General features: G+C 63.8%; 133 protein-coding genes and 1 pseudogene (2 of these 134 cut by a window edge). 96 read left to right on the top strand and 38 right to left on the bottom strand.

The features are described 5' to 3' along the window. From ACNAOU_RS23545 to ACNAOU_RS23525, 5 genes are all read left to right on the top strand, one after another. A protein-coding gene (locus ACNAOU_RS23545; RefSeq protein WP_422758924.1) for a helicase associated domain-containing protein crosses the window boundary here: on the top strand, positions 1 to 1031 show its 3' portion. It extends 127 nt beyond the left edge of the window; the window shows 1031 of its 1158 coding nt (coding positions 128-1158); the start codon falls outside the window, past its left edge; it ends in the stop codon at positions 1029 to 1031. 27 nt (positions 1032 to 1058) lie between these two features. Beyond that, the gene (locus tag ACNAOU_RS23540) at positions 1059 to 1796 is read left to right on the top strand and encodes an HNH endonuclease family protein (RefSeq protein ID WP_422758923.1); all 738 of its coding nucleotides are present in this window, start codon (positions 1059 to 1061) and stop codon (positions 1794 to 1796) included. A gap of 79 nt (positions 1797 to 1875) precedes the next feature. Further along, positions 1876 to 2253, top strand: coding sequence for a hypothetical protein (locus ACNAOU_RS23535; protein ID WP_422758922.1), 378 nt, complete (start codon positions 1876 to 1878; stop codon positions 2251 to 2253). Between the two features lie 135 nt (positions 2254 to 2388). After that, positions 2389 to 2871: a hypothetical protein gene (locus ACNAOU_RS23530; RefSeq protein WP_422758921.1), complete on the top strand. Its 483-nt coding sequence runs from the start codon at positions 2389 to 2391 to the stop codon at positions 2869 to 2871. 74 nt (positions 2872 to 2945) lie between these two features. Then, positions 2946 to 4514: a TM0106 family RecB-like putative nuclease gene (locus tag ACNAOU_RS23525; protein ID WP_422758920.1), complete on the top strand. Its 1569-nt coding sequence runs from the start codon at positions 2946 to 2948 to the stop codon at positions 4512 to 4514. A 288-nt stretch (positions 4515 to 4802) separates the two neighbouring features. Here ACNAOU_RS23525 and ACNAOU_RS23520 read toward each other — a convergent pair whose 3' ends face one another. Continuing rightward, positions 4803 to 5624 (bottom strand): hypothetical protein, encoded by an 822-nt coding sequence (locus ACNAOU_RS23520; RefSeq protein ID WP_422758919.1) that lies wholly within the window; start codon positions 5622 to 5624, stop codon positions 4803 to 4805. Between the two features lie 108 nt (positions 5625 to 5732). Here ACNAOU_RS23520 and ACNAOU_RS23515 point away from each other — a divergent pair, with 108 nt between their 5' ends. Beyond that, a complete protein-coding gene (locus tag ACNAOU_RS23515; protein ID WP_422758918.1) occupies positions 5733 to 6197 on the top strand; it encodes a hypothetical protein in 465 nt (154 codons plus the stop codon). Positions 6198 to 6300: 103 nt separating this feature from the next. Here ACNAOU_RS23515 and ACNAOU_RS23510 read toward each other — a convergent pair whose 3' ends face one another. Next, complete coding sequence (locus ACNAOU_RS23510; RefSeq protein ID WP_422758917.1) at positions 6301 to 6789, bottom strand: Panacea domain-containing protein; 489 nt, start codon at positions 6787 to 6789, stop codon at positions 6301 to 6303. 99 nt (positions 6790 to 6888) lie between these two features. Here ACNAOU_RS23510 and ACNAOU_RS23505 point away from each other — a divergent pair, with 99 nt between their 5' ends. Both ACNAOU_RS23505 and ACNAOU_RS23500 read left to right on the top strand, forming a co-directional pair. Further along, positions 6889 to 7023, top strand: coding sequence for a hypothetical protein (locus ACNAOU_RS23505; protein WP_422758916.1), 135 nt, complete (start codon positions 6889 to 6891; stop codon positions 7021 to 7023). Between the two features lie 68 nt (positions 7024 to 7091). Further along, positions 7092 to 7229, top strand: coding sequence for a hypothetical protein (locus tag ACNAOU_RS23500; protein WP_422758915.1), 138 nt, complete (start codon positions 7092 to 7094; stop codon positions 7227 to 7229). Between the two features lie 130 nt (positions 7230 to 7359). Here ACNAOU_RS23500 and ACNAOU_RS23495 read toward each other — a convergent pair whose 3' ends face one another. After that, the gene (locus ACNAOU_RS23495; protein ID WP_422758914.1) at positions 7360 to 7641 is read right to left on the bottom strand and encodes a hypothetical protein; all 282 of its coding nucleotides are present in this window, start codon (positions 7639 to 7641) and stop codon (positions 7360 to 7362) included. A gap of 165 nt (positions 7642 to 7806) precedes the next feature. Here ACNAOU_RS23495 and ACNAOU_RS23490 point away from each other — a divergent pair, with 165 nt between their 5' ends. Genes ACNAOU_RS23490 through ACNAOU_RS23475 form a run of 4 tightly spaced genes read left to right on the top strand, consistent with a single transcriptional unit; the run spans position 7807 to position 10063 of the window. Continuing rightward, the gene (locus ACNAOU_RS23490) at positions 7807 to 8694 is read left to right on the top strand and encodes a TM2 domain-containing protein (RefSeq protein WP_422758913.1); all 888 of its coding nucleotides are present in this window, start codon (positions 7807 to 7809) and stop codon (positions 8692 to 8694) included. 46 nt (positions 8695 to 8740) lie between these two features. Continuing rightward, positions 8741 to 9397 (top strand): hypothetical protein, encoded by a 657-nt coding sequence (locus tag ACNAOU_RS23485; RefSeq protein WP_422758912.1) that lies wholly within the window; start codon positions 8741 to 8743, stop codon positions 9395 to 9397. 19 nt (positions 9398 to 9416) lie between these two features. Continuing rightward, positions 9417 to 9692, top strand: coding sequence for a hypothetical protein (locus tag ACNAOU_RS23480; protein WP_422758911.1), 276 nt, complete (start codon positions 9417 to 9419; stop codon positions 9690 to 9692). Beyond that, a complete protein-coding gene (locus ACNAOU_RS23475; protein WP_422758910.1) occupies positions 9689 to 10063 on the top strand; it encodes a hypothetical protein in 375 nt (124 codons plus the stop codon). Before ACNAOU_RS23480 ends, ACNAOU_RS23475 begins: the two co-directional genes overlap by 4 nt. 244 nt (positions 10064 to 10307) lie before the next feature. Here ACNAOU_RS23475 and ACNAOU_RS23470 read toward each other — a convergent pair whose 3' ends face one another. Then, positions 10308 to 10661 carry a hypothetical protein gene (locus tag ACNAOU_RS23470; protein WP_422758909.1) on the bottom strand — a complete coding sequence of 118 codons (354 nt, stop codon included), beginning with the start codon at positions 10659 to 10661 and terminating at the stop codon, positions 10308 to 10310. A 2-nt stretch (positions 10662 to 10663) separates the two neighbouring features. Further along, entirely contained in the window at positions 10664 to 10858 is a 195-nt protein-coding gene (locus ACNAOU_RS23465) for a hypothetical protein (RefSeq protein ID WP_422758908.1), read from the bottom strand. Between the two features lie 130 nt (positions 10859 to 10988). On the opposite strand from ACNAOU_RS23465, the gene ACNAOU_RS23460 reads away from it, so the two are divergent. From ACNAOU_RS23460 to ACNAOU_RS23400, 13 genes are all read left to right on the top strand, one after another. Continuing rightward, positions 10989 to 11720 (top strand): PspA/IM30 family protein, encoded by a 732-nt coding sequence (locus ACNAOU_RS23460; RefSeq protein WP_422758907.1) that lies wholly within the window; start codon positions 10989 to 10991, stop codon positions 11718 to 11720. An 81-nt stretch (positions 11721 to 11801) separates the two neighbouring features. After that, positions 11802 to 12707: a hypothetical protein gene (locus ACNAOU_RS23455; RefSeq protein WP_422758906.1), complete on the top strand. Its 906-nt coding sequence runs from the start codon at positions 11802 to 11804 to the stop codon at positions 12705 to 12707. Positions 12708 to 12714: 7 nt separating this feature from the next. Further along, positions 12715 to 14133 (top strand): hypothetical protein, encoded by a 1419-nt coding sequence (locus ACNAOU_RS23450; protein WP_422758905.1) that lies wholly within the window; start codon positions 12715 to 12717, stop codon positions 14131 to 14133. Then, positions 14130 to 15107 (top strand): endonuclease/exonuclease/phosphatase family protein, encoded by a 978-nt coding sequence (locus tag ACNAOU_RS23445; RefSeq protein ID WP_422758904.1) that lies wholly within the window; start codon positions 14130 to 14132, stop codon positions 15105 to 15107. The genes ACNAOU_RS23450 and ACNAOU_RS23445 overlap by 4 nt, the downstream gene beginning before the upstream one ends. Positions 15108 to 15245: 138 nt before the next feature. Then, a complete protein-coding gene (locus tag ACNAOU_RS23440) occupies positions 15246 to 15437 on the top strand; it encodes a hypothetical protein (protein WP_422758903.1) in 192 nt (63 codons plus the stop codon). Next, entirely contained in the window at positions 15434 to 16015 is a 582-nt protein-coding gene (locus tag ACNAOU_RS23435; RefSeq protein WP_422758902.1) for a 3'-5' exonuclease, read from the top strand. The genes ACNAOU_RS23440 and ACNAOU_RS23435 overlap by 4 nt, the downstream gene beginning before the upstream one ends. Positions 16016 to 16116: 101 nt before the next feature. After that, on the top strand, positions 16117 to 16605 hold the full coding sequence (locus ACNAOU_RS23430; RefSeq protein ID WP_422758901.1) for a hypothetical protein: 489 nt from the start codon (positions 16117 to 16119) through the stop codon (positions 16603 to 16605). Positions 16606 to 16730: 125 nt separating this feature from the next. After that, positions 16731 to 17372, top strand: a complete 642-nt coding sequence (locus tag ACNAOU_RS23425; protein ID WP_422758900.1) for a hypothetical protein — start codon at positions 16731 to 16733, stop codon at positions 17370 to 17372. A gap of 81 nt (positions 17373 to 17453) precedes the next feature. Further along, the gene (locus tag ACNAOU_RS23420; protein WP_422758899.1) at positions 17454 to 17924 is read left to right on the top strand and encodes a hypothetical protein; all 471 of its coding nucleotides are present in this window, start codon (positions 17454 to 17456) and stop codon (positions 17922 to 17924) included. A 91-nt stretch (positions 17925 to 18015) separates the two neighbouring features. Next, positions 18016 to 18330, top strand: a complete 315-nt coding sequence (locus ACNAOU_RS23415) for a hypothetical protein (RefSeq protein WP_422758898.1) — start codon at positions 18016 to 18018, stop codon at positions 18328 to 18330. 112 nt (positions 18331 to 18442) lie between these two features. Continuing rightward, entirely contained in the window at positions 18443 to 18610 is a 168-nt protein-coding gene (locus ACNAOU_RS23410; protein WP_422758897.1) for a hypothetical protein, read from the top strand. Positions 18611 to 18685: 75 nt separating this feature from the next. Then, positions 18686 to 19051: a DUF3846 domain-containing protein gene (locus ACNAOU_RS23405; protein ID WP_422758896.1), complete on the top strand. Its 366-nt coding sequence runs from the start codon at positions 18686 to 18688 to the stop codon at positions 19049 to 19051. Positions 19052 to 19211: 160 nt separating this feature from the next. Next, positions 19212 to 19544 (top strand): hypothetical protein, encoded by a 333-nt coding sequence (locus tag ACNAOU_RS23400; protein WP_422758895.1) that lies wholly within the window; start codon positions 19212 to 19214, stop codon positions 19542 to 19544. 30 nt (positions 19545 to 19574) lie between these two features. On the opposite strand, the gene ACNAOU_RS23395 is transcribed toward ACNAOU_RS23400, so the two are convergent. Beyond that, positions 19575 to 19979: a DUF898 family protein gene (locus tag ACNAOU_RS23395; protein WP_422758894.1), complete on the bottom strand. Its 405-nt coding sequence runs from the start codon at positions 19977 to 19979 to the stop codon at positions 19575 to 19577. A 154-nt stretch (positions 19980 to 20133) separates the two neighbouring features. On the opposite strand from ACNAOU_RS23395, the gene ACNAOU_RS23390 reads away from it, so the two are divergent. The 14 genes from ACNAOU_RS23390 to ACNAOU_RS23325 all read left to right on the top strand — a co-directional run bounded on the left by ACNAOU_RS23390 (position 20134) and on the right by ACNAOU_RS23325 (position 27124). Continuing rightward, the gene (locus tag ACNAOU_RS23390) at positions 20134 to 20523 is read left to right on the top strand and encodes a hypothetical protein (protein WP_422758893.1); all 390 of its coding nucleotides are present in this window, start codon (positions 20134 to 20136) and stop codon (positions 20521 to 20523) included. Further along, complete coding sequence (locus tag ACNAOU_RS23385; protein WP_422758892.1) at positions 20520 to 20861, top strand: hypothetical protein; 342 nt, start codon at positions 20520 to 20522, stop codon at positions 20859 to 20861. The genes ACNAOU_RS23390 and ACNAOU_RS23385 overlap by 4 nt, the downstream gene beginning before the upstream one ends. Next, positions 20861 to 21205, top strand: a complete 345-nt coding sequence (locus ACNAOU_RS23380; protein ID WP_422758891.1) for a hypothetical protein — start codon at positions 20861 to 20863, stop codon at positions 21203 to 21205. Before ACNAOU_RS23385 ends, ACNAOU_RS23380 begins: the two co-directional genes overlap by 1 nt. Before the next feature lie 63 nt (positions 21206 to 21268). After that, positions 21269 to 21631, top strand: a complete 363-nt coding sequence (locus tag ACNAOU_RS23375) for a hypothetical protein (RefSeq protein WP_422758890.1) — start codon at positions 21269 to 21271, stop codon at positions 21629 to 21631. Between the two features lie 61 nt (positions 21632 to 21692). Further along, a complete protein-coding gene (locus ACNAOU_RS23370; RefSeq protein WP_422758889.1) occupies positions 21693 to 22157 on the top strand; it encodes a hypothetical protein in 465 nt (154 codons plus the stop codon). A 13-nt stretch (positions 22158 to 22170) separates the two neighbouring features. After that, positions 22171 to 22683 (top strand): hypothetical protein, encoded by a 513-nt coding sequence (locus ACNAOU_RS23365; protein ID WP_422758888.1) that lies wholly within the window; start codon positions 22171 to 22173, stop codon positions 22681 to 22683. A 38-nt stretch (positions 22684 to 22721) separates the two neighbouring features. Further along, positions 22722 to 22973: a hypothetical protein gene (locus tag ACNAOU_RS23360; RefSeq protein ID WP_422758887.1), complete on the top strand. Its 252-nt coding sequence runs from the start codon at positions 22722 to 22724 to the stop codon at positions 22971 to 22973. Positions 22974 to 23066: 93 nt separating this feature from the next. Next, positions 23067 to 23342: a hypothetical protein gene (locus ACNAOU_RS23355; protein ID WP_422758886.1), complete on the top strand. Its 276-nt coding sequence runs from the start codon at positions 23067 to 23069 to the stop codon at positions 23340 to 23342. 32 nt (positions 23343 to 23374) lie between these two features. Next, positions 23375 to 23710, top strand: a complete 336-nt coding sequence (locus ACNAOU_RS23350; RefSeq protein ID WP_422758885.1) for a hypothetical protein — start codon at positions 23375 to 23377, stop codon at positions 23708 to 23710. An 80-nt stretch (positions 23711 to 23790) separates the two neighbouring features. Then, complete coding sequence (locus ACNAOU_RS23345; protein WP_422758884.1) at positions 23791 to 24654, top strand: hypothetical protein; 864 nt, start codon at positions 23791 to 23793, stop codon at positions 24652 to 24654. After that, entirely contained in the window at positions 24654 to 25250 is a 597-nt protein-coding gene (locus ACNAOU_RS23340) for a hypothetical protein (RefSeq protein WP_422758883.1), read from the top strand. Before ACNAOU_RS23345 ends, ACNAOU_RS23340 begins: the two co-directional genes overlap by 1 nt. Before the next feature lie 31 nt (positions 25251 to 25281). Next, positions 25282 to 25524, top strand: coding sequence for a hypothetical protein (locus tag ACNAOU_RS23335; RefSeq protein ID WP_422758882.1), 243 nt, complete (start codon positions 25282 to 25284; stop codon positions 25522 to 25524). Then, entirely contained in the window at positions 25521 to 26408 is an 888-nt protein-coding gene (locus tag ACNAOU_RS23330) for a hypothetical protein (protein ID WP_422758881.1), read from the top strand. Before ACNAOU_RS23335 ends, ACNAOU_RS23330 begins: the two co-directional genes overlap by 4 nt. 299 nt (positions 26409 to 26707) lie before the next feature. Further along, the gene (locus ACNAOU_RS23325; protein WP_422758880.1) at positions 26708 to 27124 is read left to right on the top strand and encodes a hypothetical protein; all 417 of its coding nucleotides are present in this window, start codon (positions 26708 to 26710) and stop codon (positions 27122 to 27124) included. Positions 27125 to 27129: 5 nt separating this feature from the next. Here ACNAOU_RS23325 and ACNAOU_RS23320 read toward each other — a convergent pair whose 3' ends face one another. Next, entirely contained in the window at positions 27130 to 27375 is a 246-nt protein-coding gene (locus tag ACNAOU_RS23320) for a hypothetical protein (protein ID WP_422758879.1), read from the bottom strand. 20 nt (positions 27376 to 27395) lie between these two features. Between ACNAOU_RS23320 and ACNAOU_RS23315 the strand changes: the two genes are divergently transcribed. Continuing rightward, positions 27396 to 27536, top strand: coding sequence for a hypothetical protein (locus ACNAOU_RS23315; protein WP_422758878.1), 141 nt, complete (start codon positions 27396 to 27398; stop codon positions 27534 to 27536). 5 nt (positions 27537 to 27541) lie between these two features. Here ACNAOU_RS23315 and ACNAOU_RS23310 read toward each other — a convergent pair whose 3' ends face one another. From ACNAOU_RS23310 to ACNAOU_RS23300, 3 genes are read right to left on the bottom strand one after another with little or no spacing between them, the layout of a single operon-like run. Beyond that, complete coding sequence (locus ACNAOU_RS23310; RefSeq protein WP_422758877.1) at positions 27542 to 29782, bottom strand: type ISP restriction/modification enzyme; 2241 nt, start codon at positions 29780 to 29782, stop codon at positions 27542 to 27544. Continuing rightward, positions 29715 to 30209: a hypothetical protein gene (locus ACNAOU_RS23305; RefSeq protein ID WP_422758876.1), complete on the bottom strand. Its 495-nt coding sequence runs from the start codon at positions 30207 to 30209 to the stop codon at positions 29715 to 29717. The genes ACNAOU_RS23310 and ACNAOU_RS23305 overlap by 68 nt, the downstream gene beginning before the upstream one ends. After that, on the bottom strand, positions 30119 to 32371 hold the full coding sequence (locus tag ACNAOU_RS23300; RefSeq protein ID WP_422758875.1) for a DEAD/DEAH box helicase family protein: 2253 nt from the start codon (positions 32369 to 32371) through the stop codon (positions 30119 to 30121). Before ACNAOU_RS23300 ends, ACNAOU_RS23305 begins: the two co-directional genes overlap by 91 nt. 184 nt (positions 32372 to 32555) lie before the next feature. Here ACNAOU_RS23300 and ACNAOU_RS23295 point away from each other — a divergent pair, with 184 nt between their 5' ends. Further along, the gene (locus tag ACNAOU_RS23295) at positions 32556 to 32741 is read left to right on the top strand and encodes a hypothetical protein (RefSeq protein ID WP_422758874.1); all 186 of its coding nucleotides are present in this window, start codon (positions 32556 to 32558) and stop codon (positions 32739 to 32741) included. A gap of 117 nt (positions 32742 to 32858) precedes the next feature. Here the strand turns inward: ACNAOU_RS23295 and ACNAOU_RS23290 are convergent, their stop codons facing one another. From ACNAOU_RS23290 to ACNAOU_RS23280, 3 genes are all read right to left on the bottom strand, one after another. Next, positions 32859 to 34556 carry an esterase/lipase family protein gene (locus tag ACNAOU_RS23290; RefSeq protein ID WP_422758873.1) on the bottom strand — a complete coding sequence of 566 codons (1698 nt, stop codon included), beginning with the start codon at positions 34554 to 34556 and terminating at the stop codon, positions 32859 to 32861. Then, positions 34553 to 34954 (bottom strand): hypothetical protein, encoded by a 402-nt coding sequence (locus tag ACNAOU_RS23285; protein WP_422758872.1) that lies wholly within the window; start codon positions 34952 to 34954, stop codon positions 34553 to 34555. The genes ACNAOU_RS23290 and ACNAOU_RS23285 overlap by 4 nt, the downstream gene beginning before the upstream one ends. Before the next feature lie 180 nt (positions 34955 to 35134). Beyond that, complete coding sequence (locus ACNAOU_RS23280; RefSeq protein ID WP_422758871.1) at positions 35135 to 35506, bottom strand: hypothetical protein; 372 nt, start codon at positions 35504 to 35506, stop codon at positions 35135 to 35137. 220 nt (positions 35507 to 35726) lie between these two features. Between ACNAOU_RS23280 and ACNAOU_RS23275 the strand changes: the two genes are divergently transcribed. From ACNAOU_RS23275 to ACNAOU_RS23180, 20 genes are all read left to right on the top strand, one after another. Then, on the top strand, positions 35727 to 36416 hold the full coding sequence (locus tag ACNAOU_RS23275) for a helix-turn-helix transcriptional regulator (protein ID WP_422758870.1): 690 nt from the start codon (positions 35727 to 35729) through the stop codon (positions 36414 to 36416). A gap of 5 nt (positions 36417 to 36421) precedes the next feature. Next, entirely contained in the window at positions 36422 to 37612 is a 1191-nt protein-coding gene (locus ACNAOU_RS23270) for a sensor histidine kinase (RefSeq protein ID WP_422759254.1), read from the top strand. After that, positions 37609 to 38601, top strand: coding sequence for a hypothetical protein (locus ACNAOU_RS23265; protein WP_422758869.1), 993 nt, complete (start codon positions 37609 to 37611; stop codon positions 38599 to 38601). Before ACNAOU_RS23270 ends, ACNAOU_RS23265 begins: the two co-directional genes overlap by 4 nt. 188 nt (positions 38602 to 38789) lie before the next feature. After that, the gene (locus ACNAOU_RS23260) at positions 38790 to 39548 is read left to right on the top strand and encodes a hypothetical protein (protein ID WP_422758868.1); all 759 of its coding nucleotides are present in this window, start codon (positions 38790 to 38792) and stop codon (positions 39546 to 39548) included. A gap of 18 nt (positions 39549 to 39566) precedes the next feature. Further along, the gene (locus ACNAOU_RS23255; protein WP_422758867.1) at positions 39567 to 39740 is read left to right on the top strand and encodes a hypothetical protein; all 174 of its coding nucleotides are present in this window, start codon (positions 39567 to 39569) and stop codon (positions 39738 to 39740) included. 32 nt (positions 39741 to 39772) lie between these two features. Further along, positions 39773 to 40102, top strand: coding sequence for a hypothetical protein (locus tag ACNAOU_RS23250; protein ID WP_422758866.1), 330 nt, complete (start codon positions 39773 to 39775; stop codon positions 40100 to 40102). 45 nt (positions 40103 to 40147) lie between these two features. Then, on the top strand, positions 40148 to 40378 hold the full coding sequence (locus ACNAOU_RS23245) for a hypothetical protein (protein WP_422758865.1): 231 nt from the start codon (positions 40148 to 40150) through the stop codon (positions 40376 to 40378). 116 nt (positions 40379 to 40494) lie between these two features. Beyond that, positions 40495 to 40869 carry a hypothetical protein gene (locus tag ACNAOU_RS23240; RefSeq protein ID WP_422758864.1) on the top strand — a complete coding sequence of 125 codons (375 nt, stop codon included), beginning with the start codon at positions 40495 to 40497 and terminating at the stop codon, positions 40867 to 40869. Positions 40870 to 41074: 205 nt separating this feature from the next. Then, positions 41075 to 41641: a YncE family protein gene (locus tag ACNAOU_RS23235; RefSeq protein ID WP_422758863.1), complete on the top strand. Its 567-nt coding sequence runs from the start codon at positions 41075 to 41077 to the stop codon at positions 41639 to 41641. Then, on the top strand, positions 41578 to 42456 hold the full coding sequence (locus ACNAOU_RS23230; protein WP_422758862.1) for an FG-GAP-like repeat-containing protein: 879 nt from the start codon (positions 41578 to 41580) through the stop codon (positions 42454 to 42456). Before ACNAOU_RS23235 ends, ACNAOU_RS23230 begins: the two co-directional genes overlap by 64 nt. Beyond that, entirely contained in the window at positions 42357 to 42767 is a 411-nt protein-coding gene (locus tag ACNAOU_RS23225) for an FG-GAP repeat domain-containing protein (protein ID WP_422758861.1), read from the top strand. Before ACNAOU_RS23230 ends, ACNAOU_RS23225 begins: the two co-directional genes overlap by 100 nt. A gap of 593 nt (positions 42768 to 43360) precedes the next feature. Beyond that, the gene (locus ACNAOU_RS23220; protein WP_422758860.1) at positions 43361 to 44308 is read left to right on the top strand and encodes a tetratricopeptide repeat protein; all 948 of its coding nucleotides are present in this window, start codon (positions 43361 to 43363) and stop codon (positions 44306 to 44308) included. A gap of 410 nt (positions 44309 to 44718) precedes the next feature. Next, complete coding sequence (locus ACNAOU_RS23215) at positions 44719 to 44994, top strand: hypothetical protein (RefSeq protein ID WP_422758859.1); 276 nt, start codon at positions 44719 to 44721, stop codon at positions 44992 to 44994. Continuing rightward, positions 44987 to 45301 (top strand): hypothetical protein, encoded by a 315-nt coding sequence (locus ACNAOU_RS23210; RefSeq protein WP_422758858.1) that lies wholly within the window; start codon positions 44987 to 44989, stop codon positions 45299 to 45301. The genes ACNAOU_RS23215 and ACNAOU_RS23210 overlap by 8 nt, the downstream gene beginning before the upstream one ends. Before the next feature lie 201 nt (positions 45302 to 45502). Further along, positions 45503 to 46495 carry an NYN domain-containing protein gene (locus ACNAOU_RS23205; RefSeq protein WP_422758857.1) on the top strand — a complete coding sequence of 331 codons (993 nt, stop codon included), beginning with the start codon at positions 45503 to 45505 and terminating at the stop codon, positions 46493 to 46495. A 142-nt stretch (positions 46496 to 46637) separates the two neighbouring features. Then, positions 46638 to 48089, top strand: coding sequence for a hypothetical protein (locus tag ACNAOU_RS23200; RefSeq protein ID WP_422758856.1), 1452 nt, complete (start codon positions 46638 to 46640; stop codon positions 48087 to 48089). A 506-nt stretch (positions 48090 to 48595) separates the two neighbouring features. Next, positions 48596 to 48976, top strand: a complete 381-nt coding sequence (locus ACNAOU_RS23195; RefSeq protein ID WP_422759253.1) for an SHOCT domain-containing protein — start codon at positions 48596 to 48598, stop codon at positions 48974 to 48976. A 128-nt stretch (positions 48977 to 49104) separates the two neighbouring features. Continuing rightward, positions 49105 to 49437, top strand: a complete 333-nt coding sequence (locus ACNAOU_RS23190; RefSeq protein WP_422758855.1) for a hypothetical protein — start codon at positions 49105 to 49107, stop codon at positions 49435 to 49437. Positions 49438 to 49830: 393 nt separating this feature from the next. Next, positions 49831 to 50061 carry a hypothetical protein gene (locus ACNAOU_RS23185; RefSeq protein ID WP_422758854.1) on the top strand — a complete coding sequence of 77 codons (231 nt, stop codon included), beginning with the start codon at positions 49831 to 49833 and terminating at the stop codon, positions 50059 to 50061. A gap of 82 nt (positions 50062 to 50143) precedes the next feature. Continuing rightward, the gene (locus ACNAOU_RS23180; RefSeq protein WP_422758853.1) at positions 50144 to 50323 is read left to right on the top strand and encodes a hypothetical protein; all 180 of its coding nucleotides are present in this window, start codon (positions 50144 to 50146) and stop codon (positions 50321 to 50323) included. A gap of 106 nt (positions 50324 to 50429) precedes the next feature. Here the strand turns inward: ACNAOU_RS23180 and ACNAOU_RS23175 are convergent, their stop codons facing one another. Both ACNAOU_RS23175 and ACNAOU_RS23170 read right to left on the bottom strand, forming a co-directional pair. After that, complete coding sequence (locus ACNAOU_RS23175; protein WP_422758852.1) at positions 50430 to 50837, bottom strand: hypothetical protein; 408 nt, start codon at positions 50835 to 50837, stop codon at positions 50430 to 50432. A 73-nt stretch (positions 50838 to 50910) separates the two neighbouring features. Next, positions 50911 to 52203 (bottom strand): AAA family ATPase, encoded by a 1293-nt coding sequence (locus tag ACNAOU_RS23170; RefSeq protein WP_422758851.1) that lies wholly within the window; start codon positions 52201 to 52203, stop codon positions 50911 to 50913. A 583-nt stretch (positions 52204 to 52786) separates the two neighbouring features. Here ACNAOU_RS23170 and ACNAOU_RS23165 point away from each other — a divergent pair. The 8 genes from ACNAOU_RS23165 to ACNAOU_RS23130 all read left to right on the top strand — a co-directional run bounded on the left by ACNAOU_RS23165 (position 52787) and on the right by ACNAOU_RS23130 (position 61949). After that, positions 52787 to 53893 carry a hypothetical protein gene (locus tag ACNAOU_RS23165; RefSeq protein ID WP_422758850.1) on the top strand — a complete coding sequence of 369 codons (1107 nt, stop codon included), beginning with the start codon at positions 52787 to 52789 and terminating at the stop codon, positions 53891 to 53893. A 250-nt stretch (positions 53894 to 54143) separates the two neighbouring features. Continuing rightward, on the top strand, positions 54144 to 55490 hold the full coding sequence (locus tag ACNAOU_RS23160; RefSeq protein WP_422758849.1) for a DUF2201 family putative metallopeptidase: 1347 nt from the start codon (positions 54144 to 54146) through the stop codon (positions 55488 to 55490). Then, positions 55483 to 56244 carry a hypothetical protein gene (locus ACNAOU_RS23155; protein ID WP_422758848.1) on the top strand — a complete coding sequence of 254 codons (762 nt, stop codon included), beginning with the start codon at positions 55483 to 55485 and terminating at the stop codon, positions 56242 to 56244. Before ACNAOU_RS23160 ends, ACNAOU_RS23155 begins: the two co-directional genes overlap by 8 nt. Next, positions 56241 to 57212, top strand: a complete 972-nt coding sequence (locus tag ACNAOU_RS23150; RefSeq protein WP_422758847.1) for an RNase H family protein — start codon at positions 56241 to 56243, stop codon at positions 57210 to 57212. The genes ACNAOU_RS23155 and ACNAOU_RS23150 overlap by 4 nt, the downstream gene beginning before the upstream one ends. 340 nt (positions 57213 to 57552) lie before the next feature. Next, entirely contained in the window at positions 57553 to 57696 is a 144-nt protein-coding gene (locus tag ACNAOU_RS23145) for a hypothetical protein (protein ID WP_422758846.1), read from the top strand. Between the two features lie 32 nt (positions 57697 to 57728). Continuing rightward, the gene (locus tag ACNAOU_RS23140; RefSeq protein ID WP_422758845.1) at positions 57729 to 58220 is read left to right on the top strand and encodes an HAD domain-containing protein; all 492 of its coding nucleotides are present in this window, start codon (positions 57729 to 57731) and stop codon (positions 58218 to 58220) included. A gap of 81 nt (positions 58221 to 58301) precedes the next feature. After that, positions 58302 to 61529: a hypothetical protein gene (locus ACNAOU_RS23135; protein ID WP_422758844.1), complete on the top strand. Its 3228-nt coding sequence runs from the start codon at positions 58302 to 58304 to the stop codon at positions 61527 to 61529. A 90-nt stretch (positions 61530 to 61619) separates the two neighbouring features. Continuing rightward, complete coding sequence (locus ACNAOU_RS23130) at positions 61620 to 61949, top strand: hypothetical protein (protein ID WP_422758843.1); 330 nt, start codon at positions 61620 to 61622, stop codon at positions 61947 to 61949. A 22-nt stretch (positions 61950 to 61971) separates the two neighbouring features. On the opposite strand, the gene ACNAOU_RS23125 is transcribed toward ACNAOU_RS23130, so the two are convergent. Beyond that, on the bottom strand, positions 61972 to 63348 hold the full coding sequence (locus tag ACNAOU_RS23125) for a competence protein CoiA family protein (protein ID WP_422758842.1): 1377 nt from the start codon (positions 63346 to 63348) through the stop codon (positions 61972 to 61974). Between the two features lie 248 nt (positions 63349 to 63596). Here ACNAOU_RS23125 and ACNAOU_RS23120 point away from each other — a divergent pair, with 248 nt between their 5' ends. After that, positions 63597 to 63881, top strand: coding sequence for a hypothetical protein (locus ACNAOU_RS23120; RefSeq protein WP_422758841.1), 285 nt, complete (start codon positions 63597 to 63599; stop codon positions 63879 to 63881). A 90-nt stretch (positions 63882 to 63971) separates the two neighbouring features. On the opposite strand, the gene ACNAOU_RS23115 is transcribed toward ACNAOU_RS23120, so the two are convergent. Continuing rightward, positions 63972 to 64145, bottom strand: coding sequence for a CsbD family protein (locus tag ACNAOU_RS23115; protein ID WP_422758840.1), 174 nt, complete (start codon positions 64143 to 64145; stop codon positions 63972 to 63974). Between the two features lie 191 nt (positions 64146 to 64336). Here ACNAOU_RS23115 and ACNAOU_RS23110 point away from each other — a divergent pair, with 191 nt between their 5' ends. Continuing rightward, positions 64337 to 65122 (top strand): hypothetical protein, encoded by a 786-nt coding sequence (locus ACNAOU_RS23110; protein WP_422758839.1) that lies wholly within the window; start codon positions 64337 to 64339, stop codon positions 65120 to 65122. A 15-nt stretch (positions 65123 to 65137) separates the two neighbouring features. Here ACNAOU_RS23110 and ACNAOU_RS23105 read toward each other — a convergent pair whose 3' ends face one another. Continuing rightward, positions 65138 to 65347, bottom strand: coding sequence for a hypothetical protein (locus ACNAOU_RS23105; RefSeq protein ID WP_422758838.1), 210 nt, complete (start codon positions 65345 to 65347; stop codon positions 65138 to 65140). 320 nt (positions 65348 to 65667) lie between these two features. On the opposite strand from ACNAOU_RS23105, the gene ACNAOU_RS23100 reads away from it, so the two are divergent. The 3 genes from ACNAOU_RS23100 to ACNAOU_RS23090 all read left to right on the top strand — a co-directional run bounded on the left by ACNAOU_RS23100 (position 65668) and on the right by ACNAOU_RS23090 (position 67278). Then, on the top strand, positions 65668 to 66342 hold the full coding sequence (locus ACNAOU_RS23100; RefSeq protein WP_193594337.1) for a recombinase family protein: 675 nt from the start codon (positions 65668 to 65670) through the stop codon (positions 66340 to 66342). 167 nt (positions 66343 to 66509) lie between these two features. Continuing rightward, positions 66510 to 66908, top strand: coding sequence for a DUF4259 domain-containing protein (locus tag ACNAOU_RS23095; protein WP_422758837.1), 399 nt, complete (start codon positions 66510 to 66512; stop codon positions 66906 to 66908). Positions 66909 to 67020: 112 nt separating this feature from the next. After that, entirely contained in the window at positions 67021 to 67278 is a 258-nt protein-coding gene (locus tag ACNAOU_RS23090) for a hypothetical protein (RefSeq protein WP_422758836.1), read from the top strand. A 67-nt stretch (positions 67279 to 67345) separates the two neighbouring features. On the opposite strand, the gene ACNAOU_RS23085 is transcribed toward ACNAOU_RS23090, so the two are convergent. The 3 genes from ACNAOU_RS23085 to ACNAOU_RS23075 form a co-directional block, all read right to left on the bottom strand. Then, the gene (locus ACNAOU_RS23085) at positions 67346 to 67660 is read right to left on the bottom strand and encodes a hypothetical protein (protein WP_422758835.1); all 315 of its coding nucleotides are present in this window, start codon (positions 67658 to 67660) and stop codon (positions 67346 to 67348) included. A gap of 201 nt (positions 67661 to 67861) precedes the next feature. After that, on the bottom strand, positions 67862 to 68038 hold the full coding sequence (locus ACNAOU_RS23080; protein WP_422758834.1) for a hypothetical protein: 177 nt from the start codon (positions 68036 to 68038) through the stop codon (positions 67862 to 67864). A gap of 70 nt (positions 68039 to 68108) precedes the next feature. Beyond that, positions 68109 to 68786: a hypothetical protein gene (locus ACNAOU_RS23075; protein ID WP_422758833.1), complete on the bottom strand. Its 678-nt coding sequence runs from the start codon at positions 68784 to 68786 to the stop codon at positions 68109 to 68111. 129 nt (positions 68787 to 68915) lie between these two features. Between ACNAOU_RS23075 and ACNAOU_RS23070 the strand changes: the two genes are divergently transcribed. The 6 genes and pseudogenes from ACNAOU_RS23070 (at position 68916) to ACNAOU_RS23045 (ending at position 73792) form a co-directional block, all read left to right on the top strand. After that, positions 68916 to 70055 (top strand): AAA family ATPase, encoded by a 1140-nt coding sequence (locus ACNAOU_RS23070; RefSeq protein WP_422758832.1) that lies wholly within the window; start codon positions 68916 to 68918, stop codon positions 70053 to 70055. 122 nt (positions 70056 to 70177) lie between these two features. Continuing rightward, positions 70178 to 70315, top strand: a complete 138-nt coding sequence (locus ACNAOU_RS23065; RefSeq protein ID WP_422758831.1) for a hypothetical protein — start codon at positions 70178 to 70180, stop codon at positions 70313 to 70315. A gap of 89 nt (positions 70316 to 70404) precedes the next feature. Further along, on the top strand, positions 70405 to 71604 hold the full coding sequence (locus ACNAOU_RS23060) for a hypothetical protein (RefSeq protein WP_422758830.1): 1200 nt from the start codon (positions 70405 to 70407) through the stop codon (positions 71602 to 71604). Between the two features lie 133 nt (positions 71605 to 71737). Next, positions 71738 to 72412 (top strand): annotated as a pseudogene (gene tmk / locus ACNAOU_RS23055) (dTMP kinase); the annotation flags it as partial. 132 nt (positions 72413 to 72544) lie between these two features. Further along, a complete protein-coding gene (locus ACNAOU_RS23050) occupies positions 72545 to 73216 on the top strand; it encodes a hypothetical protein (protein ID WP_422759252.1) in 672 nt (223 codons plus the stop codon). A 51-nt stretch (positions 73217 to 73267) separates the two neighbouring features. Beyond that, positions 73268 to 73792, top strand: coding sequence for a hypothetical protein (locus ACNAOU_RS23045; protein ID WP_193593857.1), 525 nt, complete (start codon positions 73268 to 73270; stop codon positions 73790 to 73792). Between the two features lie 89 nt (positions 73793 to 73881). Here the strand turns inward: ACNAOU_RS23045 and ACNAOU_RS23040 are convergent, their stop codons facing one another. The 14 genes from ACNAOU_RS23040 to ACNAOU_RS22975 form a co-directional block, all read right to left on the bottom strand. After that, positions 73882 to 74613 carry a hypothetical protein gene (locus ACNAOU_RS23040; protein WP_227471659.1) on the bottom strand — a complete coding sequence of 244 codons (732 nt, stop codon included), beginning with the start codon at positions 74611 to 74613 and terminating at the stop codon, positions 73882 to 73884. Continuing rightward, entirely contained in the window at positions 74610 to 76340 is a 1731-nt protein-coding gene (locus tag ACNAOU_RS23035; RefSeq protein ID WP_193593858.1) for an RCC1 domain-containing protein, read from the bottom strand. The genes ACNAOU_RS23040 and ACNAOU_RS23035 overlap by 4 nt, the downstream gene beginning before the upstream one ends. Then, positions 76337 to 77074 (bottom strand): hypothetical protein, encoded by a 738-nt coding sequence (locus ACNAOU_RS23030; RefSeq protein WP_193593859.1) that lies wholly within the window; start codon positions 77072 to 77074, stop codon positions 76337 to 76339. The genes ACNAOU_RS23035 and ACNAOU_RS23030 overlap by 4 nt, the downstream gene beginning before the upstream one ends. Before the next feature lie 126 nt (positions 77075 to 77200). Beyond that, positions 77201 to 77731 carry a hypothetical protein gene (locus tag ACNAOU_RS23025; protein WP_193593860.1) on the bottom strand — a complete coding sequence of 177 codons (531 nt, stop codon included), beginning with the start codon at positions 77729 to 77731 and terminating at the stop codon, positions 77201 to 77203. A 189-nt stretch (positions 77732 to 77920) separates the two neighbouring features. Continuing rightward, complete coding sequence (locus tag ACNAOU_RS23020) at positions 77921 to 78448, bottom strand: hypothetical protein (RefSeq protein WP_193593861.1); 528 nt, start codon at positions 78446 to 78448, stop codon at positions 77921 to 77923. A gap of 210 nt (positions 78449 to 78658) precedes the next feature. After that, a complete protein-coding gene (locus ACNAOU_RS23015) occupies positions 78659 to 83518 on the bottom strand; it encodes a beta strand repeat-containing protein (RefSeq protein ID WP_422758829.1) in 4860 nt (1619 codons plus the stop codon). A gap of 103 nt (positions 83519 to 83621) precedes the next feature. Then, positions 83622 to 84344 (bottom strand): prepilin peptidase, encoded by a 723-nt coding sequence (locus tag ACNAOU_RS23010; RefSeq protein WP_193593863.1) that lies wholly within the window; start codon positions 84342 to 84344, stop codon positions 83622 to 83624. A gap of 75 nt (positions 84345 to 84419) precedes the next feature. After that, positions 84420 to 85784, bottom strand: coding sequence for a type II secretion system F family protein (locus ACNAOU_RS23005; protein WP_193593864.1), 1365 nt, complete (start codon positions 85782 to 85784; stop codon positions 84420 to 84422). Continuing rightward, a complete protein-coding gene (locus ACNAOU_RS23000) occupies positions 85781 to 87007 on the bottom strand; it encodes a type IV pilus twitching motility protein PilT (protein ID WP_193593865.1) in 1227 nt (408 codons plus the stop codon). Before ACNAOU_RS23000 ends, ACNAOU_RS23005 begins: the two co-directional genes overlap by 4 nt. Then, entirely contained in the window at positions 87000 to 88292 is a 1293-nt protein-coding gene (locus tag ACNAOU_RS22995; RefSeq protein ID WP_193593866.1) for a GspE/PulE family protein, read from the bottom strand. Before ACNAOU_RS22995 ends, ACNAOU_RS23000 begins: the two co-directional genes overlap by 8 nt. Before the next feature lie 86 nt (positions 88293 to 88378). Then, positions 88379 to 89107, bottom strand: coding sequence for a hypothetical protein (locus ACNAOU_RS22990; protein WP_422758828.1), 729 nt, complete (start codon positions 89105 to 89107; stop codon positions 88379 to 88381). Positions 89108 to 89363: 256 nt separating this feature from the next. After that, positions 89364 to 90215 carry a hypothetical protein gene (locus ACNAOU_RS22985; protein ID WP_193593867.1) on the bottom strand — a complete coding sequence of 284 codons (852 nt, stop codon included), beginning with the start codon at positions 90213 to 90215 and terminating at the stop codon, positions 89364 to 89366. A 39-nt stretch (positions 90216 to 90254) separates the two neighbouring features. Continuing rightward, positions 90255 to 91175, bottom strand: coding sequence for a hypothetical protein (locus tag ACNAOU_RS22980; protein WP_227471661.1), 921 nt, complete (start codon positions 91173 to 91175; stop codon positions 90255 to 90257). A gap of 89 nt (positions 91176 to 91264) precedes the next feature. Further along, positions 91265 to 91486: a hypothetical protein gene (locus ACNAOU_RS22975; protein ID WP_193593868.1), complete on the bottom strand. Its 222-nt coding sequence runs from the start codon at positions 91484 to 91486 to the stop codon at positions 91265 to 91267. A gap of 103 nt (positions 91487 to 91589) precedes the next feature. On the opposite strand from ACNAOU_RS22975, the gene ACNAOU_RS22970 reads away from it, so the two are divergent. Together ACNAOU_RS22970 and ACNAOU_RS22965 are read left to right on the top strand one after the other, a co-directional pair. Then, positions 91590 to 92000 carry a hypothetical protein gene (locus ACNAOU_RS22970; protein ID WP_193593869.1) on the top strand — a complete coding sequence of 137 codons (411 nt, stop codon included), beginning with the start codon at positions 91590 to 91592 and terminating at the stop codon, positions 91998 to 92000. Positions 92001 to 92131: 131 nt separating this feature from the next. Next, complete coding sequence (locus ACNAOU_RS22965) at positions 92132 to 92293, top strand: hypothetical protein (RefSeq protein WP_193593870.1); 162 nt, start codon at positions 92132 to 92134, stop codon at positions 92291 to 92293. 72 nt (positions 92294 to 92365) lie between these two features. On the opposite strand, the gene ACNAOU_RS22960 is transcribed toward ACNAOU_RS22965, so the two are convergent. After that, positions 92366 to 93052 (bottom strand): prepilin peptidase, encoded by a 687-nt coding sequence (locus tag ACNAOU_RS22960; protein ID WP_193593871.1) that lies wholly within the window; start codon positions 93050 to 93052, stop codon positions 92366 to 92368. Positions 93053 to 93216: 164 nt separating this feature from the next. Between ACNAOU_RS22960 and ACNAOU_RS22955 the strand changes: the two genes are divergently transcribed. Continuing rightward, positions 93217 to 93912, top strand: a complete 696-nt coding sequence (locus ACNAOU_RS22955) for a hypothetical protein (RefSeq protein ID WP_193593872.1) — start codon at positions 93217 to 93219, stop codon at positions 93910 to 93912. A 46-nt stretch (positions 93913 to 93958) separates the two neighbouring features. Here the strand turns inward: ACNAOU_RS22955 and ACNAOU_RS22950 are convergent, their stop codons facing one another. Both ACNAOU_RS22950 and ACNAOU_RS22945 read right to left on the bottom strand, forming a co-directional pair. Further along, positions 93959 to 95086 carry a type IV pilus twitching motility protein PilT gene (locus ACNAOU_RS22950; RefSeq protein WP_193593873.1) on the bottom strand — a complete coding sequence of 376 codons (1128 nt, stop codon included), beginning with the start codon at positions 95084 to 95086 and terminating at the stop codon, positions 93959 to 93961. Between the two features lie 11 nt (positions 95087 to 95097). Next, on the bottom strand, positions 95098 to 96807 hold the full coding sequence (locus tag ACNAOU_RS22945) for a GspE/PulE family protein (protein WP_193593874.1): 1710 nt from the start codon (positions 96805 to 96807) through the stop codon (positions 95098 to 95100). 142 nt (positions 96808 to 96949) lie between these two features. On the opposite strand from ACNAOU_RS22945, the gene pilM reads away from it, so the two are divergent. The 13 genes from pilM to ACNAOU_RS22880 all read left to right on the top strand — a co-directional run. Next, positions 96950 to 98005: a pilus assembly protein PilM gene (pilM, locus tag ACNAOU_RS22940; protein WP_193593875.1), complete on the top strand. Its 1056-nt coding sequence runs from the start codon at positions 96950 to 96952 to the stop codon at positions 98003 to 98005. Then, positions 98005 to 98850 (top strand): hypothetical protein, encoded by an 846-nt coding sequence (locus tag ACNAOU_RS22935; protein ID WP_193593876.1) that lies wholly within the window; start codon positions 98005 to 98007, stop codon positions 98848 to 98850. The genes pilM and ACNAOU_RS22935 overlap by 1 nt, the downstream gene beginning before the upstream one ends. Continuing rightward, a complete protein-coding gene (locus ACNAOU_RS22930) occupies positions 98847 to 99581 on the top strand; it encodes a hypothetical protein (protein WP_193593877.1) in 735 nt (244 codons plus the stop codon). The genes ACNAOU_RS22935 and ACNAOU_RS22930 overlap by 4 nt, the downstream gene beginning before the upstream one ends. A gap of 131 nt (positions 99582 to 99712) precedes the next feature. Next, a complete protein-coding gene (locus ACNAOU_RS22925) occupies positions 99713 to 100267 on the top strand; it encodes a hypothetical protein (protein WP_193593878.1) in 555 nt (184 codons plus the stop codon). 280 nt (positions 100268 to 100547) lie between these two features. Next, positions 100548 to 100679: a hypothetical protein gene (locus ACNAOU_RS22920; protein ID WP_255527685.1), complete on the top strand. Its 132-nt coding sequence runs from the start codon at positions 100548 to 100550 to the stop codon at positions 100677 to 100679. Positions 100680 to 100793: 114 nt separating this feature from the next. Then, on the top strand, positions 100794 to 102053 hold the full coding sequence (locus tag ACNAOU_RS22915; RefSeq protein WP_193593879.1) for a type II secretion system F family protein: 1260 nt from the start codon (positions 100794 to 100796) through the stop codon (positions 102051 to 102053). A 137-nt stretch (positions 102054 to 102190) separates the two neighbouring features. Continuing rightward, positions 102191 to 102670, top strand: a complete 480-nt coding sequence (locus ACNAOU_RS22910) for a prepilin-type N-terminal cleavage/methylation domain-containing protein (protein ID WP_193593880.1) — start codon at positions 102191 to 102193, stop codon at positions 102668 to 102670. A 126-nt stretch (positions 102671 to 102796) separates the two neighbouring features. Then, positions 102797 to 103270, top strand: coding sequence for a prepilin-type N-terminal cleavage/methylation domain-containing protein (locus ACNAOU_RS22905; protein ID WP_193593881.1), 474 nt, complete (start codon positions 102797 to 102799; stop codon positions 103268 to 103270). 107 nt (positions 103271 to 103377) lie between these two features. After that, positions 103378 to 103581, top strand: coding sequence for a hypothetical protein (locus tag ACNAOU_RS22900; protein ID WP_193593882.1), 204 nt, complete (start codon positions 103378 to 103380; stop codon positions 103579 to 103581). Continuing rightward, complete coding sequence (locus ACNAOU_RS22895) at positions 103578 to 105410, top strand: S-layer homology domain-containing protein (RefSeq protein ID WP_193593883.1); 1833 nt, start codon at positions 103578 to 103580, stop codon at positions 105408 to 105410. The genes ACNAOU_RS22900 and ACNAOU_RS22895 overlap by 4 nt, the downstream gene beginning before the upstream one ends. Next, the gene (locus ACNAOU_RS22890) at positions 105377 to 106201 is read left to right on the top strand and encodes a hypothetical protein (protein WP_422758827.1); all 825 of its coding nucleotides are present in this window, start codon (positions 105377 to 105379) and stop codon (positions 106199 to 106201) included. Before ACNAOU_RS22895 ends, ACNAOU_RS22890 begins: the two co-directional genes overlap by 34 nt. Then, entirely contained in the window at positions 106138 to 106683 is a 546-nt protein-coding gene (locus ACNAOU_RS22885) for a hypothetical protein (RefSeq protein ID WP_422758826.1), read from the top strand. Before ACNAOU_RS22890 ends, ACNAOU_RS22885 begins: the two co-directional genes overlap by 64 nt. Before the next feature lie 54 nt (positions 106684 to 106737). After that, positions 106738 to 108511: the 5' portion of a fibronectin type III gene (locus tag ACNAOU_RS22880; RefSeq protein ID WP_422758825.1), read on the top strand. 746 nt of this gene lie beyond the right edge of the window; 1774 of the gene's 2520 nt are visible here — the first part of the coding sequence; its start codon is at positions 106738 to 106740; its stop codon lies beyond the right edge, outside the window.

The raw sequence follows: 108511 nt of genomic DNA, 5'->3' as shown, positions 1-108511 counted from the left end.
ATGAATCATCCCTGGCATCATGGGTCGCCACCCAGCGCAGTCGCGTGCGCCGCGGCGAAGTTGCCGGAGACCAACTCCAAGCACTGAAAACCGTCCTCAGACTTTATGACACAGTCCCTTCGACCGCTGCCCGCAACCGGGCCGAGAACCTCAGTGCACCGGCACGTGACATCGTCAGGTTCCACGGAACTCATGGGAGGCTGCCTAGTTACCTTGACCCCGGCGAGATGCCCGTTTACTCGCAGCTTCGCGTCATCCGCCGCCGTTTGCTCGACGGTGTGCTGTCCAGCCCGGACAAACGCGCGCTGGATGCGATCCCTGGTGTCTTGAAAACCGTGCGGCAGGACCCGATGAAGCGACTCGTCGAGCTGCGGAAATGGTGTAAGACGCACCAGAGACTGCCGCGTCATTCTTTCTGGCGGAAGACCACTGCGGATGAAGACATCGAGGCAGGGCTTGGCCAATGGATGTACCGCCACGTGAACCGGCGCCACGAACCGCTTGAAACCGCCGAGACGATCCACGTCAGGGACAGCATCATCACGCTGCAGGATACCTACCCGGCCTCCGGGAAAGTCATTGAGGAAGTCAGGGCCGCCGCCGTGGTGGACTTCATCGAAAAGAACGGCCGGCTGCCCCAAGTACGCCGGGAGCACGAGCTGTACCAGCACGCCTTCAGGATCCGCACCCGGTACCGCCACGGGGGAGCTTTCAGGAAAGCGACTTTGCGAATGTTGGAGCTGACCGAAGGCCTGCCCAACCACCTGGAAAGCCAGTGGGACACGGACTACGACCGATTGGCTGCGTTCATCAGCAGCCACGGACGTCTTCCGGTTGCCGTTGCGAAACGTGGCCCGGGACGTCCAAGCACCGAACACCAGCTGGCCACCTGGCTTAGCCTTCAGACCGGGGGAGACGGCATGGGCGACGGACCACGGCGATCCAGGCTCGCAGCGCTGATCAGCCCTCACCTTGTGACGGACGCGATTGAAACGCCTCCCGCCGGCATGCCCAATGGCCGGGTAGCGTGAATGCTCCCGCCGCACACATGAAGGACCATGAAGATCACCCGCTCCGTAGCCACCAAGTCCCTGACCGTCCTGACCGGCGTGCTCCTCGCCTCCTCCCTGGCGGGCTGCAACGCCGCCAACCAGGTCGGCACCAAGGTCGCCGACGCGGTGCACAGCGCAGCCGCCGCCGCTTCCCAGCCTGCCGTTGCGGGAGCAGCGAACCCAGCCGAAACCGCGTCCGCCGTATCCCAGCTGGCCACCATCCCGATCAAGGGCAAGGCCCCCAAGACCGGCTACAGCCGTGACCAGTTCGGCGCGGCATGGTCGGATGTGGACCACAATGGCTGCGACACGCGCAATGACATCCTCCGCCGCGATCTCACCAATGTGACGGCCAAGCCGGGCACCAAGGACTGCGTCATCGCCTCCGGCACGCTGGCCGACAAGTACACCGGCAAGACCATCAGCTTCACCCGCGGTGAGCAGTCCTCCGACGTTCAGATCGACCACATCATCCCCCTCAGCCTGGCGTGGCAGACGGGCGCCCAACAGATCAGTGCCGAACAGCGACTTCAGCTCGCCAATGATCCGCTCAACTTGATGGCCGCCGACGGCCCCGCCAACCAGCAGAAGAGCGACAGCTCTGCCGATGCCTGGTTGCCGCCGAACAAGTCGTTCCGCTGCGAGTACGTTGCCCGGCAGACCGCGGTGAAGGCCAAGTACAAGCTGTGGATGACCCAGCCTGAGCATGACGCGATCGCCGGCATCCTCGCAACATGCAAGTAGTCGCTCCCGTTTCGTGTAACTTCAACTCCGGGGGACCGCGAGCACTCGTCGGACCTGCACTCCGAGAGAAAGTATTGCGATGAAGACATTCCGCAGTCTCATGCTGCCCGCTTTGGCCCTTGGTGCCGCCCTGCTGCTGAGCGCCTGTGGTGGCCCTCCAGCCGATGGTGGTTCCTATAAGACTGCTACCGAACTGAAAGACGCACTGGTAAAGGCTGGCATCAGCTGCGATGACTGGGACCCGCACAACAAGTCGACGCTGGCCGACACCTCCGGCTCCTGCGGCGACCACTACGCGATCTCCGTCTACGACGACATGGAGAACCTGGCGATGTGGGTCCAAACCAACAAGGCGCTGAAAACCAATGGGGTTGCTGGCAAAAATTGGACCATTTCCGGCACCGACTCCAAGTCAGTCCACGACAAGCTCGGCGGAGAACTCCTCGGGCAGAAGTAGCCAGGTTGTAACGGGAGCCCCGTACCTCTTCGGTGCGGGGCCTTCTGCTGCCCACCCTTCAATGTCATAGCCTCCGCCTACTGTTTGCCTTAACTGGACCCTCAACCAGTTGCCGGCGGCGGAAAGGGTTACGACGTGATCGACTACAGCCATCCTCAGGCATTTCCGCCGCCGGCAAACCCCATCCACAGGGAGCCTGTTGAGGCCCTCGGCAAATTCCCGGCGCGGGCTTCAAAGGCGAAGTCGGCGCTGCGGATTTCGGGGGGCACAGCCTCCATCGCTGTCGGTTTCTGGGGCGGCAGTGCGGCGCTGGCGCTGAACTCCATGAGCTCCATGCTGGGTCCCCGCTTTGCGTGGCTCGGGTTCCTGCTCGGCTTCGCGGCGGTGTGCAGCGTCGTCACAGGGTTCGTGCAGATTGTCGGTCACCCCCGGATGGACCTGCGCCTCCCGGCCCTGTCGATCGCGTTCGCGTCCATCGACATCCTCGGCTACGTGGCCGTTTTCGTCGCCCTGCCCTTGGTAACCCCGATGCTAGGCGGTCTCCTCTTTTCCGCCCTCGGAATCATCATCATCGCCCTCATGGCTGTCTTTGACGCCTGGCCCGAACCGACCCCCTGACCCGCCACTATCCCGGGGAACTACCGGGTCTACGCATGTGAATTTGAAGAGCAGTATCACGACCGGAGGCGCAAGTGTTTTTCCTACCAACCCCTGACTGGCGAGGACCGGACGAGCTCATCCTGTCCGCGACCGACATCGTTGCCGGTTCTGTCTGCGAGTTCGCGGCCGTCCGCAAGCTCGATGTCCTGCTTGGCCGGATCCCGGCACCGGTCCTTGAAGACGACGCCATGGCCGGACTGACTGCGGCGCTCGGCGACAAGCACGAAGCCAAGGTCCTCGGGCTGCTCCGCGACGAATTCGGTCCCTCCCGTGTCTATGAGGTCCGCCCGCCGCGCACCTTCGACCGGGCAGGACTTGAGGCCCGGCACCGGGAAACCATCCAGGCCCTGCGGGACGGCTTCGAGGTCGTCTATCAAGGCACCTTCTTCGACGGCAGCTTCCACGGCCGTGCCGACTTCCTGATCCTGCAGGAGGACGGCGCCTACGCGGTGTTCGACACGAAGCTGGCCCGCAGCGCCAAGACCGAGGCCCTCATGCAGTTGGCCGCTTACGCCGACCAACTCCGCAGGGCCGGCGTCCCAGTGCACCGCGACGGCCACCTCATCCTGGGCACCGACGAGACGACCAGCCACCCCCTGCCGGAATCCGTTCCCGTTTTCAACGCCGCCCGCGACCGGCTCCGCGCCGTCCTGGAAGCCCACCGCCTTGGCACCCTCCCGTCCACCTGGGGCGACCCGCGGTGGACGTCCTGCCTGAAATGCCCGGACTGCAAAGCCGAGATGGAGGCAGCCGATGACCTGATGCTGGTGCGCCGGATGAACCGCTCCCGCCGGGCCAAGCTCATCCAGGCCGGCATCAAGACCATGTCCATGTTTGCCGCCGCGGACCTGCCCGACGTCGGCATCAAGATGGACCCGCTGTGGGCCGAGCTGCAGGATCAGGCGCGGCTGCAGACCGGGACATGCGAGGTGGACGGCACCATCAACGGTGTCTCCTACGTCGTGCTGGAGAACCCGGCATTGGTAGCCCTGCCGAAACCGGACCCGGGCGACATCTTCTTCGATTTCGAAGGCGATCCGCTCTGGCAGGACCCCGGGACCGGACAATGGGGGATCGAGTACCTGTTCGGCCTGGTCGAGTTCACCCCCGATGGCCACGACTTCATGTCCTTCACCGCCCACTCCCTGGAAGAGGAACGCCAGGCGCTTATCGACTTCATCGACCACGTCGCCGGACGCCGGGCGGTGTATCCGGGCTTGCACATTTACCACTACGCCCAGTACGAGGTCAGCGCCCTGCGCAAGCTGGCCCGCCGGCACGGGGTCATGGTGGACGAGGTGGAGGAGCTCGTCGAGACCGGTGTGCTGTTCGACCTGTACGAGACCGTGAAGGGCTCCGTGAGGATCTCGGACCGATCCTTCAGCATCAAGAAGCTGGAGCCGCTGTACATGCCGGCCGGCCGGATCGGCGTCACCAACGCAGTCGACTCCATGGTCCAGTACAGCGTCTACCGGGACGCCGTTGACCAGGGCAGGCTGGAGGCCGCCAAGTCGATTTTTTCGGCCATCAAGGACTATAACCACTACGATTGCCTGTCCACGTGGAAGCTGCGGGACTGGCTGATCAACCTCACCAGGTAGTCCGCGCGGCGGCGGCGCCGCCGCCGCCGCGGGGTAGCCAGCCCACAGTTGCCTAATGGTGTTGCACCAAGAGCCAGCCACGGACAAACAGATTTCGTGAGTCCCGCATTCTGCGACTCTGTGAGTCTGTGTCGGGCTGCGCCTCATGCAAGTTGCTCGGATCTACCTGGATTCCGCACAAATAAGAAGACCCACAAGAGCACCGATGGAGACAGGACGTCGCCGATCTCAACGATTCCAGCGTCTGTATTGACCGCCTGCCGGCGGCCACTGGGCCCCTAAACGGTCTCAGAGATGATTGATCCGACGGAGATCCCAGAGGCGCCATGCCTCGCTGGTCATCAGGGTTGCCGCGCCCACCGCCCTGCCCAGCTCCTCGGCGGTAGTGGTGAAGCTGCGCAGCTCACCGCTGGCGGTCTTGGCCTTCTCGGTACTGCGGACGAACACCGGCCAGGACCGGCCATGGGCCGCCGCACTGGCGACCCGCCATTCGTAGGCGAGGGCGAAGCGCATCCACTGGTCATCCGGTGAGACGCCTCTGGTCAGGTGCTCGGCCGCGTCTCGCATCATGCTCGTGGCGTCGGAGTCGATCTTCGGATAGTCCTTCTGCAGCGCCCGGATGCGGCTGATCTCGACGGTCAGCCTGGCGGCCAAGTCGTCCATCTCAGCCATGATCTCCTGGCTGAAGTTCGCCTTGGCGTACGCATCATTGGTGTAGTCCCACAGGAACTTCCGGTGCTGTGCCCGCTCGTCCTCGGCAATTGCCAGTGCCCGGGCCCGGCGGATCGCCCTGGTGGCGCCGCCCAGGACCCACACCGCCTGGGACGCTCCCAGAAGCGCCGCCCGCGCCGGGGTATAGAGCGAGGTGGGGCGCATTGTCAGCCCATCCTCACCCCGGAGGTCTGTCATGAGCGCCAGGTGGTCTACCGCCGACAGCAGACCGGACCACGCTGCTGTCCGGACCGGGGCCGAGACGAGGTCCTTATCGTCGCCGGCGAGTGAGCTGGCGGGCTCGACAGCATCGGGAGCGGCAATTCTCGGGGACCAGGCCAGCGCCGCATCGAAGCACCTCTGAATCCGCCCTGCCCACAGCTGCTCGCTTTCACCCATGCCATGAACTTACCGTGCGGCCGGGCGTCTCCCGGCGGCCGCCACCGGCACTTCTACGCATGTTCCTTTCTGGAGACACCATTCGGCCGGACCGAGGAAAGGCACCCGATGAAAAGAACTGCTTTCGCTGCAGCCCTGCTGGCGACCACCATGCTGACCAGCGGCTGCGCCGCCGAGGCCGTTGCCGGTGCAGCCGCCGAACAGGCCGCCCAGGGAAGTTCGGGGCAGGTTTCCGGGGAAGTTAACGCCCTGCAGAAATCCAAGGAGCGAATCGAAGCCAAGGCCTACGCTGCCCGGATCGTCGCCGAACACGAGTCGATGATGGCCGGCCAGGAATGGAACATCACCGGAGCTGGCTGGAAGCCGGGCGCTGCGGTCGCCGTTGCCCTGACCAGCGCGACTGGCGCCACCGTGGGCACACCGGTCCACGTAGTGGCCGACGATAAAGGCCAGATCAGCTCGACCGTCACCCCGCCCGAAGGCACCCCAACGGGGCCGTACACACTGGTGGCAACCGATCCTGCGGATGGGTCTGGGCCTCACACCGCCGCCGTGAACATCTTCTCGCAGTAGAACGCTGTACCGTCGCTGGAGAGGCGGTGAGGGAGACGCGCCAATCTACGCATGTCCCTAGAAGGCGGACGGACTGCGCGGAGTCCCGGGATCCGTCCGCCCGCTAGTCTTCCTGCACTGCAGTGAACTCTTCGACAGGCTGACCCTCCAGGGAGCTGTAGAACGACAGTATCTGCTCGACCTCGATCAGCCGGCCGCGGCCGCCAGGTCCTGTCCCGGCCCAGGCGTCCCGCCACGGGGCCTCACCCTTGACCACGGAGCTGAGGACGAACGGGCGAAGACCGCCGTAGGCGCGGACCACTTCATCGATGCTTTCCAGCTGGTCTTCGGTGAACACCTCCGGGTTGCCCGGCACTTCGCGGATGAGGAACACTTCGCGGTGGGTGGCCTGCAGCTCGGGGTTGACCGGGCCGGTGCCCCAGGCGAAGAACTGTGCGTCGGTCAGCAGCTCTTCGTCCCACACCAGGTGCCACGCCTGGGCGTAGAACGCCAGCTTGTGCAGGCGCATGGTCGTAATCTCTCCCGTGCGGGCCAGGATGGCGGCTGCCAGATCAAAGACAGTGGCGGCGGGACGGGTTGCGTTGTCTTCCATCCGGGTCATGTGTGCGGACCCCGTGCGCCGGCTCACCGGTGAAAGGCGCGGCCGGTGTCTACGCATGTTCCACAGTGACCGCACCATTGGAGGAACCCCGTGCTTTACCTCGTACTGACTGTCATCGTGGGCTCCATTGTGGCGGTCATCTCGGCCATCTCCCTGTTCCTCTGCGCCCGGGCCGGCGGGATCTTCGTCAACCAGGTCCGCTTCCTCGCCTCGGGATCCTGCTGACCCTGCACTTCCCGCTCACCCACCTCCTGGACGGGCTGTTCCTGCCGTGGCTGGAGAACATCGGGCCGGTGGACGGTAACTCCACAGCCTCCTTCTGGGCAGCCACGGCACTGGTCGTGACCGTCCAGCTCATCATCCTGCCAACGAGCCGGGAGCTGTATGCGACCTATCTGGCCGACCGGCTCAGCCGCCGCAACGCGACCTAAGACTCCGCGGGGCGAGCGACAGAGCTTCCGCCAACTACTGCCCGGGGCCCCGGGCAGGCGAACTGTCCGGGCCCCGGCGCGCCAGTGGTGAGCGGCGCCCGGCTGTCCGCACACATGAGGGACTATGACCTCAACTTTGGGCACGGACCAGCCATCTCCCGGTTTCATCTTTGATGACCTCGAAGGTCACCAGGTCGCTGGAAGGGTTCCGCCCGAGACGGGCCTGCAGCTGCCATACCTGGACATCGATGACCCTGGATTCACCTGGCCTACCCATCCTCCGGTCGGTCTCCCACCACTTACGCCGCTCGTACCAGCGGACCGGCTCAGCGCCAACCACCCACCTGCGCCCCTCCAGCTCAAACGCAACCGGAACGCCCTCCGGACTCAAAGTGACGTCGACGTCCCTCACTCAGACACCCCGACATCGGCACTCGACGCACTTCCTTCCCGGCGATCCCTGCGGCAGGCGCGCGCTGCAGGCCTTGAGGCGGCACAGCCTCTCACCCAGTCAATGCCCGTCACTCCGGCTGCTCCGCCCGCGGAGCCAATGCCCGACTCCGCTACGGATGCAGTCATGAGCCCACTGGACCTGTCCGGCGAACTGGAAGCCGCACTCTTGGCCGCTTTGGAAGAAGCGGAGGACGCCACAGACCCCGTAGCGCCTCCGTCTCGCCCGGACCGGAACGCCCCCGCTAAAGCAGGTGCCGTTGAGGTGCGGGCCAGCACCGCGCCGGTTGCCAGGGAGGCTGCCAAGGCGCCTGCCGTCTTGGAGAGCGAGTACGTGGCCACTATCAAAGCCTATGGCCCATTCCCGGCGCTGCTGCCCGCAAGCCGGGACTTCCGCCCCCTGCTGGCCTTGTCTGTTGTCGGCGGGCTCCTCGGCCTGGACCGGTTCTACCTCGGAAAACCCGTGAGTGGGTTCCTGAAGCTGGCCACGGCCGGCGGCGCCGGCATCTGGTGGATCGCTGACATCATCGCCATCCTCAACGGCCGGACTTCCGACAAGGCCGGGCGCCGGTTCAGCGGGGAGGGGAAGCAGATGGCCCTCGCCTGGACACTGGCCGGTGTCCTGTTCGGCGGACTTGCAGCTGTCGGCGTGACCGCCGCCGTCCCGCCCGTCGCCGCCGCGACGAACGCTGTCCGTGAGGCTGTCTTTCCGACACCCGCCCCGGTTCCGACATGGGCACCACTGGCCGAGGGCCTGGAGCAAGCCCAGAGCCCGATTGCGCTCAACATCACCGGTGAGCGGCTCCGGTTCACGTACAACTTCCCGGCCGGGGCCTACGTGTACATCCAGAAGGCCGGCGACACCATGGTTCCTGCCACTGTCGTGCTCCTCAAGGACAAGCCCTCGCAGGGAACAACGGAACTGCCGGTGACACCTGGCTCGTATCAGCTCTTTATCCGCGCCGAGGGCAACGGGTGGACCGCCAAGGTCGAAGAACTGCGCTTGAACGGTTAGCGCCGCCCCTCCCGTTGCAAGGCTCGGTGTGGTCTCATTGGGACCCATGATGGGGATACTTCAGGACGCAGCCGCTGACGACGCTCTTGAGCAGACGCGACGGGCTGCCGACGCGGGATGGTCCACAGCCTCAGCGACTTGGTGCCTGTTCTACGCAACAGCGCTTCTCGTCGTTGGGGCATTCGCCGCGGCCTATTTTGCGGGGCGAACGTGGCGGGCCACGAAAAAAGAACTCGTCGACACCCGAGAAGCCCAGGAGCGCCTCGAGGCCTCGCGGGTATCGGCATGGCTGCGGGGTATCCCGGAAAGACCCTTCGATCTGTGTGTTCGAAACGGGAACGAGGCCCCTGTCTACGACGTCCAAGTCGACATCCTCGTGAAGACGCTCGACCGCGATGAGCCACGTGCCGTCAATGACTTGTGGGTATCTGCCGTCTTGCCGCCGGCGTCCTCTGAAACCCGAGAGCAGGTCCAACGGCGCCAGGTGGCACCCGGGCAGTACGTGAAAGGCCAGCAGGAACAGCTTGCAGCAGGAAACACACCTACCTTCGATCGCTTGCAGGACTGGCAGGTTTGGGATGGCAGCAAAGGCTCGACAGGAGTGACCCTGGAGCTCTCTTTCCGGGACACGAAGGGCATCTACTGGAACCGCGACTGGCGCGGACAGCTGAGCAGGGTCGCCACCGGGAAGAAAGGCAAGTAGCGCCGCACACATATCCGGCATGAAGAAACGCGAAGACCTGGACATGGCCACCATCGTTGACGAGGCCATCTCCAACTACCTTGATGGCCACAAGCTCACCGGAGCCGTCCCGTTTGAGGACCTCCACCCTGAACAGTTGAAGCGAATGCGCGAAGCATTCTTGCCGGTGATCTGGAGCGCCATTCCGGGCATCCTGACCCAGCTCAACGCCAAGGTGATCACCGCCGAGGAAACCGAAGAGGAGATCCTGGCCGACTTTCAGGTGCCCGACACCCTCGAAGGGCTCGTCCAGTGAGGCGCAACCTCATCGACAACGGCATTGCCCGGGCCCAGGACGGCTTCACGGTCACTGCCCGTGGGCTGAGCGAGGACCTGGACGAAGGTGTGGCTTCGGTGGCGAACCGGGGCGTGGTGCAGCTGCATATTGAGGGGCCAGGCGGGTTTGTTCTGGACCTGGAGCTGCCGGGTGCCGAGGCGGAGAACCTGGTCCGCCCGATTGTCTCCGGCTCCGTCGAGCACGAAACCGAAGCCGACGTTGCCCGCCGCTATCTCCGTGACCACTCGGACAACATGTACCCGTACCAGATCGAAAGCCTGAAGAAGCAGGCCGGCATGGAATACGACCAGGCCATTCTTGATGAAGCAATGAGGGCCATCACCGACTAAAAACTACGCATGTTCCTGGGTGTAGTTCACAACAGGAAAGCCGGACGTGGAGATTGGCCTCAACACGTCCGGCTTTTCGCTTTCCCACCCGACTCGCCGGTAGTCAGAAGCCGGGCCTGGCGGTCTCAGATACCTGGCCCGGCTTCAAGGTGCCACCCAACACCTCTCCCGACAAAGCAAGATTAACAGAATGGGCAGCAGAATGTGCCATTCTGCTTAGTCAAAGAGAATCAAGCTGGTCAAATCAGACTGGAATCCGCAGAAATTCTGCCGAATCGATCTCCTCCAGCAGTTCCGGGCGGTACCCGGCCACGCCATAGAACCTGTCGTTTGCGAACAACAGCATGATCTCGGGCGAGTAGATCACGGTCAGCCGGAACACGGTCATGGCCGCGCCGCCGACGCCGCCGAAAGGACCGGCGGTGGAACCAAACCACTGGTTCACCGAGCGGACACTCGTCAGTGCTGACGGGTCGAAGCCGTTGGGGACGTTGGCCGGCTCGAGTTCGGCCAGCACTTCCGCCGTACCTTCAAGAACAGCCGGGGTCAGCAGTGCATCAATGGTTTCGTCGATGAAGGTCGTTTTCGCGCTACGCATGCTCAGGCCGCCTGAAGCTGGCTGGCGTATACGGCCATAGGCTCATCGAGCGGGAAGGCATGGCCGATGATCTGGGTGACGAGCAGCTGGTTCGCGGTGCTGCCCGGAACCGCTTCGACTGTCGCGCCGATGGTCAATCCTTCCTGCTGGTCGTAGAAGTCGGCTTCGACGACAGTGTAGGTCTTGGGTGCAGCCATGGGTTTCTCCTTCATAGGGGTTCTGCTGTCGTACCTGATGTGTGCGGACACCGGCGGGCGCATCACCGGGGCCGGATCCCGGGCCTGCCGCACACATGCTTGCCGAATGCCCGCCCGACAGAAAGACACCATGAAGCAAAGCATTTTCGGCCGCGTCGCCCAGCTCGCCAAGGCCAACATCAACGACCTTCTGGACCGCGCAGAGGATCCGCAGAAGATGCTGGACCAGATGGTCCGGGACTACTCGGAGAACATCACCGAGGCCGAATCCGCGGTCGCCCAGACCATCGGCAACCTCCGGCTGCTTGAGGAGGACTACCGCAAGGCGGTCGGTGAAACCCAGGACTGGGGCAGCAAGGCCCTCGCTGCGTCCCGCAAGGCCGACGAATACCGCTCCGCCGGGAACAGCGTGGACGCGGACAAGTTCGACAACCTCGCCAAGGTCGCCCTGCAGCGCCAGATGACCGCCGAGGGCACCGCCAAGGCCATGGAACCAAACATCGCCTCCCAGAGCACGGTCGTCGAGCAGCTCAAGAACGGCCTCACCCAGATGCAGTCCAAGCTCACGGAGCTGACCGCCAAGCGCAATGAACTCGTCAGCCGCTCCCGCGTCGCGGCAGCCCAGTCCCAGGTCAACGATGCGCTCAAGTCCCTGGATGCTGCCGACCCGACCTCGACGCTGGGCCGGTTCGAGGACCGCATCCGCCGCGAAGAGGCCACCGTCCGCGGCCAGCAGGAACTCGCCTCCTCGTCCCTGGAAGCCCAGTTCGCGTCCCTGGAAGACCTCGGCGAGCAGACCGAAGTGGAGGCCCGTCTCGCCGCGCTCAAGTCCGGCGGCGGCCAGAAGGCCATCACCTACTAGCCAGTCCAGTGCAGGACGCAGGCCCCGGAGGGATTTCTCCGGGGCCTGCGTTGTTTCGCGGCAGCCGCACACATCCCAGGCATGACCGTCATCCCGATGAACCGCCAGCCCAAAGGCGTCCCTGTAGGTGGCCAGTTCGCCGCCACCGCCCACGCCGAACCCTCCGTCTCCCTTGCCCCGGCCCCCGCAGGCCGCCACGCCTCGCCGGCAACCCCGAACCGGCCCGTTCCCGAGTCGCTGCTCATGGCGCACTTCCAGGACCCGCAGCTCGTCCCGGACCTGGAATGGATGATCGAGCGCAGCGCCGACGCCGATGAGATGGAACTCGACCACCGCTCCGAGATCTTCAGCGACCACGTCCCGAACCTGAACGTCGAGGAAGCCTACGGCTACTTCAGCAAGGCCCGCCGTGAACTCATCGAGGGCGGAGACTGGCGTGCCACCCTGGCCGAGTGCGCAGCCGCGGACACCGCAGCCCACCCGGGCGGGACACTGAAAGGCGACTACCAGCCGCCGATTTCCACCCACCAGGCAGGCTACATGGACGGCACCCTGACGACCGGATCCAAGTACACCGGCTACCGGGACGCCACGGAGATCTGCAAGGACATCCGGGCGGACCTGAAGGCCGCTGTCGCAGCAAACTACCTGCCGGCCGCGCTGAAGTATTCGGTCAAGAACGACAAGTACTCCGGCGGACAGTCCATCACCGTCACCGTCCAGGGCGTATCGGACGAAGACCGGCTCGATCCCACGGAGCTGGACCACAACGGCGACCACAAAAAGATGCCGGAAGCAGTGGAGCTGGAGAAGCGGGTGGACGCCATCACCAACGCCTACAACCGGACCGACCGCGGCAACAATTACGACTACGCCAACGTTGCCTACTGGGGCCGCGCCGAAATCGAAACCGACTGGGCACGTGACTTCCGCGAATCCGAAGCGGCCAAACGCAAGGCCGTCCGCGACGCCAGGGCTAACAGATAGGACCACAATGACCACCATCACCCGACAGCCCAAAGGCATCCCCGCGGGAGGGCAGTTCGCCGCCGCCGCCCACGCGGAGACCTCCGTCTCCCTGCGGCCCGCTGCGCCGGCCGCCCTGAACGAGGAGGACATTCTGGCGGCCGTGGCCGCCCACGAGGGGCCCGGCGCCGTCCCCGGAGTCCGCCGACGCATTGCAGAAACCACCACAGTGGGCGGGCGAGAGCTGTTCCTCCAGCGTTGCGACGCCATGTACAACCCTGCCTCCCCATACCGGATCGACCGCTCCATCTACGGTCCCACCCCTGAGCACTGTGACGCCCTCGCCGCCCTGGGCTACGAGTCGGTGAACCAGTTCGACAGGGAAGCTACGAAGAACTTCCCAAGCCTCGGGGCCGTCATCGACGGCGGCATAGGACCGGACCGGCTGGAGGTGCTCGGCAAGCTCAGCACCCACCAGCACCAGTGGTCCGCCTGGGAGAAGTCCTCCTACCTGAATGCGCCGCTGGAGGACCTCGACCGGGTCATCACCAGCCCGGGTCTGTCCCGCGCGGAGATATACCTCGCCACCGTCGATCTGATGGGGGATGAGGCGAATTCGGCACGGGCCCGGAAAGCCATCGGCATGGAGATCGGAGACCGCGGCCTCATCGAAGCAGACCAGTACCCGCTCGAAGACCTGGTCGACCTGCGCGACGCTCTTCCAGAGGGCAAGCGCACGGCCGCCCACATCGTCGCCCTCGCCCAGCGTGGCATTACCGGACCTCGGCTGCGGACCTACGGATCCAAAGCCTGCGAAACCTTCGCCGGCAAGGACCTCGACGAGGCCCTCGTGGCGCCGAAGACCATCCGGTCTTTCCTCAACAGCGGGTTCTACCCCTCCCTGGCTGAAATGAAGGTGCTGCACGATGCCGGCTACACGAACGGGGCCGACCTGAAGGCCGCCAGCCAGGCTCTGCGGACCACCGACACGAAGATGCTGGCCGTCGCCCGGAAGCATGCCACCGGATCCCAGATGGCTACCTTCGCCCCGGCGACCGGCAAGGTGCTCCGACCCGACGACCCGAAAGCCATCGGGCGGCTGGCCAGGCTCGGTATTGACCATCCCGAGCAACTCCGTCCCTGGGCCGCCGCGTGCCACGCGAGGGCGAACTCGTTCATCGACCGGGACCAGAGCATCCTGGCAATCCACGCCGACATCATCAAGGCCGGCATTACGCCCGAGCGCCTCGGCGCCATGACTCGGGCCGGCATCCCGGTCACTGAAGCAGCCAAGCACAAAAACACCCAGGACCTCTGGGCTGCCGGAGCGGAGTTCCGCGCCGCTTGGGACGCCGACCAGGCCAGCAAGGTAGCCCGCCGTTGGGAAAGCCAACCGACCACTTGGGCCTACACCGAGGACACCTATCTTGACGGAGCAAACTCATGAACCCGCTGAACGCCGTCCCGGCAGACGAACTGCTGCGACTGACCACACTGAACCTTAACCACTCCCCGGATGAAGTGGAGCGCCGTACCGGCCTCGTCTGTGATGAACTCGGCGCCCTGAAACCGGCCGTGCTGTGCCTGCAGGAAGTCCGTTTCGAAGAGGACGGCACATCAGTCCAGCTGGAGGCCATCGCCGCCGAGACCGGCATGGACGTGCTTGCCGCCACCGCCCAATGCACCCACAAACACGGTGGACTGACCGGCAACGCTGTCCTTTCCGCATTGCCCTCCCTGGAGTCCGGATCTATCTTTCTGCAGACCCCTCAGATCCCGCTCAACCTGGCCGAATATGCGGTTCTGCAGGCACCGACCGGCCGCGCCGTCATCGTCGTATCCGCCCACCTGGCTTGGGGCGGTGACATGGAAGGTACCCGGCTGGTCCAAACCACCGCCATCGACGCGAGGGTCAGGGATCTGATGCGCCGCTACAAGGACCGCTACCCCGTCGCTCTTCTCGCCGGCGACTTCAACACGGCCCCAGGCAGCGACACGAACCGCTACCTGAATGGTCAGGGCGCCGGTGCCGATGGCGGTTACACGTTCTGGACGGAAGCGTTCGCCCTCGTTGGGAACCCGGATGAGGCCGCCACGGTGGCCGCTGCCAACCCCTGGACACAGAAAACAGCCCGGGGTGTCGGAATCGAATTTTCCGAGATGCTTCCTGACCGGCGGATCGACTACGTCTGGACTTATGGGTGGGCCTACGGCCGCCCCGGCTGCCCGGTCGCCATGCAGCGGTCCTTCACCGACACCACCCGCTACGGCTACCCGGCGTCGGACCACTACGGACTCACCGTCGACGTCTGGAGCCCGCCGATCCTCGCCGAAGTCCCCGCTGAACTGCTGGCGGTGGATGATGACGTGCTGGCCGGCCAGCTCGTGCTCGACTTGGAGGAAACCGGCGCGCTCGTGTGAGGCAAGGGGCCACCTGCGGACGGGATGGTGCGGTGACGCATTTCTGTATAGCCGCACACATGCAGAACAACGGTCCCCCGGAGTGCCCACCCACCTCCGGGGGACTGCCCCCAATCTTCTTTCCCAGGAGCTTCACCAATGCCCTCGTCCGTGCTCACCAACGACCAGCTGCTTGAATCCCAGGACATCATTGTGCGGCTGCGCACATTCGCAGTCCGCGTCGCCGACCGACACGGGGCGGACACCCCGGTCCTGACAGCGGGCACGGTCCTGGCAGTCATGGACGAGCCGGGCAAGCTTGCTGACCTTGAAGCGGAGGCGGGCCTGTGATCTCCGGCCTGGACTTCGTAGCGATCGACTTCGAGCTCGCCAACCCCAAACATTCCTCCATCTGCCAAATCGGCCTCGTCAAGGTCCGTGACGGCGTCCTCGGCAAGACCCACACCCACTTCGTGATGCCCCCGCCCGGGCACCAGAACTTCGGGCAACGCCAGATCGACGTCCATGGCATCACCCGACGCATGATCGACGGCGCCGACGGCTGGGACCTCATGCTGCCCCGCCTGGAAGCCTTTGCCGGGGACCTGCCACTCGTTGCGCACAACGTCACCGCTGAGCGTTCCATGATCCGCCAGACCACCGAGGCCGCCGGCCTGGACGTGCCGGACTTCACGTACTACTGCACACAGCGGGCAGCCCAGCTGCACATCCCAGACCAGGGCCCGTTCCGGCTCAACGTCCTGGTCGAACGGCTCGGACTGCCGCCGCTGCAGCACCACGATGCAGGCGAGGATGCCGCCGCCGCAGCGCACCTGGCGGTCAAACTGGCACAAATCACAGGTATCTCCGACGTGCACGAGCTCTTCCCGGCGATGAAGCCGTCACCGGCCGCCAAGAACAGATCTTAGAACTACGAAAGCGACACGATGTTATCCATGCATCGAAAGGCCAGGGCACTAGGTAAGCTAAGTCGCCGCCTGGCACCGTAGCTGCTTACCAATGGGGAAAAATGAAGATCCTGCACCTGAAGTCTGTTGTCGCCGCCCTGCTTGTTTCAGTATTGGCCGTCCTTGGTCTGACAAGCTGCAGCTCCGGAAACGATGCCAAGGCGGCGGGAGAAGCCCTGCAGGGCTATCACGATGCTGTGCTCGATTTGGCAGCGCCTACGTTGCGGAACATCACCAGCCGATCGGCGCTCAAAAGGGATAAACCTAAGATCGCCTCCTTTGTAGACTTGGAGGCTTCCACCGACGCCGGTGTTGCCTACAGTATGAAGTACTTCTCAATCATGAAGGGCCTGGCTGAAGGGGCTTCCCTTCGCTACGAAATTGACCCTGAAGAGATCAAGGTCCAAGGCGATTCGGCTTCAGTGCCCGATAGGTCCGCCCAGCTGTTCATAGCTGGGAGGAAGGATCACCCCTCCACTACGCCTGACGAGGTGAAGTATAGGATGAACAAGGTCGACGGTCGTTGGCTACTCGTCCTCGACAAGGATTAGCGCGCTCCGCCCAGCTGCGTAGTGGTCGGTGCCGGACACCGACCTGTCCCCTCTGCACGATGCTCTCCGGATTAAAGGTCGATGAGGTGTGCAGCGGTTATGGTCCTGCCGCACACATGAGCGGCATGACTGTTTCTGCGCCCGCGACCACCACTGACATCAAGATCGCCACTCCGCTGAAATCCAGTGTTCTGCTGACCCTCGGGAACCTTATCGATGCCGCCTGGCCCGGGTCCCAGCTGGTCACTAACGAGGACCGGTTCACCCAGCAGGTCATCTTCCGGATCGATCACGCGGTGCAGGCGGAGGTTGACGAGTCCGCGGCCGCCGACATGCTGGTCGAACCTGACGAGCTCGACGTCGACATCGTGTCCCTGGGCCCCGAAGGCATCCAAACCCTGACTCCGGAAATCATTGGGGCCAACTTCCTCCCCGTCATCAAAGAGGCCTTCGCGAAGAACCCCGAAGCGCAGAACTACCTCGAGTTCACTCTCATCGACAAGGAAGACCACCACCGCTACCTGCTGACCTTCTGTCGGTCAGCCCAGCAGACACCGCACGAACTGCGAATGGCCGCTGAAAGGGAACTGGATGAAGCCCGCGGCAAGATTCACCGTGACTACGCCGCCTCGATCTACGCCCTCTTGGGGCACCCTCGCGGCGGACGGCCCGACACGTACGAAGCAGGGGTAAAGGCCGCCCTGGACGCCGTCCGGCAGAGTGGCTTTCCGTACACGGAGGCTGGTTCCTCGAACGGCGAGGACTGATACCGGTCTGGCCATGCTCGGCACGGGCAAGTGCCGGCCCCCATCCAGGGTCCGCGGAGAGCAACCCCGACCGCCGCACACATGAACGGGCATGAGCACACTACCGGAACCTTCATGTACCGCCGCCCGGTCCAGCACCGCGTCACCATCCTGGACACCGACAACGACGTCCACTACTTCACCCACACCACCGACAACTACCCGGACTCCAACGGCCTGTACCGCAGAGACCGAAAGGACTACACCCGCGACGACATCCCGCTGCGCGGCTCCTACTTCATCGAAGAGCTCGACGACGAAGGGGAACGCACCGGACGGTTCAAAGTACTAACCCCTGGGGAGTTCAAGGCCCAGCTCACCGAGCACGAGGAGCCGTACTTCGAGTACGGGGTCCAGTACCTCCCGCGGCCCCGCGACGTCGTATCCCACGGCAGCAACCTGGAGCACGCGAGGGAAGCGCTGAAAGCCATGCCCGTCCTGGCTGGCTCCGGCGAATACGGCATCGTCCGGCGCCTCGCCACAGAGCCCGGTCCGTGGGAGCGCGTCGAGTAACACCACGCCCGGCAACGGCCCCAATGCCGCTGCGGGGACCAGTTTGGGCGCTCTGCGCAGGGGCGCAGGTCCTGCCGCACACATGACTGCCATGAAGCGAAACCCTGTTTACGTCACTGTCCGAGAAGACCACACCACGGCCATCGAGGGCCGGGCGGAATTCCCCATCGACGGCGACGCACTGCACGACCGCACTGCACTTCGGAAACGCGCCGAGGACCGCATCGTCTCTGATCCTGCCCTGCTGGCCACGGCCCGCGCCTGGCTTGGAAAGCCCCTTGACCCGTCCGACCCGGCACTTACGCCGGCCCAGGTCGCCCAGAGCATCACCGCCTTGTTCACCGGCGGAGCGGGGCGCTTCGTCGCCGTCGCCCCGACCCTTCGGAAAGTCCAGTCAGCCGCATGATCACCAAATTCCGCACCGTGAACAGATCGCCGCCGACGGGGTCAAACCACTGACCTTCACCGAATGGATCCTGGGCCGCATCGCCGGCCGGCTTGAAGTCCGGGCAGCCACCTTGGCCAGCAAGTGCGGCGACCACCAATCCCTGAACCATGCACTCCTTGCGCTCTGGGCCGGAAACCAGCGCGGCCACGCCCATCTGGCCGCGTTCCTGCCGCCGGCGGAACTCAACCTGGCCATCAAGGAGGACCGCATCCGGCTCGTCGTCGAAGCCGGAGCCTGACCCGCCGGGGAGGGCAAGCACCTGTCCCGCACACATAACAGGCACCCCCGGCACCACCGACCCAAGGAGCGCACCATGCAGGCAGCCATTATCCCGGCCGACCCCACGAAGCCAATCCGCTTCGAAGACATCGACCCCGCCGAGGCGCTGCACGGGCTCGTCGGCGGAGACTTCCAGCTGGTTGGCTTGCGCCCATATTCGATGAACATGTACGTCAACGAAAACGGCAAGCTGGAGCGGCTGCCACTCAATATACGCGCCACCGTGCTCTGCAATTGGGCTGAGGCGATCCGCACCGACGACTACATCAACGGGGACGCTGTCGTGCTCGGCCCGATCAACGACGACGAAGGCGAAGACACCGGACTGGCTGACGTCCAGATCTCCTGGCTGGAACGCTTCGAGTCCGAGCACTCAGCCCGGAACCGCGCGGGGGACTAACAATGGCCTTCGCCGGCGCCCTGGCCGCGGTTCGAATGTCCATGGTCAACCAGCAGAAACGCACTTGTCCCATCTGCCGCCGCAACGTTTTGGCCCGGGAGGACCATCGCACCGACCCGTCGGGGCAGAAGACCCACACTGACTGCAAGGAAAACGCTCTGTGACTTCGATCCTGTACCGCAACCTCAGGCCGGAGCAGGAAGATCTGATCGCCGCCCTCACCGAACGCTATGCGACGCAGAAAATCCGCTTCGACACCGGGTTCGTCGGAAGCATCCCCGTCATCAATGACGTCACCGGCGACGAGTGGGCGGGCGAGCTCGAACCGGAGGACGCGGCCGGCCTCTTCGTCCAGCTCATGGACCAGCTGCGGCGGGTGCCCTACAGGAAGACCAGGGACCGGCCCTTCGCGGCCCTGCGGCGCGGCTCATTCACGCCGCCGGCTAACTGGAAACAGGGAATCATCCGCAAGCCGTCCAGGCGACGCCGGTAAGAGCATACCCGTCCGGTCATTGACGTCCGCTCAGGCGAAGACGGTCTTCTCGACCTTCCACTGCGTCAGGCGGGGGTAGACCCAGAAGCTGTAGATGCCCAAGGTCACGACGCACAGGAGGAACCACTTGACCCACAGCCCGAAGATGCCCCAGCCGGTTCCGATGAATTGCAGTTGGCGGCCCTGGAGGTAGGTGTTCTTGGCCCGCCAGCGTTCGACGAGGACCACAGCGAACGGGTAGCAGATGCCGAGGGTGCAAACTGTGACGATGAGGCCCAGGATCTGGGTACCGAACCATGAGCCGGCGCCACCGCGGAACTGGTAAAGCTGGACGCCCGGGACCGCCAGTGCGCTGGGAGCCTGGGACGGCATCATTGCCTGCCCGTACGCCTGCGGTTGCGCGTTGGCCGTGAACTGCTCGTTGTTGGTGCTCATTGGATTCCCCCAAAGTGTGATGTGACGCGTGAACAGATTGAACTGTAAAGCAATCCGGGCCCCGGCGCTTGAATCCGTCCAATAATGACTTCAAGCCGACGCCCCGTGTCCCCAACCGGTGAGCCCCGGGGCGGGCGCCGCACACATGAGGCCCATGACCTCACTGCGTGATGAAGCCCGGAATCCCAACACTTCACGGGAGCGCCTGCACGAACTGGCCCATCTGCCCGGCGACCGCGGCCAGCACGACTCGGACGCCGGCTGGTGCCGGGAGTACGTCGCCGCTAATCCGAACGTTGGTCTGGCGACCCTGCAGGAATTGGCCGCCGACAGGGACGACGTCATGGCCCGCCGCAACGCCGCCAACAACCCGGTCCTGGATAACCAGACCCTGTGGATGATGATCGAAGACAAGGACGACCTCACTGCCGACGCTGCACGGGAACGCCGCGGCCTGTGCCCGAAGCCCCGGCCCAACGCCATCGCCCGCGCCGTCCGCATCCCGGTCATCGACCCGAAGACCGGACGGGTGATCAAGCCGTGAGCGGGGGATCGTTCGGCTACGCCTATGAGGTCGGCACCCTGAAAGACCTGTGGGTCGAAAAGAGCGGGATCGAGGGCATCGCCGACGCGCTCCGGGAACGGGGCCACGACGAAGCCGCTGCCGAAACTGAAGCCCTCCTGTCCGAGCTGGCCGTCTTCGAGGACTACATCCTAGCCCGCGCCGAACGGCTTCGCGGCGTATGGAAGGCGACCGAATGGGTCGTCTCAGGGGATTGGAGCGAAGCCGACCTTACCGCCGACGTCGGCGTCCTCGAATCCGCCCCTCCTTTCGCAGACACCCTGCGCATCGACACTGCCAACGGAAGGATCATGAAGTAATGCCCCGCGCCTATGACCTGATCGTCAATGTCACCGCACCCGCCGAGATCCTCCCGCGCCTCGGCGCCCTGGATGCCATGGTGACGAACCTTCGGGACCGCGGACTGCACGACGCTGCCGACGAGACTGCCGAGCTTCTGGAGGAGGCCCGGGCCTTCGAACCCGCCATGCAGGCACGATCCTGCCGGCTGCGTCGGCTTTGGAAGGCCGTCGAGACCGCGTCGGAACCCGTCCAGGACCCTGCCGAGGCGACACGGAACGTCAACGCCGCGGCGCTGGACTACCGGGCAGTGAAGGAGCAAGAGGATCGCAAGGGTCCTACAATGTCAGAGTTCCGGCCATGAAAAGCGCCGATCTGGAGGCCCTGCGCACCAAAGCAACCGACAACGTCGACAGCACCGTCACTGTTGACGCGGCAGTCCTGCTGGAGCTGCTGTCCCACATCGACGAGCTCCGCACCGACCTGCGCAACATCGACGAATTTCATCGACCGCAGCGAACTCGAAGAAGAGGGTTACAGCCCAGCCGTATGGGCCTGGAACAGCATCGTCGCCGAGTTCCGCGAGATACCGAGGCTCAGTGGCGAGGACCTTGAGGTCATCCCGGCTCCGGTGATCGAACGCCTGGACATCGCCGAGCACAGGATCGCGGAGGTGAGGGGCCTGGCTCAGCGTGCCATCAACCGCTACAACCACCAGACGATGATCAAGGCCCGGACCGTGATCGAACTGCTCGACGGAACGACAACCCGTGCGCAGCTGCGCGGCTGATCAACCACTCCCCGAAGATCAGGCGGGGACCTTTCTACCCGGTGCCCCACACATGGTGGCCATGGAACCGTACCGCGTCATCACCGACTACAACGACTTCATCTGGCTGCCCATCAACTCGATCGTCTGCCCGGTTGGCCAGCCCAGTCGGGCGTACCGCAAAGCCTGGTCCAACATCTTCACCACTTTCGAATCCCCACTGGAGACCGATGAACACGAGACCTGGAAGATCCTGACCGTGCACTGCCCCACGGACGCACCTGAACTCTGGGTGCTGTGGGACGCCGGGGCGAAGAAGGACGCGCTGCCCAAGCAGGGTGCCTTCGTCACAGTGGTCCCGTCACGGTCACCGCGGCGAAAAGCCCACACCGGCCTTGGCTACGCCAAGTCGGCGATTACGGGGAGGCTCTACAGCGGCGTTGCCAAGGAGGACATGTCCATCCTGCAGTTGGACCCCGCCACCAGCCAGTACGTCACCCTCCACGACATCCCCAAGGGGACCCTCAAATCCCAGCTGCCCTGGTAGCGGAAGGAAAATCATGCAACCTGCCCGCACCGTCCACTCAGAAGCCGAGCTCGAGGCTGTCGCGACCGACTCGCTCGTATCCGCCGCCTACGGCCTTCGCTACATCTATGAGAAGTCCGGGCCCAACGAGTGGGTCGAGCCCGGCTCGGAGGAGACCTTCACCACCGCCGGAGTGTGGGAGTTCCTGACCGGGTCCTACGAAACCCTCGTCCTGGATGAGGACCGCGAAGTGTGGGTGCTGATTGATGCCGCGGCACCCGGGCCGGTCAGGCCGCCCCGGCCCGTCGACTCACCGGACTACGCCACCCGCATCCAGCTCCGCAGCAACGACATCGTGGTCCATCACACCCTCGAAGAGGCGCAGCAGGCGATTGAGGATGCCGTCGGTACCGGCGTCACGGTCGGGCACACGAACATTTGGCACCGGGCCAAGGACGCCTACGATTTCCGACCCTCCGTTTACATCGCCCCGGGTACACCCGTCCCGGATTTTCCCTGGAAGTCAGGCGCAGCCGCTACGCTGTGAGTTACAGCTACCGCTGTGGCACGAGACGGAGGACTGCCATGATGCACTACCCCGATGAAGCGATCCGCTACAGCCGCGACGACCTGCTTCAAGCCCTGGCCGAGTCCCTCGGAACCGGACCAGATGACGACCGGATCGTTGACGCCTACGACCAGATCATCAGCGAGTGGTCTCTGTCCGCCAACGATCCGGCCGCGGAGTATGACCGCTTCTTCCAGGACGGCCCGGTGGCGTCGCACATCGACCTCGTAGCAGTCCAATCATGGGCCAAGGGGCGGGTCCTGCTCTAACCCGGCCAACGGTCTAAAACTGTAGCGAAAATCACCCTCGGACATGCCCCGAATGTAACCTTTCGGACGCCTTATCAACGCATGTTTATAGGTATGACCCCTCGCTATGACCACCGCTTCTTCCTGCCCCGGCACGGGCTGGTTTTCGAGGCGTCCTGGCGGCGTCCGGCGCGTACTGCGCGCAGCTGGGTGAGGGCCCACCTGCATGCCCTGGCTTTCGGCGGACCGACCCCCGGAAGCCCGGAACATGACGTGGACCCTGAGGCGTTGACCGCGGCAGTTGAACTGTTGGAAGAGCAGGACATTGACGCTGCCGCCATGGCATTCACCGATCTGGGCTACGTTGTGCAGGTCCACGCGCCCCGGTGAGCGGGACGGCCGTTGCCGCACACATGGCGGCCATGCCTGAACTGAAACTGAGACCGGTGACCCCCGGCAAGCTGAACAAGCCCGCCTGGTACCGCGCCCACACCGCCGAACTCGGCCCGGACCACCGGGCGGGGGAGGGCGCCGCTTCCCTGGTGACCTCGGACGTTTACCTGAACGGGGAACGCATCGGCTCGGTTACTGGCTCGCTCAAGACCAACAGCACCGCCCGCGAATGGGTGCCAGACCGCCTCGGGGCCGGCCTCAAGCAGCACGGAACCGCGCGGTTCAACGCAGTCGACGCTCTGGTCCGGACCCACCTGACCGACCTGCAACAGCACCCGATCGCTCACCTGTCCACCGCGGCCTGATCCATCAGGTCCGGCGGGGAGCCGCAGCACGTCCTCCGCACACATGGAGTCCATAGACCCGATCCCTTCCGGAGGACCCCATGAGCACCACAATTTACGACGGCTTCCGCCTCGCCGAAGGCACCGACCTGGCCGCGTTCAAACAGGCTGTCCGCGACGCCATCGACCCGCTCCGCGACCAGGAAGACCTGAAGTTGGTCGCCATCGAGACGGCCAAGTACATCGACACCCGCTGGCTCTCCGGGGAAACCATTCCTGCCGGGGCCGCGACCACCGCCTACGCCCAGTGGGCCGAGGCGCAGGCCAAGATGAGCGTCTACGACTACGACCACGATCTGAACCGCTTCGAGCTCAGCATCGGCACCGACCCCGGGACGGGACGGATCATGGTCATCGTCCGTGCCGAAAACCACGTCCTGAAGGACGCCTTCGAAGACCTGGACGGCGTGGAGGAATATGGCTACTGGGACAACAGCGACTCGTATCCCGAAGGCGTCACCCGCGCGGACTGGAAAGTCCGTGAGGCCGCCTGGGACAGGATGCTGCCCGGCCTTGGCAAGATCTCCGCGACCATGGACACCTGGGTGCTGCGGGACAGCGTGGAAGTCCGTGATGAGCTGCGCGACGTCGAGGCCATCCTGCCCCACATGCCGGAGGCCAGCGACCGCGCCCGTGGTGCGGGAATGGACGCCTACGGCGATTACCTGTTCCGGGAGCAGGGCATCGAGGTCATGCGCGCCGTCAATCACGTCGTCTTCGGGCGTGGTGTGAGCATCCGGCCCGTCATTGACACCGTGGCCTCCTACCTCCCGCCCCTGACTGCAGAGCTGCTCACCGAAGGCTCCGGCGAGGCCGCCATTGACCCCGGTTACAAGGACGCCGTGACCGCCGCCTGCGCCGCCCTGTACGAGCAGGACAAGAGCGAACTGGCGAGGAAAGACTGATGAGCACCAAGATCCGCAACGGCTACCGGCTCACAGAAGGCACCGACCCTTTCACGTTCGTTGCCCGGCTCCGCACTGTGATGGACCCCGCCCGTGACGCAGCCGACGCGAAGCTGCTTGCCGGGCTTTATGTCCGCGCGATCGACAGCCCATGGTTCCGCGGCGACCCCATCGAAGATGGCGCCGGCATCACTGCCTGGCGGGAATGGCAGACAGAGCAGGATTCCATGAGCAAGATGGACCGACGTCATGATCCGAACGAGTTCGGCGTCGAGATCGGCCTCGACGAGGTTACCGGACGCCACCTGCTTCTGCTCATTTCCTACAACCGGGACCTGACCGACGCCTTCAAGGTGATTGACGGCGTCGAGGAGTACGGCTACTGGAACGACACCGACTCCCGGCCCGACGGCGTCACCAAATCCGACTGGGAGGAACGCAAGGCCGCCTGGAACCGCGTCATCCCGCGCAGCGGCTACACAAACCTGCTCCACTTCAACCTCCGCCCCGTCCACGACGGCGGCGTCTGCCGGTTTCTGGGTGTCGACGGCGAGGACACAACGGCAGTGTTCGCGTCCGTCCCCCCCAGATGCTGAGCGGGCACGCAACGCGGGCGGGAACGCCTACATGTCGTACCTCTTCCGCGAGCACGGAATCGACGCCATGGATGCCGTGAACTTCGTCGGCTTCGGCCGCTCAGCACGGCTTAGCCTCGTGACCCACGTCGCTGCCGCCTACCTGCCTGCGATCACTCCGGAGCTGGTCAAGGAAGGGTCGCACGGCGCTGTCATCGACCCTGCCTACGCGGAGGCGATGAAAGCCGCCTGCGAGGAGCTCTACGAACTCGACAAGGAACGACTGAACCGATGAGCACCAAAATCCACAACGGCTACCGGCTCGCCGCCGGAACGAACCTGTTCGACTTCACCCGGCGTGTCCGCACGGTCATCGACCCGATCCGCGACGACCTCGACGCAGCCCTGCTGGCCAAGCTCTTCGCCAGCGCAGTGGACACTTGCTGGCTCAAAGGAGAGGGGGTCCCGCCCACGCTGTCCTTGACCGCCTTTAGCCGGTGGGAGGACGGCCAGGCGAAGCTGAAGGACGAGAGCAGGGAGAAGGACCCCCACCGTTTTGAGATGTGCCTGGGCGAAGACCCCGGCACAGGCCGCATCCTCATCCGTCTGTACACGGACCAGCAGGTCATGGTGGACGCCTTCGAGGTCCTGGATGACGTTGAGTCCTACGCCTACTGGAACAACGACGACGAACCCAAGGGCGTCACCTCTGAGCAGTGGGATGAACGCCGGGCCGCCTGGGACCGGGTCATGCCCGATTACACCGCGCCGTCAGAGTCCATGCTGACCTTCACCCTGCGCAGCAGCAGCAACCCTCGCACCATGATGCTCTGCGCTGTTGACGGTGGCGAGAGCGACCCGGTCCTGACCAAGGTGCCTGGCCGGGCGGAACGGGCCATGAACATTGCACGGACCCGCTACCTGCACCTGTTGGTGAACATCCACGAAGTTGATGCGCTGGTTGCGTTCCGGCACAGCCTGACGGGACGGGTCACGGACGAGCTGGCGGCGATCGCGACCATGGTCGAACCGCATCTGTGGAAGATCGACCGCGAGCTGCTCGTGAACGGCGACCTGAAACGCATCTCCGATCCGGCGGTCGCGGCCGCCGTGGACACTGCCTGCGCGACCCTGTTTGAAGCCAAAAAGACAGGCCTCCCCGTACCCGGCAAGGCCTGACCGGCGCCGTCAACGCATGTTTATGGATATGAACCCCGGACATCACCACAGCTACTACCTGACCGATCGGGAACGCGTCATCGAACTGAACTGGCCACCACAGCCTCAGACACACCGGATGAGCCTGAAGGGACGGGTTGTCAGGCTGCTGCGCAGCGGGCCACACCCTGGCCCCCTGAAGTGAACGTGGACCCTGAAGAATTCGGAGCCGCCGTCAAGGTCTTGGAAAGACAGGACGTCGAACTGGCGATCAACGCATTCACTTCCCTGGGATACGAGGTCACCGTGAGGGCACCGCGGTGAGCCTCGGCGGCTACACGGCGCACCTGGCGTCCATGGCGGCCCCTCCGGTCCCAGCCGCGACCCCGCAGCCGGTCCCTGACCACCTGCGGCTGTTCGCCGCCGGCACCGACGTCGTACTCGCCCATCGGGACAAGGTCACAGCAGGGGTTCCCGGGTGCACCTGCGGGAAGACGTATCCGGAGAATTCGCACAGCTACTATCCGATCCTGCACGCCCGGCACGTCGCCGACGAAGTGGTCACCTGGACCCTGGCCGCTGCCGTCGCAGCCATCCGGGCCGACCGGGACGATGTCGCCCGTGACCCGGAACGCTGGAGCGCCGGCACGCACGACAGCAGTGCTGCGATCGACGCCATCATCACCATGGCCCGCAGCGAAAGCGAACAGGCCCGACCGAAAGAAACCACCGCATGAGCACCTCAGTAGAGCCGGCCCCGGACCTCCGCTCCGGCATCAGCGCCATCACCTTCTTCGCCTTCACCATGTTCTGCATCCGGCTCTGGTCCAGCATTGACCCGCAGCCTGAACCAATGACCCTGGCCGTCCAGCAGGCCAGCGAGGAACGGATGAGCGCCTACTTTGTCGCCGCCGGCGTCATGCTGTTCGGGCTCTTCGTCCTGCTGCGCTTCATTGTGGGGGCCGTGGTCAATGGGCTGGCAGCGCACACCGGGGAGCGGCCGCGTGGTTGTGCATCGGTACGGCGGTGTTGCTCGCTGCCGCGCTGCTCACGTCCTACACCGCCCCGATCCTTGGTGTGGCTGTTCTCACCGCGTTGGGCGCCAACTGGGCGGTGGAAGCAGCCCGGCTGCGGCGCGCAGCCTCATAGCCGACTCATGCCAGACCCAGCTCCGGCAGAGAGTCCACGATCCGGTTCGTCTCCAGGCTGAGCGCCACGATGCGGCCGATCAGGTCGATGATGTAGCGGGGCTGCTCATGCTCGCGGGACCAGTCGTTCGGGTCGTTGACGATCCCTGTCGCCTTGTCTGTCTTGACCTGGTAACGCTCCAGGATCCAGTCGATCGCCGAGCGGGAACCGAGCATGTAGCGGTGGGCTTCCTCCGGGATGCCTTCCAACGTGACCTGCTGGTTGTAGATGATGCGGGTCTTATCCCACGCGCCGGCTTTCCCGGCGTACTTCATCTTTGTCACCGCGTACTTGGCATACTCGTCCTGCACGACGGCTTGCCCGGTCGACACCTCGTTCAGCGCGTACGGCTCCAGCGACTCGTAACCGATGTGCAGTTCAGCGAGAGACTTGCCGGCGCCGGCGAAGGCACGGAACTTCTCAAGTCCCGGGACTTGTGGGATCCGCGGAAGCATCTTCTTGAGGTCGGCGGCAAAGCGGGCCCTGTACTCAGGGGAATGGAGGATAGAGTAGACGTAGTAGAAGATGTCGTCTTTGCTGACATCCGGGGCGTAGGCTGCACGGTACTCGCTCAGGGCTGAATCGGTGATGTTATCGGCTCTCCGGCTGCCGCCAGCATCGCTCAATTCGTCAAACAAGCTGGCCTTGTTGGCTTCGCTAAAAGTGAAGCGGGGAAAGAACTGGCCCTGGCCCGATCCCCAAAACGAGACGTCTGGGATGCGATCGACCGCGAGTATTGAGAACGGCTTATCGTTACCGTTGCCAACGATGTAGAAGCCGATGTTTTCCGTGTCAGCGTGGGGAAAGAATTTGGGCTGCTGCGATCGCTCGTGGTTCATGAGGGGTGCAAAATACACGGACTGTTTGCAGAACGGCCTGTAAACAGAGACCCGATGCGCACTCTCTAAATACTCAAGCTTGTCCTTCTTGCGTAGAGCGTTCCGTAGGCTTCGTGTCCAGCTGATGCTTTGCGGGTCGGGGGTGATGAACGATTCGACAGGCGTGGGTGATCCGGATTCCGCATAGCGCTCGACCTCCGAATTGTAATTTCTGATCATTCGCTGAACACTGTCACCTAGCCTTTCTCGGGAGCTGTTGTAAACCCATGCGTCCCGTCCCGACTCCAGCCCACGTGAAAACGAGGCGAATATGCTCTGTCCAGCGCCCTTTTCGCCAAGGGGTATGAATTTCTCAAAGTCGGCATTGCGGTGGTTGATCCAGTCCCCGTCCGGGCTTGGGGGCACCATCTCCCAGCCGATCTCGGCAATATTCGCGGCGTCGACGATGGCCAATTTCTGCTTCCGGTCGAGGTAGTCGCCGATGTCCCGGTAGCGCAAGGAACAGCTATCCACGGAGCCCGGCCGCTTCACCAGCAACAGGATGGCCACAGTGTTGCGGCTGCCAGAGTCAAAAATCTTCCCGCCCTCGCGCCGGCTTTGTTCGCCGGCGGTCCGCTGGTTTCCGCGGAGGTTGTAGACATAAATGTCATGGAACTCAGAGACGAGTGTCTTGCGCAGCCCATCGGCCGTGTTGCCGTCGATGTATCCGCCATTGGAGACGTAGCAGAGTACGCCGCCGTCGGGGGAGTTGAGGATCCGGTTGGAACCCCAGCGGATGGCTCGGATGTAGGAGTCGTAGAGGGAGTTCTTGTTGGTGGCCGTGGAGAGGTCCGCGTAGGTCCGGCGGATTGACTCGTCCAGGGTCGGGTATTTGAGGTTGGCGTTGTTGTCATTGCCGCTGGACTGGCCGACTGAGTAGGGTGGGTTGCCGATGATGACCCGGATGTCGAGGGCGTTCTGAGCCTTGACGCGGTCGTTGTTGGAGGTGAAGACGAAGTCATCGAGCGTGTCGCCGTCCTCGGTCATCTGGAAGGTGTCGGTAAGGACGATCCCGTCGAACGGGAGGTAAGGCACCTCGCCGGCGTCCTTGCCTTCAGCCGCAGCCTGTTCCTCTAGGAGACCGTGCACGGTGGCCTCGATGTTGATCGCGGCGATGTAGTAGGCCATGAGCAGCAGCTCGTTGGCGTGAAGCTCCTGCGTGTACTTGCGAAGCAGGTCTTCCGGCTTGATCCGGCCGGACTGCAGCAGCCGCACGATAAAGGTACCGGTGCCGGTGAAGGGGTCCAGGATGTGGACGCCTTCATCGCTGATGGAGGCGTCGAAGTCTTTGGCCAGGACGTCGTCGACGGCACGGATGATGAAGTCCACGACCTCCACCGGGGTGTAGACGATGCCCAGGGATTCGGCGGTGCGGGGAAGGCCAGTTTGAAGAACTTCTCGTACAGCTCAGTGACGATCTTCTGCTTGCCCTCGGCGTTGGTGATGCCCTCGGCGCGGACGCGGACGGACCGGTAGAAGGATTCGAGGCTGGCGACCTCGAGTCCAGGTTGTACTTCTCCAGGATGTCGACCATGGAGTCCATGACCTGGGAAACCGGGTTGCTGGCCGCGAATGAATAGCCCTCGAACAGAGCCTCGAACACCGGCTTGGTGATCAGATGCTGCGAAAGCATGTCGATCGCGTCCGACTCGGTGATGGAGTCGTTCAAGTTCCCGCGCAGGCCCTGCAGGAAGACGCTGAACTCCTCCCGGGGCCGCTGGTCTTCACCGTCCAGGATCGTCTTGATCCGGAGCACGTGCCGGTCGGCGATCTCCTTGACGTCCTTGGCCCAGGATTCCCAGTAGCGGCGGTCCCCGACCTTCTTGACCATCCTGGCGAAGATGGCGTTGCGCCACTGGTCGGCGCCGGCCATGTGGAACAAGGCCCGGTGCCGGTCCCGCTGGGCTTGTCGCTCCTGCCGCCACCCGGGCCGTCCCCGAAGGGGTCCGCCACGGTGATGACGTCGATCTTGTCGTTGGCGTTCCGGTTGAGCTCGAGCTTGTTGATCATGGCTTCGAACCGGTCATCGTGGGCCCGGAGGGCCTGCAGGACGTCCCAGACGACCTTGTACTTCTTGTTGTCGTTCAGTGCCGTCTCGGGGTCCTGGCTGGCCGGCACGGCGATGGGCAGGATGATGTAGCCGTACTCTTTGCCCTCGGCTTTACGCATGACGCGGCCGACGGACTGTACAACATCGACCTGGGAGTTGCGTGGGTTCAGGAACAGCACCGCGTCCAGAGAGGGGACGTCGACGCCTTCGGAGAGGCAGCGGGCGTTGGAGAGGATCCGGCAAACGTCTTCGCCGTCGGCGGTGGCGGTGTCCTCGGCCTTGAGCCAATCCAGCTTGGACGATCGCTCCAGCACGTTGAACGTGCCGTCCACGTGGTCCGCTTCCAGCTTCAGGGCCGGGGCCTCGGACTCGCCGCGGTTCACGAGCAACTGCCGGCCGACAAGTTCGAAGTCTGCCGCGAGCTTCTTCGATTCCTTAATGTTGCGGGCAAAGGCAACGGCGCGGCGCATGGGGGAGGCATCAGTAATGTCCAGCCGCTGGCCGTTCACGCCTCGCTTGGACAGGCCGTTCCAGCAGCCGACGATCCGGGCGGCGTCGTCCAGGTTGAGGTCGCCGTTGTCTTCGAAGAGGCTCTGGAAGGACTTGCTGACAGTCTCCTCGTCCACGGCGAGCACCAGGACCTTGTAGTCGGCGAGGTGGCCCATTTCCACGGCCTTGCCGAAGCCGAGGTGGTGGAACTCGGGGCCGTAGATGCCCTCGTCGTCCATGGAGTACATCTTGACGTCGTCCTGGCCGGCTTTGGCTTTGGCTTCCTGGACGTAGATCCGGGGTGTGGCGGTCATATACAGCCGCTTGCCGGATTCGATGTAGGTGTTGTCGTGGACCTTCACGAAGGCGGAGTCGTCATGGCTGGCCTCAGTGATGCCGGTGGTCCGGTGGGCCTCGTCGCAGACGATGAGGTCGAACTCCGGGAGGCCCTCCTTCTGGGCCTGGTGGATCACGTCAATGGACTGGTAGGTGGAGAACACCACCGTGATGGCTTCCTGGCCGTTACTGATCCGCGCCCGGTTCAGGAGCTTGGCCGGGTCGGTGGTGGCCGGGAATGCCAGGTCGTGAACGCTGACGTCCTCGTGCTCTTTCCGTCCGACCTTGGTGTCGGAGCACACGGCAAGGGGCCGCAGCGGCACGGAGGCCTGGGCGGTCCATTCGTTCAGGGTCTGCTGGAGCAGGGCGATGGACGGGACCAGGAACAAGACGGACCCGCCGATGGGGACGATCTCCTCGACCATCTTCAGGGACGTGTAGGTCTTCCCGGTGCCGCAGGCCATGATCAGGCGGCCGCGGTCGCTCTCCGTGAAGCCCTTCTTGACGTCATCGATCGCCTGGCGCTGGTACTTGCGGGGTTCCTTGCCACCCAGCTGCTTCATCTGCTCAGGGGCGTCGATGCTGAACTCGGACCAGTCGATGGTGGAGTCGGCCAGGTCCGCGAACCGCAGCCGGGTCATCGGCTTGGACTGGCCCTCCAAAGCGTCTTCGGCGTGCTTGGACCACTTGTCCGTGGTGGACACCACCATGCCGTAGGAGAAGTCGCTCTTGCCGACGGCGGTGAAGAACGAATCGATCTGCTTCTTGTCCAGAGTCCGGGCCGGGTCGTAGAACTTGCACTGGATGCCGGTCAGCTCGCCCGTGTACCGGTCCTTGGCAACGAGGTCGATGCCGGTGTCGACGTGTCCGTTCCGGCCCGGCCATTCACTCCACAGCCAGACGTCGGAGAACTGGTCGGCGTACTTGGGCTCAAGCTCCAGGTACCGCTTCATCAGGTGTTCGAATTTGGTGCCCTTGTCGTGCTGATCACTCGCCGAGAAATAGAGACGATCGAGGACGTCTTCGAAACTTGCTGAACCCATGGAAAGTATCTTGCCCTAGAAAGCAGCGTGACTTTGAATTTACGCAAGACTGGGAAGAACACGTGGCTGTGCGCACATATGAAATGCCATGACAGATTGAACTCGCGGCCATGAAGTCGCGCATTCGCTGCCGACCGGCCCCAAAAACAACCTCTGCCTCGGGTCAGATCTGGTGCGGACCTTCGTGCGGAACGTTGACCTGACCACGCTGACACGGCGTTGGGCTCATGGCGTTGTGACCCTCCGGGCCGGAATGCAGGTCCTGACCGGCCGGGCCGAAGTCCTCGACAGACGCTACGGCGAACTGGCCGTCGCAGTCCGTGACGCCGGACAATCCCTGTTCGACTTCGAGACCGACGCATGGGCGTGAGAGGTTACCCTGCGCGTCGCCGCCGGGGACGCCGGACTAGCGGGTCGGATGGCCGAGCGGACTGCTGTCTAGCTGGACACGCCCCGCGGTCTCCGGAGCCTGTAATGCACGCGGAGGCTACTGGAAACGCAGCGACATGAATAGTCTGGAAACTGCTGCATGGTCCGCTGACTGCAGCCAGGCTTGGGCCTGTTCCTTGGTATCGAAGTACCTTATGGATGCCAGTTGGACAGCGACCGTTTTTCCCCCAGGAATGCCGATTTCGTGGATTCCAGGCAGTAGCCGCATGTTGATGGTCGAGGGCGGGTTGGCATCTGTGGCGAGCCTCGTTACAGCCGCGATAGGTTTCTCCCATTGGAGCGGATAGCCCTGCAGCCCCGGTACCGTTGCGGCTTCACGGGAATCGACAATGAAGGACTGCAACTGCAGTGAGCATCCAGCGCAGTTCTTGTTTGAGGGCTGGATATTGACCTTCCCCGTCGCCGCCGTTGCCTCTGTATACGTTGGACCGATCATCGGGGCAACGGGACTCCAGTCCAAGGGGAAAGACAGTTCAGCCAACTGCTGACCTTGTTTGTTCTTAACTTCAACCTGGTAGCCGCTCGTGCTGGTGGTGACATTCCAATCGCTGCGGTAGTTGAAGGTGTAGGGAACTCTGCCAGAGGCGCCCTGGAAGTGGATGTCAGGGGTCTTGTTTTGGTAGGCCTTATCTAGGCCGAATCTTCCAACCGCCATGGAGTTGATGAAGTCAACGGCATAGCCCAAGGCGTCTTTACTGGTCGGCAGGGCCCCGTGGTTGCAGGGCGCGCCGATGAAGCTCAAGGAGGCCGCCCAGGAAGACATTGCAATTCCGGCGCGTCCTTTATTCATCTCGTCGAGGTAGGCGTCATCCCTGCCGAGATCGAAGATCCCGAGCTTTAGCGCGGTGGCGTTGATCAGTGAGCTCGTTCGTTCGCAGACAACCCGCTTCTCTCCCAGAAATGCCCCTTTGGGACTACTGGCGCCGACCAGTGAACCCGGGTACCCGAGTGCTGACGAAGTTGGCACGATGCTGTCACCGATGTCGATAACGGCGGCGCTGTTGAACAGATTCAGGTTAAAGAGCGTCATCGTGACCTTGGTCTGTCCGGCGATGACTCCGATCTTCTGCCCGGGTTGTACGTACGGGACCATGGCGCAGCCATCGGGATGGGGGAAAGCGAGGCATCTTGATGCCGGGGAGTCATTGGGTGGCGTGGCAACTTTGTCCCAGGTGGGAATGATGCTTCCGTTGAACTTTGGCGTCATACGGGCAACATATTCGTAGATCGTTGCCAGACCTCCGGAGAAAGGTGTTCCTTGGTGCGGCGTTCCTAGGGTGACTATGCCAGCAAGAGAATCAGAGCGACCTTCCTTTGCCAGATAACCGGTTGCCGCGCGGCTCACAATCCCGCCCATCGAGTGGGCAACTATTGCTACTTGCCCGGCTCCGCCCCCAGCCAGGCTGGCATCGGAAAGATGTTCGACGAAGCGAGCCAGGCAACCACTTATCTTCTCCTCGGCTCCCCAGGTTGTATTCGCCCACACGTAGTCAAAGGCGAAAGTTCTGTAACCCGGACCGAGTCTATCCCCCAAGGCTGGAAGTGTGTCCCGTTCCGCGCTGGCCCCATTGGCCGTCCATCCATGAACATAGACAACTGGAATTTGCGCAACTGACGTGACAGAATCTGCGGTTTGGGACGGACACGTGAGATTTGCCGCCTGGGCTGGCTGGGACGCAAGTCCCGCAGCCAGGACAGAGAGAAATGCCAGTAGGGCCGCCACAAAGTGTTTCATTGAGCCGGTTCCTCGTAGGCGATGATCAACTTTCCGTCCGGCTGTCGAAGGAAGCCCACGTTCCACAGCTTTCCGCTTGAGTCCTTGGCGTCGATTTCCCAGCCCGGCCCGTCAGCAATCTGGCGAATGTTGGAAGCATCGAATGTAATGTGCATCCTTTGAAGTTGGGTGAGTGTTTCAGCATTGACGGTGCGCGTTGTTGAGAGCCCCAGCGCATTGAGGACGATTGCAGAATCCCCGGAAACAACGGCTTCCTGAAGTACTTGGAGTTCCTCTTGTGTGGGAGGTTGGGCGGTCGGTGGTGACGAGGGTTCCTGCGATTGCGCCGAAGGTGCGACTGGCTGCTCCACTGCCCTCGTGAACCCTCCTAACACCGCGACAAGAATGACAGTCGTCACCAGGACACCAACCGCACCCACTACCAACGCAATCCGGCGTCGCATCTTCCATCCTTCAGCTTGAGTGGCGGGGCTTATGCCAGCCGCTTACTGATAAATCGTGCACTGAGCGATCCTGGGCGCGCCTATTTCTGACGTACCTCTGCGAGCAACCCGAGTGCAGTTATAGACGAGTAGAGCCTATTGCCGGGCCATAGTGAATAGTTTGTTACTGCCTGAATATAGGGTCGCCGAGTCGTTGCCGCTGAATTCGACCTGGAAGGTCGCTTGGTTGGGTGGCTGCGAAACGACAAGGGAGTATCGGCCTTTGCTGTCCTTTTTGTCGGACAGCGAGCAGGTCATGCCTCCACCTAGGTCCAGCGGTTTGCCACCGGAGTAGTACATGCCCTTGCAGCGACCGTCCGGCATGACGACCTTCATGGCAGTGCCGTCATCGGCCTTCCAATTCCCTGTGAGGCTTGGCGGTGATCCGGCGCAGCTGCACAGCAGGGCTGTCACAATGCCGGAAACGAGCAGACTCGTGATTCCCCGGCAGGGAGTGATTCGTGCCATCTTGCTCCAATATTTCGTCTTAATCAGGGTGATAAAGGCGATGCTATTGAACGCCTTCTCCGTAATGGGATAAGTATCAGTCCTCGTGAAGAAGTGTCATCAGAAATGTGGACAATCAACACGTGAAAGGTGAGAGCACACTCTTCTACTTGGGAGTAACGAATTGGAACGCTGACACTGGTTGAATCGGCGGGTCAGTGGGGCGTATAGGGGGCATCTTATGGTTACAGGCGCTGTTTTAGCAGGAATTATTGACGACCACGAGACGACTATGATCGGCCTGGTGGGCGCAATAAATCGCTACTCCGACCTGGGCGACCCGCCTGTGAAGTTGGTCAGGATGGCGCCGACAGTGGACGACTTCATTGATGCCGACCGTGGCGTTTGCCAAGTGGTTGCCTTGGACATGCAGCTGGCGGACGGCTCGGCACCGGCAGAGAACACGGCCAGACTCGTGTCCGCGGGGTACAAGGTGCTGGTCTTCAGCGCAGGCAACGACGTGCGGCACCTGCAGCAGGCACTGGCGAATGGGGCCAAAGGCATATCGCTCAAAGTTGAGCCTGTAACGGTCACGGTTGACAAGCTACGCAGGGTAGCGGCAGGGGAGACGATCCCCAGTCTCGACCTCGCCGCCGCAATTGACGCTGATACGGAATTCGTTGAAGCGAATCTCTCTGACAGGGAAGCGGAGTGCCTTGCCCTGTACGCGACGGGTTACGCCCTGACCCAGGTAGCGACTCAGATGAACGTCCAAGAGAGCACTGTCAAGAAGTACGTTGACCGAATCAGGGAGAAGTACGAACAGGTCGGCCGACCGGCGGGAACCAAAATCGACCTTCTGAAGCGGGCGGTCGAGGACGGCCTGTTGCCACCCATAGTGCCCCTGAAGAAAGACAGGATGGGGCAGTGAAACTGATGGTCGCGGTGCCGTCCGGTGTTTCTGCGAAGGAAACGCACAGGCTCATGGGCCGAGGCATTTCAGCCTTTGCGCTGTTGCTGGTGTTGCAGGCTTCGGGATCCATCGTGACCCAGGCTGGTTTGGCCGCTCCGTGGTGGGACGCGGTTTTCCTTTGGCTGTTCCTGGGTGCACTCTTGTGCTTCATGGCTGCAGCAATGCAAGGACGCGGATTGCTCTGGACGAGTGCCTTTCTGGCCTTCCTGGTTCTTGCCGGACTGGTGCTGTGGCCCATGGCGGTTCCCCCCGATGTGCCCGCAGACATCGGAACCCCGTGGTTGTGGGCGATGATCAACGTGGGTGCGGCTTGGAGCGCGTTTGCCTTCGGTACCGTCACGGGCTGTCTCTACACCGTCGTCATTGGCGGGGTTTTCGCCACAATCCGGACCCTGCCCCAGGGCGGCTCTGCTTCCTTGTCAATCGCCATCCAAGACGCGTCGTTCGCTACTGTTCTGGGGGTGATCATTTGTCTCACCATCGGGATCATGCGACAAGCCGCCGAGCGGGTGGACACCGCAGCCGATGAGGCAATCGACCGTTACCGAGAAGCTGCGGCCGAAACTGCCCTCAGTAACGAACGGACCCGCGTCGACGGACTGCTCCACGATAGCGTCATGAGCGCCTTGCTGACTGCTGCCCGATCCGGCTCCAAGGCCGAACGTTTATCGAGCGCGAAACTGGCAGGCAGCGCCCTTGTAAGACTCGTGGAGCACGGCAGCGACCACGCGGAAGCGCCGACGGCCACGGTCACGGAACTGGCCGCCCGCGTACGCTTTACCATCCAAGGGAGCTCTTCTCCAGCGGTCAATGTGCACTGTGAGGCCCCGGCACACTTGGTAGTCCCGGGGCATGTTGTCAGGGCGTTCTTCGAGGCCAGCGCGGAAGCCGTATCCAATGCTGTGAGGCACTCCTGCGCGACGCGATGCGAGGTGCGTGTGACTGGACAAGAGCATAATGGTGCCGCCAAGGTGTCCGTGACCGTCAAAGACAACGGGCTTGGATTCCGACCGGAACTTGTTTCCGACCGTCGTCTCGGCATCAAAGTCTCCATTGTGGGACGCATGAGGACCATTGGCGGCACGGCAGACCTCAGGTCGCAACCGGGCAGAGGAACAGAAGTAGCGTTGAGTTGGTCAGGAGACGCCGGATGATCCGGGCCATCTCAATCCGGTTCATGATCATTCTGTGCTGTGCCTTCGCCGTGCTGCACGTCGTCCTGGGAATCGCCAACCTCGATATGGTGTCCTCGATCTGGCCGCCCATTGCCGCAATGGGTATCTATCTCGGCGTCACCGTCCTCGTGCTCTGGCCTGGACCCGGAAGGCTCAGCTCTCCCGTGGCGTTCCTGGCTCTGCTGGCCGTCGTCACCATGACGCTTCTCGTCAACAGTGTCCTTCCACGCACCACGTGGCCGGGTTACGCCTCCTGGCACATGGCCGCGACCTACACCCTGCTTGTTGTCGTCAATCTGCGCGGCAGGGTGGCCTTGTCCTGGTGCGGAGCCGCGCTGTCACTGGTGCTCACCACATGGTGGGCTTCGGGAACGTCGCTGGGCATCGTCGGTGGGCTGATGATGAACATCGCCACCGTGGGCTGGCTGACCATCGCAACCCTGATCGGCAGACTCCTCGGAACCAACGACCGGCAGGTAGATGACTACAGCGCCGACGCCGTCGCAGCGGCAGACTGGTACGCCGCAGAACGCGCATTGAACGTCTCCCGGACGCAATGGATCCATCACGTACAAGAACTTGCCGGCCAGGCCCTGACCCGGATTGCAGACCCGGACTATGAGCTCACTGACGCTGACCGCCAAGAATTCCTGTTGATCGAGGCGCGTTTCAGAGATGAAATCCGCGGACGTGTCCTGGCAACGGAGGAAGTGCTGGAAGCAGCCCGTCGAGCCCGTGAACGGGGTGTCACCGTCCGCTTGCTCGATGACCGGAGACAAGACCTCGCGCCTCGTGTGTTAGCCGCCGTCTCCGAGAAAGTCGTCAGTATACTCAACCAGGCCAGAGGCGGAACGGTGACGGCAAGGGCACGGCCAAGTGGGGGAAACGCGGCTGTCACGATCCTTGCTTCACGTGAAGGCGAGGCGGAGCCCACTCTCGTCGAATTCCCGGATTCGAGAGCCCAGTAGCTCTTTGGGACCCCAAAACCGTCGAAATTGTCCACCCTTCTGCGGACACTTTGCATCGAGCCCGGAAACAACGGCGGCCAAGCAACGAACGCCACCTAACATCCAAACATCAACAGCGCCGGACAACGCCGCTAGCGGTACATCAGCCGAACGGTCCGGCCGATGTTTTGGACAAGGGAGCCAGTTCGATGGGCATAACTTTCTATAACCCGCTCAGCATCATGGAGCCAGGAGAGCCCGTGTCGTTTGCCTACGCCAGCATCACCGAAGAGCTGACGATCGCGTGGGACGGGCTGGACGGGCACATCAATGGCCCTTTCCATGCCACCGGCGCCGACGTCCAAATCCTCGACCCCTCAACGAACAGATTCCGGCAGCTTGCGGCCATCAGCGATGTGCGCATCGAGTGCTACATGAGCGAATCTCGTCTGGCTATGATCTGCCGAAAATATGACAAGGGCGGCGGTTGGATTGGCGGTGCAGGAGCCCTGGTTCTCAACGCCGGCAGCAAAATAATCGCTGCGAACCGGAGCCGGGGTAAAGCGCTGGCAGGACACCTTCGCTATCCATGGCTCAGCAAAGTCCTCTTCCACCAGCGCCAGGGCTTCTTCGACTCTGAGGTCCTGCGGCTGCTCTATTCCTCCGAGGGAGCCACCATGTACTTGGAGTTGACCCTGGAGAACGCCTACAACAGTGGGGCCATTGCCTACGAAATTACGCAACGGACGCTTGCCTACCGCAGAGCCGATAGGATGCCGGTCTCCGCAGAGGACTCCCAGGCGCTGGACCTGCTGAAAACGCAAGGTCCCGTCATGCCCGCTGACAAGGAGTCAATGGCCAAGTACACCATCCCTGCCTGTTGCCCCGCCGGCACCGGCGCCCAGTATTCTCCGTCGGCACCTCCGTCCGCGCTCCACGGCCAACTGCATCCGCCTGCTGCCCATTAGTTCTGCCGAAAGGTTCCCATGAACGCGAAGAAGGTTGTTTCGGCCATAGGAATGATCCTGTTGGCAGCCGGAATTTTCAAGGCCTCCATCATCGGCTACTACCCGCGAGAAGCTCCAATCGTCATCTCGATCCTTGTGGCGGGTTTGGTGTGCTTCGTCGTGGGACGGAAATTGCCCACCAGCAGGCCCTGACCCTGACCAACGCACATCCATCAGGAGATCCCGTGAACGCTTTTCAACGCACAACTTCCCGTTCCGCGCTTTTCTTACTCCTGGCCCTGGGCGCGTCCGGGACATTGGCCGGGTGCTCGGATCCGGGGGCAATCACCTGCGACGAATACGCAGCCCAGCCCTACAGCGAGCGAAAGAAGACCGAAAAAGCCCTCCTGGAAGCCCACAACCTGGAAACCCTCAACCTCAACAACACCTTGGGCCTGCAAACGGCACTCAGCAACTTCTGCGGCGTCTACGGATTCCAAGGAATGGACAAGGCTCGTTCGAACGGCAGCAAGCCCATCGACAAGGCAGTCAACTGGGCATCCAACAAGTGGTGACACTTTCGTATCCATTACTCGACCCAACTAGAGAAAGAGTTTCCGATGTCAGATCAAGACCTCACAAAGGCGATCAATGAAGCTGTCCGTCCACCGAAGCCGCGCCCTCGGTACGCACTGGGCACCTTCTGGCTCATCATCGGCGTTGCTGTTCTAATAGCCGCCTTCGCATCCAGGTTCCCGGGCCACCAGAACGGATTCTGGGCAGGACCACTGATGATTGGCTACGCCATCTACCTCTACCGGGGAGGTCGCTACGGGTTCTTCATCTTCTAGAGGGGAAATCCGGGCATCAGATTCGCGGCTCCGCGGAATCTGGCATCGCGACGGGCCACAGGCCGAAGGCAAAGCTCCAACGCAGGTTTGTTCGACCAAATCAAGGAATGGAAGACATGAGCGCAATCGAGGAAAAGATCGAAGCAACGAAGTTCAACATCACGACCACCAGGTCGTTTGATGCGATTCGGAAGCTGGGTCAGGAAGCGGCGGTCGCAGCCTCCGGCAGCATCACGAAGGTACAAGAAACCGGCATCACTGAAAATGAGCTGATCCAGTACAACATCAAGAGGCTGGGGATGGTCGAAGTATTGAACTTCGGTCTGGTTTTTATGAATCTGAGTGATGGCCAGAACAACTTGCTGCTCGTACCAGGAAACTATCTAACGAGCCAGGCCACGTTTCTCTTCATCCCCATCGGACCCAAAGATGCCGCCGGCTACCCGCCGCTGAAGAAGTTCTCGGATCATATCCAAGCCGCCCTTTCCTGAAATGCATAAGCCCGTCGACGACGCCGAAGCTGCGGGTGGACGCCGACATTGGCGCCGGATTTGTGACCACGCGTGGGCAGCAAGCTGGCGGCGTCCACCGAGCACGGAGATGAATTTCGGACGTCCTTCGGCGCAAAAGGGTGGACAAGTCAGATGGACCCGCAATGCTGCCCGGAATCACGCGACTGACGGTAGGGTGAGCCGCATGCACAGACTTCTGGCTCGTGTCGGCAGTGTTGTCATCCTCGGTCTCTTCTCCGCTGTTGCGCTTCAGAGCGGTAACCCCGCAGCGGCGAGCCCGGAAGTGAGTGATACCTATAAGAGCTCCGGCACGCTCACTTCCGTTGCTCACGATCCCGCCACAGGACTCCTCTATGCTGCCGATCTAAACGGGGACACCCTCTCAGTCTTCCGGAACGGGGTATTGACGACGAAAGTCGTCGTCGGACAGTACCCAGCCGCCATGGCACTGGATCCACGCACGCATTCCGTGTACGTGATCAATTCCGTAAGCGACTCGGTCTCCGTCATCAATGGCACGACGGTGACGACCACTATTCCCGTGGAATACCAACCGATGGATGTAGCGGTGGACCCGGCCACCGGCAAGGTCTACGTGGCCAACGGGCTCACAGGGGTTACTGTCATTGAGGGCATCAGGGTAACGGCCACAATTCCCGTGACGGCGGCTATATATGGTCGGTCGCCGTGGACACCTCCACTCACACCGTCTCCGCGGCCAACGACTCCAACAGCAAAGTCTCTGTCATAAACAACGGAGTGGTCACTCAAACCATCACCACCAAGAGCGGCGGTCCACTATCGATCGCAGTGGATTCAACAACTCACGACGTCTATGTTCCAGGGGTGTTCGCCGGGACCATCTCGGTCATCAACGGAGACAAAGTAGTGCGGACCATCGAGTTCGAGCAGTACATGGACTTTCCTCGATACTTGGCTGTCGACTCGACCACGCACGCTCTGTACGTGACACACATCGGGGTCAATACGGTCTCGGTCATTCACGGCAGTGCCACGACGCAGACGCTCTATGTCACAGAGCCGGAAACGCCGGAGGTTGATTCAGCAACCCACGCGGTCTACGTGCCTTCACGGAAGGGATCCGTATCGGTCATCCGGGATCCATCCAACCGGGACTTCACGTCCGACGGTCGCACGGATGTGCTGGCCAGAGACGCCAGCGGGGCACTCTGGCTCTACCCAACATCCGGTGCCGGGGGCTGGCTCCCGCCTGGCCGAGTAGGCCAGGGATGGAACTCCATGACCTCCATCGTGGCTGGCGGTGACTTCAATTCCGATGGCCATGCCGACGTGTTGGCAAGCGACGACGGCGGCGGGGCATTGTGGCTCTACCCTGGAGACGGAGCAGGGGACTGGTATCCGCGGCTCCGGGTCGGGCAGGGCTGGCAATCGATGACTGCCATAGTCGCCCAGGGGACTTCAACGGTGACGGCTTCCCCGACGTTTTGGCCCGAGACCAAGGCGGGGCGCTTTGGCTCTACCCCGGGAACGGGGCCGGCGGCTGGCTTGCCAGGGTTCAGGTCGGGCAGGGCTGGAACGTCATGACGACAATTCTTGGCGGCGGGGACTTCACTGGGGACGGGAAACCCGATGTGCTGGCGCGGGACGCGTACGGTGTTGTGGATTTATCCAGGAGATGGGGCAGGTGGCTGGTACCCGCCGGCGCAGACCGGGCAGGGATGGAACGTCAGACTGCCATCATCGCCCCCGGAGACTTCAACGGAGACGGTAGAGCCGACCTGCTCGCACGGGACACTGCAGGAATCTTGTGGTTGTATCCGCGCGCCAGTACTAGTGGGTGGATGCCACGTGTCCAGGTGGGGCAGGGCTGGAATGTCATGAACGTCCTTATCTAGGTCGCATTCAGAGAGCCAGGAGATTGAAACCCCGGACCTGGAGGACCAGTCTGGAAGGCCATGACAAATTCGACGCCGTCGTCCGCCCAAAGATTGGTGGGGCGCACTGGTTCTGTGGGCATTTGGCCTCCTCGGCGGGGCGGCCCTTTGCCTCGGTCTTGTTCTCGCCTCAAACTACAAAGGGTCTGCGTCGGCGTTGGCTGAAGTAGTAAATTCACGACCGAAGATTCATGGCTGGGCACCCTATTGCGGATGTACTTCGGATTTTTTGGAGTGCTGCTATCGCTGGTGGGGACGGGCTTCGTGAATGTGTCTCTCGTGTAGCTGCTACGTCGATCGCTCACGCACTTTAAAGACCACCCGTCCAGCAAGAAGGCGCGGTAGGAGCATCGCCTGCCCCCGTTTCGTAGCCGAGTGAGTACGTGGTCAGTCCGTCCGTGGTACTCGATGAGGTCCTCGATGCCCGAGCGCGGCCATGCGTCGACGTCTTCGAATACCGCGGGCTTCCCAAGCCAGGGACAGCTGCCCTTGGGCGTTTTCTACGGATATTGCGACGTTTCTGGTCGGCTCGGTCCGGCGTGCATACTTGTCGGATGAGCGGACGCATGTGGTCAGGATTCAAGAAGAAGCGGGCACCTCGCCAAGTGTGGAGCGACTGGCAAGCCGCCAACGAGGCAAACGACGCTGTGAGCGCGGAGAGGTTCGCTTCGGAACTACTCGACGTCGCTCCGGAGGTCTTCTTTAGCTGGTTCGAAGCAGGTCTGCTGTCGAAGGCGCGCGGTAATTGGGCTCAGAGCGCCGAACGCAATCAGCGTGCACTGGCTTTGTTCACCGAAACGGAGGCCGCTGAGTTCGGGGGCGCCAACCCGGCAGCTTGGAATCTGGGCATCGCCGCCACAGCCTTGGGGGATTGGGCCACCGCCAGATCGGCGTGGGCAGCATACGGTCTGTCCGGCTTCGACAACGAGACCGGTCCCATCGACGACAACTATGGGATGACGCCGGTACGGATCAATCCGGACAGGCCAAGTCTGCCCCATCAGTTGCTGCCCGCTGTCGGCGAAACCGAGGTTCTTTGGTGCTGGCGGAGGAGCCCTGCCCACGCAGTGATTACGAGCGTGCCCATGCCAGGATCGGGCCACAGGTTCCGTGACGTTCTGCTACACGACGGCGAACCCCAAGGCACCCGCCTCTACGAGGGCCGTGAGGTGTCAGTGTTCAACGAGCTCGAGCGGCTCGAATCCTCCGAGATTCCCACTTGGCAGGCCCAGATCACCGGTGCCGGCAGCGATGACCTCCAGGTACTCGCGGATACGCTCGCGCGTCGGGGAATCGGCCTCGACGAGTGGTCCGGAATACGCATGATGTGTTCGGACTGCTCTCACGGCTCGCCGCGGGAAGGGCACAACCACGCCGCGCCCGCGTCAGACGCCTCCGTTCTGGGCTTGGCAGGTTTCGAATCGGATCTGGACCAAGTGATGGATGAATGGCGCAGGTCAAGGCCGGCCATTGACGTCGTCAGCCTCGAACTCCTGTGGTGAAGCGGACCAGGACCCAATCGGGGCCAGGCTTCCACCAGGACCCCTTCTCCAGGTCCTTGGCCTCGACTTCGGTGTGGCTAGCCTTCGGGATGACGACCCACACGGTGCTTTAGCACGGAGGCGGGCTGCTACATTGTTCCCGATGGGGGCACATTGGGTACTCCCTGCACTCTTCAAGGGAACCCTATGAGCCTTCAACTGCCGCACCCAAGTGACTTACCTAAAGCTGATGCGCCGACGGCGGACACGAAACGACTTCGCAGGGGACGAACCGGCACCGGAATCGCCCTTCTCATTGTCGGCGGATTCAATATCAACAGCATGATCTGGGGTACTCAGCCTACGGGTACCTTCTTGAAACCCTTAGAGCGGACCAAAGAAGCGAAGCCGCCATAGCCGATGCCCTCGTCGTGCTTCTCATTCTGGCCCTGGTCGGGGTCGGAGTCTGGAACGTCATCTCCCGCAGAGGCACCTCCCCGGTGCCTCTTATCGCTGCCCTGGTCGTCGCCGTGATCAGCCTGGGGTCAGATCTGTTGAGCATTGCAGACACCCTCGCCGTCAATGGCAGATTCCCGTACTTCATACTGTTCCTGCAGTTCGGCCTCATCGTGCAGACCATCAGACTCCTGAGGCTCAAACCAGGCGCCACTGAGACCCATGGGCAGGCCGGCCAGACTGTTGGATAAGGAACTGCGGGACTTCCTGCATAAGGCACTTGGCGTCTGGGAAGGCCCCGCCACAGCATCCGACACTTTCGCGCGCCGGCAGGGCTTTGGGGACGCTGCTGCCTTCAGCACGTGGCGGCGGGCGCTCATGGTGCAACTGGAAGCCGGTGCCGACTTATCCCCGGCCGAGATGGGACGGATACTCCCCATCGCGCGTATCGCCGTCTTCGACGATTACTACGGGGCGGGATGGGAGTGGACCCTGGTCACGCCCTACAGCCAGGACGAAGCTGAGAAACTGCGGCAGCAGGCGGAAGTGGAGGTGTAGGCGTTCGGAACCAAAGACACAAGAAAGCCCACCGATGGGGGACCGGCGGGCTTTCAGTTCCACGCTATGTCCCGGTGGTTCCGCTATCAACTGGATTCGCTGTCAGTAGCCAGGGCAGATCAACCGGCTACCTCTGGACCCGGCTGGGAGTCGCCGCTTCGATCCCGCAAATCCGGTCGCCGTACCCGGTAGGATCGGCCCATGGTGTCCCAGCGCGCAATCTTCGTCGATGCAGGTTTCCTTCTGGCTATCGGGGGCACCCAAGTGGTGGGAACCTCGCTTCGATCGGCGTTCCGTGTCGACTACCAGAAGCTCATTGAAGGCATCCTCAATTGCACTGAAGCCCATTCCGGCATCGACGTGCTCCGCACCTACTGGTATGACGCCTCCAAGGACGCCCTTTTCACCGACCAGCACAAACAGATCGGCCTGTTGCCGGGAGTAAAAGTCCGCCTCGGCCGGATCTCGTTCAACGGTGAGCAGAAAGGCGTGGACCTGAAACTGGGCCTGGACCTGGTCGGGGTGGCCCGCAACCGGGCGGCCTCTGTCGCCTATCTGGTCTCCGGCGACGATGACCTGGCCGAAGCAGTCGAGGAAGCCCAGGACCTGGGCATGAAAGTTGTCCTGGTTGGTGTCGCCGACTCCGGACACAGGCTCGGGGTGATGTCAGTCGCCGAACACCTGGCCCTGCGCGTGGACAGCATCATCACTTTGCCGGCGGAACTGATTGCGTCGTGCTTCACCCGCATCGTCCAGGAAGCACCCCGCCCGGCTGCGGCTCTGCCCGCCGCGACTCCGGGGCACCTTCCCCGGCCGGTACCAAAACCGGGGATTCCCATGGGGAAGCCTTCCTCACCGTCCCGGCCCGCGCCCCACCTCGGAGTCCGCTACCAGAGTTCAGAGCCGTCCCTGGTGTACAGCTCCGGCGGCAGCGGGACATCAATCATTACCGAAGAAAGCCCCCTGGACGTCGCCCAGGAAGTCGGGGAAAGCGTCGCCTCCAGCTGGTACGGGTCCATAACCCAGGGCGAACTGAACGAGCTGCTGGCGGACCGACCCATATTGCCGGTGGAAATAGACCGCGTGCTGCTGAAGGACTGCGCTCAAAGGATCGGCGAATACAAGACGGATCTCCAAGGCGTACGTAAAGCTTTGCGCTTGGCATTCTGGCAGAAACTCGACACTCTCATCTGAGGGGCTGACGCGCCCCGCATCGTTCTTGTTCCAAGTCAGGATGGCCACCCTTCGACGACCGTGACGACGGGTGCCATCCACGCCGCACACATTAGTGCCAGGGAAGCGGACAGCTTCACCGACAAATCGAAGGAGCTCGCTTATGCCGCCACAACAGAGTCCCGCCCAGAAACTGGCCTCCAGGCTACTGCTTGGCGGGGAATGGGCGCCGGTGACCAACAAGATCGGTTTCATGCAACGGCCTCTTGATGAAGCGGTTGACGAGTGGAGGACGTGGGCTCAAGAGAGCTACCATCAGCCGTTGGCCGGCTTCGGAGTTACTGAGCACCGGGGAACCCTGAGGGAGTTGCTTAGTGAGTTGTTGCCGCTGGGTTACGGTCACCGCTGGCTTCTCTTGGAGACCGCAAATCCCGGGTGGACAGCCGTCATGGAAAACACTCGCGACACCGCGGTTCTCGGCCCCCTCGGAGAACACTTTGCCTCAGCCCGCGGAATTTCCACTGTTCAAGTAGAGGACGTCCCGAAAAACCTCAGGCGCATGCCGGATGAGCCGGCGCGAGGACGATGGGGTGGTCGCACCCTGATCACCTTTGAAGAGGCCGGCCTTCGCAGGTTTCTCAGTTTGTACAACTCCGAGCCTTGGAAATTCGCCGAAAACGGACAACCGTACGACTTCGAGGACACGGAGCAATACCTGCTTCCACGGGCCTCGGACTGTTTCCCCCACAAGACACTGGTCGACATCTGCAGGAACCTGGGCCTCGATCCCTTCGAAGAAGACTTCTACGTACCGAACGGGCGGGCATTCATCATCGAAGCCCTTCACCAGCCAACGGAGGACGAGCCCGGGGCAAAAAGGTACACCCTTGCTGAGGCCAGGGCAGGGTACGAGGACCTCGACCACCCCAGGGTTGATGATCCCGTTGTTGGTAATACGCTCTACCCACTGGGCCCTGTAAACCCGCACCCCGACACTGTTTACCCTGCTCTGGGCCATAAACCGTTCCGTAAGCCCACACCGTGGGACGGAGCCCTGAAGGAGTTTGAAGAGAGCGTTCAACGCTACAGCAGCTACCCTGCCTCGGCATGGCTGAGCGAAGGGCTGGAGGAGTACGGCGTCCTCGCCTCTCCCACCTATTCCACGGGTGGGACAGGTAGCGAAAGTATCAGCGTCAGTGCCGCGCCACCACTGCTCGAGGCGCCGCCGGAGATCCGGGAATACGTTGCTGCGTTCGCTGTGCTTCAGTGGACTCAGGCCAATGGCAGGTCCATTTCCGAGTTCTACCCAAACCGGAAGCAGATGGGCATCATCCGTAGCCTGTACAAAGAACATGGCCTGTACCCGTTCGACGTGACCTCGGACCAGGTCTACAGAACGCTGGCCATCGACAAAATGGTCCGCGATGTCACCGACCTGCGAATCACTCAACAACTTGTGGACTGGGAAAAACAATCAAGCGCGGATTCCCCGAAAGAGAGAACCCACAAGTACGACCGACGCAATCACAGCTGTGCCTGGGAGATCCGCAAAATCATCCAGGATCAAGAACACCTCATCTGGAACACCCAAGTCGACGACCGGCGAGAGCACTAAAGGGACATCCATGTCGCCAGAACTCGGCGCCAGGTGGATGATCCTGCTGGTTTCGGGCTGGCTGGCATAGGCTATGCCAAGCTCACTGCTTATTTCATTCTTTGGGGGACCAGCTGAACAAGCTTCGTTTGATTGTCACCGCCGCCGGCTTCATCACTGCCGCTGTCGGCTTGGCTGCTGGCTATCTTGTGCCGGTTGGCATTTACTGTGCTGGTGCCTTTGGACTTCAGAAGGCGTCCAAGGATGCCCCCGACGGCATGACGGCAATGGCAGCTTTGACGACCTGTCACGTCAACGCGGATAAATTGGCGCCCGTCTGGTGGACTGTAGTCATCTGCGGGAGTGTTGTCTTTGCCGTTGGTCTCGCCTGGATTGTGCTTGGTGTGAAAAGTCGCCGAAAGCTTGGTCGGATTTCTGTGTCGAGTCCTTCCGGAGCGGGCTCCCCACTAGCTCAGGACACCCACGGGAAGAAGCTTGTCTGGCCGTATGTTCTGGGTTTGGCCGTAATGGCCTTGGGAGTCGTGCTTGGCTACTCGGTCCCTGTCGGCCCGAACTGCTCGGGGGCATTTACCTCCCAAATTTCCGCTGCAGGCTATGACATCGCAAAGGCCACTGCGACTGGAATCAAATCCAACTACATGGAGCAGTGCCAGTTCGCGGCCGCGCAGCAGTCAGGCATCTACTGGGGCATCATGGCCTTCGGGGCCGCGATTGTCATTCTTGGGCTCGTCTTGAGGTCCGTCCTTGGACGACGGCCGGCTACCCCGTCGGCGGGAGCGGGCGTCGCAGACGAGCTTGAGCGACTCGCGGCGTTGATGGACCGGGGCCTTCTGACCCACGAGGAGTTTGCCACGCAGAAGGCCAAGCTGCTCGAACACAGAGCCTAGACAGTCTCATGCCGAGCTCAGGAACGCTTCTGGGCTCCGCTACGGGTCGACTCGGCCACTTGACAGCTTTCGCTCCTCCCGGCGGCTTACGCGCTGCTGGGTACGATGTTGCTTGAATGGGGGAGGCCATGGAAACAAAGAGTGACACGTCGACGCTGGCTGATGGCGGGGCGATGGAGCTGGTTCGGGTGCCTGCTTGGGAGGCCAAGTTCAAGCTGAACGAAAATCCTGATGAACTGGCACACCTGATTTGCTGCAGGGATCTGGAATGGCGGAAAGCTGCTTGCGGGTACGAAGAGCCTGACCCGACCATCATGATGGAAGCCCACGTGATCTGCACGATGTGCATCGAAGCTATCGGTGGTCCTGCGTCCCTGGCCGAGGGGCGGTGTCCGTTCGATGACCAGCCTTGCCCCGATGACGAGACCCTGAAACAGATCATCAAGGACAGAACTTCATGACCGGCGCCCCCAGTCCGGGTTTCAAGAACCGGGCGACGAAATGAATTCCGCTGCCTGGTACTGGGATCGGTCTCGGCCGGACGTCGCGAGCTACTGGGACGGCGGCCAGTGGTTGCAGACCTTGCCCCTCACACAGCTGGTAGGCGTCCGGGTCATCGACCGGGCAACTGGCCAGCCGATCCCACCGAGGCAACCACAACTGGGGACACCGGCACAGGATCCCCTCCGGCAGGTGCCAATGAGCGAAGTGACATGGTTTGGTCCGAAGGACCAACGTCGAAAGCGGCTGGATGCCCCGATGAAGGCATGATCGGAACTCTGGTTGCCTTGGGTGTCTCAGCCGGATGGGTGTGGGTCATCGCCTCTAACCCCTCGCCGTCTTCCACTTCTCCGATGGCAGAGAAGACAAAGGCAAACGGGCTGAAGACGTGCAAGGAGCTAATCATTCAGCAGCCCCACGGCGCCGGCAAGGAGACCATCCAGTCGGACGTTCTTGTCGGTGACTTCTACAAGACAAACATCGTCTATGAGGGCCTCAGCGAAGTGCATCGATGGACATGCCGGCTGGAGTGGGTCGGTAGTCGCTGGAGAGTCGACATCCTGGAGAGCAAGCGGCTCCAGTAAGGGATGCCCTGGGAGCACAGGGTCGTGCGTTCTATGTAGATTGCCGGTGACGAAGGTGTGAGGCGCCGCACACATCAGGGTCATGAGAACCCGCAAAGCACTCCAGATCCTGATCCTCGCAGCCTGCCTTACCATCGGCATCAGCCAACCAGTCTTCAACGGCGCTTCACTGCTGGCCCTCATGGCCCTGCCATCTGTCTTCCTCCTCCAGCCCGGGGTCATGCTCCGGCTGCGCAGCCCGAAGCTGCGGATCGTCAAGTAGCTCGGAACCCCAAAAGGCGGCACCAGATTGGTGCCGCCTTTCCTGTGCCCGGGTTCAGAAAAAGCCCCGTAGTCGTGGGCTGAGGGGCTTTACTTCTGGCTGGGTCTTACAGGAACGGCTGCCACATGGCGCGCATGGTTTCGGCGCGGCCGGCCAGCCACTCCCGGATCGCGGGTTCATCCTCGGGGGTCACCTTAATCCGCACGGACTGGTTGTACGGCTTGCCCTGCATCATGAAGAACAGGTCGAGGTAATGCTGCTCGGCCCCGTCGGGGTAGTCCTCCGGGTACTCCAGGTGAATCGCCCGCCAGTCCCAGCGGAACAGGCAGTTCAGGTCCGGGTCCCCGCTGTGCAGCAGCGTGCCTGTCTGCGTGAGCTTTGGCCCTGACCGGTCGTACTCCACCGGCTGGGTGAACTCGGCCCAGGATTCGTACCCGGTGGCCAGGCCGCGGGAGTAGAAGTTGCCATGCTCGCAATGGTACGGGTGCTCATATTCCCAGAGATGCTTCGTCATGGGCCAAATGTGTGCGGAAACAGCAGAGTCCCTGCCCGCTGGTACGGGCCGGGACTCTACTGGCGTGTTCGGCTTACTCGGCGGTCAGTGCGATGCGGACGCGGCGACCGAGCCTTGCTTCGTTCTGGTCGATGTCCGGGTCCATCAACGCTGTCTCCCAGTCGCCGTCATGTACCCATGTCATGTGGGTCTGGTGCCGGCTCGCCATGACGCAGAGGCGGCCGGGGGAGAGCTGGTGGGAGCCTGCCGAGGTGTAACCGATGAACGGGTCCATGGCGACCACCGCATGCCACTGGCCGCCCTGCATCTTGTCGGCAGTGCCTACGTGGATGCCCTCGGCTTTCAGAGTCCGCAGGATCGCGGTGATGCCGGAGGCCTGGGCGTTGTGAGCGACGACGATGGCGATGTCGGAGGCCACCAGCGGGCGGGTGAACGGCTGGTCGTCCTCGTCGAACTCGACAAGCTCCACACCGATCAGACCGGCAGCGTATTCGGCGACCTTGACCAGGGTCGGCAGGTGATCGAACGTCGGGGACGGGTCCAGCAGCAGCGGCACGATTTCGGAGACCCGGTTGCCGTCCTCGTCGGTCAGGTACCGGTCCGGTCGGGAGGACGAGAACGGGAAGCCATAAAGGGGAGCAATGGCGTCCACGGTTTCCTGGCCGAGCCGGTAGGTGGTGTCCAGGGAGTGGATTTCGGCGTTCTTCATCTTCGCGAAGACTTCCGGCGCCCGCATGTGGGGAGCCGTTTCACGACCGCGGAACGCGGACACGTCGGCGGTCACGACGGGACCGATCTGGCCGGGGTCGCCGACCATGAGGAGCTGCTGGGCTTCGTCGGAGGCGTTGGACACGTCAGCGAACGTCGCCTGGTAGGCCTCGTCGATAATCATCAGGTCGCACATGGGGCGGTTGGACGTCTTGCAGGAGGCGATGGTGCGCACAACCGGGATGTTCTTGCCACCGGCGGCGGCACCGCCACGGGAAACACCGATAGGCGGCTCCATGCCGGAAACCGCCAGGGCAACCTGCGGGTGGCCGTCCTTGTCCGGCCCCAGTTCGGCGGCGATCCGCTCGGCAATGTCATAGGCGGCGCGGCGGGTGGCGCACGCGACGATGATCTTCAGGCTGGACCGCTCCCGCAGGTACGCAACAGCCTGGGCCACTAGGGTGGTCTTGCCGGCACCGGGAGGGGAGTCAACAATCGTGATCGGGGCACCGGACCACACGCTGTAGAGCGCCTTGGCGAGGGTCGAGCCGACAACCAGGGTGCGCCCGTCGTTGACGGGTTCGGCCGGTGTTTGCTCCGGCACGTCGTTGATTGGCGCGATGCCGAGGTCTGCGAGATCAATTCCGAGGGAAGTCATGCCCCTCATGTGTGCGGAGAATTTGAAAGCCCTCACCAGGCCACGGGTCCTGGTCAGGACCTCACGTGATAACCATCGTCTCTAAGAGGCCGGTGTCGTTCCTCAGGTTATCACGTGGATTAAAACAGCCCGTCTCTCACCGCTTTATGCCAAAGGGCAGCCCCGCCGGATCTACACTCAAATTCCAGGACGAACCTACCGGTGGTAGAGCGGGAAAACGGCCCCGGATCCCAGCACTGGCGCGGTTTTTGTTGTCCGTCGGGACCTCACTCGACCTACAACGCCGCGGGAGGTACGGACTTATATGGAAGAAAAGTGCTCTCTTACTAGAAAGCAGGAGCCTCTTAGGGAGAGAACTAGCGGCCCCTTATATATATCTATCTTTTAAGTCGTTTAAGTAGAGTAGTAGTAGTAAGGGGCCCTATATTCCCCGCCATTCCGGGGATTTTCCCGCCCGGCCAGTCGGCGGGTTTTCGGCGGGTTTGTTTGAACAGCCCGGTGGGGTGGCCCAAGCCGTGTTCAGGCCCGGATCCTGGCCGCGGCACCGGTGAGCGGGCCGGACGCCGCCGCACACATAAGAGTCATGACAGCCATTGCTACAGCCCCCACTTCCCCTAAAGACATTCTCGTCGCCTACCGTGCAGACGCCCGCGCCAAGGCAACCGTCGACGGACGTCCCGGTGACCGTTCCGACTTCCCCGGCCTGGGCCTTCCGGCCACCGGCATGATCTACTCCCGCGGTAAAGGCCTGCAATACCAAGCCCTGAAAGCGCCCGCCGTGCCGCTGACCCCGGACCTGCTCGAGAAGGCCCTTATCGATCCGATGGCCAGCACTGTCGTCTCCGACGCCAAGACCTGGGCGAAAGTCCTGGTCATGGCGGACAACCTGCCGTCCAACGATTTCAAGGCACTCGGGCGGCGGCTGCGCATCAGCCGGGGACTGCCGGTGTCCCTGAAACTGCCGGTACTGACCGAGTTTCTCGGTTACCGCTACTGGCTTCCGGACACCCTGAACGAAACCAGCCTCGATGACTGGGCCGATGCCTTCGGCGTCAAGGGCCCCTCCATCACCTTCACGATGCGCTCCCTCATTGCCCTCGCGGAGGCCGGCGCAAAGCCTGCAGCCCTCAAATACGAGCTCGCGGTCAAGTCCATGGAGGAAATGGAGCGCAAGATCATGGAGCAGGCAGCCTGGGGCGGCATCTCCAACGACTGCTACGTGTACTCGATGCTGGAAGGCTACTCCGCCAAAGCCAACGGTCTGCGGACCATCGACCCCGGCCTGCTCGAAATGCACGTTATCGACGGCCAGGCGTGCCGTATCGTGCCGATGAACTCGGACTCCCGCGAGTTCTCCGCGTCGGTGTCCTCCCCGTTCAAGCTCAAGGAAGGCAAGAAGGTGCGCCTTACCGACGGCAAGGAAATGGTCGAAGTTGACCTCCGCGCTCTCCGCTTCGGCGACGGTGCCCTGCACGCGGTGTTCTCCCAACCCTCAGCACGCGGGGCAGGGCTGCTGATGGTATCCAAGGCCCGGAAGCTCGAAGCAAGGCTGTACGCCGTGGACGGCGTCTTTGAATCCTTCGGCGCCGGACCCAAGAACAAGCGCTGGCTCGGCGACGACGTGCAGAAGGTCACCGGCCGCGACGTGCCCCTGGACGTCATGCTCGCCGGAGCCCCGACGACCGACTAATCCCCACTGACCACCCCGCCCCTGCCACCGGCTGTCATAACCCACCAGCAGGGGCGGGGTTCTTTACGGAAGCAACACCATGAAAAAGAAGACCGTCCCTTCGGTCCTGGCAATCCCGGAGATTGTCCTGAAACACGACGACCCCACCGGCGGGCTCCCCGTCAGAAGGCCAGTTGTGCGCTGGCAGGAGTAGCCGGACTCCGCAGCACGGGTGGAGAGGCGCTTACCCGATGCCGCACACATTATGGCCATGAGAAACCTCGCCGCTCCCACAGACGAACAGATGCTGCATTTTCAGGCCTGGCGTGCCACGGCACTGCAGATCATGCCCTACATGGGCTCACTGATGTTTTCCCTCCGCCCGGTCAACTCACAGGCCGTGGATACCTTCGGTGTGGACCCTGGTCACCGTTGCTACATCAACTTCGACAAGGTCATTCCGATGGGTGCCCAGTTCGGTGCCGAGGCTCTGCTGCACGAGTGTTCCCATCTGCTGGCCGAGCATGCAGCTCTCGCCGAGCTGGCCGGTGTCTCGGACGACGAGCACGAAATGTGGAACGTAGCCGGAGATCTCGCGATTAACGATGACCTGCGCGACGCCGGGTGCGACGCCCTCGCCAAGCACGGCGTGTTCGCCTCGATGATCGGTGAGCCGGACTACCAGACCCCACTGCACTACATGGAAGTTCTGCGGAAGAAGCAGGGCAACAAGCCCAAGCCCCAGCAGGGCCAGCAGGGCGGCCAGGGCCAGCCCGGTTCCGGTCAGTCCGGCCAGGGTCAGCAGACCCCGGTGAAGGGCTGTGGCTCCGGGGCGGGTGGCCGCAAGGGCGGTCACGAACTCGGTGACGACGAAACCATGGGCGGCAAGGCCGAAGCGGCTTCCGCAATCGAGAAGAACCTGGTCCGCATCGCCACGGCCTCCGCTGTCCGCCAGCACCAGGAACAGCACGGCATCGGTTCTGTCCCCGGTGGTATCGCGCAGATCATCGACGAGATTCTCACCCCGTCCAAGACGCCATGGGAGCGCGTCCTGGCCTCCCACGTCCGCCGTGCCGTTGCCCACAAGTCCGGCTACCACGACGCGACCTACAAGCGCCGGAACCGCCGCCGGATGAACGAAACCATGTCCGACAGCAAGGGCCGCATCATCGGCAAGGTGATCGCCCCCGGCTACATCAAGCCGATCCCGTCGATCCACTTCTACCGGGACACGTCCGGATCGGTCAGCGACCACGACCTCGCCGTTGCGACCAATGAAGTCATCGCCATTGCCCGCAAGCTCAGCATCAAGGGCGACGACCTGATCGTCTCGGACATTGACACGATGGTCCACCAGTCGAAGAAGTTCACCGGCAAGGACTCCATCACGGAGATCGCCGGACGCGGCGGCACCGACATGGGCGAGGCCATCGAGCACGCACTGTCCCTGCCGAAGAAGCCCTCGGCCATCATCATCGCCACCGACGGTGAAACCTGGTGGCCGACAGAACGCCCCGCCGTCCCGGTGATCATCCTGCTCGTCAACGTCACGTCCCAGCACTGGATCGACAACGTTCCCGAATGGGCGCATCTGGTGGAGGTCAAGGACAATGACTGATTTCGAGTTGAATGTCCCGCACGGCTACCGCCTGCACCCGGGCACTGACCTGCTGGCCCTGGCCGAGCGCCTCCGCACCGCGCTGGCGCCGGTCCGGGACCGCATCGAAATCGAGCAGGTGGCCGAGTTTATCGCCAAGACCGTGGATGCAGCCGACCTGGCAGGGACTCCCCGGCCGGAGTCGGTTATCTTCGACGCGGTCCAGGCCCAGGCCGTCCACGTCGGCCAGATCCTCGCCGGCGAACACTCCTGCCACCTGAACACCGTCACCGTGGCGGTCTCCGACGACCCCGAAACCGGCGGGCTGTACGCGCTGATGTTCCCCAGGCACCCGGCGTTGGCCACCGAGATTGATGAACTGGAACTGGGCGACTACTACCCGTACTGGAACGAGGAAGACACCGAACGGCAGCGCCCGACCGGAGTCTCGACGGCCGAATGGGCCCGCCGGGCCGAAATCTGGACCCGCGTGCTGCGAGGAGCCAGCCCGTTCGAGCCCATTGGCATGTTCAAGATCGACGTCGGCAACGCCTACCCGGATGCAGACCTGATCAATCGGGCCGCCGATGTCTTCGCCGTCATGCCCTCCCTTGAGCAGCGCGTCCACCACGCAATGCACGAACTGCAGAACCAGGACTTCGAATCGCCGGCCGAGCTGGTGGCGTTCGTGACCTCCATGCCGGAGCACCAGGAACGCATCGAATCCAGCCTGAAGCCGATCACCCTCAAAGACATCGCCGGAGGTGCCAAGTGACCGCCGTTCCCATGCCGGCACCGCCGATGTCCCGGTTCGTCCCGGCCCTCGTGGCCGTGAATGAACGCCATGGTGTGACTGTCCTGGTGGACCGCCAGCCAAACCTGTGCCGCTGGGCCGTGCACACCATCATCGACGGCAAAGACTTCATCGTCTCCGGCCCTGGCGATGGACAGGCGACCAACCCCTCCAACCGGGAGCTTGCCGCCCAGATCAGCCAGGCTGTCGCACGGATCGCCAAGCGCACCGGGGAAACGCCATCCCAGGTCTTCACCAGCGACTGGGCCACGGCGGAGCTGCTGCGCGCAAAGTCCGATCTGCCCGTCACCGACCTGACGGCGCCGCCGGCCGCGCTGGCCGCAGCCCGCGAAGCCGTTGCCGAAGTCGAACGCGGACTGGTCTCCGGTCTCGTCCTTGCCTGCGATTCCTCCCGCGGCCGCGGCAAGTCCGTGAACGGGTGCGGTTACGTCCTGGCCTACTCGAACGGCGCGGACCCGATCCTGGGCGCCTACACGTCCGTGTCCACCCACGGCGGCATCCGGGCCGGCGAACTCGCGGCCATCCGCCGTGGGCTGCAGTCCACTCTGGGTCACCACCCGGTCCTGCGCGAAGGCGTGGGTGACTTGAAGGTCCTCACCGACTCCAAGGCGGCACTGGACGTCCTGGAGCGCGTTGCCACCGGCCACCTGCAACCGTTCGACGACACCGACTCGGTCGCAGAGTGCAAGCGCATCCTAGGTTCGGCACGCGGCGTGAACATTTCCTACGAGTGGGTCCGTGGCCACAACGGCCACCCGCTCAACGAGCTGGCTGACCGGCTGGCCGTGCTGGCCCGCAGGAACCGGGAGATGGGCGTCGACGACGTGACGAACGCTCGGATGATCGCCTCGATCCGCCAGGACGCCAAGGGCGCCCAGATAGGCGAATGGCTCGCCGGCCAGCGCACCCATATGAAGGCAGCGTCCTAAAGGCAAGGGCCCGTTTCCAAAGATCAGGGCACCGCACTGACACCGCAAGGCTCGGAAACTACGCATGTTCCCCGGTAGAAGACCACCGCCCCCTGTCTCGTGAAGGAAACGTAGGATGCTGCTAGCAACTGCACACGCCGCGTTGTCGGCCCGGCCATGTCGGTTGCACTTGAGAGGGGGGGGGCAGGGGCGGCAGAAAGTGCTGAAGCGCCCTGAATGCCCCCGTGGACGTGTGAGATTCTGATGTCGGGCCTTGGTATCGGACAGCAGCTGGTGTGGCTGACCAGGCGCAGGACGTGCCGCCACAGGAGCGGTCGAGCGGCACCGCTAAAGTATGGGGGTGGAAATTACTGGAACCATCGAAGGGCCTGACGGGGCAACAGACCGCATCACCGCGGCGGGGAATACGTACGAGGAAGCGAAAGCTGAGCTGGAAGGCAAGGTCCCCGAAGGGTTCAAACTAATCGTGATCCGTACCTTGTAGAACGGAGCGGCGTAAACATTGAGGGTGGGTCGATGAATCTTTTGAAACCGGTGATCCTGCTCGACATCGACGGGGTCCTCAACCCGGCTCTGGTTCCTCAGCGGGGGAGCGAGAGGCCGCTGCCTCGATTGTCGGACACGAAGCGATCCCTGGTCCGCCGCCTTGCAGGCAGCGGCCGAATCGCCTGGGTCTCGACCTGGCCTGCGGACATGGTGGCCAGCCTGGAGTCACAGTTGGAATTGGGCGCCATGCCCCTGCGGGCGCCCATAGTTTTCCGGCAGGCTGAGGGTGACGTACCCACCCCGAAGCTGCGCAGCGTCCAACGCTGGCTGGTCAGGATGGATGCTGCGGGGGAAGCGGACTGGGACTCGGTCGTCTGGATCGATGACGTCTTGGGTTCCGACTCCGTGGCTTGGGCAGAGGACCATGACCAACCGGTGTGTCTCGTGCGACCCGACCCAGCAGTGGGTCTGACCGAGGAACACGTGGAGCAGATCGAGGCTTTCAGGAGCCGCGGCGCCTAGGACGACCAAGGAGCCCCAGGGGCGACAGAATGGTTTCCGATGAGTCCGGCGCGAGAGCGCTCACAGATAGAGTGTCAGACAATGAGCCTTACATCGCTTCTCCAGGACCCGCAGTCGCCGGAGCGTGCCTACCTGGACCGCATATCACCGCTTCTTGAAGCCTCCGCCGGTCACAGCGCCGGCGCCAGAGCTGCCGCGGAGGCTTTGGGGCTGTCGGAGGTCGCCAGCAGCAGGGCGGTGGTGTCTCCGTTTCCAGGTGCGGACCCTCGACTGGCTGGAACCGCTTTCGATTTTCGGGCTCGTATCGAGCTTGGCGGGCTTGATCCCCGTCATTCTGTGGCAGCCGCTGGCGTTGCCCTGCTGCCTTCCATTGCTGCCTCGGTTGAGAACGGCGGACACCGCACACGGGTCCTTGCTGAAGCCTTCGACGTGGCAAGCATGCTGCTGCAGGAACCCCGAAACGACTCGAACTCAGACCGTGCGGCAATCATGCTGGCGTACTGCGAGCAGGTGGCGCGGACGGGCGCCACGGCAATGAACGGCTCATTGGGAATGCTCTGTGACCAGGTCATGGACGGACAATCATTCGCCGACAAGGTAGATCCGCGGGCGCTGGCCAACCTCAGGTCGCTGGTGGCGTCGAACGGTGACCAGTTGGAAGCCTGGCAGGATCAGATCGCCGCGGGTGTCCGCTACGAACCCAACCCGCAGTTCAGCGGGTCCCCGCTCGTCGGGGGCGCCGACGCTGACTGGATGATCGGCGACACCCTCATCGATTGCAAGGTTTACAGCGCCCTGACGATTGGTAAACTCAGGGACTTCCTGCGCCAGCTGCTCGGCTACGTCATGCTCGACACCGACGACAGCCTCGGGATCCGGCGCGTCGGAATCTGGCTCCCGCGCCAGCGGCTTATGCCCACATGGAACCTTACCCATCTCCTGGGTGGGAACTCAGAGGAGCTGCTGCCATCCCTGCGGGACGGGTTCATCAAAGCGACCGCGAGGACACAGCTTGCCCGGCCTGAGCCGGTGCCGGAGAGGCGACTGCACCAGCTTCTCGCCGACAACCGGCACACGCCGTTCGACATGCTGGACAAACTCGCGTCCAACGAGGACCCGGACATCCGTGGACGCGTGGGCCGGAACGAGTCAACACCAGAACCAACCGTACGGACGTTGGCCGGTGATACCCGCTGGCTGGTGCGCCGAGGGGTGGCCTCCAACCGGAATGCACCCGAGGACGTGCTGGAGGCCCTGGCCGGTGACCGCAGCGTGGCCGTCAGGCGAGCAGCTAAGGAGAACCCCCGCGCTCCCCGGCCGTTGTTGAAAGCCGTGACGACCGACGGCCGCCACGACGGCGCTCAGATTACCCAACTGTCCGATGCCGAAAATGTGGGTGCCCGGACGACGTCCGGTACTCGGGGTGGTGCAGCGGTCGAAGTGGGCAGCATCCGAATCAACCAGCACCGGGATGAATCCTCTCTGGACACGAGGTGGTTCTGGGACTTCCTGCACTTGGCTGAAGGCGGAGGCCGGCTGCCGATACCCTTGGCGAGCTCTATCTGGGGTTGGAAGACCGGCCGATCACTTACCGCCGGGGAGTGGATGAGGGATGGTCTCCCGGACTACGTTGTGGCCGATCTGATCCGTGCCGACCGCCCGGCCTGGGTGCGGAGGGCTGCCGCCAGAGAGCTCTCCCTCTCAGACCCTGACGTGCGTACCAGCCTGCTGAGTGACGCGGATCCCGAGGTCCGTTGGTTGACGCTGGAACGTACTGTCTGGCAGCGAGGCGAGGACCTTACCGCCTTGCTCGCCGAGCTCGGTACATCCAGGGACGCGAGGCTGCAGTTCCGCACTGCCGGTCTGGGCGCCCGGCGGGACTGGCCTTACACGGCCAACGAATATGACCAGCAGACGCTCCGCGTTCTTGCCGCGCACCCGGCGGCACCATACGGCACCCTGATGGCCCTCATCGAGGGGTCCACACCGGAAGTACTGGCCAACCTGGCCGAAAACCCGGCCCTGACGGCAAACGATCGTGCAGGGATCATCCGGTCCCTGCAGACCAGCAAGTCCGCCGCGGCGCGGGCCAGGCTTGCGTCCCTGGTTTCCGCGCCGGAAGCTTCCCTGATCGAGTTGGCCTCGGACAGAGACGCCGGCGTGCGGGCAGCGGTCGCAGCGCATCATGCGACACCACCATCTGCCCTCACCCGCCTGTCAGGGGACCGTCAGAGAGACGTGAGACTCGCCGTACTGTCCAACCCGGCGTGCCCTCTCGAACTGGCACGCTCCATCGCAGAATCCCTGCTGATAACCGACGTCGACGAGGACCTGCTCGAAGTGCTTGGGCTGATCGGGGACCGGGTGGACGTCGGCCTGCCGGCAGGCGTGGTCGAAGAGGCCCTTGACCGGCTGTCGAAGAGCCGGAAGCGGGATCCTGACATGCGACTGATGGTTGCCCGTGACGAACGTTCAGCAGAGAAGACCTTGGCGCGGCTCGCCCGAAGCACCGACGAGCATGTCCGCTCCGAGGTCGCATCGAACCGCAGGACTCCATACACCGTGATGGAGCAGCTCGCCGGGGACCCCGAGCCAGGCGTACGGGCAGCGGTCGCAGCCCACGAGGGCATGCCAGCGCCCCTTCTTCACCGGCTTGCTGAGGATGAGGACCCTCGGGTCCGCGCCACTGCGGCCGGGAACCGACGCCTTCCGCAGTCCACCTTGGCAGTCCTGCTGGATGACCCGGCCGAAAGCGTGAGGGCTGCAGCGCGAAAGAACCCTTCAGCGCCGGAGGAACTCGTTCGCGAAGCCGAAGCCGAGCTGGAATTCTCCGCTGAGCAGACAGGACCCGACCGGGCAGCCCTGGAGCGGATGGTGGCGGATAGGAGCGCGAAGGTGCGCGAAAGCGTGGCCTTCAGTTGGGCTGCCGGTGCCGACTTGCTGACAATGCTTGGGGGCGAACGAAGGAGCGCCCAGGTGCGCCGTGCTGTCGCGGCCAACCCGAACACCCCGGTCGCCGTCCTGACGTCGCTAGCCGGCGACACCGACGCTCAGGTCCGCCAGGCAGTCGCGTTCAACGGTGCAACGCCTCGGGAATTGCTGGTAGAACTCGCAGGCCGGAGCGTCGACCTGGCAATTCACGTTGCCATGAACCCTGGCGTTCCACGGGACGTCCTTGACGCCTTGGCACAGGACAGCAGTCCCCTTGTCCGCTTCGTGGCCTCCGGATATTCGCAGTCCCGCGGTGCCCTTGGCAGCGGGACGGCTGGTCTGGCTTTGGGCGGCGGAGCAGGCCTTCCGCACACGTAGGATTGCCACCGAGGCCGCCTTTCGGAGCGTTGCGCTGACGGCCAAAATGCTGGAAGAAGCCGGCCCTCGCTCGCCGCCGGAGGCGCGGGCATGAACGGGACTATCGACTGGAGGATCATGCTGACGTTTGAACAGGCCCGTGCGGCCGCGTATGAGGCGTTGGCCCCGACCTGGGAAGTGGGGGAGTGCGGTGAGTACACCGTCGCCGACTACGGTTACGAGGACGACGCGGCGTGGCTCCTCATCGATGGAGGGAGCCGGCTCGTCATCGACGGCGACTACTCCTGCGAACTGATCGGCCGGGGCAGCACGTTCGTCGATAAACGGACCGGGGAAATCTTCTTTCTGACGTACTTGGAGGCCCCGGACCGCTTCGACGCCATGACGCCGGTCGGCCAGCACCCTGACGAAGATCAGTAGGCCGCCTTTCGGTCGCCGAAATTTATTCGACGGGGAAGTGCCGCCCCAGCTTCGGGTTCGGTCTGTTCTGGCACCAGTCGCACCACTCCTTCGGCGCGCCGTGGAGGCGACACCGCCTGGGGACGGCTGGGCCCGCCATGATGACCGCCGGGGTGGGTCGAGGCGGATCCGGAACGGGGAAAGTGGCTCGAACCGGTCTCGAGGCTGGCATCGCCGCGGGGCCTGCAGCCGTTGACTTTTCGCCGGGGCTGCTGAGGATGGACCACTTCTCGGGGCGGATTTGGGAGATGAAGATCTGCCCTATCGTGCTGTCGCAGGTGGGGCACACGAAAGCGCTGTAGAGCCGGCCGCTGGCTTTGGTGCTGCGCGGTTTGATCGCTGCCTTGGGAACGTCGGGCCTGGCGGCCTTGATCCAGTTGTCGACGGCGCGGTGCACTTCGGGGTGGTTCTCGAACCGCTTCGCGCCGACTTCGGGCTTTACCTGCAGCCGGGGCGTCGCGCCTCCCCATGCCCAGACGCGCGCGTCCCAGACCAGCATGGGCTCCTCGCAGTTCCAACAGCACGTGAGGCTTCCCCAGACGTAAGTGTCTGTCTGGGTGCGGACGACGTGGGGGCCGAACGCCGCATCGGGGGAGGCCGAGCGGTCATTCATGACCTCGATCGCCTGCTCGAAGGCTTCCTGCTTCCTGCGCTCGGCTTCGGCCGCGGCGGCCGCGGCCTCTGCTGCGGCCTTGCGTGCGTCTGCCTGGGCCTGCGGACTTCCGTGTATCCACGACGGACCCCTTCGGAGCAGGGCCTCAACGAAGGCCCCAAGATTGTCGTCCGCGTAGACCAGGTTCTGGCGCGCGGGCAGGGCAAGCAAATCTGACGCATCATCCGGGACTGTGGACGCTTTGCCAAAGCCCGTCACAACTACGGGGACAACGGTCTGGTTGTGCTCCAGTTCCCGGGGGACGAGCCAGACCGGGAACGCCCCACTATCGAAATAGCGCTGGGACCGGGCGAAGTAGTTCTCCGGTGACTGGGATGACAGCTGCACCTCGAAGGCGATCCGCCTGGTTCTGTCATCTGACTCGGCCAGGACGTCGATGATCCATTCCCGTGATGGATGCGGGTGCTCGACGATCGCGTGCCAGCCAGAAACCCTATCGATGCAGACCTTCATGGCCTCCTTCATCGCCAGGTGCTGCGGCGACTCCCCACCGTGCTCGACCTTGCATTCAGTCTTCCGGTAGTGGGCGAAGTACTTTGTGGACGTACCCCGGGTTTTGGCGATCGCCCGGATCCCGCACACTGGCATGACCATCCGCCTGCGGTCGTCGGAGTTCTGCAGCTCCCTCCAGGACTCAGCGCTATACGTCGTCGCATCCATCCGGACGCCGTCAAGTAACGCGGTCAACAGCATCGTTCCCCCTAGTCATGGAGGTCACACCCCTCGCCCCTGGGAGCGATTCGACCACACGTGTGGAGCTCGGCGCTAGATGCTGGTGCTTTGCGGAGCTGTTTGGCACATAGCTGTCCGGGCTGGGGTAGGCGTGCGTGTTTCTGAGTTTCTGGAGCCGCGGTTGCTCTAACAGACGGCCTTGCCAATATGACACGCGGGGGCGCGTCCACAAACGTGTCGCACCCTGGGAGGAGCATGGATCCATGACAGCTCCAACCGTTGAAGCGGCCATCCACGAGTTGCTGGAACTCGCCTGGAATCTTGTCTACGGCCTGCTCGTGGACCGAAGCCTGCTCGGTGACGGGTTCTTCGTCGAGGATTTCACGGGAATCCATTCCTGGGTGGCGGGAGGCGCCCGCTACACCGTGATCCATTCCCGCCAGGTGGCAGTTCTGTTCCTGGACACCCGTCCGGTGGACGCCATCCCGTTCCATCATGACCTACTCGGCGCGGACGATCCGGCCACATTCTTCAACCTGCCAGATTGACCGGCCGCGGCCAAGTAGTCCGGTGCTCCTTACTGCGGGCAGGAAAAAGGCGCGCCCCGTTCGCAGAGCGCGCCCTTCCCGTGTGTTCTATCAGTCCTTGAAGGCGTCCTTGACCTTTTCGCCGGCCTGCTTCAGATCGCCTTTTGCCTGGTCAGCCTGCCCCTCGGTCCGCAGGCTCTCATCGCCTGTTGCGGCGCCCGTAGCCTCCTTGGCCTTGCCGCCTGCCTTGTCGGCAGCGTTGTCAATCTTGTCGCCCAGTCCCATGGTGTTTCCTCCTCTGGTTCGGCAGCCGTTCGCATTCGGCTGTAATCATACTAAGCAGGCTTAGTATTTGATTGGCAAGTCGGAAGGGCAGCAGCTTCTGGACATATGAGGGTTTGCCGCGCAGCCCCAGCACACCCCATGCCAGCGAGATGCGGTGGGCCTGAGCCGGGCGGATGTCTGATACTGGGGTCGTGTCATTTGCTTACGAGCTCATCAACCCGCCATCGACAGGTATGAAGGCGGTATCCGGGTGGACGCACATTTATGTGCTCATGTTCAACATCCCCGGGTACCCGTCCAAGCCGTTCTACGTCGGGCAGACACGGGGCCTGACCCAGCGGTTCAACAACCACCAGATGGTCACCTGGCACGCTGCCCGGTTCGGGACACCCGCGCGGGTCTACATCGCCGGCCTGGTCCGGACCGAGACCGCAGGCGACGCCGAACAAAACCTGATCTCCCGGCTCCGGCGCGCCGGGTACCGTCTGACGAACACGATGATCGTTCGGGGCGGGAGGATCGTGCGCCAGGACACTGGACGCCTTTCCGAGCCCCGCGAGACCACACTGCGCCATCTCAGCCTCCCGTCACCAAAGGATTCCGTTCTGCTCGCGTGGCAGGCCCAGTTCCTGCCGGCTGACGGCCAACGGACGACCGTGTCTGGCAGTGACCTCCACCCGGATGAAGTGCTCGCCTACGTCGAGACACTGGAGTATGCAACGCCGGCCGCGAGGGAAGTCTCCTTGGCGATCGCCAAGGCCTTCGACCCGGGATTCCAAAGCGCCGTCATCGACATCGTCCCTCAGTTCAAGGGCCAGCACAGCGCCAAGAGCCTCTACCACACGCTGATGCGGATGAGGGATGTCTGGGTCTTCAGCAAGGGGATGCCACCAGGGAAGGTCAAGAACTACCGGCTGACCAAGAACCACACAGCGGCTATCCACAAGCTGCGCAAACAAGCGGCCAAGGCTTCCTGAGCACAACCCGGCACCTCATCGGGCAAAGAAGCGTCCCTGCCCATGGCGGGTCTTGGGGTCGAGGGGGTAGCCGAGTTCTTTCAAACGGTCCAGCACCGGATCCGGGTCGTGGGTCAGAAAGGTCCACCAAACTCCGTTACTGACCTGGATGCCGATGCCGTGATAGGCGTCCACGCCACGCACGGTCCGCCAGACCAGCGCGACGTGCTCCCTGTCCAGGACCACGGGCCGAAGAACCGGCCCAGCCCGTGGCGGAGGCGGAACTCGAGCCGGTCCTCGGTGGGTACAAGAAGGACCCAAGGCGTGCCAAGCCTGAACCTGTTCGCGACGACGAGCCCGCTTTTGAAGCCCCCAGGCATTGCCCGCCTTCCTTCAGCCACCAAACCTCTCTGGGAGTCTCACAGACTCTAGCTTGATAAGTAACCTCCCCACAGGCCTGCTTTGAGCGTTTCTACGGCCAGATGTGTCTCACCAAGTCTGTCTCACTGGGGGAGTCTCACAAGGTCTCAAGGCACAATGACACACCCCGCGTCTAGCATGTGCGCATGGGAGGACTACTACTGGGATACGTCAGGGTTTCAACAACCGACCAGCACGGCCAGATGCAGTTTGATGCGCTCATCGAGGCCGGAGTGCCGGAGGAGCACATCTACTTCGACCAGCTCTCAGGTGCGAAAGCCGCGAAGGAACGCCCCGGGCTGACGGCCCTCATGTCGTATGCCCGGCGTGACGACACCGTCCTGGTCTATCGCATCGACCGGCTCGGCAGGTCCCTGATCGACGTCCTGAACACGGTCGCCGAGATGCAGCAGCGGGGCATCGGGCTCCGGTCCCTGGTCGACGGCATCGATCCATCGACAGCCAGCGGGCGCCTCCAGCTGGGTCTATTTGCCACCTTGGCCGAGTACGAACGGGAACTCATCAATGAGCGTGTCCGGGCAGGGGTCATGGCCGCCAAGGCCCGTGGAGTGAAGTTTGGCCAAAAGCCGGTGAAGCAGGAAACGGTGGAAGCCAAGCTGGAGGTCGCCCGCCGGCTGCTGTCCGAAGGCAAGACCGCTACCCGGGCGGCGGAGACCGTTGGCTGGTCGAGGGCCACCTTGTACAGGTATCTGAAGCAGCGCGGAGCGGAACCGCCGGCACAGGATCCAGAACAGCCGGTTGCCCTGGGGCGGGGGAGATCGCAGTACGCGCGCACCACACCGCTCCCCGCCCGCGATTGAGCATGCCTGCGATCCTGTCTGATCGATGCTCCGAGACGGGGCGCCCACTGTTGGTTAGCCTGCCGGAGTGCCTCCACTCCTGAGCTCTGGCTGACCGCTACCTTAGTCACGAGATTCAGAACCAACGGACATGTAAGCAAAAGCCAGGAACAGTTGAAGGAGCAGCTATGGGTGCATGGGGATTTCAGGCATTCGAGAATGACGACGCCCTGGACTGGTTGGAAGACCTCGAAGCCGGCGGGTCAGACATCGTCCGCCAAAGCCTCAACGCGGTGGCCGACGGCTACATAGAGGCACCGGACGGAAGCGTCGCCGTCGCGGCTGCCGAAATCACCGCCGCCGCCCAGGGCAATCCGCACGGTGATTTCCCGGAGGACGTAGCAACCTGGGTGACCGCCCATGGTGCCGAACTAACTGCCGACGACGTTCAACTGGCCCTGACCGCGGTTGAGCGCGTGGGAGGCGAAGAGTCGGAGCTGGCCGAGCTTTGGGACGAGGCCGATGAACCCGAGTGGAAGGACTCCCTCGACGAACTGGCCGAGAGGCTCCGGGCGGCTCTGGGGTAGCTCCCCACGGCCGGGTCGACACCCGCGAGATCCCACACTTGGTTTCTTGCTCCTGCCAACAATGGCAACGAAGCCTCCCGCCCGGGATGGCCCTTAGATAAGGAGTAAGACCATGACGACCGTGTACTTTCTGGACCTGGGCTTCTCGCCGGACGGCGACGCCGTGCACCCGGTAGATCGGTTGGGGACGATGCCGAGTCTTGATGCCGCAAAAGCTGGCGCGGAGCAGGAAGCAGGGAAGCCGTTGCAGTGGCGATGGATGGAAGGGCGGAAGGTTTGGCGTGCGGAGGTCAGCTATCAGCGGGCCGCGGAGATTAGCGAGGGCACTCCCGTGGAGCGCATGACTGTGGCGGCCGGACTGATGGACTGAGCATTGCCGACGGACGGCCCTCCCTGTTTCAGGCGGGGAGGGCCGTCAACATGCAACTCCCTGGAGATTAGCCGCCCACAGGGTGGTTGATTACACGCCAGGCTATGCGGTCCGCGAGCCACGAATCGAAGGCCACGGCGAAGGTCTGGTCTCGAACGAGCTCTTGATAGGTCACCCACAGCTTGGCTTCGGCGTCGAAGTCGATACGGCCACTAAAGAAGTACTGCTTGGCGGGCCACAGCTCACGGGGGCGATATGACCCGTAGCCCTGCGGGTCCGCTTCAATCATGTTGCTGGGACCGTCGACACCTTCACCCCAGGTCGACAGGGTCACCACCTTTCCGGAGGGTGGTGTGATGTTATCCGGGTTGCGGATCTGCACGACTTCCTTGGTTGGTCCCCGGGAGCCACTGACCATCATCAGTGCTGTTGTTGGCGAGGTGAAGTCGCCAACCGGTGACCAGTTGCCGGCGCGTGTGTGGACATTACCGAAGTGAAGGTCGCCGTGATCTGAGATAAACGCACGGACGCCATCGTGCTCGTCTAGGTACCAGCCCGTGCCGCCACTCAGGGTCAGGTCGAACTATGAGTGTTTGGCGAGGTAGTCCCGGGCGCTGCGGACCGTGTCCTTGAAGGCAGCCTGGGCTTGTGGCTTGGCGGCGTCGTACTGGCGGCGGAGTGCTGCTTCTCGGTCCTCGCGACTCGATGCGGCAGCCTGGGCATCGGCAACGCGCCGACCTACCAGATCTTCAAATGACATTTCCGGTTCCGCCCTCATGTTTCGTTGCAGTCACTATAACTGAGCAATCTGGTCCGACAGCGCCCGTCATTCAGACACAGTGCTCAGCAATGAGGTCTCCGACTGCGTCTGCGAGCCAGCTGTCCAGGGGAGTGAAGGAGACGGTATCCCAGTCGGTGGTGTGCACGAGTACCTGCCCATCCCTGGTGAAATCGAGACCGATGGACGAGTAGCTTGACCGCGGCCAGAGCACCTTGCCTTCGCCATGAACAATTTCGACAAGCCTGTCCAGGGCAAGCCATTGAAGTGTCCGTGAGCGGAGGTCTATCACCTGGCCGGAGGCTGGAACCAACTCTCCCGGATTGACCAGCGGTTTGATTTCCGTGGCCTTTTCGAATCGGGCCTGGACCTGAGTGGGGGACAAAAAGTCGTTTTTGAACTGCATGCGTCCGTGATCCATCCATATATGTCCGTCGACGCTGAGAAACGCATCGACGCCGAAACGCTTCAGGCCCCAGCCGAGTGCTTCGGCAACAAAGTGCCAGCGGGCACCGTCAGGACCGGCGATGGTGGCCGCCAGGCTGGTGGGAACACCACGGCGCTGCAGCACTCCACAGGCTTCTCTTAGCACCGCTTTGAGGGATTGGGCTGCCACTAAGCTCGCCGATGCATGGGCATCGCGCAGCTCTTCGTCCCGGCTTCGCTGCTCTTTGGCAGCTCCGGACAGTTCTGCAGCCCGCTCATTCACCATGTCCTCAAACGCGCTCATCCTGGCCTCCTTGGTTCGCCGTGTTGGCACAACTGTAGTTGGCCGCTGTGTGGTGAGAGGATTCGGCGACTCCGCACACATGAGTGGTAGCAAACGGGCAACCGCCCCCTTACCTCTCAGGAGAACATCATGGCAACGATCAATACCCTCCCCGGCTCCCCGTTCCAGCGCGCACTTGCCGCCGGCGTCCAGGCCAACGTTCCCGTCGGCGTCATTGGCGAGCCCGGTCAGGGCAAGACCGCGACCATGGAGTCCTCGACCTCCGGCTGGGGCCGCCACGTGGAAACGGTCATCGGTTCCAACCGTGAAGCCACCGACTTCCTCGGCGTGATGATCGAAGATGAGGGTGCGATCAAGTACTCGTCCTTCCAGTGGGTCCAGAACCTGAACAAGGCCAAGGCAGGTCTGCTCCTGCTCGACGAGTTCAACACGTCCGCACCGTCCACGATGAAGGGCATGCTCCGCGTCGTGCAGGAACGCTACGTCGGCGACACAAAGCTCAACGACTCCGTTTCCATCATCGCCCTGATGAACCCCATCGAAACCGCAGTTGACGCCTACGACCTCCCGGCTCCGATGGCGAACCGCATGATGCACCTCAAGTGGGTTTTCGACACCAAGAACTGGCTCGAAAACGTCGGCACCGGCTTCCAGAACACGAACCCGATTCCGCTCTCTGACATGCTGGCCGCCGACCCGGTCTCCCGTAAGGCCGCTGTGTCCGCCGCTGTGACCACGTTCCTCAAGGTCAATTCCAAATTTATGACCCCTCCAGTGCCGACAGACCCGATCAAGGCCGGTGGCGCATGGCCTTCCCCGCGCTCCTGGACTAACGTCATCAGCGTCCTGTCCCAGCTTGACCGTTACGACGAGGAAGCCGCGTTCCTGGTCGTCGAGGGTCTCGTCGGTGAAGCCGCCGCGACCGAATACTTCAAGTGGCTCGCCGCCGCTGACCTGTACGACCCGGCCGAAGTGATCGACGGGACCGTGAACGTGGACTGGAAGAACGAACGCGCCGACCGCCTGTTCGCCCTCGTGCAGGGTGTGACGGCGCTGGGCCTCTCCGGTGACGCGGAGCTGTGGCGCAAGGCCTCCACCGTCCTCGCCAGGTGCGCTGAGGGTGGCAAGCCTGACGTGGCATTCCCCTCCGCTCAGAAGCTCGCGAACAACCTGCCCAAGGGCGTCACTGGCCTGCCCAAGCGCTTCGCTGAGGCGTTCATGGAGCTGTTCGGCAACACGAAGTACAAGGTGGCTGTCGCCGCCAGGTAGGCTCCACCGCCCGGGCCGGGGCCCTCCACTACGGAGGGTCCCGGCCTTTCGCGTTTCTGCTGCGGCCCGTCTACGCATGTGTATTTGCAGACGATGACCGAGCACGTCAGGAGAGCCAGTTGTTGCGTAAGAACGTCCGGCACGCCTTGGGCGCCGAAAACGACGCCTTTGACCTGCCTTCCATCATGGTCGGTGTCGTCGTCGTCGGGATTCTCGTCGCAGGCGTCCTGGCTTCTATCTTCGGCGTCATCCCTCATTGAATGGGTGGTGGGGGACCGGAGGTCGTGTCCGGTGTGTCCGTCTTACGCGAGGACTGACACTCCCGGGCTGAGCCGCACACAAGCCGGGTATGAGCAACGATCCCACGCCCCGCCAGCCCAAAGGCATCCCCGTCGGCGGTCAGTACGCCGCATACGCCCACGCCGAGCCCGGCGCAGTCCTGGCCGTCGCCCGTCATCGCCAGGCCATGGCCGTCCGACGCGAACTGCTCCGCGCCCAGGGCTTCGTCCCGGCAGCCACCATGCAGGCGATGAACGCCCCCACCACGACCGAGCACCGCGAGGAATGGTGGAACCGCAACTTTGTGGCCGCCGAGTACCGCACCGAAGGCAAGTCCTACCCGCAAATGCCGGACGACAACACCCCGCACATGCACTCCGGCCAGGCCATGTCCGGCAAGCGGCGCACCCACCGGATGAACTACGGCAACAAGGACATCCAGCTGCGCATGCCGTCCGCAACGGCCATCCGGCGCTTCTCCGGCGACAACGGCAACCCGACCTTCGACGTGCCGGTGTCCGTCTGCCTCAAGGGCGGCGCACCGGTTCAGGGCTGGGTGCGGGTCACCAAGACCGGCCCGCACACCTGGGAGACCACGACCCTGGGCGGCAACGGCGGCCCCGCCGGCGAGCAGGTTGCCGAGGCGGTCGCAGCCGTCCTGGAGTCCCGCCGTGTCACCACTGCGCTGGCCAGGGTCCCGGACCTGCTGAAGGCCCGCAAGGAACGGGAGGCCGCCAAGGGCGCCGCGCTCTCGCCGGTGTCCTCGTCCTGGATCGATGAGGTCGGCTTCGACGAGAACACCAACACGATGGCGACCCGGATCGGCGACAAGCTCTACGGACACAAGGTCTCCAAGCAGTTCTTCGACGCCGTGAAGTCTTCGGAGCGTCCCGGCCAGGTCTTCAACAAGCTCGTCCGCGCCCACCAGCGCACCAGCGTGGAGCAGTGCGGCAAGTGCCGCAACTTCTTCTCATCCTTGGTCTCGCACACCTGTCCGAGCGGCCACAAGCCCGAATCCGGCATTGGTCTGGCTCACGTTGAACGCGCCCGCAAGCGCGCCGAGGCGGTCGCCACGAGCCGGTCCCACGGGGTCAACCCGGTGAGCAACGTTGTGCCGGCCCCGGCACCGGTCAACACTGCCCCGTCCCGGAGTGCCCAGCCGGTACCGGTGAAGAAGACCGGCTTCCCGGCACCGCGCAGGCAGCAGCCGGCCACGGGCCCGGCCGCCCTGGCTGCACACCTGAAAAGCGCCGACGCCGAAGGCTTCTGAGGGACCCGCCGAAAGCCCCTTCATCTGACAACCGGATGGAGGGGCTTTCGCATGGCACGGATCAGAGAGACGACACCCGCACCCCGGACCGCCGCATAGGAACGGTGACCGAACAGCAGCTTTGGAAGGAACCATGAACATCACAGACATCCGCAGTACCGGCCGAGGAAACACCCAGGCGAAGCGGACCGGGCTCTTCGTAGCCTTCGAAGGAGGCGACGGCGCCGGCAAGTCCACCCAAGTGGGACGGCTGACCGATGCCCTGGAAGCACGCGGTTTCACCGTGGTACGCACCCGCGAGGCCGGCGGCACCCCACTGGGTGAGAAGGTCAGGTCGCTCCTCCTGGATGACCAGTACGGGCACATGTCGGCGCACACCGAAGCCCTCCTCTTTTCCGCGTCCCGCGCAGATCACGTGGACCAGAAGATCCGCCCGGCCCTGGACCGTGGTGAGATCGTCATCTCCGACAGGTTCATCGACTCCTCCGTCGCCTACCAGGGCGTGGGGCGGGGCCTCGGTACGGGAGCGGTGCGGGACCTCAACAGCTGGGCCACCGGGGGTCTGCTGCCGGACCTGACCGTCCTAATCGACGTCAACCCGGCGATGGCCCGCCTCCGCCGCACTGCAGGCAACGCCACGGAGGACCGGATCGAATCCGAGGGTGACGACTTCCATGCCCGGATCCGCGCCGCGTTCCTGGAACAGGCCGCGCTGCACCCGGAGAAGTACCTCGTGCTTCCGGCAGAGGCCAGCATCGACGAACTCGCCGGGCAGGTTCTGGACCGGGTGCTGTCCCTCCTGCAGGCCCCGGCAGGGACGAACACCAACTTTGGTGCGGCGTTCGTCGGCGTCACCGGTGTTGCACACGTGGGCAAGGACACCGCCGGTGCTCACCTCATCGGCGGCCACGGCTACACCCGGTACTCCTTCGGTGAGCCGATGAAGGAACACGTCTACCTTTTGGACGTCCGCCTCAACGGCACCGTCACCCCGTCAATTCTCATGAACGACTACGACTATTCCTGGGAAGACATCGAAAACCACCGCGTCTACGGCCCGGAGTTCAAGCGGACCCTGGCCGTTTACCGGGACGAGCTGGTCCGCGGCGTCTTCGGCGACGTCGACCGCAGCATCGAGGACCTCCGCGACGACCTGCTGACCCTGGATCCGTTCCTGGACGGTGACGTCTCCATGCGCACCCTGCTGGATTCGCTCGGCGGAGACTGGGAGCTGGCCAAATACCACCGCTTCCACGGCCCCGAGGTCCGCCGGCTCCTCCAGGTGTACGCCACCGAGGTCTGCCGGGAGAACTTCGGCCAGGACATCTGGGTCCAGCTGCTGGCCCGCCGGGTCGCCGAGGAACGCCCAGCAGCCGTGGTCGTCACCGACGTCCGGTTCAACGACGAGGCCGCCTGGATCACCGACAACGGCGGCACCATCATCGAAATCACCCGCCCCGGGATCTCCGCCGTGAACGGCCACGTCTCCGAGGCCGGCATCGACCGGAAGTACATCGGACACACGGTCAGCAACGGCGGCACTATCGACGAGCTGGCCGACGCCCTCGACGATGTGCTGAAACTGACACCCGCCGTCCTGGCTGCCGCATAGAGCCTCCCAGAAGCTCGGCCCCGTAAACGTTCATCAAGGAGAATCAACACCATGGCATCCATCACCCTCGAAGGCGCACTGCCCGAAACGCTGCCTGTCCGAGAAGACGGCACACCCTTCCCATTCGTCTTGGCATGGGAGGACAAGGCCGTCCTGGCCGAGACCCGCACGGAACTGACGGCTGAGCTGATCGAAGGCTACGCCGACCTGCCCGAGACCGAGGAAGGCGACACTGAGGCGCTGTACGCCCGTTACCGCACCTCAGTGCAGATCGCCAACGCTCTCCAGCAGGTTCTGGCGGCCCACGCCGCGGAGCAAGGCACCTTCGACCCGTCCACACAGTCCGAAGACGTCCTGACGGCAATCTTCACCGACCGGTCCGAGAAGATTGACGAGATCGCCGAATGGACCAACAAGGACGTTCCGCTGGTGCTGGTCGCCACCGAATACGCCCCCTACGCCACCGCCACGAAGCCGTCCGGCAACGTCCTGTGGGTCGACCCGTTCACCGAGACGACGTTCCTGCAGACACTCTCGGACATCGGCATCGTGGAGCTCTTCGTCAACGAGAGCTAGACCCCGAAGCACCAAGAAGCCCCCGGCCGCGTCCAGCTGCCGGGGGCTTTGCCGTCTGTCCACCCCCAACTGGTCTGGGCGGACGAGTGTCAGGGCAGCGCCGTGAGGTCCCCTTCAGGAACGAAGTGCGAGGGTGCGTCCGCTGCTTCCTGGACGACACTGAGATTGTCTGCTGTCTGGGCGAACCGGTAGGAGGCCTTCCGGTCGGTGGAGCTGGCCACTGCAGTGTTCAGGGCGACCGCAGACAGCTTCGGTGATGCCCAGGCCTTGGCCGGGACTCCGGCCGGTGCAGCTGCCGGACCATCCAGGGTCCCTGTCCCCGCTGTAAAGCTCAGGCCGCGGCCGCCGGCGTTGGCGTAGGCGAACGTACTGTCCGGACTGGCGTCGGCGATCATGGTCTGTGTCGACGGTGCAGATCCCTCACCGGAGCACCGGACCGGGTTCACTGTGGCGTCCACGGAGGGGTAGTTGACGACGGTGACATCAACAGTGGTCTTGCCTTCGGCGCTGGCGCTGATCGTCCAGGTCGCGTCCCGGCAGGTGCCGTTCTGGCCTGGCACCGTGAGTTGGACCTTCTTGCTGTCGGTGGCCGTGATGGAGGAGGCCCACAGGATGTCCGAGCGCAGTGTGGAATCCGCCATGGCCGCTTCTTTGGTCACATCCGACTTCTTGGTAATCGCCTCATGGAACAGGGCGATGCCCAGGACGCCGGCGGCGATGGCCCCGATCACGACCATCATCACGAGGGACCCGATGAGGGTGGAGACCATGAAGTTGCCGGACTCATTCAGGAGATGTTGACGAGTGCGGCGCAGCATCATTTCCCGCCTTTCAGGAATCCGGTGAATTTCGAGGGTGCGTAGTCTTTCCGCGCCGCCGGCAGGGGTTCGCTCACTGGGGTTGCGGTCCCGCTGCCGGTCTGGCCGGCGTCGTTGTGGCCCCAGCACGATGCTTCGTTCCGCGTGTCGGTGACGCAGGAGAAGGCAGCGCCCGTGGAGAGGCTCCTGAGCCCCTTGAAGGCGCCCATGGGAGTCGGGGAGGTGACGGGCGCTGTGGAGCCTTCCTTGGCCTGCCTGAAGCTGTTCTCACCCCAGCATTTTGCGGTGCCGTCGGTGATCAGGGCGCAGAAAGTCTTCCCGTTGGCCGTCGCGGCGGTAATGGCCGTATAGGTTGTTCCGGGATCGACCGCGGCAGGGTCCTTCGCGGCTTCGGTGGATCCGTTGCCGAGCTGCCCTGAAGAGTTGTCGCCCCAGCACCAGACATGGCTGGACGTGTCGACGCCGCAGACCGCGGACGGGGAAACGGTCAGGGCTTTGAAGTTGTGGCCGCCTGTGACGGCGGCCGGAACCAGGGATTCGCTGGTGGTGCCGTTGCCGAGCTGGCCGGATCCGTTCGTACCCCAGCACCAGGCTTTGGCTGCGGAGTCGATTGCGCAGACCAGGGAGGGCGTTCCGGTGCGGTCTTCGTTGGCGGCGGCGACCGAGGTGTAGGTGCGCCCGCCGGCCACCTCAACGGGTGTTCCCGTGGCCGGTGCAGGGTCAACTCCGGTGCGGCCGGAGTCGGCTGCTGTCCAGCAGAAGATTCTGCCGCCGGAATCGAGGCCGCACGCGGTGCTGGCATCCAATGTCATGGACGTGAAGTCGTGGGCTCCAGCGACGGCGACTGGCTCCGGGGCGGCGTCAGGTGTCCCGTTGCCGGGGTTCGCGCCCCAGCACCAGGTCTTCTTGTCAGCGTCGGTGCCGCAGGTCGTGGTGGGTCCGGTGAAGAGGGCTGTGAACGTGTGGTCCCCTGCCGGGTTGACCGGGACGGGGGAGTCGGTGCCGACGGCGGCGCTGCCGGTCCCGAGCTGGCCGGCGGCGTTGTCGCCCCAGCACCAAGCCTTGCCGTCGTCAGCGAGGCCGCAGAACGTGTTTCCGGCAGCGCTGGCCAGTGCGGTGAACTTGGCGGTGCCCTGGACTTTGACCGGTGCCGGGCGGTTGGTGGTGGTCCCGTCGCCGAGCTGACCCTGGTCGTTCGCTCCCCAGCACCAGGCAGCTCTGTCGGTGTCGAGGGCGCAGCTGGAGTTGCCGCGGGAGGTGAGACTGGTGAACCTGTACGGGGTGGTGTCGGACTGGCTGGCCCAGACCGGGTTGCCCAGGGAGTCGTAGCCGGTGATCATTGTCGGCGTGATCTGGCGCAGGGTGCGGATCCGCGTCGTGGCCTGCTTGTCTCCGGCCTGTCCTTCGATGCTGAGGCTGAGGATGCCGCCGCTGTCGCTGGTGCCGGTGATCTCCGAGCAGATGACCCCGGTGCAGGTCCGGCCCGTGGGGGCAGCGGTTCCGCGGATGACGGCGTTCAGATAGGAGTCCTGCAGCTGGGCGGAGCCGAGGTTGACCGCGCTCGAGTTGTTCATTGTGGTGGCAGTGCCCAGGGAGGCAACCACGGAAGCGACGACGGCGATGAGCATCATTGCGGTGAACACCGTGAAGGCTACCGAGCCGGCGACAGAACCGTGTTCGTTCGCCAGACGGGTCTGGGTTGTCCGGCGTAGCCGGCGGAGGAAGGTCATGGCTTCGGTGCCTCATAGATCGTGATGCTGGCGGGATCGACGGCGGCCGGCCCGGATGACTGCAGATAGAGCTTGCTGCCGGCGTTGACCAGGATGCGGCCGTAGAAGTAGCCCGTTTCGCCGGCGGGGATCTTCATGGCGTGCTTTACCTCGGGGTGGTCCCGGTTGCCGAACGTGACGGTGGAATCCGCTGAAGCGTCGGTGACCTTGAAGAGGTAGCGCAGCTCGGTCGCCCCAGCCGGCGCCGTGAAATCCTTCAGCGCGCCGGCGGTGCCCTCGGTCATGGTCACCTGCTGGATGCTCACTCCGGCGTTGCTGGTGGTGACGACGGTGCGGGAGGCCAGGCACTTGGAGGTGTCCAGGCGCTCGGCTCCTGCGCAGTCGGCGGACCCGGCGGCTATGGACGGCTTCTTCGTGGCGGCGTTCAGAACAGAGATTCCCGGGGATGGGTCTTCGCGCCACATGGCGATGGAGACGGTGTCCCCGTTGGCGGTACGGGAGATGCTCCGCGGTGACGCCGAGTAGTTGGCCAGGTTCGGTTTTTCGTCGCTGAGTACCGTGTTGAGCAGGATGCTGCGGGTGGTCGTGGCGTCGTTGCCGGTTGCCGCGGTCGTTGCCGCCATCAGCACCGACCCGGCAGCTGCCATGATGACTGCGATGATGACCGCCCCGAACATCGAGTCGATGAACAGGTCGCCGCGCTGTGAACCCAGAAGCTTCATCAGTTTCTTCACGCAGTTCCTTTCGGCAGGGTCGGCATCCCGGCTATGTGTGCGGCAGCGGCGGTTAGTCTCACCGCTGCGAGGTGAAACAACGATGGGCCGCCCGGATTGTCCGGACGGCCCACCAGAGGTGAAGGCTTACTTCAGTGCAGCGGAGGCTGTGTTGGCCTTGCTGGTGTCGAACTTGGAAGCCAAGGCAGCGGTGAGCTTGGCTGTGTCGTCTGCACCCACGGCAGCAGAGGTAACCTCGACCGGTGTCGTGTTCTTTGAGGTCACAGCGAAGAACTTGCCGGAGTTGGACTTGGACACGGCAGCCCACTCGTCGTTATCACCGGCAGCAGCGATGTTGCTGACGTCCTGGCCGACCAAGTTGGCCGTCTTGATGGCGGCAAGGTCAGCGGCGTAGCTGCGGCCTTCGGTCGTCTGCGCCTTGTACACACCCTGCGCTGTCGTGATGGCGCCGAGGTCCTGCTGCGCGCCCTTGTCCTGGGCGAACGGGATGACGCCAAAGATGGAGGCGAGCACGCCTGCCGTCAGGACGCCGACGACGACAACGCCGACGAGGATCGAGGGCAGATCGAAGGCACCGGCTTCATTCTTGAACGCGTCAGCTACGCGGACGGATGCGGCGGACTTCGATGCTTCGATGCGGGAGAAAGCCTGGGTCAAGGTATTTCCGTTTCTGTGAAGGAAAAAGTTGGGGTGAGGCCGGCCTCCCGGGATGTCCCGTTTAGCCTTTCTTCGGGCTCACATACAGAAGTGGTTCACCGCGCAGAAATTGGATGTTTTCCTGAAATAATCTCCGGGCACGAAAGAGGCCGCCCGGACAGTCCGGGCGGCCTTTTCCGCGGTGAAGGCTTACTTCAGTGCAGCGGTACCGGTGTTCAGCTTGGCGCTGTCGATCACGGAGCCCAGTGCGGCGGTGAGCTTCGCAGCGTCATCGGCGCCGGTGGCAGCAGAGGTAACCTCGACCGGGGTCGTGTTCTTGGAGCTCACGGCGAAGAACTTGCCGGAGTTGGACTTGGACACGGCAGCCCACTCGTCGTTGTCACCGGCAGCGGCAACGTTGGTGATGCCGGTGCCCACCAGGTTGGCGCCCTGGAGGCCTGCGAGGTCAGCAGCGTAGCTGCGGCCTTCGGTCGTCTGTGCCTTGTAGACGCCTTCGGCGGTCGTGATGGCGCCGAGGTCCTGCTGCGCGCCCTTGTCCTGGGCGAACGGGATGACTCCGAAGATGGACGCGAGCACGCCTGCGGTCAGGACGCCGACGACGACAACGCCGACGAGGATCGAGGGCAGATCGAAGGCACCTGCTTCATTCTTGAACGCGTCAGCTACGCGGACGGAGGCGGCGGACTTCGAAGCTTCGATGCGGGAGAAAGCAGTCATGGTGTTTCCGTTCTGTGAAGAATTTGTGGCTGCCGGCCTTCCCCCAAGGAGGCCAGCGGTGAATCCAAATTTCGGGCTCACATACAGAAGTGGGCTTCCGCGCAAAAACCGGAGAATTTCTTCAAAATATTCGGGCGCTCTTTCTGCTGTCGGTGACCTGAGTCCGGTGTGCCGGGAGACCCGTCTTATCTGGTCTCCCGGCACCGGCAGCTACGGGGCGATTGCGATGTCGTCGAGGATGGCGGAGCTGGGTCCGCTTCCGTCGGTGCTGACGTTGAACCAGAGGGTGATCCACTGTCCCTTGTACGCAGTCAGAGGCAGAGAGACGCTGTTCCAGGCCGTGCCGAGGCTTGTGCAGAGGCCGGTCGTTTTGATGTTCGTACCTGGTGTTCCCGGGGCTGTCCTCGCCTCGACCTTCAAGAAGTCGTAACTGCATCCGCTCTCGCCCGATGACGCCTTGAACCAGTACGTCAGGGTCGGCGCTGTAGTGTTCGGAACGAAGACGGTCTGGGCGATGCTGCTTGTAGCCGAGTTCGCGTTGCCGAGCAATACGGCGTTCGCTCCGCTGTGGGCGGTTGTCGAAACGGTCGGAACGGGGGCGCCGCCGGTTGTCCATTGTGCGAGCCCGGATTCGAAGCCGCCGTTTGACAGGGTCTGGTTGCCTGTCGTTACTGGCGCGGAGGAAGCAGAGTCCGGAGAGCTGCCAACACCGTTCGTGGCGGAAACCGTGAACGTGTAGGTCGAGCCGTTGGTGAGCCCCGAAACGACTGCACTCGTAGCAGCAGGGTTGCCGGTGACCTTGACAGGGGCCAGTGCGGTCCCACCGCTGTAGGGAGTCACGGTGTAGCTGGTGATGGTTGATCCCGGTGAGGCGGGGGCTGTCCAGCTGACGTAGGCGGATGTGGAGCCCGGTGCCCCGGTCACGCTCGTCGGCGCCGCAGGTGCGGCCGCGGGGGTGATGGTCATGGCAATGTCGTCGATCGTCGACGTTCCAGGGTAGGAAGCGTAGCCGTTGTTGTGCTGGTTGAATTTCAGCACCACGGTCTGGCCCTGGTACCCGGTCAGGTCCACAGATGCCTTGGTCCAGGCGTTGGTGTCCCCTGAAACGCTGAACGGTGTTGCCAGCAGGGTCCCCGTTGTGGAGAGGATCTGCAGTTCGGTGCGGTTGTAGGCGGAGCTGTTGTTCGTGGCGATGTAGTAGAAGTCGACGGTGGAAGTCATGTTGGCCGGGACGTTGACGGACTGTGAGATCGAGCTGTCACGGACGGCGTTAGTGCCGGTCAGGTTCGCGGATCCGAAGCCGGTGCGGGCGGTCGCCGAGGCGCTGGTGGTGCCGGTGCTGGTCCAGGACTTCAGGCCTGCTTCGAAGCCTGCGTTGGCGATCTTGACGGGTCCTGGAACGACGGCTGCGGACGGGACCGAAGCGGGGGAGGTACCGGCGATGTTTCCTGCTGCAACGGTGAAGGTGTAGCTGGCGCCGTTGGTCAGTCCGGTCAGGGTTGCCGTGGCCGGGGCAGGGTTGCCGGTGATGGTGACGGGCGCCTGCGCGACGCCGTTCAGGTAGGGGGTGACGGTGTACGAGGTGATGTTCGTGGCTCGGGAGGACGGGGCGGCCCAGGCCAGGGACGCCGTGGTGTCGTCCGCGGTGGCACCGACACGGGTTGGGGCTGCGGTGATGACCGGCGGAGTGGAGTTGAAGACCAGGTCATCCAGGATGAGGGTGCCCACCTGGCTGAAGTTGTTGTTGTGCTCACCGAATTTCAGGACCACGGTCTGGCCCTTGTAGTCGGTCAGGTCAACGGTCACCTTCGCCCAGTCGGTGGTGTTGGCAGAGGCGGTGAACGGCGTGGCCAGTACGGCACCGGCAGGGGTGAGGATCTTCAGGTCCGTGTAGTTGGCGCCGCTGTTGCCGCCGTTGTTGTGCTGGTACCAGAAGTCCAAGCTGGAGAACATGTCAGCCGGGACGTTCACGGACTGGGCGATGGTGCTGTCGCGGATGGCGTTCGTCGCGGTCATGGTGGCCGAGCCAAAGCCGGTGCGGGCGGTGGCTGAAGCGCTGGTGGTGCCGGCACTGGTCCAGGATTTCAGGCCTGCCTCGAACCCGGCGTTGGCGATCTTGACCGGTCCGGGCACGACGGCTGCGGACGGGGTGGATTCCGCCGAGGTTCCGGCGCTGTTCGTGGCCTTGACAGTGAAGGTGTAGCTGGCGCCATTGGTCAGGCCCGTGATAGTGGCCGTAGTCGGTGCCGGGTTGCCGGTGACGGTCACCGGTGCCTGGGCGGCGCCGTTCAGGTACGGGGTGACGGTGTACGAGGTGATATTTGTGGCTCGGGAGGACGGGGCGGCCCAGGCGAGAGACGCCGTGGTGTCGTCGGCGGTAGCCCCGACACGGGTCGGGGCGGCAGTGATGACCGGCGGGGTGACGGTGAGGACCAGGTCGTCGACGGTGAGGGTGCCGGTCTGGAGGTAGGCGTTGTTGTGCTCGACGAATTTCAGGACCACGGTCTGGCCCTTGTAATCAGTCAGGTCAACGGTGGCCTTCGCCCATGCGGTGTTGGTCGCACTGGCGGTGAATGGCGTGGCCAGCAGCGACCCGGAAGGGGTGAGGATCTGCAGCTCCGTCTTGTTGGCATTGGCATTGCCGCCGTTGTTGTGCAGGTACCAGAAGTCCAGACTGGAGAACATGTCAGCAGGGACGCTCAAGGACTGCTCGATGGAGCTTTCACGGACGGTGTTGGTGGAAGTCAGGGTGGCTGACCCAACGCCCGTGCGGGAGCTGGTGGACGGCGCGGTCGTGCCCGCTGATGTCCAGAACTGAAGATCAGCCTCGAAGCCTGCATTCTTGATGAGGGTCGCTACAGGGGTTACGGCTGCTGACGGGGCGGACTCCGGAGAGGTTCCCGCGCTGTTGGTCGCGGTGACCGTGAAGGTGTAGGAGCTGCCCTGTACGAGGCCACCGACTGTTGCTTTTGTGGACGTTCCGGGGACCTTCACCACCGTCTGCGCCTTGCCATCACGATAGGGGGTGACAGTGTATTCCGTGATGGCTGTGGCCCGCGATGCCGGCGCCGTCCAGGAGACGGACGCGGACGTCTCGTCCGCACCAGCGACGACGCGGGTCGGGGCCTCGGTGATGACCGGCGCGGCGCTGGTCAGAGTCAGGTCGTCGTAGAGCGCCGTTCCGGTGTAGCCGTTGACATTGGAGGCCTGCACGAACCGCACGGTCACGGCCTGACCCTTGTAGTCGGTCATATCCAAGGTCCGCTGGACCCAGTCGGCGTCGGTACCGGTGCCGCTCAACGGTGTTGCCAGTACGGCCCCGGCCGGGGAGACGATCTCGAGCCGCGTGCTGGTGCCGTAGGCATTGGTAGCCCGTGCCCAGAAGGTCAGGGTGGAGAAGGAATTGTCCGGCACGTTTACCGTCTGAGCCATAGTGCTGGTGCTGCCGTTGGCGATCAGGCTTGCAGCTCGGATCCCATTGCGGGCGGTGGTGGAAGGCTGGACGGTGCCGGTCGTGGTCCACGACTTCAGACCGGCTTCGAAGCCGGCGTTGGCGATCGTAACCGGGCCGGGTACCACTGCCGCGGATGGGGCGGACTCAGGGGAGGTGCCTGCACTGTTGGTCGCAGAGACGGTGAAGGTATAGCTGGACCCGTCGGTGAGTCCCGTAATGTCAGCTGAAGCCGGCGCGGGGTTGCCGGTGACCTTTACCGGGGCCTGAGCTGCACCATTCAGGTACGGAATGACGGTGTATTCGGTGATTGCTGCGGCGCGGGAGGACGGAGCATCCCACACGATGGAGGCTCCCTGGTCGACGGCGCTGGCTCCGACGCGGGTGGGGGCATCTGTGATGACCGGCGGGGTGCTGGTCAGGACCACATCGTCCAAGAGCGCCGTGCCGGTGTAACCGTTGTAGTTGGAAGACTGCACAAACCGCAAGGTCACGCTCTGGCCTTTGTAGTCGGTCATGTCAACGGTCCGCTGGACCCAGCCGGCGTCGGTACCGGTGCTGCTGAACGGCGTTGCCAGCACGGCCCCGGCCGGGGAGAGGATCTCGAACCGGGTGTTGGTGCTGTAGACGTTAGTAACCCGGGCCCAGAAGGTCACGGTGGAGAAGGAATTGTCCGGCACGTTGACCGACTGGGAAAGGGTGCTGGTGGAGCCGTTGGCGGTCAGGCTGGCGGCACCGAAGCCGGTGTGGGTGGTTGCAGAGGCTGCAGCTGTTCCGGACGCCGCCCAGGAGGTCAGGCCGTTTTCGAAGCCGCCGTTGGCGATGAGCGCATCGGGCAGCTTGACAGTAGCGGTTCCGTAGCCGGAGTCACCTCCGGTGTTGCGGGCTGTGACACGGATGTCGATGACGTCGCTCGGGTTCGCGGTGACAGTCGAGGTGGTCGCGGTCTGGTTCTCGTCGATGACAGTCCATGCGCGTCCGTTGATACGGGATTCGACTCTGTACCCGGTGGCAGTGTCGACGGCGTCCCAAGTGAATGTCGCGCGGGTTTCGTCGGTGCTGGTGCCGGTTACGGCGGGGTCGCGGGGTGCGAACTTGCCCTCGAAGCCGCCCAGGGAGGCAACGAGTGCTTTGAGCTGGTCTGCGGTGATGCAGCCCGGGTTGTCAGTCGGGGTCAGGACCTGCGGGTCCGAAGCCTTGTCGGAGCCCCAGAAGATTTTTCCGGAGCCGGATTTGCCGAGCGCGATGTAGCAGTCACCCTTGGTGTTGACGCCGGCGACGGTTTTCAGCTTCTCAGTGGAGTCAACACGGAGGTAGTAGTCCCCGACTGACGGGTCCTGCTGCGCCGACGCCGACTTTCCGGAGAGATAGCCAGCGGCGACCAGCCCGGGGACGTCGGTGAACTTGCCGTCCTTGGCGAAAGCGACGCCTTCGGCGGTGCGGACAGCGGAGATGTCCTGCCGGGTCCCGTTGTCTTGGGCGAAGGGGATGATCCCGAAGATGGTTGCGAGCACTCCTGCAGTAAGCAGGGCGACGACGACCACGCCTGTAATGATTGAGGGCAGGTCAAAGGCGCCTGATCGTCCTTTGAGGGCAGTCTTCATCGGCGTGCGGGTCAAGGTCTCCAAGCTTTCTCTGGGTGGCTATAGCAACAGAAGCGGCGGCCCGCGCAAAACCGGACCACCCCCTCCCTATGCTGTGTGCGGCCTGACGGCGGATTCGTCAGATCCCGAGAACCTGGCTGAGCATTCCGTAGGCGCCCAGGGCCAGGACTGCGCCGACGGCCATGAAGGGCCCCATGGCGACTTCCATCCGCTTGCTGCCGCTCAGTTTCGCGGCGGTCATCGCGACCAGGCAGAGGAGGAAGGTGAACAGCAGCCACATCATCGCTGCGATGGGGGAGACGGCGGCGAGCAAAGCAGCGGGAACGGGGGAGAGCTTGATGTCCCCGCCGCCGGCGAAGCCGGTCACTACAGTCAGGCCCAGCATGAAGATGAACGTCACCGCGGCCGCGACGAGTGCCGGGATGAGGATCGCGGCAGCGGGGCTGAGGATCTGGGTGGCGGTCAGCAGCAGGGCGGCCGCGGCGGCGAACACCAGGGTGTGCTTGTTCCGGATCAGATGGGTGCACTGGTCCAGGTATCCGAGCATTCCAAGGCCCGCGCCCAGGACGAAGGTCAGGGCCATCAGATGCACCGGCAGGAACAGGACAGACATGACGGTTGTGGCCAAGGCCCCGGCGATGCTCCAGACGGTGGCTACCAGGTAGTCGTGGCCCGTGAGTTCGCGCAGGCCCGCCTCATGGGGGTCGGTGTCTTCGGGTTCCGGGGTCTCGGCAATGTCGTTGACAGGGGTGGCCGGGGCCGGGGTGACCTGCTGGGGAGCAGTCTCGGGGGCGGCGTCGGGGTCGGCGGTGACAGTGGTTGCGTCAAGAACTGTAGTCAAAGCGGGGTCCAATCTGTGGTTGCCGGTGCGCCCGGCTCAATGAGGTCTATGCGGGTGGACGGCTGGCGGGACTCTTTAGCCGCCTCCCATCTTCATCAGGGCCGGGTAGATGGCGTACATGGGCAGGACGATGGCGATGATGAGCAGGCCGGCGACGCCGTAGACCATGTAGTTGATGATCGGATCCAGGGTCTTGGACAGGGTCTCGAGCTGCACGTTGGCTTCGTTCCGGTATTCCGGGGCGAGCTCGTTCATGATCTCGATTTCCTGCCGGATCGACGGCGCCGAACTGAGCAGGTTCCGGGCGTCGCTGGGGACGAGTTTGGTCTTGATGAAATCCTTCAGTGGAACCCCGTCGCTGAGCATCTTGTCGGAGTGGGTGATGCAGTGGTGTTTCAGGGCCTCGTTGCCGCAGCCGTTGGCCGCACTTTTGAGCGACTCGGGCTCGCCGATGCCGGTGTCCAGGTTCGCGGACAGCAGCTGGAAGAGCCGGCTGGTGGCGGCCAGCTGGACGATGGGTCCGATCGCGAAGACGCGGATGGAGATGGTGTCCATCATGATCTTGAACTTCTCGGACCTGCGACCGAGCGTGACCCAGTAGCCCATGAACATCAGGACGAGGGCAATGAGGCTGCCAAGGACCCACTTGGTGATCTCCGCGACCTGCAGGATGACCAGGGTCATCGGCGGGGTCTCAGCGCCCAGGGAAGCGAAGGTGGCCACGAAACCTGGGATGATCAGGGTCACCGCCACGAAAAGCAGACCGATGCACATCGCCAGCATGAAGCCTGGCTGGATGAGGTTCATCAGCAGCTTCTTCTTCACGTTCTGCGACTCTCCGACCAGGGTGGCAGCGACCTGGAGGTTTTTCTGCAGCGCCGTCGAGGTGTGGGATGCCTCGATGAGTTCGCGGACGGTGCGGGGCAGCACTTCCTCGGCCATGAGCGCCTGCTTGAACCCGGCGCCATCTTCGCGCATGGTCTTGGCAGCGTTCTCGTACGCCCGGCCGATCTCGAACTTGTGGTACTGCTCGCCGACGATCTCCAGGGCGCGCGCCTCGGATTCGCCAACGCGCAGCACCATGGTCAGGGCACGCAGGGACCGGGCAATTGTCGCCGGCTTGGATTTCTTGCCCTTGTACCAGACAAAAGTGGCGGGCTTCTTGAGCGGTACGCCGTTCTCGTCGAAGCCCAGGTCGCCCTTCTTGGCCTTCTTACCGGCCTTCTTCTTCGCCGCCTTGGCTTCCTTGGAGTCTTTTGCCGGCTTCTCCTTCCTGGCCTTGGCCTGTTTCGGCTCCTTGGGCGCCTTCGGTTCTGCCGGGCCTGCTTTCCTGAAGCCCCAGCCTCGGCGCGCCGGGGCGGCGTCAGCGGATGCCTCGGTGAAGCTTTCGAAGGACGTGTCGGCCGGGACCGGTGCCTGCTCGTCGAGGTTTATGCTCATGCTGCCAGCCCCAGTTCCTTGTAGAGTCCTGCGCGCTTCAGGTCTTTTTCGAGCTCCTGAGGTGCCTTGGCCGCTGCCATGGCGACGTCGCAGGTGATTTTTCCTTCTGCCACGAGGGTGAGCAGGCTGCTTTCGAGGGTGAAGCTGCGTTGCTTGCCGGCGACCTTGTCCCCGTCGATCTGGCCGCGGATCATGTGGGCCTTTTCGTCGCGGATCAGCTCGGTGAAGTTCAGGTTGTTGACCAGGACCTCCCGGGCGGCCTGCAGCCGGCCGTCCACTGCGGGGACCAGCTTCTGGACCATGATGGCCAGCAGTGACTGGGACAGCCTGGACCGGACCTGGGGCTGCTCGTCCGCGGTGAACTGGCCGATGAAGGAGTCCAGGGCCTCGGTGATGGATCCGGCGTGGGCTGTGGTGATGACGAGGTGCCCGGTGGTGGCTGCGTGCAGGGCGGCCTTCGCGGTCGCCGCGTTCAGCAGCTCGCCGATCACGATGACGTTCGGCTTGGACCGGAGGGCGTCCTCGATCGCCGTCGGGTAGTCGGAGGCGTGCGAGCCGATCTGGCGCTGGACGATGGAGGTCGCCCCGATCTCCTCATGCACGAATTCGGTCGGGTCCTCGACCATGTAGATGTGCTTGTCGTATTCGGTGTTGACCTTCTTGATGAGCCCGGCGATGGCGGTGGTCTTCCCGGAACCGGTCGGGCCTTCCATGATGATCAGGCCCGAGTCCCGGTGGACCAGCTCCTGGATGATCTGGGGCACCCCGACGTCGTTGGCGTCCGGGATGACGGTGGGAATCAGGCGGAAGGTGACGGTGGTGCCGGCCAGCGACTTACGGAAGGTGCCGCGGACCCGGTACCTGCCGGTTGCCATCGCCACGGAGGTGTGCCCGCGGGGTTCCAGCGGGTTGGGGCGGCCTTCGGTTGCATCCACCAGCCAGGCGGCGATGTCCTCGTCGGTGAAGACTCCCTCGGGACCCTCGTCCTTGACGAGCTTGCCGCTGCGCAGGCGGCGGACCGGCTTGTTCGGGTGGATGTGCATGTCGGAGACGCGCTCGTCTCCGCAGCTGTCGATCAGGGCGTGCAGGCGGGCGATCGACACCGAAGAGCTGACCAGCAAAGGTCCGGAGGAGGGCACCTCGACCGCTGCAGGCGGAGGCACGAACACTGGCGCGGCGGAATCGAGGGCGCGCTGTCCGCGCCGGGTCATAAGATCATTCACCAATGACCCTCCTTGCTTCTTCTTCGTCCGTGATTCCTGCGTTGACCAGGCGTTCGACGTCGGCCGCGAAGGTGCTCATGGAGTTGTCTTCGGCCAGCGCCCGCAGCTGGCTGAGCGGCTGGTTGGTCATGATCGCCTCGGTCAGTTCGTCCGTGATGGTCAGGACTTCGTGGATGGGGACGCGGCCCCGGTACTTGGTCAGGGGGTTCCTGCCGTCCCAATCCGGGTTGAGCTTGCCGATCAGGCGCTGCGAGACGACGCCCTTGACGGAGTCCATGACGGACAGAGGCGAGTCGACGGCCAGGTCAATGAGGCGCAGCAGGGCGGTGACGTTGTTGTTGGCGTGGATGGTCGTAATGACCTGGCGGCCGGCCTTGGCTTGTCGGACGCCGGCCGCGGCGGTGGCCTGGTCACGGATCTCGCCCAGGAACAGCGTGTCGTAGTCAGATCGGACCAGCGCCGGGAGCAGGGCGTCGAAGCCGGCGCCGTTGTCCTCGTCGACTTCAAGCTGGATGAGGCCGGGCAGGGAGCGTTCCACCGGATCCTCAACGGTCCAGACTGTCCGGGTCGGGATGGCGACATGCATGAGGGCACCTTGGGCAGTGGTGGTCTTGCCTGAGCCCATGGGCCCGGCGATGATGATCATCCGGTTTGCGGCGCCAAGCAGGTCATAGAACAGCTGCAGATTCAGCGGCGAGAAGGACAGGTCTTCGAGCCGGCGCAGCGCACCGGACGGGGGCAGGCGCAGCACGATGGCGTCACCGCCGTCGGCTGTGCGGAAGGCAGCGACGCGGGCCTTGCGGCGCTCATCGTTGACCTTGACCATGTAGACGGTCTCCTCGGGCGCGAACCGGCCGCTCGTGGCGAGTTTCGCTTCGGCCTTGAACTTGCCGATGATGACGCGCCCGTCGATGCCTTTCACCTGGCGCACGGGCCGCATCCGGCCGTCCACACGGGCCGAGGCCTCCAGAATCAGGCTGGCGTTGTCGAAGTTGAGCAGAAGGTCGGAGGCGCCCATCTGCATGCAGTGCTGGATGGTCTCCTCAAGCCATGTGGAGGTGTCGGGTTCTTCCTGGAAGTAGTCCTCTGGGAGGTCTTCGCGGGAGATCTCTGCGGCCGGGGTGGCTTGGAGGGTAGGACCGGAGGCTTGGGGTGCCGTGCCGGCGGCGTCCAGTTCGCCGGCTGCCAAGGCCACGACCGGCAGGGAACGGTCGGCGAATTTGGAGTCGGCCCGGTGCCGTGGAAACTCCGAGGTGCGGCGGGCTTCAAGGGCTCGTCTAGCCAACGAGTGCCTCCTGTTTGGTTGCGGCACCTGCGATGCGGGACTGGAACTTGGTCAGCGCCCGGCGGTGCAGGATGGATGTGCGGGGGTCAAAGGCCGGGTCGTGCAGGAACGCTGCAATGGGAGTTCTGACCACCGGCGGACCGGCTGCCCAGGACGGCATTGGCGATGGCAAGGATCTCTTCGCGGACCAGGCCGAGGCTGGTCAGTTCACCGTCGGTGGTGGCGTGGGTGTAGAGGTGGCTCATCCTCACGCCACCAGGCTCGGCGAAGTACCGGATCGCATGCTTGAGGCTGTCCCGAAGATCTGCCGGCATCAGAGGGGCCAGCGCGTCGTAGGTGAGACTGGCGGCTTCCTGGACCGTGACGAGCGGCTGGCTGGGTGTCGGGACGTCGGAGGCGAACAGTGCGTCGTCGGTGAGTTCAACACGGAAGTGGGCGCCGGCGGCGGAGAGCATTTCCCGCTTGAGCATCTGGGACAGGTAGGCCCAGGGATCTTCGGCGCGAAGGATGTAGGCGTGGACGAAGTCCTGGCGGAGGACGGTGAACGCAGTGTTGGCGACATCGGCTACTTCGTAGGTGACGCCGTACTTATTGCGAAGCGACGCAGCCAGCGGCCCCCCGATCCGGTCGCTGATCTCGGCGTACAGCCAACGGCCGTCTTCGGAGTCCCACCAGGCGCCGTACTCGGGGTCGGACATCGGCATGGATGTCAGGACCGTCAGCAACTCCGGGGATTCGCCGCCGGCGACGGACGTCCGTGCGTCCGGTGTTGTCAGGACAGGCAATGCATTCCCTTCGATGTGGCGAACTTTCACGGCCACCCCCCGGCCCATCAAGGAACATGCGTAGATTCCCGGACATGAGGTGTCAGGTGGCAGGAAAGTTGCGCGGCCGGGGCCTTCTAATTGCGGAAGCTCCTGCCCGAAGGCGATACCTGATGGGTGGTTTACAACTGTCCCTATGCACCGCGTGGGCTGACGGGCCTTTCGCCCACCGGCAAGGGGGCACGCTCTTCTGGGCACAAAAAATCCCGGCCGGTGCCAGTGCGGCTCCGACCGGGATTCCGGCGGTCTATTCTGCGGTGTTCGGCTGAGGGGCCTTGGAGTGCGGCGTCCGGGGTTGGCCAGCCATGAAGCCGCCCCGTACGAGGCGTTTGCGGACTGTCTCCCAGTTTTGGCCGGTGGCGCGCTGAAGCTCGTCGCGGTTGGCGCCCAGCAGATACCAGGCACCCAGCAGCGCCAGGTAGCGGCTGGTCTCGGCAGCGTGGCCGACCGGGTCGACAAAGGCATGCTTCTCGAGGCGCTGCAGTTCGAGGGCATCCGCTTCCGGCACCTGGACCAGGGGAAGGGACGGCCGGCTCGCCCTCCAGAGCGTCGGCTCCTCCCGGTGCGGGGCGCCAGGCAGGTCGGGCGCACGCCCTTCCCCGTACCGGTCCTGCTGGGCGATGAACTTGAAGATCGCCTTCGGGTGCGACCCGAGGGCGTGGGCGACAGAGTAGGGGTCCCACCCGGCACTGTGGGCCCGGTGCAGCGCCGCAAAGTAGTCGGCGACCGCCGGCTTGACCCCCGACGGGGTTTTCTCGGAAGAGTCAGCTTCCACGGCTTCCGTGAGCCGGCTCTTCAGTGTCTTCGTGACCTCCGGGTCCAGGTCGCGCAACGGAATGACGTCCAGGCGCTTCGGCCGGACCGGGACCTCGATACCGGCGGACGACGGCGCGTCGTCGGGAAGGTCCAGGATCGCTAGCCGGATGTACTCATGGGAGACGTCGTTGGCCTTCCCTAACTGGCGGTAGGTCCAGCCGGCCTTATGGAAGTCGCGCAGGGCTGTAGCGAAGAGGACCCTGTCGGCGTCGCTGTTGTGGGCCTTGATCCGTAGTTCCGCCAGCTGCGCCCAGGGATCGGCCGCCGTGTGCGGGGTAACCATGGCTGACACCTTTCACTGGACGGCATGGTGAAGGACACGTTACACGCTGGCGGAATCTGTCAACTGAGAGACAGGGATCAGTGCGGGCCAGCCCGGCACCGGTGTCGGCGTGTACGGGGCCATGCTTGGGGGAGTCCGGGCGTACCCGTGACGCAGTGCCCGGGCGCGGGCGCTTCCAGGCCGGTAGCCGCAGGCCGAATCCAGGTCCAGCCACGAGACGTTGTCTTCTTTGAGGCTGATGAGCAGTGCGCTGAGCTCCTCGGAGGCGAGCCGGTCCTCCAGGGAGGACTCCAGCTCCCTGAGCTGCTCCGGTTCAGGGTGGGGCCCCAGCCGTTTGCCGACATGCTTGGTGGCTTTCCGGGCCTTCGCCGCGAGCCGGGCCAGCCGCTCCGCTTCACCGTCGGTCAGTGGCCGGGTCGCCCGGGGCGTCTGCTCCTTGCGTTCCTTGAGCACGCGGGTGAACGGTGCAAACGCGATGGCGGGCTCGGAGCTGACATCCAGGTCGATCTCTGCGATCTGGCGGAGGCGTTCTGCACTGGCGCCAACCAGGGGTGCCAGTGCCGTGTACGGCCAGCCGGCGACGTGGTGGGCGGACCGGATGGTGGCAATGAGGGCCCGCTCGGTGCGGATCCGGCGCATGCTCACCTCGTCCTCGAACCTGCGGAAGGCGGTGACCGCGGATGCGGGGAAGACGGCGCCCAGCTCAAACTTGGGCATCCGGTATGAGGCGGCGGCCGGAAAAGCACCAATTTTGTCCGCGCGGGCCCGGGACAACCCCAGGGCGGCTGCGGTGGTGCGACGTGACCAGCCGCTGGCGTCGGCGGCGCGGACGACCGTGGCCAGGCGGCCGTTGGCCCACGGGTCCTGCGGGTCCAGGGCCTGTCGGAATGCGGTGTAGGCGGCCTTCAGGGCCTTCGCCTGCGCCGCCGGCATCGGGATGTGGTCCTTCGGTTTTGCCACGATGGCCCCTGCCCGTATCTGCTGAAAGTACCCACTTACTGTATGCCACGGGGTTTTTAGCGCCAAGCCGAGGTGGCCGGGCAGTGCACTCAGGCGGCGCGCAGCTGCGGCTGGTTCTCCAGGGCGCTGATGCCGGTGAGGACACCGAGGGCGCTCAGCGAGGCAAGGATGCCGCGGGAAATCTCGCGTCGGCGGGCACCGTTCAGCTTGGCCAGGGAGGGGGTACGCATCAGCTCCAGCTCGACGGACAGCAGAGCCTGCTCGAAGACAGGGTCGTGGGCGGGGGTGCCTTCTGAAGTGGTGGATGCCATGGGATCAACGCTACGTGAGAGACTCCGGAGGGACTGAAACCGGCCGCCGGCGTCCGGGCCGCATAGAGCCAGACATGAAGCAGGAATTCTTCGGGGGACCGGCATGATCCCGGCACCCGTCCCGGTCTTTCCGATCGTGGCCATCCTGGTGGCCGCGGCTGGTGTCTTTTTCTATGCCGCCTTCCTGGCCGGTCGGGGAACCGCCCGTGCCGACCGGGGGACAAAGGCGTGGCGCCGGACCCTGGTGACCGCCACCGCGGCGGCGCTGCTGGGGATCGTTACATCGGCGCTGCTGGTGAACATCCTCGCCACCCATGACCGGAACTACAGCATGGCCGTCTGGGTGACTCTGTCCAAGGAATACGGCGTCCAGTCGGCGATCGCTGAGCAGGGCATCAAGGACGGCGTGCCGTTTGCCGCCATCGTGAACGGCAAAAGCGTCGAGTGCACGGTGACCCTTCCACGGACCGTGGTCTGCGACGGGGAAATGCTGCAGCCGAACGGCGGCACCTGACCCGCGGATGTCTACGCATGTTTCCGGTTAGAGGCATGTACCGGATCGGTTCCTGCCGACTGCAGTTCCCGCTTTGCACACCGAATATCAGGCCCGGTAAACCGCCGGACCTCCGAACAAATGGAGAAACCATGGATCGCCTTCGCAGTGAATGGGCCAACACATCCACCAAGAGCCGCATCGTCCTCGGCGTCATCCTGGGCGTCGTGATCGTTTTCGCGGCACTGTCCCTGACCGGTGTCGTTGATTTCGCTCCCGTGCAGACCGGTGTCACGCCTGTCCACAAGGGCTAGCCCCCTCTTCACCTGAAAAGGCCCCGCCGGGACGATATTCCTGGCGGGGCCTTTTCAGATTCCCGGAACAGGTCAGTGGAACAGGGAGCCGCGGCTGATGGGGACGAGTACGTCCGGCAGCAACAGGATCAGCAGGGCGCCGATCACCATGTACGGACCAAAGGCGAACTCGTGTTTGCGCCATCCCGCGAACAGCAGGGGCAGGGCGACCAGGCCGCCCAGGATCATCGGGAGGATCAGGGCGCCCAACGCGGCCGCGTAGCCTGATTCCAGCCCACAGACCAGGGCCAGCACGCCGCCCAGTTTGACGTCGCCCCAGCCCAGTCCGCCAGTAAAGAAGGCGACCAGCCACAGAATGACGTACGCGGCGGCCATCGAGATGGCTGCTGTCAGTGCTGCCGTGCCGCTGATAGCCCCCGTGGCGACTCCTGCGGCGATCGCCGCGCCAAAGACGGGGTACATGGGCAGCACGATGCTGTTGGGCAGCCGGTGGGTTTTCCAGTCGATGACCGCCAGGAAGATGAGGGCAACCGAAAGGAGGCCGATCATCCCGGCCACCAGCGGACCCCGGCCTGAATTGACCCAGATCCCCAGGGCGCCGGTACCGAGGGCAATGGCTGCGGTGGGCAGTCCTGTTTCGACGGTCATGATCGAGGGCAGCCAGGGTTCGTCGACGTCGGCGATGATCTCGACGTCAGCACTTCCGGCCCCCGCGGCCTCGGGAATTGGGGTGCCGGCGGGTGTGGTCTGAGCGGTCAATGGAGCTCCTCGGAACGGGTCGTGCCGGAGGGCTCCGGAACGGCATTGGGTGGCAACGTTGCGTTGGTGGTAAATCTCTCAACTGTTACACTAAATGGGTCGGTGTCTGGGCCGGCCGGATGATCGCCGGAGCACAATCCGGCAGGAAATGAGCTGCAGCAACTATGGGCAATGCCACCGCGGAGACCCTGTACAGAATTGCCTGCCAAAAGGCTGCCGACGGCCTCGGGTGGGATGCCCTGAACGCCCAGCTTGCCGCTGACGCGCTGGTCATCACCGCCGAAATGGAGAAGACCCCGAGGGCTTTGCTGGACATCAGCCCCCTCCGGTCCTTGGACCTTCCCGAAAACAGCCTGCCGGCTGTCGCTGCGGCATTCCGGGGCCAGCTCCTCAAAGGCCTGGACAGCTGGGGCATCTCCGGCGCCGTAGGTGCGGCGCTGCCAGCCATCAACCTGGCCGACGCGGCCCTGGATCCGGCCGGGGCGGGAGTCTTCGCCCAATCCTGGCTTGCCGGCCGGGATCTTGAGGCCTTCACCGCCGCCGAAGCCTCGCGGGCGGAACGGCTCGCGGCCCTGGCTGACCGGCTGTACACCGCGGGGGAGCAGCAGGCGGCGGCCCGCAGCGCCGCGGCCGCCGACAAGGCGACCCTGGCCGCGCACTACGGGGCTGAAGCCGCAGCCGTCGGCGACACCGGGCTGGCGGCCCTGCGGACCGGCATGCTCCTCGCCGAAGACGCCATCGCTCGCCACGTCCCGGGGCAGGACATCGCTGTGGCCCGGCGGCAGGCACGGCAGGCTTACGACGAGGCCAACCTCACTGATAAGCCCATCCACTGGGAATCGATCTCCTTCCTGTCCTAGGACCTGGTGGAAGCCCCGTCCCGGTGAAAGGGACGGGGCTTTCCTGTCAGCTGCGGCGGCCGGCGGCCTTCTGGCGGAAGTACGAACCGTCCGTCAGCTCGGCATCAATCGCGGTGCTCTCGTTGATGATGCCGTCCAGGACCAGGTTCACCAGGGAGACCTCGAAAGGGATGGAGCCGGAGTCCTTGGCCAGCAACTGCCCGGCGATGCCTTCGGTGTTGTTGTTCTTGATCATGTTCGAGATGGCAGTGTTCATCATCAGCACCTCGGTGGCGACGACGCGGCCCTCGCCGCCTTTGCGGGGGAGCAGCTTCTGGTAGACGACGCCTTTCAGCGACCGGGCCAGCTGCGCACGGGTGTCAGCGATCCGGTCAGGCGGCATGGCCTCCAGGATGCGGGCCGGGGCGTCAGCGGTGGAGCCGGCGTGCAGGGTGGAGAAGACCAGGTGTCCGGAGCTTGTTGCGGACAGCGCCGCCGTCATGGTCTCCGGGTCACGCATTTCGCCGACCAGGATGATGTCCGGGTTTTCACGCAGCGCGTCTTCGACGCCGAGGGCGAAGGAGTCCACGTCCCTGCCGACCTCGCGCTGGACGACCAGGGACCTGCCGTTCGAGTGACGGAATTCGATGGGGGCTTCGATCGTGGTGATCTTCTTGGCGTACTTCTCCTTGGCCAGTTTGATCAGGGCTGCAAGCGAACTGGACTTTCCGGACCCGGTCACACCGATGAACAGGTAGAGCCCGGCTTCGGCGTCGATGAAGGACCGGATGATTTCGGGCAGGCCGAGGCTGTCGAAGTCGGGGACAACCGAAGGAATGGTCCGGAAGACCGCCATCGGCTCCCCGCCGGCGACGGCGAAGTGGCCACGAAAGTTGGCGCGCTCGGTGGAGTACGAGAAGTCGAGGCGCTTCTTGGCCCAGAACTGTGCCCATTCCTCCTCGCTGACCATCTGGCGCAGAATCGTGCGCAGTGACGCTGCGTCGAGTTCGCGCGCGATTCCCTGCAGGGGGACGGTTTTCCCGTACACGGAAGCCCAGGGGGTGCTGCCGACAACAAGGTGGAGGTCGGATCCTTTCATGTCCAGGGTCCGGTACAGCAGGTAGTCCACGGCATTCGCGGGCTTCGCCTCTGGGGTGGGGGTTGGCTGGGTGGGGGCGACGGCGGTAGCTGTCATGGCTTTCCTTCCTAATCGATCAGGATGTGGCTGCGGACTTCGTCGAGACTGGTCAGGCCTGCGCGGACCTTGAGCAGGCCGTCATCCTGGAGGGTGAGCATGCCGTTCTCCCGCGCGGCGTCAGCGAGGACCCGGTTGGGGACGTCTTCGGTGATGAGGTCCCGGATGTGGCGCGGGAAGGTCATCAGCTCATGGATGGGGAGGCGGCCTTTGTACCCGGTGCCTCCGCATTCCGCGCAGCCGCCGGGCCCGTACCAGATGGAGGCGCCGGTTTCCGGATCCACGGCGCGCAGATCCTCGTCGGTGAGCTTGAAGTCCAGGATCATGTCGCGGCTGGGCGGGGTGACCACTTTGCATTTGCAGAGCCGCCGCGGCAGCCGCTGGGCGCAGACGGCACGCATTGTGTCGGCCAGCACGGAGGGACGCAGACCCATCTCCCGCAGACGCAGCACAGCACCGGGGGCGTCGTTGGTGTGCAGAGTGGAAAGGACCATGTGCCCGGTATTGGCGGCCGTCACTGCGGTGTGGGCGATGGCGTCTTTGTTGATTTCACCCACGAACAGCACCGAAGCAGCGGACCGGAGCACGGTCTCCATGCCGCCGTCCCAGGTCAGACCTTGGCCTTCGTTGATGGGGACCTGCGTCATGCCCGACGGGAGCTTCATTTCGACGGGGTTTTCCAGAGAGACGATTTTCCGTCCTTGGCCCATGAGCGCGTCCAGGGAGGCGTAGTGCAGCGAGGTCTTGCCCGAGCCCATTGGGCCCACGGCCAGGCAGATGCCGTTGGGCTGATTGATGGAGCGCCGCCATCGGGCGCCTGTGTCGTCGGAGAACCCGATCCGGTCCAGCGTCCAGGCCTCCGAGGCGCCCATGCGCAGCGTGATCGATTCGCCCCACACCGCAGGCAGGACCGCAACGCGGATGTCATAGGACTTGCCGTTGTATTCGTGGCTGATCGCCCCGTCCTGGTTGACGAGTTCGCTGGAACTGAGCCGGGCCCGGGTTTTGATCAGACCGGCAAGCCGGGGCGCGAGCTCTTTGGGCTGGTCGGGCTCGTTGCGGAGCTTTCCGTCGACGCTGTAGCGGACGGTCAGGTGAGTGGACGCCGGCTCCAGATGGATGTCGGAGGCGCCGGCTTCGAGGGCACCCTCGATGATGGCGTCCAGTGTGTTGACGATGTTGCCTTCGTCCCCGGCGACGACGAGCAGTGGCCGGGTAGATTTGGCGGCCTCGGTGCTGACGTCCTTGGCGGCGAGCTTGCCGATCTGCTGCGCCTCGATGGACGTCGAGTAGAACCGCCCCACAGCACGGGTGAGTTCGTTGGTGGAGGAGTACACGGCAGTGATGTTCTTGCCGGTCTTGGACTGCAGCTGCTTGGTGACATTGACATCGAACGGGTTGACGCAGGCCACGGTCAGGTCGTCGCCATCCAACGCGACCGGGACAACGTTGAGCCGGCGGGCCAGCTGGAACTCGATCAGGCCAATGATGTCCTCAGGGATCATGGTGTCGTCCCCGAGCGGCATGTACGTCCAGCCCTTCAGGAACGCGAAGGCCTCGCAGGTCTGCCGGTGACTGATCCTGCCCTGGGCCTTGAGGAAGGCCAGCACATTCTGGCCTTGTGCGACAGCCTGTTTTTCGGCGGCGGCAAACTCCTCGGCAGTCAGGATCTCCTGCTGCAAAAAGTGCATTTCAAGCCTGCTGGTGGCAAGGGTGCTCATGATCGGGTGGCGTTCCTGACTGGTTGAGGTGTCACTGCAAAACATGCGTAGACCGGGGCGCAATGGCCGTCCTGACTGTGTCTACGCATGTTCCCGGGTGAAGAGTCCTGAACGATTTCGACAAGGAAGCAGGAGATCTGCGTTGACCGAAAAAGTCATTGGCATCGACTTCGGGTCCACCGGCCTGAAATTCGCCGAAGTGAGCATCGAGAAGGGTGCCGTCACGGTGGTCAAGCAGGCGTACATGCCGCTGGATCCCGGCGTCATCAGCGCCGGCGGCGTCAAGCCCGAGAACGTGGAGCTGGTCGCCTCCGAGCTGAAGGAGTTCCTGGCAGCCAACAAGTTCACGTCCAAGGATGCCGTCATGGGCATCAACTCGGCGGCGGACGTCTACGTGAACAGGGCCGTCACCCCGTGGCACGAGCCCAAGAACTATCAGACCGCTGTCGGTTTCGACATCATCGCCGACGAGTCGCTGCTCACCGGAGCTCCCGCCGAGGTCATCATCGACGCTGTCGTCTTTGACGAGTTCACAGACGCGAACGAGGCCCGCAAAATCGACGCCCTCCTCATCGGCGTTGGCCAGAAGCTGGTCGAAACGCAGCTTGAGATCCTGCAAAAAGCCGGACTCAACGCAGCCGGCGCCGACCTGGCCGGGATGGCGTCACTGCGGGCAAGTTGGGTGGCCAGCCGCGCTCCTGGCATGCTCGATGTTCTCGTCGACATCGGCCACGACGTAACGTCGGTGATGATCCATGAAGGCGGCAAGCCGTATGCGCTGACCCTGCACCGCGGAGCTGCCGGTGGCGACCTGGACAAGCTCATCGCTGCCGCATTGCAGGACGACGCGCACGACCGGATCGTGAAGGAGAAGGTCTCCTTCAACCGCGACTACCGGGTCCAGCAGGCCATGGACCAGTATGCGTTCAAGCTCACCTCCACCATTCAGGGTGCGGTCGACACCTACCAGCGAAGCCGTCCGGAGCTGGCCATCCCACCGGCCGGGCTGACCCTGATCGGCGGGGGCTCGCTGGTGCACAACCTGCCTGCGACCCTGCAGGAAGCAACCGGATGGCGGACCATGACCGGGCGCTATGCGATCGACATTGCCGGCGAACCGGAACGGCACCACCTCGGTCCGATCCTCAGCACTGACTACATGGCCGCTGTCGGCCTGGCGATGGGAGCAACAGCCTGATGGCCACAATCACCACCGAACCGAAGCCGGGCAAAGCACGGAAGCCAAAGCCGGAACCCCGGCCCAAGGCCCCGCGCGAACCGAAACCACCCAAGACTCCGAAGGCTGCGGTCGTCAAGACGCCGCCGGCGCCGGTATGGTCCTCCGCCGTCAAACCGTCCCTGGTCCTGCTGCCGGTCAAGGCAAGGGGGCTGAAGGCGCGCCGGAAAGCGGTCCGCCAGTCTTTGTTCATGGGCCTTGGAATGTTGGGTCTCACCGCCGCCGGCTACCTTGTCGTCCTCGCCGGGGTCGCCGGGGCGCAGAACGAGGTGAACAAGGAATCTGCGATCACGACAGCGGCCAGCGACTACCTCGCCCAGCACCGTGACGTCCAGGACTACGCGAACGGCTTCGTTGAACGGAAGGCAGCTGCTTCGGACGTACTCCGGGATGACGTGTCCTACTCCAAGGTCGTTCAGGCCATCCAGCGGGCCAACACCGTTGGAGCCGTCTTCACTTCAGTCAAGACTGTCGCACCGGGAACTCAGTGCATGTCGTCCAGCCCGTTTGCCACGTCCTCGTCCCTGGGCTGCCTGGATGTAGCCGGTAAAGCGCCAAGCGTCGCGGCGGTGTCCCAGCTGGTGGCTGCCCTGAACCAGGACAAGACGATGCTCACGGAGCCGTACCTGACCGAGTCGACGTCCGAGGGCGCCGGTGTTGAGTTCAAGCTCACCGTCGGCCACACCGGGCAGGCGCTGTCCGGGAAGGGCGACAAGTTCAAGCCGTCGCCGGAGGAGATGTCCTCCCTCGATTCGGCAACCGACACAACGACACCGGCCGTGGCCGTGCAGGGAGAATCCAAGTGAACGGCGCCACCTCCAAAAACATCGGTCCTTACATCGTGGCGGGAGTCGTATCGGCTTTCCTGATCGTGATCGCCTACATGATGTTCTTCGTCCCCAAGATGGCGGAGTCCACGAAGCTGGTCTCCCAGGCCGCTACCGCGCACGCCAACAATGTTGCCCTGACCGCGAAGGTGGACAAGCTCAAGGGGGTCGCCGAGAACCTTGACCCGCTCAAGGCGCAGATCAGTGAGTTCTCCAAGTCGTTTCCCTCGGCCGCCCGGCAGCAGGAGATGATCGATGCGATCAACGACGCCGCAGGTTCCACCGGTGTCACTCTGAAGACGCTGAGCCCGAGCGTTCCGGCGCCGAAGGCCGCTGAAACCAAGGCAGCCCCTGCCACCCCGGCCACGCCGGCGGCCAACCAGGCGAAGCAGGCGGAAACGGATCTGCCCGGCCCCGCGCCGGTGCCGACGGCGACCGAGGCCGTGGTGGATTCCGCGACCGCCCAGCTGGGCAGCGTGTCGCTGAAGATTGACGGGGAAGGCTCCCTCGAAGCGGTCCAGGCGTTCATCGTCAAGGTTGAAAACCTGAAGCGGCCGCTGCTGGTGCACGAGCTGCAGATCGAAAAGCTCGAAAACAGCTACCACGTCACCCTCAACGGGGAAACGTTCCTGGCGGCCCCGCTGGTCGAACCGCAGGCCGCTGGCTCGAGTGACGGATCCCAGCCGGAAACCTCCTCCGTGGCCAAATAAACGAAGCCGGGTCCCGAATAATGTTCGGGCCCGGCTTCAAAACTGGTTACACGTCAACTTGCGTTCCGTCAAATCTCTCACGTAGCTTGTCGATTAAGAGTTATTCGCTATTGACGATGAAGGATTTGACCATGAACAGCATCACCAAGGGTTTCGGGGTACTGACACTGACCGCTGCCATCGCGTTCGGCGCATCGGCCTGCTCCACGAACACCCCGGCCGCGGCACCGAGCCCGAGCGTTGATTCGACCCAGCTCACCGGCGCAAAGGCAGCCGAGGCCATCAAGGGCTTCGTCGCCGCCGGCACCTCCGATGAGGTCGCCAAGGCTGTTGCCGACAAGGCCACCGCGGAGACGTTTGCCCCTGCCGTGAAGTTCCTGGACAAGGACACCCCTACCGAGACGGTGCAGAACACTGTGTCCGATTTCGTGCTGGTGAAGATGGCCGACCCGAAGGCTGCCGTCTCCGTGGACGTTGATGAGTCGAAGGTTGTCGTTGACGGTCAGAAGGCTACGGTTCCGGTGGATGCTGTGACGGTCAAGGCCGGCGGCGCCAAGGTTGCCAACAGCGATGCTTTGGCTGACTCGGTGAACGATCTGGTGTTCCGTGACGGCGCCTGGGTAATCACGTTCCCGGCTTCCGCTTCGGCCTCTCCGAGCCCTGCTCCGAGCGAGTCTGCCAAGTAGTCCACAGCGTCTCCTTTTCCGGTCTCCGTCACACTTCTAATGTGTGCGGCATCGGCTTTTCCACTACCCGATCCGGGGTGTATCTGCTGATTTTCCATGCCGTTTCTCACCTCCATAATGTGTGCGGAATCCGCCGTCTCTTTCACCGCTGACACCGGTCCTGAGGCGGCGGTTTTCGTGGTGGTTTCGTGCTCTTTATGTGTGCGGCAGGCCCGCCCGGCCTCCACGCCCGTCGGCCCAAAATCAACGCATGTTCCCTGATATGAAGAGGACTTCTCCCATGATCGTTTCCGTCCGACGTGCCCTGCGCAAAGCCGGCCGTGCAGCGCGCCGAAACGCCCCGGCAGCCGTTGCCGTCTGTGTCCTGGCAGCCCTTCTGGGCGGCACCCTGGCCGGCGCCCTCGCTCCGTAGGTGCGGCTGCCCCCGGTGCCCGGCAGGCCTCTGCCCGCGGCGTCTACGCATGTTTGCAGGTAGATGACCGCCCGTGGCCCGAGGCCGCGGGGAACGACCACCTCAGGAGCCACCTTGACGACCACCGCGGTAGCACCAGCCAAGAAGAACCAGACGTTCGCGTTCCGGGCCGAGGGCGCCGACGGCAAGCCAAAGTCCGGCACCGCCGTCGCCACCACGCGCGAAGCGGCAATCGCCAAGCTCGCGGCGAACCCCGACTACACGTCCATTCTTTCGGTCCGACAGACTGGAACAGCAGTGGTCGGGAAGAAATCACGGCCCAAGGCGCGCGCCATGGTCGCCGCCAGCCGGCAGCTGGCGATGTACCTCGAGGTCGGTTACGACGAACGGGCCGCCATCACCGAAATCCTCGATGACGGGGAGATCGGCGACGTCGTTCTGGCCCACGGCTTGACCCAGGTGCTCAAGGACATGAGCTCCGAGGGCGTCAAGATGCATGAGGCGATGGCCAAGCACCCATACATTTTCCCGGAACTGATGACCAAGACCTTAGCTGCCGGCGACAAGGGTGGCTTCGTGGCCCAAGCTGCCAACCAGGTCGCCAATGACCTGGAGAGCGAAGACGAACAGCGCGCCAAGGTCAAAAAAGCACTGACCTATCCGATGGTCGTCCTGGCCCTCAGCTCGGCGATCTTCGTGTTCCTGATGATGTACGTCGTGCCCAAGTTTGGCGCCATGTACAAGGACCTGAGCCACGGCAAGGCTTCACTGCCGTTTCTGACCCAGGCGGTCATGGCTGTCTCTGCCCAAATGGCATGGGCGGTTCCGCTGCTGGCGGTCCTGGGCGTCATCGGCACCATCTGGTACCGACGCAACTCCAAGGACGCCAAGGTGCGCGGGTTCGTGGATCCGTTCAAGCTCAAGCTGCCTGTCTTCGGCAAGCTGTTCCGGGACATTGCACTGACCAAGTTCTGCCGCATCATGGCATCCCTGGCCGAGAACAACGTCCACATCACCGATGCCCTGGCCATCACCGCCGGCTCGGTCGGCAACATCGTCATGGAGCAGGCCGTGCTGAAGGCACGCGACGGCAAGCTCAAGGGCCAGTCCATCATGGAGCCACTTCGCCAGGAGCCGCTGTTCCCGAAGATGCTGCTCAAGTTCCTGGCCTTGGGCGAGGACACCGGCGAGACCGCCAAGTCCCTGCGGGCCGTCGGCAAGCTGTACGAACGCGACGTCGACCACACGACCAACAACATGGAAGCCTACGTCCAACCGATCTTCCTTATCGGGATCGCCGGCATGGTGCTGATCATCGCCCTTGCCATCTACCTCCCGTACTTCAGCCTCGGAGACGTCATCGCTCCCTACTAGAAGGCAGGGCCCGAACGGCGCGGACCTCCGGTGACCCGTCGCGCGGTATCTACGCATGTTTCCTGGTGACGGGTATTTCAGCCCGAGAAGACATCCGGGCGCCCGTGACGAAGCCCGGTTTCGAGAAAGGCACTACTTTGGGGAATTTCGCCCGACTCCTGGACCCTCATGAGGCACGCACCCGGAACACACCGGCAGACCGCACCAGCGGACGGAAGCGCCGCGACGCGGGCTTCTCCCTGATCGAAATCATGGCCGGCATGGCCATCATCGCCATCCTGGCGCTGGCGATTCTGCCGCAGTTCGCCAAGTACTTCGAACGCGCGGCGGTGCAGAACCTCTCCGCCGAAGTTTCAAACGCAGCCCTCACGGTCGAATCCGATTACTCCCTGACCGGCAAAGCCAAGTACGTTGCGGCCAACGTGACTGCCTCGGTCGCTTCCGTCAACAAGAGCCCGGAGTCTGCCCTCACTGGCACCGTCGATGCCACCGGCTTCGGCTACACCATCAAGGGCACCAACACCGCGGTGACGAACTACTGCGTCAAGTACGTGAGCCAGGGCGCGACCGCCGGTTTGAAAGTCGACTCAAAAGCGGCCAACCCTACCTGCTCCTAGCGGGTCCGGGCAGCTCCTGCGGGGACGCCTCAAATATCTACGCATGTTCCTGTGTGTAGGCACTATGCAGACACCCCTCGCCACCCGGGCAAGCCCTCCGGCCCCCGACTTGAGAAAGGCTCCACCTTGAGCAACATCGCACTCGTCCTGGATCCGCAGGAGGCCCGCGCCCGGATCGCCAGCAAGGAACCGCCCAAGCGCAAGCGCCGTGATGCCGGTTTCTCGCTGATCGAAATAATGGCCGGCATGGCCATCATCGCCATCCTGGCACTGGCGATCCTTCCGCAGTTCTCCAAGTACTTCGAACGCGCGGCGGTGCAGAACCTCTCCGCAGAGGTTTCCAACGCTGCCCTGACCGTTGACTCAGACTACTCCCTGACCGGCAAGGCAAAGTACGTTGCCGCGAACGTGACCGCCTCGGTCGCTTCCGCCAACAAGAGCCCGGAGACGACCCTCACCGGCGCTGTCGATGCCACCGGCTTTGGCTACACCATCTCCGGGACCAACACCGCGGTAACCAACTACTGCGTGAAGTACACCAGCCAGGGTGCAGCTGCCGGCCTGCAGGTAACCCCGAAGGGTGCGACGGCCTGCCCGTAGCGGCACCTAAACGGAAGCGGCCGGGGCCTTCCTTGGCTTCGGACGCTTCCGGCAGGCGAAGTCCTGCCTCACCCCAACACAGCTCCAGTTCCAGCGGAAAGGTCCCCATGTCGGCGTACGAACCCTCCACGGACAGCGCATTGCCCGAGGCCGTCGCCGGCATGGGGTCAGCCCTGCTGAAGACACTTCCCTCACGCCGGTGGGTGCACGACCGTGCAGCCACCACATGGGGCGACATTGAGGCTTTCGAATCCACCGACGCAAACCTTCCCGCTCCCCGTCCCGTTGACTTCGCGGAGATGACAGTTTGAGCGCCCACGCCCCGGCACGGCGCCTCCTGGAACGGTTCCTGAAGCAGGACAAGGGCTCCATCATCCTTGAAGGCGTCGTCAGCCTCGGAATCATTTCCGTGCTCACCCTCGGCTACACCAGCGTCACCAGCCAGGCCACGGTCACCCAGCGCACCGCTGTGAACGAGACAATCGCTGTGCAGGCAGCCCAGGACGCGTTGGAAAAGGCCAAGGCCACCACCTGGGACAAGCTCGGCACCAACGCCGCCCCCGCCGTGACACTTCCCTCCGGCGTCCCTGCCGTCACCGGCGGAGTCCTGGCCTCCACCGCTGACCCCGTCGTGGTCCGCGGACTGCCCGTCACCGTCAAGACCGCCGTCGGCTGGCAAAAGAAGCCCACCGGCGTTTCCGATTACGGGACCAAACTGGTCATGGTCGAAGTTTCCTGGCAGGACGTGGCAGGGGACCCCTCCACAACCCATAAGAAGCCGCAGCAGATCCTTATCACCCCCGGCATCGGCGAGTCCGTCCCGGACGGCATCCGCGGCTCAGTCGAGGTCGCCCCCACAGCGCCGCCAACACCGACTCCCACGCCGACACCCACCCCTACACCGACGCCCACACCGGTGCCTGTGCCGACGTCCTTCTACGCCGACGTGCCCCTCACAGACCCCTTCTACGACGAGATGTACTGGATGCACACGGCGGGAATCCACAGCGGCTGGGTCGAGGTCAACGGGGACTATACCTACCGGCCGACGAACACCACCGGGCGGGACGCCATGTCCGCCTACGTGTACCGGCTGATCGGGTCCCCGGCCTGGTCCGACCCGTCTAAATCGCCGTTCACTGACGTGGCTACGTCGAACACCTACTTCACCGAGATCACCTACCTTGACGCCAAGGGCATCCTGCCCTGGGACGGCGCTACGCTCAGCCCCGGCACGCAGGTCACCCGCAAGGACCTTGCCATCATGCTCTACCGGCTGGCTGGCCGCCCGGCCTACACGGCGCCTGCGACGTCACCGTTCTCCGATGTCGCCACCACGGACTCGGACTATCTCGAACTGGCGTGGGCAGCATCCAACAACGTCATCCGGAGCTACCCGGGTGGCCAATTCCAGCCCGGCACAGCGCTGAGCCGGGGCTCGATGGCTGTCTACTTCAGTGACTACTCGAAGAAGTTCGGCCAGAAGCCTCCGGCGGCTGTGACCGACATCGACAAGAAGTACGACGCGGTCAACGGCCCGAAAATCCTGGGGACCCCGACCACTGCAGAGGTCAGCGGCCTGATCAACGGCGGAAAGTACCGCTGCTACGCACTGGGCTGCATCCTTTGGTCTCCGAACACAGGAGCCACTCTGTCCATGACGGGGCCAATCCGGGACGAATGGGCCTCTCTGGGTTACGAAACCGGGTTCCTGGGTTACCCGACCAACGATGGTGTAGCTGGTCTAACCAACGGCGGTGCCTCACAGGACTTCGAAAACGGTGCCATTCTTTGGTCCGCCGCGACAGGTGCACATGCCTCCAACGGCTCGATTCGCGCCAGCTGGCTGGCCTATGGAGCCGAGAAGGGCTGGCTGGGCTACCCGACCACGGACGAAATCCCCATCAAAAACGGCGGCAGGAAGCAGAACTACCAAGGCGGCTACATCTACTGGGTGTACAACCTCGGTTCCCACATTGTGATGGGTGCCATCGGCCAGGCATGGATAGCCCAAGGCGCCGAGAACGGCAGATACGGCTACCCAATTTCCAGCGAGTACGTCTGGAACGGGATGCAACGACAGGACTTTGAGAGCGGGTACATCACATGGACCTCCAGCGGCGGGGCGGTGCTGCACTGATGCGCGGCTGGATATTTGACCGTTTCGAAGACGCACGCCGGCGGGGCGTCCGCGATAAGGGATTCATCCTGGTCTCCACCATCATGCTGTTCGTGCTGGTGGCCGGCACCGTGTACTGGCTGATCTCCGCCACCGACCGGACGATCAAGAGCTCCGTGCAGACCTCCGACTTCGTCCAGTCCGGACAGCTGGCAGACCTGGCCATCCAGGATGCCCTGTACCAGCTCAACGAGGTCCAGCCGGCCCTCCTGCCCACCTCGGCCGCACCGCGGACCGGGGGTACCTCCAACGACGGCAGCTGGTCCTGGTACGCGGAACCAGTGACTATGGGATCGGGTGGCAAGTCCGCGGTTCTGCACGCCACCGGCACATTCCGTGGCGCGACCCGCAAGGTCCAGGCCACTGCCCAGGGCGCCAGGGTCGGCGGCTTCAAGGTGGAGGCGGACAAGTCCATCACGTACCAGGTGGCACCGTCCACAGCGTTCACCCACACCCTGATGGGCAAATCCGTCACGGCGACGAACGGCATCGGGTCAGCCAATCCGTTCATCACCGGCTCGATCGGGCTGCTGGGCAGCACCCTGGACGTCAAGGCGGCGACGGGAACGACCTCGAAGGTAGCGGCGAGCTTCTACCAGTACGGACCCGCAGCAACGTCCCTCTCCGTCCGGGAGCCGTCCGGGCCCCGGCCGGACTGGCCCTTGACCCCAACTTCATCACGGACAACATGGCCACCTGCGGCGGCGCCACGCCGGAAGACTGGAAGGCATCCCATAACGGCGGGGTACTGACCGCCGGCGGCAACGTCGGCTGCTACGCATCCATGGACTTCGATGTGCCGACCGTCATCCAGGGCAACGGATCGTTCAACGCCTACGTCTCCGGCGGTGTCACGATCCGGCAGAACATCAGCGCCACTACCGGCACCGGCCTGAACATCTATACCAACGGCAACGTCACCTTCCCGACCGAGGAGGCCTCCAGCAGCTCCCTCGTGGTCCGCAACGTCTACGCCTACGCGCCCAAGGGCCTGTGCACCACAACCACCGCGGCACCGGGCGGCTTCAGGTCGCTGACCAAGAGCCTGAACTTCTCCGGCTCCCTGGCATGCATGACCGTCCGGGTCGCCGGGCAATTCCGCCAGGGCGACAACACCGACGCCAGCTATCCGGACCGCAAAGGCCCGATCGGACCGACCGGGGACAGCATCTTCGACAACACCGTCTGGTACCTCGCCAACTACCAGCAGCCCGCCGGAACCCGGTCGCCCTAGACGGACGGCATGACTCGTGCGACGGAAAACAATTTGGCCGCACACAGGAAAGGTATGGCCTTGAAAACTCTGATTGACCGGTACAAGAAGCGCCGCCGTGATGCGGGAGCCGGGCTCGTCGACGCCGTCGTCGGCGTCGGGCTTGCCGCCATCATCGTTGGCGGACCGATCCTGTACTTCACCACCATGAACAACGCCGCGGCCGGCAACGCCTCCACCCAGGAGCAGAACACGGCCATCTCCGAGGCACTGGACCGCGCCGTGGCGAACATCCAGGCATCGGACACCATCAAGTACGCCGCACCGAACGAGCTCGTGACCGCTTCCACCGAGGTGGAGGCGGGCAAAGCCGACAACCCCGTCATCACCCGCTGGGTCGTCAACAGCGGCAAGCTGTACCAGCAGGTCTGGTCAGGCGACGCCGGAGTGGCAGCCTACGACCGCAGCAGCCTGCCCACGGCCGCAGCCGGCACAGCCAACCTGGACACCCGCGTATCCGTGGAGAACCTGCAGCTGGATGGCGACCTGTTCACCTACACCGACAGGGACGGGGCCATTCTCGACGTCAAGGCCCCCAAGGCGGCCCTGACCGAGAACGCCCGCACCAACCCCGCTGACGGCAAGAAGACGTACGACATCGCGCTCGTCAACATCGACCTCAAGGCCGGCACTACCTCCAACGGGGGCAAGACCGGTGTCGTGGAGAACAAGACCTCCGCCGCGCCGCGCAGCGTCTCCGGCAAGGCCGACACCGCAGCCCCCTCGGCTGCCTGCGCCGCCGTGCGGGTGGACACCAACGCCGCCGGAAAGCCGGTCATCACCTGGTCCACACTGCCCGGCTACACGTCCTACGCCGTGTTCCGCAACGCCACCCAGGTAGGCACAGTGACTGCTGCTGCCTCGGACGCGCAGAAGTCCTTCACCGACGCAACCGTCACCCCGGGCCCGGTCGAGGTCATCAACTACCGGGTCCAGCCCCGCAACGCCGACGGCACCCTGGGCGCCAACGCCTGCACCCCGAAGCCCTGGTCTCCTCAGATCGCCGCACCAGCCTTCAAGAACTCCACCGTCCTGCCCTCCGCCGATGAGGCACACGAATGGACCGACGGAACCGACGGCGCTCTTGGGCTCAAGAAGCCGCGGATCACCCTCAAGTGGGATGCCGTTCCAGGCGCTTCCAGCTACGACCTGAAATACCGCGAGCTTGATCCGGTCTCCGGCAACCCGCTCACGACCGCGTTCAACTCGGCTGCCGCCGGTCTGCCCGCTGCAACCACGACCTTCACCTGGGACGAAGGCGGCTGGGGAGCTAGGTATGAATGGTTCATCAAAGCCAACGCCGGAGCAGGCCAGGGGCAGTCGGCCGACTCCGCCCACATCACGACGCTCACGCACCCTGCGGCACCGCAGAACGTAAACGTCACCCCGCAGTACGGCACGGGTTCTGACCGGTTGACCAAGGGCATCAACGTCATCACCTGGAGCGCATCACCGACGGCTATCGAGTATGACATCTGGCGGTACAACAGTGGCAGCGCCGGGGCAGTCACCAAGCTTGGGACAGTTCCGGCGTCCTCGCCGCTGACGTACAGGGACATCGTCCCTTACGGCACGACCTGGACCTACTACGTGGCTGCCGTCAATGACGGTCCGCGCGGTACCGCCAGCGGCAAAGCCTCCAGCGCCAACCCCGAGGCAGGAGTAACCGCGGCGACAGGCACGATGCCCACGGTTACGTACCAGGAGCCTGCCACTGGGGTGGTTACGTCCACCGCGGTCTACCGCGGAGGCGCGCTGGCGGCCGTTCGTGCCGCCATCAGCCAGCCGA

The organism is Paenarthrobacter sp. C1 (assembly GCF_049315185.1).
Taxonomy (GTDB): domain Bacteria; phylum Actinomycetota; class Actinomycetes; order Actinomycetales; family Micrococcaceae; genus Arthrobacter; species Arthrobacter nicotinovorans.
This window is presented reverse-complemented; position numbering and strand designations above follow the sequence as displayed.

What these genes read in the sequence shown, in the direction of transcription:
- ACNAOU_RS23380 (WP_422758891.1), top strand. Translation starts at nt 20,861, where the DNA reads ATGCCCCGCGCCTATGACCTGATCGTCAATGTCACCGCACCCGCCGAG.
- ACNAOU_RS23255 (WP_422758867.1), top strand. Translation starts at nt 39,567, where the DNA reads ATGAACGCGAAGAAGGTTGTTTCGGCCATAGGAATGATCCTGTTGGCA.
- ACNAOU_RS23510 (WP_422758917.1), bottom strand. Translation starts at nt 6,789, where the DNA reads ATGGAAGACAACGCAACCCGTCCCGCCGCCACTGTCTTTGATCTGGCA.
- ACNAOU_RS23430 (WP_422758901.1), top strand. Translation starts at nt 16,117, where the DNA reads ATGAAGATCCTGCACCTGAAGTCTGTTGTCGCCGCCCTGCTTGTTTCA.
- ACNAOU_RS22920 (WP_255527685.1), top strand. Translation starts at nt 100,548, where the DNA reads ATGATCGTTTCCGTCCGACGTGCCCTGCGCAAAGCCGGCCGTGCAGCG.
- ACNAOU_RS23240 (WP_422758864.1), top strand. Translation starts at nt 40,495, where the DNA reads ATGAGCGCAATCGAGGAAAAGATCGAAGCAACGAAGTTCAACATCACG.
- ACNAOU_RS23190 (WP_422758855.1), top strand. Translation starts at nt 49,105, where the DNA reads ATGGAAACAAAGAGTGACACGTCGACGCTGGCTGATGGCGGGGCGATG.
- ACNAOU_RS23405 (WP_422758896.1), top strand. Translation starts at nt 18,686, where the DNA reads ATGCAGGCAGCCATTATCCCGGCCGACCCCACGAAGCCAATCCGCTTC.
- ACNAOU_RS23245 (WP_422758865.1), top strand. Translation starts at nt 40,148, where the DNA reads ATGTCAGATCAAGACCTCACAAAGGCGATCAATGAAGCTGTCCGTCCA.
- ACNAOU_RS23280 (WP_422758871.1), bottom strand. Translation starts at nt 35,506, where the DNA reads ATGGCACGAATCACTCCCTGCCGGGGAATCACGAGTCTGCTCGTTTCC.
- ACNAOU_RS22890 (WP_422758827.1), top strand. Translation starts at nt 105,377, where the DNA reads ATGGACCTCCAGCGGCGGGGCGGTGCTGCACTGATGCGCGGCTGGATA.
- ACNAOU_RS23070 (WP_422758832.1), top strand. Translation starts at nt 68,916, where the DNA reads ATGGCAACGATCAATACCCTCCCCGGCTCCCCGTTCCAGCGCGCACTT.
- ACNAOU_RS23365 (WP_422758888.1), top strand. Translation starts at nt 22,171, where the DNA reads ATGCAACCTGCCCGCACCGTCCACTCAGAAGCCGAGCTCGAGGCTGTC.
- ACNAOU_RS23120 (WP_422758841.1), top strand. Translation starts at nt 63,597, where the DNA reads ATGACAGCTCCAACCGTTGAAGCGGCCATCCACGAGTTGCTGGAACTC.
- ACNAOU_RS23040 (WP_227471659.1), bottom strand. Translation starts at nt 74,613, where the DNA reads ATGATGCTGCGCCGCACTCGTCAACATCTCCTGAATGAGTCCGGCAAC.
- ACNAOU_RS23455 (WP_422758906.1), top strand. Translation starts at nt 11,802, where the DNA reads ATGACCGTCATCCCGATGAACCGCCAGCCCAAAGGCGTCCCTGTAGGT.
- ACNAOU_RS23490 (WP_422758913.1), top strand. Translation starts at nt 7,807, where the DNA reads ATGAGCCCACTGGACCTGTCCGGCGAACTGGAAGCCGCACTCTTGGCC.
- ACNAOU_RS22975 (WP_193593868.1), bottom strand. Translation starts at nt 91,486, where the DNA reads ATGGCATCCACCACTTCAGAAGGCACCCCCGCCCACGACCCTGTCTTC.
- ACNAOU_RS23330 (WP_422758881.1), top strand. Translation starts at nt 25,521, where the DNA reads ATGAGCACCAAAATCCACAACGGCTACCGGCTCGCCGCCGGAACGAAC.
- ACNAOU_RS23445 (WP_422758904.1), top strand. Translation starts at nt 14,130, where the DNA reads ATGAACCCGCTGAACGCCGTCCCGGCAGACGAACTGCTGCGACTGACC.
- ACNAOU_RS23095 (WP_422758837.1), top strand. Translation starts at nt 66,510, where the DNA reads ATGGGTGCATGGGGATTTCAGGCATTCGAGAATGACGACGCCCTGGAC.
- ACNAOU_RS23520 (WP_422758919.1), bottom strand. Translation starts at nt 5,624, where the DNA reads ATGGGTGAAAGCGAGCAGCTGTGGGCAGGGCGGATTCAGAGGTGCTTC.
- ACNAOU_RS23140 (WP_422758845.1), top strand. Translation starts at nt 57,729, where the DNA reads ATGAATCTTTTGAAACCGGTGATCCTGCTCGACATCGACGGGGTCCTC.
- ACNAOU_RS23450 (WP_422758905.1), top strand. Translation starts at nt 12,715, where the DNA reads ATGACCACCATCACCCGACAGCCCAAAGGCATCCCCGCGGGAGGGCAG.
- ACNAOU_RS23130 (WP_422758843.1), top strand. Translation starts at nt 61,620, where the DNA reads ATGAACGGGACTATCGACTGGAGGATCATGCTGACGTTTGAACAGGCC.
- ACNAOU_RS23290 (WP_422758873.1), bottom strand. Translation starts at nt 34,556, where the DNA reads ATGAAACACTTTGTGGCGGCCCTACTGGCATTTCTCTCTGTCCTGGCT.
- ACNAOU_RS23045 (WP_193593857.1), top strand. Translation starts at nt 73,268, where the DNA reads ATGGCATCCATCACCCTCGAAGGCGCACTGCCCGAAACGCTGCCTGTC.
- ACNAOU_RS23540 (WP_422758923.1), top strand. Translation starts at nt 1,059, where the DNA reads ATGAAGATCACCCGCTCCGTAGCCACCAAGTCCCTGACCGTCCTGACC.
- ACNAOU_RS22885 (WP_422758826.1), top strand. Translation starts at nt 106,138, where the DNA reads ATGGCCACCTGCGGCGGCGCCACGCCGGAAGACTGGAAGGCATCCCAT.
- ACNAOU_RS23115 (WP_422758840.1), bottom strand. Translation starts at nt 64,145, where the DNA reads ATGGGACTGGGCGACAAGATTGACAACGCTGCCGACAAGGCAGGCGGC.
- ACNAOU_RS23080 (WP_422758834.1), bottom strand. Translation starts at nt 68,038, where the DNA reads ATGTCATTTGAAGATCTGGTAGGTCGGCGCGTTGCCGATGCCCAGGCT.
- ACNAOU_RS23020 (WP_193593861.1), bottom strand. Translation starts at nt 78,448, where the DNA reads ATGACTGCTTTCTCCCGCATCGAAGCTTCGAAGTCCGCCGCCTCCGTC.
- ACNAOU_RS22965 (WP_193593870.1), top strand. Translation starts at nt 92,132, where the DNA reads ATGGATCGCCTTCGCAGTGAATGGGCCAACACATCCACCAAGAGCCGC.
- ACNAOU_RS23275 (WP_422758870.1), top strand. Translation starts at nt 35,727, where the DNA reads ATGGTTACAGGCGCTGTTTTAGCAGGAATTATTGACGACCACGAGACG.
- ACNAOU_RS23395 (WP_422758894.1), bottom strand. Translation starts at nt 19,979, where the DNA reads ATGAGCACCAACAACGAGCAGTTCACGGCCAACGCGCAACCGCAGGCG.
- ACNAOU_RS23100 (WP_193594337.1), top strand. Translation starts at nt 65,668, where the DNA reads ATGGGAGGACTACTACTGGGATACGTCAGGGTTTCAACAACCGACCAG.
- ACNAOU_RS22935 (WP_193593876.1), top strand. Translation starts at nt 98,005, where the DNA reads ATGGCCACAATCACCACCGAACCGAAGCCGGGCAAAGCACGGAAGCCA.
- ACNAOU_RS23270 (WP_422759254.1), top strand. Translation starts at nt 36,422, where the DNA reads ATGGTCGCGGTGCCGTCCGGTGTTTCTGCGAAGGAAACGCACAGGCTC.
- ACNAOU_RS23265 (WP_422758869.1), top strand. Translation starts at nt 37,609, where the DNA reads ATGATCCGGGCCATCTCAATCCGGTTCATGATCATTCTGTGCTGTGCC.
- ACNAOU_RS23175 (WP_422758852.1), bottom strand. Translation starts at nt 50,837, where the DNA reads ATGACGAAGCATCTCTGGGAATATGAGCACCCGTACCATTGCGAGCAT.
- ACNAOU_RS23235 (WP_422758863.1), top strand. Translation starts at nt 41,075, where the DNA reads ATGCACAGACTTCTGGCTCGTGTCGGCAGTGTTGTCATCCTCGGTCTC.
- ACNAOU_RS23195 (WP_422759253.1), top strand. Translation starts at nt 48,596, where the DNA reads ATGGCCTTGGGAGTCGTGCTTGGCTACTCGGTCCCTGTCGGCCCGAAC.
- ACNAOU_RS23170 (WP_422758851.1), bottom strand. Translation starts at nt 52,203, where the DNA reads ATGACTTCCCTCGGAATTGATCTCGCAGACCTCGGCATCGCGCCAATC.
- ACNAOU_RS23155 (WP_422758848.1), top strand. Translation starts at nt 55,483, where the DNA reads ATGACTGATTTCGAGTTGAATGTCCCGCACGGCTACCGCCTGCACCCG.
- ACNAOU_RS23420 (WP_422758899.1), top strand. Translation starts at nt 17,454, where the DNA reads ATGAACGGGCATGAGCACACTACCGGAACCTTCATGTACCGCCGCCCG.
- ACNAOU_RS23535 (WP_422758922.1), top strand. Translation starts at nt 1,876, where the DNA reads ATGAAGACATTCCGCAGTCTCATGCTGCCCGCTTTGGCCCTTGGTGCC.
- ACNAOU_RS22970 (WP_193593869.1), top strand. Translation starts at nt 91,590, where the DNA reads ATGATCCCGGCACCCGTCCCGGTCTTTCCGATCGTGGCCATCCTGGTG.
- ACNAOU_RS23060 (WP_422758830.1), top strand. Translation starts at nt 70,405, where the DNA reads ATGAGCAACGATCCCACGCCCCGCCAGCCCAAAGGCATCCCCGTCGGC.
- ACNAOU_RS23335 (WP_422758882.1), top strand. Translation starts at nt 25,282, where the DNA reads ATGTCGTACCTCTTCCGCGAGCACGGAATCGACGCCATGGATGCCGTG.
- ACNAOU_RS23135 (WP_422758844.1), top strand. Translation starts at nt 58,302, where the DNA reads ATGAGCCTTACATCGCTTCTCCAGGACCCGCAGTCGCCGGAGCGTGCC.
- ACNAOU_RS23185 (WP_422758854.1), top strand. Translation starts at nt 49,831, where the DNA reads ATGGCAGAGAAGACAAAGGCAAACGGGCTGAAGACGTGCAAGGAGCTA.
- ACNAOU_RS23370 (WP_422758889.1), top strand. Translation starts at nt 21,693, where the DNA reads ATGGAACCGTACCGCGTCATCACCGACTACAACGACTTCATCTGGCTG.
- ACNAOU_RS23440 (WP_422758903.1), top strand. Translation starts at nt 15,246, where the DNA reads ATGCCCTCGTCCGTGCTCACCAACGACCAGCTGCTTGAATCCCAGGAC.
- ACNAOU_RS23355 (WP_422758886.1), top strand. Translation starts at nt 23,067, where the DNA reads ATGACCCCTCGCTATGACCACCGCTTCTTCCTGCCCCGGCACGGGCTG.
- ACNAOU_RS23005 (WP_193593864.1), bottom strand. Translation starts at nt 85,784, where the DNA reads ATGAGCATAAACCTCGACGAGCAGGCACCGGTCCCGGCCGACACGTCC.
- ACNAOU_RS23360 (WP_422758887.1), top strand. Translation starts at nt 22,722, where the DNA reads ATGATGCACTACCCCGATGAAGCGATCCGCTACAGCCGCGACGACCTG.
- ACNAOU_RS23415 (WP_422758898.1), top strand. Translation starts at nt 18,016, where the DNA reads ATGAAGCGAAACCCTGTTTACGTCACTGTCCGAGAAGACCACACCACG.
- ACNAOU_RS23425 (WP_422758900.1), top strand. Translation starts at nt 16,731, where the DNA reads ATGACTGTTTCTGCGCCCGCGACCACCACTGACATCAAGATCGCCACT.
- ACNAOU_RS23200 (WP_422758856.1), top strand. Translation starts at nt 46,638, where the DNA reads ATGCCGCCACAACAGAGTCCCGCCCAGAAACTGGCCTCCAGGCTACTG.
- ACNAOU_RS22950 (WP_193593873.1), bottom strand. Translation starts at nt 95,086, where the DNA reads ATGACAGCTACCGCCGTCGCCCCCACCCAGCCAACCCCCACCCCAGAG.
- ACNAOU_RS23470 (WP_422758909.1), bottom strand. Translation starts at nt 10,661, where the DNA reads ATGCGTAGCGCGAAAACGACCTTCATCGACGAAACCATTGATGCACTG.
- ACNAOU_RS23075 (WP_422758833.1), bottom strand. Translation starts at nt 68,786, where the DNA reads ATGAGCGCGTTTGAGGACATGGTGAATGAGCGGGCTGCAGAACTGTCC.
- ACNAOU_RS22955 (WP_193593872.1), top strand. Translation starts at nt 93,217, where the DNA reads ATGGGCAATGCCACCGCGGAGACCCTGTACAGAATTGCCTGCCAAAAG.
- ACNAOU_RS23485 (WP_422758912.1), top strand. Translation starts at nt 8,741, where the DNA reads ATGATGGGGATACTTCAGGACGCAGCCGCTGACGACGCTCTTGAGCAG.
- ACNAOU_RS23515 (WP_422758918.1), top strand. Translation starts at nt 5,733, where the DNA reads ATGAAAAGAACTGCTTTCGCTGCAGCCCTGCTGGCGACCACCATGCTG.
- ACNAOU_RS23220 (WP_422758860.1), top strand. Translation starts at nt 43,361, where the DNA reads ATGAGCGGACGCATGTGGTCAGGATTCAAGAAGAAGCGGGCACCTCGC.
- ACNAOU_RS23090 (WP_422758836.1), top strand. Translation starts at nt 67,021, where the DNA reads ATGACGACCGTGTACTTTCTGGACCTGGGCTTCTCGCCGGACGGCGAC.
- ACNAOU_RS23480 (WP_422758911.1), top strand. Translation starts at nt 9,417, where the DNA reads ATGAAGAAACGCGAAGACCTGGACATGGCCACCATCGTTGACGAGGCC.
- ACNAOU_RS23180 (WP_422758853.1), top strand. Translation starts at nt 50,144, where the DNA reads ATGAGAACCCGCAAAGCACTCCAGATCCTGATCCTCGCAGCCTGCCTT.
- ACNAOU_RS23465 (WP_422758908.1), bottom strand. Translation starts at nt 10,858, where the DNA reads ATGGCTGCACCCAAGACCTACACTGTCGTCGAAGCCGACTTCTACGAC.
- ACNAOU_RS23345 (WP_422758884.1), top strand. Translation starts at nt 23,791, where the DNA reads ATGAGCACCACAATTTACGACGGCTTCCGCCTCGCCGAAGGCACCGAC.
- ACNAOU_RS23460 (WP_422758907.1), top strand. Translation starts at nt 10,989, where the DNA reads ATGAAGCAAAGCATTTTCGGCCGCGTCGCCCAGCTCGCCAAGGCCAAC.
- ACNAOU_RS23035 (WP_193593858.1), bottom strand. Translation starts at nt 76,340, where the DNA reads ATGACCTTCCTCCGCCGGCTACGCCGGACAACCCAGACCCGTCTGGCG.
- ACNAOU_RS23205 (WP_422758857.1), top strand. Translation starts at nt 45,503, where the DNA reads ATGGTGTCCCAGCGCGCAATCTTCGTCGATGCAGGTTTCCTTCTGGCT.
- ACNAOU_RS22900 (WP_193593882.1), top strand. Translation starts at nt 103,378, where the DNA reads ATGTCGGCGTACGAACCCTCCACGGACAGCGCATTGCCCGAGGCCGTC.
- ACNAOU_RS23160 (WP_422758849.1), top strand. Translation starts at nt 54,144, where the DNA reads ATGAGAAACCTCGCCGCTCCCACAGACGAACAGATGCTGCATTTTCAG.
- ACNAOU_RS23340 (WP_422758883.1), top strand. Translation starts at nt 24,654, where the DNA reads ATGAGCACCAAGATCCGCAACGGCTACCGGCTCACAGAAGGCACCGAC.
- ACNAOU_RS23260 (WP_422758868.1), top strand. Translation starts at nt 38,790, where the DNA reads ATGGGCATAACTTTCTATAACCCGCTCAGCATCATGGAGCCAGGAGAG.
- ACNAOU_RS23390 (WP_422758893.1), top strand. Translation starts at nt 20,134, where the DNA reads ATGACCTCACTGCGTGATGAAGCCCGGAATCCCAACACTTCACGGGAG.
- ACNAOU_RS23300 (WP_422758875.1), bottom strand. Translation starts at nt 32,371, where the DNA reads ATGGGTTCAGCAAGTTTCGAAGACGTCCTCGATCGTCTCTATTTCTCG.
- ACNAOU_RS22985 (WP_193593867.1), bottom strand. Translation starts at nt 90,215, where the DNA reads ATGGTTACCCCGCACACGGCGGCCGATCCCTGGGCGCAGCTGGCGGAA.
- ACNAOU_RS23050 (WP_422759252.1), top strand. Translation starts at nt 72,545, where the DNA reads ATGAAGGAACACGTCTACCTTTTGGACGTCCGCCTCAACGGCACCGTC.
- ACNAOU_RS23165 (WP_422758850.1), top strand. Translation starts at nt 52,787, where the DNA reads ATGACAGCCATTGCTACAGCCCCCACTTCCCCTAAAGACATTCTCGTC.
- ACNAOU_RS22945 (WP_193593874.1), bottom strand. Translation starts at nt 96,807, where the DNA reads ATGAGCACCCTTGCCACCAGCAGGCTTGAAATGCACTTTTTGCAGCAG.
- ACNAOU_RS22925 (WP_193593878.1), top strand. Translation starts at nt 99,713, where the DNA reads ATGAACAGCATCACCAAGGGTTTCGGGGTACTGACACTGACCGCTGCC.
- ACNAOU_RS23350 (WP_422758885.1), top strand. Translation starts at nt 23,375, where the DNA reads ATGCCTGAACTGAAACTGAGACCGGTGACCCCCGGCAAGCTGAACAAG.